The sequence below is a fragment of the Lentzea californiensis genome (assembly GCF_024648825.1).
GTDB lineage: Bacteria > Actinomycetota > Actinomycetes > Mycobacteriales > Pseudonocardiaceae > Lentzea > Lentzea californiensis.
The window spans coordinates 455,134-566,534 of the sequence record NZ_JANBBE010000002.1; the positions used below are offsets into that span (position 1 = coordinate 455,134).

At 68.6% G+C, this 111,401-nt stretch carries 111 protein-coding genes, 1 tRNA gene, 1 pseudogene and 2 riboswitches (2 of these 115 only partly in view); of the genes and pseudogenes, 63 read left to right on the forward strand and 50 right to left on the reverse strand.

All coding sequences use genetic code 11. From position 1 onward, the window contains the following. Positions 1-37, forward strand: partial view of a GH1 family beta-glucosidase gene (locus LX88_RS13055; protein WP_258948026.1) — the 3' portion only. Its footprint begins 1,370 nt before the window's first position; the window shows 37 of its 1,407 coding nt (coding positions 1,371-1,407); its start codon lies beyond the left edge, outside the window; its stop codon occupies positions 35-37. Positions 38-275: 238 nt separating this feature from the next. On the opposite strand, the gene LX88_RS13060 is transcribed toward LX88_RS13055, so the two are convergent. Next, positions 276-1,475, reverse strand: a complete 1,200-nt coding sequence (locus tag LX88_RS13060) for an esterase-like activity of phytase family protein (RefSeq protein ID WP_258948027.1) — start codon at positions 1,473-1,475, stop codon at positions 276-278. A 72-nt stretch (positions 1,476-1,547) separates the two neighbouring features. Here LX88_RS13060 and LX88_RS13065 point away from each other — a divergent pair, with 72 nt between their 5' ends. The 3 genes from LX88_RS13065 to LX88_RS13075 all read left to right on the forward strand — a co-directional run bounded on the left by LX88_RS13065 (position 1,548) and on the right by LX88_RS13075 (position 4,350). Then, positions 1,548-2,570 (forward strand): GNAT family N-acetyltransferase, encoded by a 1,023-nt coding sequence (locus LX88_RS13065; protein ID WP_258948028.1) that lies wholly within the window; start codon positions 1,548-1,550, stop codon positions 2,568-2,570. Positions 2,571-2,645: 75 nt separating this feature from the next. Beyond that, entirely contained in the window at positions 2,646-3,674 is a 1,029-nt protein-coding gene (locus LX88_RS13070; RefSeq protein ID WP_372511297.1) for a LacI family DNA-binding transcriptional regulator, read from the forward strand. 280 nt (positions 3,675-3,954) lie between these two features. Beyond that, on the forward strand, positions 3,955-4,350 hold the full coding sequence (locus LX88_RS13075) for a hypothetical protein (protein ID WP_258948030.1): 396 nt from the start codon (positions 3,955-3,957) through the stop codon (positions 4,348-4,350). Between the two features lie 108 nt (positions 4,351-4,458). Here the strand turns inward: LX88_RS13075 and LX88_RS13080 are convergent, their stop codons facing one another. Next, positions 4,459-4,809: a hypothetical protein gene (locus LX88_RS13080; protein ID WP_258948031.1), complete on the reverse strand. Its 351-nt coding sequence runs from the start codon at positions 4,807-4,809 to the stop codon at positions 4,459-4,461. A gap of 62 nt (positions 4,810-4,871) precedes the next feature. On the opposite strand from LX88_RS13080, the gene LX88_RS13085 reads away from it, so the two are divergent. Beyond that, complete coding sequence (locus tag LX88_RS13085) at positions 4,872-5,420, forward strand: DM13 domain-containing protein (protein WP_258948032.1); 549 nt, start codon at positions 4,872-4,874, stop codon at positions 5,418-5,420. Between the two features lie 213 nt (positions 5,421-5,633). After that, positions 5,634-6,584 (forward strand): AraC family transcriptional regulator, encoded by a 951-nt coding sequence (locus tag LX88_RS13090; protein WP_258948033.1) that lies wholly within the window; start codon positions 5,634-5,636, stop codon positions 6,582-6,584. On the opposite strand, the gene LX88_RS13095 is transcribed toward LX88_RS13090, so the two are convergent. From LX88_RS13095 to LX88_RS13105, 3 genes are read right to left on the reverse strand one after another with little or no spacing between them, the layout of a single operon-like run. After that, complete coding sequence (locus LX88_RS13095; RefSeq protein ID WP_258948034.1) at positions 6,581-8,608, reverse strand: 3-hydroxyacyl-CoA dehydrogenase NAD-binding domain-containing protein; 2,028 nt, start codon at positions 8,606-8,608, stop codon at positions 6,581-6,583. The genes LX88_RS13090 and LX88_RS13095 overlap by 4 nt on opposite strands. A gap of 3 nt (positions 8,609-8,611) precedes the next feature. Next, a complete protein-coding gene (locus LX88_RS13100) occupies positions 8,612-9,814 on the reverse strand; it encodes an acetyl-CoA C-acetyltransferase (RefSeq protein WP_030476972.1) in 1,203 nt (400 codons plus the stop codon). Positions 9,815-9,869: 55 nt separating this feature from the next. Then, complete coding sequence (locus tag LX88_RS13105) at positions 9,870-10,304, reverse strand: GNAT family N-acetyltransferase (protein ID WP_258948035.1); 435 nt, start codon at positions 10,302-10,304, stop codon at positions 9,870-9,872. Positions 10,305-10,410: 106 nt separating this feature from the next. On the opposite strand from LX88_RS13105, the gene LX88_RS13110 reads away from it, so the two are divergent. From LX88_RS13110 to glyA, 8 genes are all read left to right on the forward strand, one after another. Further along, the gene (locus tag LX88_RS13110; protein WP_258948036.1) at positions 10,411-11,547 is read left to right on the forward strand and encodes an acyl-CoA dehydrogenase family protein; all 1,137 of its coding nucleotides are present in this window, start codon (positions 10,411-10,413) and stop codon (positions 11,545-11,547) included. Then, entirely contained in the window at positions 11,544-12,683 is a 1,140-nt protein-coding gene (locus LX88_RS13115; RefSeq protein WP_258948037.1) for a CaiB/BaiF CoA transferase family protein, read from the forward strand. The genes LX88_RS13110 and LX88_RS13115 overlap by 4 nt, the downstream gene beginning before the upstream one ends. A 337-nt stretch (positions 12,684-13,020) precedes the next feature. Further along, positions 13,021-13,200: a hypothetical protein gene (locus LX88_RS13120; protein ID WP_258948038.1), complete on the forward strand. Its 180-nt coding sequence runs from the start codon at positions 13,021-13,023 to the stop codon at positions 13,198-13,200. Positions 13,201-13,364: 164 nt separating this feature from the next. Continuing rightward, a complete protein-coding gene (locus tag LX88_RS13125; protein WP_065916950.1) occupies positions 13,365-13,856 on the forward strand; it encodes a hypothetical protein in 492 nt (163 codons plus the stop codon). Positions 13,857-14,052: 196 nt separating this feature from the next. Beyond that, complete coding sequence (locus LX88_RS13130; RefSeq protein ID WP_258948039.1) at positions 14,053-14,406, forward strand: hypothetical protein; 354 nt, start codon at positions 14,053-14,055, stop codon at positions 14,404-14,406. Between the two features lie 14 nt (positions 14,407-14,420). Beyond that, the gene (locus LX88_RS13135; RefSeq protein ID WP_090067618.1) at positions 14,421-14,723 is read left to right on the forward strand and encodes a DUF3817 domain-containing protein; all 303 of its coding nucleotides are present in this window, start codon (positions 14,421-14,423) and stop codon (positions 14,721-14,723) included. A 45-nt stretch (positions 14,724-14,768) separates the two neighbouring features. Then, a riboswitch (glycine riboswitch) is annotated at positions 14,769-14,859 on the forward strand. Position 14,860: 1 nt separating this feature from the next. Next, positions 14,861-14,948, forward strand: a riboswitch (glycine riboswitch). 99 nt (positions 14,949-15,047) lie between these two features. Beyond that, on the forward strand, positions 15,048-16,142 hold the full coding sequence (gene gcvT, locus LX88_RS13140) for a glycine cleavage system aminomethyltransferase GcvT (RefSeq protein ID WP_258948040.1): 1,095 nt from the start codon (positions 15,048-15,050) through the stop codon (positions 16,140-16,142). A 13-nt stretch (positions 16,143-16,155) separates the two neighbouring features. Beyond that, the gene (gene glyA / locus LX88_RS13145) at positions 16,156-17,421 is read left to right on the forward strand and encodes a serine hydroxymethyltransferase (protein WP_258948041.1); all 1,266 of its coding nucleotides are present in this window, start codon (positions 16,156-16,158) and stop codon (positions 17,419-17,421) included. Positions 17,422-17,585: 164 nt separating this feature from the next. Here glyA and LX88_RS13150 read toward each other — a convergent pair whose 3' ends face one another. Continuing rightward, on the reverse strand, positions 17,586-18,257 hold the full coding sequence (locus LX88_RS13150) for a COG4315 family predicted lipoprotein (RefSeq protein ID WP_258948042.1): 672 nt from the start codon (positions 18,255-18,257) through the stop codon (positions 17,586-17,588). 160 nt (positions 18,258-18,417) lie between these two features. Here LX88_RS13150 and LX88_RS13155 point away from each other — a divergent pair, with 160 nt between their 5' ends. The 3 genes from LX88_RS13155 to LX88_RS13165 all read left to right on the forward strand — a co-directional run bounded on the left by LX88_RS13155 (position 18,418) and on the right by LX88_RS13165 (position 22,722). Beyond that, complete coding sequence (locus tag LX88_RS13155) at positions 18,418-19,644, forward strand: SAM-dependent methyltransferase (RefSeq protein ID WP_258948247.1); 1,227 nt, start codon at positions 18,418-18,420, stop codon at positions 19,642-19,644. Beyond that, positions 19,641-20,411, forward strand: coding sequence for a DUF1295 domain-containing protein (locus LX88_RS13160; protein WP_308203438.1), 771 nt, complete (start codon positions 19,641-19,643; stop codon positions 20,409-20,411). The genes LX88_RS13155 and LX88_RS13160 overlap by 4 nt, the downstream gene beginning before the upstream one ends. A gap of 259 nt (positions 20,412-20,670) precedes the next feature. Beyond that, on the forward strand, positions 20,671-22,722 hold the full coding sequence (locus tag LX88_RS13165) for a S9 family peptidase (protein WP_258948043.1): 2,052 nt from the start codon (positions 20,671-20,673) through the stop codon (positions 22,720-22,722). Between the two features lie 66 nt (positions 22,723-22,788). Here the strand turns inward: LX88_RS13165 and LX88_RS13170 are convergent, their stop codons facing one another. The 4 genes from LX88_RS13170 to LX88_RS13185 form a co-directional block, all read right to left on the reverse strand. Beyond that, positions 22,789-23,604, reverse strand: a complete 816-nt coding sequence (locus LX88_RS13170; RefSeq protein WP_258948249.1) for a spermidine synthase — start codon at positions 23,602-23,604, stop codon at positions 22,789-22,791. A 29-nt stretch (positions 23,605-23,633) separates the two neighbouring features. Beyond that, complete coding sequence (gene speD / locus LX88_RS13175; protein WP_030476957.1) at positions 23,634-24,029, reverse strand: adenosylmethionine decarboxylase; 396 nt, start codon at positions 24,027-24,029, stop codon at positions 23,634-23,636. Between the two features lie 34 nt (positions 24,030-24,063). Then, a complete protein-coding gene (locus LX88_RS13180; RefSeq protein WP_258948044.1) occupies positions 24,064-25,230 on the reverse strand; it encodes a type III PLP-dependent enzyme in 1,167 nt (388 codons plus the stop codon). 108 nt (positions 25,231-25,338) lie between these two features. Beyond that, positions 25,339-26,523, reverse strand: coding sequence for a metallophosphoesterase (locus tag LX88_RS13185; protein WP_308203439.1), 1,185 nt, complete (start codon positions 26,521-26,523; stop codon positions 25,339-25,341). A gap of 89 nt (positions 26,524-26,612) precedes the next feature. On the opposite strand from LX88_RS13185, the gene LX88_RS13190 reads away from it, so the two are divergent. From LX88_RS13190 to pabB, 3 genes are all read left to right on the forward strand, one after another. After that, positions 26,613-27,110, forward strand: a complete 498-nt coding sequence (locus LX88_RS13190) for a SigE family RNA polymerase sigma factor (protein ID WP_258948045.1) — start codon at positions 26,613-26,615, stop codon at positions 27,108-27,110. Next, positions 27,107-27,958 (forward strand): hypothetical protein, encoded by an 852-nt coding sequence (locus LX88_RS13195; RefSeq protein WP_258948046.1) that lies wholly within the window; start codon positions 27,107-27,109, stop codon positions 27,956-27,958. Before LX88_RS13190 ends, LX88_RS13195 begins: the two co-directional genes overlap by 4 nt. 93 nt (positions 27,959-28,051) lie before the next feature. Next, entirely contained in the window at positions 28,052-30,037 is a 1,986-nt protein-coding gene (pabB, locus tag LX88_RS13200; RefSeq protein WP_258948251.1) for an aminodeoxychorismate synthase component I, read from the forward strand. 110 nt (positions 30,038-30,147) lie between these two features. Here pabB and LX88_RS13205 read toward each other — a convergent pair whose 3' ends face one another. Then, positions 30,148-30,489: a histone-like nucleoid-structuring protein Lsr2 gene (locus tag LX88_RS13205; RefSeq protein ID WP_030476951.1), complete on the reverse strand. Its 342-nt coding sequence runs from the start codon at positions 30,487-30,489 to the stop codon at positions 30,148-30,150. Between the two features lie 324 nt (positions 30,490-30,813). Between LX88_RS13205 and LX88_RS13210 the strand changes: the two genes are divergently transcribed. From LX88_RS13210 to LX88_RS13230, 5 genes are all read left to right on the forward strand, one after another. Next, the gene (locus LX88_RS13210) at positions 30,814-31,095 is read left to right on the forward strand and encodes a metal-sensitive transcriptional regulator (RefSeq protein WP_090067635.1); all 282 of its coding nucleotides are present in this window, start codon (positions 30,814-30,816) and stop codon (positions 31,093-31,095) included. A 50-nt stretch (positions 31,096-31,145) separates the two neighbouring features. Next, a tRNA-Leu gene (locus tag LX88_RS13215) sits at positions 31,146-31,219 on the forward strand. A gap of 483 nt (positions 31,220-31,702) precedes the next feature. Then, positions 31,703-32,515 carry a cellulose binding domain-containing protein gene (locus tag LX88_RS44250; RefSeq protein WP_258948047.1) on the forward strand — a complete coding sequence of 271 codons (813 nt, stop codon included), beginning with the start codon at positions 31,703-31,705 and terminating at the stop codon, positions 32,513-32,515. 95 nt (positions 32,516-32,610) lie between these two features. Continuing rightward, positions 32,611-33,225: a ClpP family protease gene (locus LX88_RS13225; protein WP_090067638.1), complete on the forward strand. Its 615-nt coding sequence runs from the start codon at positions 32,611-32,613 to the stop codon at positions 33,223-33,225. Then, positions 33,222-33,812 (forward strand): ClpP family protease, encoded by a 591-nt coding sequence (locus LX88_RS13230; RefSeq protein ID WP_090067640.1) that lies wholly within the window; start codon positions 33,222-33,224, stop codon positions 33,810-33,812. Before LX88_RS13225 ends, LX88_RS13230 begins: the two co-directional genes overlap by 4 nt. On the opposite strand, the gene LX88_RS13235 is transcribed toward LX88_RS13230, so the two are convergent. Then, the gene (locus tag LX88_RS13235; RefSeq protein ID WP_090067642.1) at positions 33,809-34,156 is read right to left on the reverse strand and encodes a helix-turn-helix domain-containing protein; all 348 of its coding nucleotides are present in this window, start codon (positions 34,154-34,156) and stop codon (positions 33,809-33,811) included. The two genes, LX88_RS13230 and LX88_RS13235, sit on opposite strands and share 4 nt — an antisense overlap. Before the next feature lie 131 nt (positions 34,157-34,287). On the opposite strand from LX88_RS13235, the gene LX88_RS13240 reads away from it, so the two are divergent. Then, entirely contained in the window at positions 34,288-35,079 is a 792-nt protein-coding gene (locus tag LX88_RS13240; RefSeq protein WP_258948048.1) for an SDR family NAD(P)-dependent oxidoreductase, read from the forward strand. 10 nt (positions 35,080-35,089) lie between these two features. Continuing rightward, on the forward strand, positions 35,090-35,680 hold the full coding sequence (locus LX88_RS13245; protein ID WP_258948049.1) for a TetR/AcrR family transcriptional regulator: 591 nt from the start codon (positions 35,090-35,092) through the stop codon (positions 35,678-35,680). Here the strand turns inward: LX88_RS13245 and LX88_RS13250 are convergent. The 3 genes from LX88_RS13250 to LX88_RS13260 are packed head-to-tail and all read right to left on the reverse strand — an operon-like array spanning position 35,677 to position 38,628. Beyond that, positions 35,677-37,173, reverse strand: a complete 1,497-nt coding sequence (locus tag LX88_RS13250; RefSeq protein WP_258948050.1) for a tripartite tricarboxylate transporter permease — start codon at positions 37,171-37,173, stop codon at positions 35,677-35,679. The genes LX88_RS13245 and LX88_RS13250 overlap by 4 nt on opposite strands. After that, positions 37,166-37,657 (reverse strand): tripartite tricarboxylate transporter TctB family protein, encoded by a 492-nt coding sequence (locus LX88_RS13255; RefSeq protein WP_258948051.1) that lies wholly within the window; start codon positions 37,655-37,657, stop codon positions 37,166-37,168. The genes LX88_RS13250 and LX88_RS13255 overlap by 8 nt, the downstream gene beginning before the upstream one ends. Further along, positions 37,654-38,628: a Bug family tripartite tricarboxylate transporter substrate binding protein gene (locus LX88_RS13260; protein ID WP_258948052.1), complete on the reverse strand. Its 975-nt coding sequence runs from the start codon at positions 38,626-38,628 to the stop codon at positions 37,654-37,656. The genes LX88_RS13255 and LX88_RS13260 overlap by 4 nt, the downstream gene beginning before the upstream one ends. A 204-nt stretch (positions 38,629-38,832) precedes the next feature. Here LX88_RS13260 and LX88_RS13265 point away from each other — a divergent pair, with 204 nt between their 5' ends. Together LX88_RS13265 and LX88_RS13270 are read left to right on the forward strand one after the other, a co-directional pair. Beyond that, positions 38,833-40,341 (forward strand): ATP-binding protein, encoded by a 1,509-nt coding sequence (locus tag LX88_RS13265; protein ID WP_258948252.1) that lies wholly within the window; start codon positions 38,833-38,835, stop codon positions 40,339-40,341. Further along, complete coding sequence (locus LX88_RS13270) at positions 40,338-41,009, forward strand: response regulator (RefSeq protein WP_258948053.1); 672 nt, start codon at positions 40,338-40,340, stop codon at positions 41,007-41,009. Before LX88_RS13265 ends, LX88_RS13270 begins: the two co-directional genes overlap by 4 nt. On the opposite strand, the gene LX88_RS13275 is transcribed toward LX88_RS13270, so the two are convergent. Together LX88_RS13275 and LX88_RS13280 are read right to left on the reverse strand one after the other, a co-directional pair. Further along, on the reverse strand, positions 40,994-42,136 hold the full coding sequence (locus LX88_RS13275; protein WP_258948054.1) for an FAD-dependent oxidoreductase: 1,143 nt from the start codon (positions 42,134-42,136) through the stop codon (positions 40,994-40,996). The genes LX88_RS13270 and LX88_RS13275 overlap by 16 nt on opposite strands. Continuing rightward, complete coding sequence (locus tag LX88_RS13280; RefSeq protein WP_258948055.1) at positions 42,133-42,723, reverse strand: PadR family transcriptional regulator; 591 nt, start codon at positions 42,721-42,723, stop codon at positions 42,133-42,135. The genes LX88_RS13275 and LX88_RS13280 overlap by 4 nt, the downstream gene beginning before the upstream one ends. 233 nt (positions 42,724-42,956) lie before the next feature. Between LX88_RS13280 and LX88_RS13285 the strand changes: the two genes are divergently transcribed. From LX88_RS13285 to LX88_RS13295, 3 genes are all read left to right on the forward strand, one after another. Then, on the forward strand, positions 42,957-43,448 hold the full coding sequence (locus LX88_RS13285; protein ID WP_258948056.1) for a GNAT family N-acetyltransferase: 492 nt from the start codon (positions 42,957-42,959) through the stop codon (positions 43,446-43,448). Between the two features lie 68 nt (positions 43,449-43,516). Beyond that, the gene (locus LX88_RS13290; RefSeq protein WP_090067663.1) at positions 43,517-44,125 is read left to right on the forward strand and encodes a LysE family translocator; all 609 of its coding nucleotides are present in this window, start codon (positions 43,517-43,519) and stop codon (positions 44,123-44,125) included. A gap of 19 nt (positions 44,126-44,144) precedes the next feature. Then, positions 44,145-44,753, forward strand: coding sequence for a LysE family translocator (locus LX88_RS13295; protein WP_258948057.1), 609 nt, complete (start codon positions 44,145-44,147; stop codon positions 44,751-44,753). Here the strand turns inward: LX88_RS13295 and LX88_RS13300 are convergent. The 4 genes from LX88_RS13300 to LX88_RS13315 all read right to left on the reverse strand — a co-directional run bounded on the left by LX88_RS13300 (position 44,750) and on the right by LX88_RS13315 (position 51,758). Beyond that, on the reverse strand, positions 44,750-46,915 hold the full coding sequence (locus tag LX88_RS13300) for an ATP-binding protein (protein ID WP_258948058.1): 2,166 nt from the start codon (positions 46,913-46,915) through the stop codon (positions 44,750-44,752). The genes LX88_RS13295 and LX88_RS13300 overlap by 4 nt on opposite strands. A 64-nt stretch (positions 46,916-46,979) precedes the next feature. Further along, complete coding sequence (locus LX88_RS13305) at positions 46,980-49,463, reverse strand: phosphatidylglycerol lysyltransferase domain-containing protein (protein WP_258948059.1); 2,484 nt, start codon at positions 49,461-49,463, stop codon at positions 46,980-46,982. Continuing rightward, positions 49,430-50,728 carry an alpha/beta hydrolase-fold protein gene (locus tag LX88_RS13310; RefSeq protein WP_258948060.1) on the reverse strand — a complete coding sequence of 433 codons (1,299 nt, stop codon included), beginning with the start codon at positions 50,726-50,728 and terminating at the stop codon, positions 49,430-49,432. The genes LX88_RS13305 and LX88_RS13310 overlap by 34 nt, the downstream gene beginning before the upstream one ends. A gap of 91 nt (positions 50,729-50,819) precedes the next feature. Continuing rightward, entirely contained in the window at positions 50,820-51,758 is a 939-nt protein-coding gene (locus LX88_RS13315) for a maleylacetate reductase (protein ID WP_258948061.1), read from the reverse strand. A gap of 101 nt (positions 51,759-51,859) precedes the next feature. On the opposite strand from LX88_RS13315, the gene LX88_RS13320 reads away from it, so the two are divergent. Beyond that, positions 51,860-53,710: a Xaa-Pro dipeptidyl-peptidase gene (locus LX88_RS13320; RefSeq protein ID WP_258948062.1), complete on the forward strand. Its 1,851-nt coding sequence runs from the start codon at positions 51,860-51,862 to the stop codon at positions 53,708-53,710. 39 nt (positions 53,711-53,749) lie between these two features. Beyond that, positions 53,750-55,747, forward strand: a complete 1,998-nt coding sequence (gene recQ, locus LX88_RS13325) for a DNA helicase RecQ (RefSeq protein ID WP_258948063.1) — start codon at positions 53,750-53,752, stop codon at positions 55,745-55,747. Positions 55,748-55,751: 4 nt separating this feature from the next. On the opposite strand, the gene LX88_RS13330 is transcribed toward recQ, so the two are convergent. The 3 genes from LX88_RS13330 to LX88_RS13340 all read right to left on the reverse strand — a co-directional run bounded on the left by LX88_RS13330 (position 55,752) and on the right by LX88_RS13340 (position 58,854). Beyond that, positions 55,752-56,444 carry an RlpA-like double-psi beta-barrel domain-containing protein gene (locus LX88_RS13330; protein WP_258948064.1) on the reverse strand — a complete coding sequence of 231 codons (693 nt, stop codon included), beginning with the start codon at positions 56,442-56,444 and terminating at the stop codon, positions 55,752-55,754. A 52-nt stretch (positions 56,445-56,496) separates the two neighbouring features. Further along, positions 56,497-58,512: an NACHT domain-containing protein gene (locus LX88_RS13335; protein WP_258948065.1), complete on the reverse strand. Its 2,016-nt coding sequence runs from the start codon at positions 58,510-58,512 to the stop codon at positions 56,497-56,499. A 147-nt stretch (positions 58,513-58,659) separates the two neighbouring features. After that, the gene (locus LX88_RS13340) at positions 58,660-58,854 is read right to left on the reverse strand and encodes an antitoxin (protein WP_090067680.1); all 195 of its coding nucleotides are present in this window, start codon (positions 58,852-58,854) and stop codon (positions 58,660-58,662) included. 148 nt (positions 58,855-59,002) lie between these two features. Here LX88_RS13340 and LX88_RS13345 point away from each other — a divergent pair, with 148 nt between their 5' ends. Continuing rightward, positions 59,003-59,698, forward strand: a complete 696-nt coding sequence (locus tag LX88_RS13345; RefSeq protein ID WP_258948066.1) for a peptidylprolyl isomerase — start codon at positions 59,003-59,005, stop codon at positions 59,696-59,698. 105 nt (positions 59,699-59,803) lie between these two features. Here the strand turns inward: LX88_RS13345 and LX88_RS13350 are convergent, their stop codons facing one another. The 6 genes from LX88_RS13350 to LX88_RS13375 all read right to left on the reverse strand — a co-directional run bounded on the left by LX88_RS13350 (position 59,804) and on the right by LX88_RS13375 (position 66,452). After that, positions 59,804-60,352: a TetR/AcrR family transcriptional regulator gene (locus tag LX88_RS13350; protein ID WP_258948067.1), complete on the reverse strand. Its 549-nt coding sequence runs from the start codon at positions 60,350-60,352 to the stop codon at positions 59,804-59,806. Positions 60,353-60,455: 103 nt separating this feature from the next. Then, entirely contained in the window at positions 60,456-61,616 is a 1,161-nt protein-coding gene (locus LX88_RS13355; protein WP_258948068.1) for an acyl-CoA dehydrogenase family protein, read from the reverse strand. A 1-nt stretch (position 61,617) separates the two neighbouring features. Then, positions 61,618-62,703: a CaiB/BaiF CoA transferase family protein gene (locus tag LX88_RS13360; protein WP_258948069.1), complete on the reverse strand. Its 1,086-nt coding sequence runs from the start codon at positions 62,701-62,703 to the stop codon at positions 61,618-61,620. After that, on the reverse strand, positions 62,700-63,818 hold the full coding sequence (locus tag LX88_RS13365) for a Glu/Leu/Phe/Val family dehydrogenase (protein WP_258948070.1): 1,119 nt from the start codon (positions 63,816-63,818) through the stop codon (positions 62,700-62,702). The genes LX88_RS13360 and LX88_RS13365 overlap by 4 nt, the downstream gene beginning before the upstream one ends. 8 nt (positions 63,819-63,826) lie before the next feature. Then, positions 63,827-64,987 carry an NAD(P)/FAD-dependent oxidoreductase gene (locus LX88_RS13370; RefSeq protein WP_258948071.1) on the reverse strand — a complete coding sequence of 387 codons (1,161 nt, stop codon included), beginning with the start codon at positions 64,985-64,987 and terminating at the stop codon, positions 63,827-63,829. Further along, the gene (locus LX88_RS13375) at positions 64,968-66,452 is read right to left on the reverse strand and encodes an aldehyde dehydrogenase family protein (RefSeq protein WP_258948072.1); all 1,485 of its coding nucleotides are present in this window, start codon (positions 66,450-66,452) and stop codon (positions 64,968-64,970) included. Before LX88_RS13375 ends, LX88_RS13370 begins: the two co-directional genes overlap by 20 nt. 81 nt (positions 66,453-66,533) lie before the next feature. Here LX88_RS13375 and LX88_RS13380 point away from each other — a divergent pair, with 81 nt between their 5' ends. After that, positions 66,534-67,451, forward strand: a complete 918-nt coding sequence (locus LX88_RS13380) for a LysR family transcriptional regulator (RefSeq protein ID WP_258948073.1) — start codon at positions 66,534-66,536, stop codon at positions 67,449-67,451. 41 nt (positions 67,452-67,492) lie between these two features. On the opposite strand, the gene LX88_RS13385 is transcribed toward LX88_RS13380, so the two are convergent. Genes LX88_RS13385 through LX88_RS13395 form a run of 3 tightly spaced genes read right to left on the reverse strand, consistent with a single transcriptional unit; the run spans position 67,493 to position 71,008 of the window. Then, positions 67,493-67,978, reverse strand: coding sequence for a mycothiol transferase (locus tag LX88_RS13385; protein WP_258948074.1), 486 nt, complete (start codon positions 67,976-67,978; stop codon positions 67,493-67,495). 35 nt (positions 67,979-68,013) lie between these two features. After that, a complete protein-coding gene (locus LX88_RS13390; protein WP_258948075.1) occupies positions 68,014-69,393 on the reverse strand; it encodes an ArnT family glycosyltransferase in 1,380 nt (459 codons plus the stop codon). Between the two features lie 28 nt (positions 69,394-69,421). Beyond that, the gene (locus LX88_RS13395) at positions 69,422-71,008 is read right to left on the reverse strand and encodes a thiamine pyrophosphate-binding protein (protein ID WP_258948076.1); all 1,587 of its coding nucleotides are present in this window, start codon (positions 71,006-71,008) and stop codon (positions 69,422-69,424) included. A 323-nt stretch (positions 71,009-71,331) separates the two neighbouring features. Between LX88_RS13395 and LX88_RS13400 the strand changes: the two genes are divergently transcribed. From LX88_RS13400 to LX88_RS13415, 4 genes are all read left to right on the forward strand, one after another. After that, positions 71,332-71,688 (forward strand): PLDc N-terminal domain-containing protein, encoded by a 357-nt coding sequence (locus LX88_RS13400; protein ID WP_258948077.1) that lies wholly within the window; start codon positions 71,332-71,334, stop codon positions 71,686-71,688. A 56-nt stretch (positions 71,689-71,744) separates the two neighbouring features. After that, positions 71,745-72,287, forward strand: a complete 543-nt coding sequence (locus LX88_RS13405) for a hypothetical protein (protein WP_258948078.1) — start codon at positions 71,745-71,747, stop codon at positions 72,285-72,287. 204 nt (positions 72,288-72,491) lie between these two features. After that, entirely contained in the window at positions 72,492-73,313 is an 822-nt protein-coding gene (locus LX88_RS13410) for a hypothetical protein (protein ID WP_258948079.1), read from the forward strand. A gap of 42 nt (positions 73,314-73,355) precedes the next feature. Beyond that, complete coding sequence (locus LX88_RS13415) at positions 73,356-73,967, forward strand: ANTAR domain-containing response regulator (protein ID WP_090067708.1); 612 nt, start codon at positions 73,356-73,358, stop codon at positions 73,965-73,967. Here LX88_RS13415 and LX88_RS13420 read toward each other — a convergent pair whose 3' ends face one another. Then, complete coding sequence (locus tag LX88_RS13420; RefSeq protein WP_258948080.1) at positions 73,968-75,596, reverse strand: hypothetical protein; 1,629 nt, start codon at positions 75,594-75,596, stop codon at positions 73,968-73,970. It abuts the gene before it with no gap. Between the two features lie 225 nt (positions 75,597-75,821). Between LX88_RS13420 and LX88_RS13425 the strand changes: the two genes are divergently transcribed. The 5 genes from LX88_RS13425 (at position 75,822) to LX88_RS13445 (ending at position 81,279) form a co-directional block, all read left to right on the forward strand. Further along, positions 75,822-77,051 (forward strand): branched-chain amino acid ABC transporter substrate-binding protein, encoded by a 1,230-nt coding sequence (locus tag LX88_RS13425; RefSeq protein ID WP_258948081.1) that lies wholly within the window; start codon positions 75,822-75,824, stop codon positions 77,049-77,051. 76 nt (positions 77,052-77,127) lie between these two features. After that, positions 77,128-78,042 (forward strand): branched-chain amino acid ABC transporter permease, encoded by a 915-nt coding sequence (locus tag LX88_RS13430; protein WP_258948082.1) that lies wholly within the window; start codon positions 77,128-77,130, stop codon positions 78,040-78,042. After that, a complete protein-coding gene (locus LX88_RS13435; RefSeq protein ID WP_258948083.1) occupies positions 78,039-79,751 on the forward strand; it encodes a branched-chain amino acid ABC transporter permease in 1,713 nt (570 codons plus the stop codon). The genes LX88_RS13430 and LX88_RS13435 overlap by 4 nt, the downstream gene beginning before the upstream one ends. Further along, positions 79,748-80,566 (forward strand): ABC transporter ATP-binding protein, encoded by an 819-nt coding sequence (locus tag LX88_RS13440; RefSeq protein WP_258948084.1) that lies wholly within the window; start codon positions 79,748-79,750, stop codon positions 80,564-80,566. Before LX88_RS13435 ends, LX88_RS13440 begins: the two co-directional genes overlap by 4 nt. Continuing rightward, positions 80,563-81,279, forward strand: coding sequence for an ABC transporter ATP-binding protein (locus tag LX88_RS13445; RefSeq protein ID WP_258948085.1), 717 nt, complete (start codon positions 80,563-80,565; stop codon positions 81,277-81,279). Before LX88_RS13440 ends, LX88_RS13445 begins: the two co-directional genes overlap by 4 nt. Before the next feature lie 54 nt (positions 81,280-81,333). On the opposite strand, the gene LX88_RS13450 is transcribed toward LX88_RS13445, so the two are convergent. Next, a complete protein-coding gene (locus LX88_RS13450) occupies positions 81,334-82,506 on the reverse strand; it encodes a lipase family protein (protein WP_258948086.1) in 1,173 nt (390 codons plus the stop codon). A 77-nt stretch (positions 82,507-82,583) separates the two neighbouring features. Continuing rightward, positions 82,584-82,943 carry a hotdog fold thioesterase gene (locus LX88_RS13455; RefSeq protein WP_258948253.1) on the reverse strand — a complete coding sequence of 120 codons (360 nt, stop codon included), beginning with the start codon at positions 82,941-82,943 and terminating at the stop codon, positions 82,584-82,586. On the opposite strand from LX88_RS13455, the gene polA reads away from it, so the two are divergent. From polA to LX88_RS13470, 3 genes are all read left to right on the forward strand, one after another. Next, positions 82,936-85,722 (forward strand): DNA polymerase I, encoded by a 2,787-nt coding sequence (gene polA / locus LX88_RS13460; RefSeq protein ID WP_372511291.1) that lies wholly within the window; start codon positions 82,936-82,938, stop codon positions 85,720-85,722. The two genes, LX88_RS13455 and polA, sit on opposite strands and share 8 nt — an antisense overlap. 175 nt (positions 85,723-85,897) lie before the next feature. Next, complete coding sequence (locus LX88_RS13465; RefSeq protein WP_258948088.1) at positions 85,898-86,527, forward strand: SecDF P1 head subdomain-containing protein; 630 nt, start codon at positions 85,898-85,900, stop codon at positions 86,525-86,527. A gap of 123 nt (positions 86,528-86,650) precedes the next feature. Next, on the forward strand, positions 86,651-87,712 hold the full coding sequence (locus LX88_RS13470; protein ID WP_258948089.1) for an Hsp70 family protein: 1,062 nt from the start codon (positions 86,651-86,653) through the stop codon (positions 87,710-87,712). Here the strand turns inward: LX88_RS13470 and LX88_RS13475 are convergent. Both LX88_RS13475 and LX88_RS13480 read right to left on the reverse strand, forming a co-directional pair. Beyond that, the gene (locus LX88_RS13475) at positions 87,693-88,910 is read right to left on the reverse strand and encodes an aminotransferase class V-fold PLP-dependent enzyme (protein ID WP_258948090.1); all 1,218 of its coding nucleotides are present in this window, start codon (positions 88,908-88,910) and stop codon (positions 87,693-87,695) included. The two genes, LX88_RS13470 and LX88_RS13475, sit on opposite strands and share 20 nt — an antisense overlap. Further along, positions 88,897-89,343, reverse strand: coding sequence for a DUF1453 domain-containing protein (locus tag LX88_RS13480; RefSeq protein ID WP_258948091.1), 447 nt, complete (start codon positions 89,341-89,343; stop codon positions 88,897-88,899). Before LX88_RS13480 ends, LX88_RS13475 begins: the two co-directional genes overlap by 14 nt. 63 nt (positions 89,344-89,406) lie before the next feature. Here LX88_RS13480 and LX88_RS13485 point away from each other — a divergent pair, with 63 nt between their 5' ends. Further along, positions 89,407-90,009 carry a TetR/AcrR family transcriptional regulator gene (locus LX88_RS13485; RefSeq protein ID WP_258948092.1) on the forward strand — a complete coding sequence of 201 codons (603 nt, stop codon included), beginning with the start codon at positions 89,407-89,409 and terminating at the stop codon, positions 90,007-90,009. 60 nt (positions 90,010-90,069) lie between these two features. Here the strand turns inward: LX88_RS13485 and LX88_RS13490 are convergent, their stop codons facing one another. Further along, entirely contained in the window at positions 90,070-90,516 is a 447-nt protein-coding gene (locus LX88_RS13490) for a winged helix-turn-helix transcriptional regulator (RefSeq protein WP_258948093.1), read from the reverse strand. A 77-nt stretch (positions 90,517-90,593) separates the two neighbouring features. Between LX88_RS13490 and LX88_RS13495 the strand changes: the two genes are divergently transcribed. Further along, positions 90,594-91,106 (forward strand): GNAT family N-acetyltransferase, encoded by a 513-nt coding sequence (locus tag LX88_RS13495; protein ID WP_258948094.1) that lies wholly within the window; start codon positions 90,594-90,596, stop codon positions 91,104-91,106. 113 nt (positions 91,107-91,219) lie between these two features. Beyond that, a complete protein-coding gene (locus tag LX88_RS13500; RefSeq protein ID WP_258948095.1) occupies positions 91,220-92,692 on the forward strand; it encodes a DUF8189 domain-containing protein in 1,473 nt (490 codons plus the stop codon). A gap of 65 nt (positions 92,693-92,757) precedes the next feature. Here the strand turns inward: LX88_RS13500 and LX88_RS13505 are convergent, their stop codons facing one another. Further along, positions 92,758-93,255: a hypothetical protein gene (locus tag LX88_RS13505; RefSeq protein WP_258948096.1), complete on the reverse strand. Its 498-nt coding sequence runs from the start codon at positions 93,253-93,255 to the stop codon at positions 92,758-92,760. A 53-nt stretch (positions 93,256-93,308) separates the two neighbouring features. Next, positions 93,309-94,214: a nucleoside hydrolase gene (locus LX88_RS13510; RefSeq protein ID WP_258948097.1), complete on the reverse strand. Its 906-nt coding sequence runs from the start codon at positions 94,212-94,214 to the stop codon at positions 93,309-93,311. 69 nt (positions 94,215-94,283) lie between these two features. On the opposite strand from LX88_RS13510, the gene LX88_RS13515 reads away from it, so the two are divergent. From LX88_RS13515 to LX88_RS13540, 6 genes are all read left to right on the forward strand, one after another. Further along, positions 94,284-95,549, forward strand: coding sequence for a Gfo/Idh/MocA family protein (locus tag LX88_RS13515; protein ID WP_258948098.1), 1,266 nt, complete (start codon positions 94,284-94,286; stop codon positions 95,547-95,549). 183 nt (positions 95,550-95,732) lie between these two features. Continuing rightward, positions 95,733-96,779, forward strand: a complete 1,047-nt coding sequence (locus LX88_RS13520) for a Gfo/Idh/MocA family protein (protein WP_258948099.1) — start codon at positions 95,733-95,735, stop codon at positions 96,777-96,779. 37 nt (positions 96,780-96,816) lie between these two features. Beyond that, the gene (locus LX88_RS13525; RefSeq protein ID WP_258948100.1) at positions 96,817-97,332 is read left to right on the forward strand and encodes a hypothetical protein; all 516 of its coding nucleotides are present in this window, start codon (positions 96,817-96,819) and stop codon (positions 97,330-97,332) included. A 169-nt stretch (positions 97,333-97,501) separates the two neighbouring features. Next, positions 97,502-97,705: a cold-shock protein gene (locus LX88_RS13530; protein ID WP_030476842.1), complete on the forward strand. Its 204-nt coding sequence runs from the start codon at positions 97,502-97,504 to the stop codon at positions 97,703-97,705. A gap of 107 nt (positions 97,706-97,812) precedes the next feature. Then, a complete protein-coding gene (locus tag LX88_RS13535; protein WP_258948101.1) occupies positions 97,813-98,385 on the forward strand; it encodes a P-loop NTPase family protein in 573 nt (190 codons plus the stop codon). Then, entirely contained in the window at positions 98,382-98,894 is a 513-nt protein-coding gene (locus LX88_RS13540; RefSeq protein ID WP_258948102.1) for a Rossmann-fold NAD(P)-binding domain-containing protein, read from the forward strand. The genes LX88_RS13535 and LX88_RS13540 overlap by 4 nt, the downstream gene beginning before the upstream one ends. A gap of 4 nt (positions 98,895-98,898) precedes the next feature. Here the strand turns inward: LX88_RS13540 and LX88_RS13545 are convergent, their stop codons facing one another. The 6 genes from LX88_RS13545 to LX88_RS13570 form a co-directional block, all read right to left on the reverse strand. Beyond that, entirely contained in the window at positions 98,899-99,360 is a 462-nt protein-coding gene (locus LX88_RS13545; RefSeq protein ID WP_258948103.1) for a hypothetical protein, read from the reverse strand. Between the two features lie 94 nt (positions 99,361-99,454). Beyond that, the gene (locus LX88_RS13550) at positions 99,455-100,030 is read right to left on the reverse strand and encodes a TetR/AcrR family transcriptional regulator (protein ID WP_170176332.1); all 576 of its coding nucleotides are present in this window, start codon (positions 100,028-100,030) and stop codon (positions 99,455-99,457) included. Further along, positions 100,027-101,943, reverse strand: coding sequence for a YhgE/Pip domain-containing protein (locus tag LX88_RS13555; RefSeq protein ID WP_258948104.1), 1,917 nt, complete (start codon positions 101,941-101,943; stop codon positions 100,027-100,029). Before LX88_RS13555 ends, LX88_RS13550 begins: the two co-directional genes overlap by 4 nt. Then, the gene (locus LX88_RS13560) at positions 101,940-102,569 is read right to left on the reverse strand and encodes an ATP-binding cassette domain-containing protein (protein ID WP_090067766.1); all 630 of its coding nucleotides are present in this window, start codon (positions 102,567-102,569) and stop codon (positions 101,940-101,942) included. Before LX88_RS13560 ends, LX88_RS13555 begins: the two co-directional genes overlap by 4 nt. 78 nt (positions 102,570-102,647) lie before the next feature. Beyond that, positions 102,648-103,568: a GNAT family N-acetyltransferase gene (locus LX88_RS13565; protein ID WP_258948105.1), complete on the reverse strand. Its 921-nt coding sequence runs from the start codon at positions 103,566-103,568 to the stop codon at positions 102,648-102,650. A gap of 11 nt (positions 103,569-103,579) precedes the next feature. Further along, on the reverse strand, positions 103,580-104,413 hold the full coding sequence (locus tag LX88_RS13570; protein WP_258948106.1) for a class I SAM-dependent methyltransferase: 834 nt from the start codon (positions 104,411-104,413) through the stop codon (positions 103,580-103,582). 182 nt (positions 104,414-104,595) lie between these two features. On the opposite strand from LX88_RS13570, the gene rpsA reads away from it, so the two are divergent. Both rpsA and LX88_RS13580 read left to right on the forward strand, forming a co-directional pair. Continuing rightward, positions 104,596-106,086 carry a 30S ribosomal protein S1 gene (rpsA, locus tag LX88_RS13575; protein ID WP_090067771.1) on the forward strand — a complete coding sequence of 497 codons (1,491 nt, stop codon included), beginning with the start codon at positions 104,596-104,598 and terminating at the stop codon, positions 106,084-106,086. 358 nt (positions 106,087-106,444) lie between these two features. After that, positions 106,445-107,065, forward strand: coding sequence for a hypothetical protein (locus LX88_RS13580; RefSeq protein ID WP_258948107.1), 621 nt, complete (start codon positions 106,445-106,447; stop codon positions 107,063-107,065). On the opposite strand, the gene LX88_RS13585 is transcribed toward LX88_RS13580, so the two are convergent. Continuing rightward, positions 107,013-107,342, reverse strand: coding sequence for a MerR family DNA-binding transcriptional regulator (locus LX88_RS13585; protein WP_258948108.1), 330 nt, complete (start codon positions 107,340-107,342; stop codon positions 107,013-107,015). The two genes, LX88_RS13580 and LX88_RS13585, sit on opposite strands and share 53 nt — an antisense overlap. Before the next feature lie 51 nt (positions 107,343-107,393). On the opposite strand from LX88_RS13585, the pseudogene LX88_RS13590 reads away from it, so the two are divergent. The 3 genes and pseudogenes from LX88_RS13590 to coaE all read left to right on the forward strand — a co-directional run. After that, positions 107,394-107,825 (forward strand): annotated as a pseudogene (locus LX88_RS13590) (MFS transporter); the annotation flags it as partial. A 189-nt stretch (positions 107,826-108,014) separates the two neighbouring features. Beyond that, the gene (locus LX88_RS13595) at positions 108,015-108,395 is read left to right on the forward strand and encodes an MFS transporter (RefSeq protein WP_258948110.1); all 381 of its coding nucleotides are present in this window, start codon (positions 108,015-108,017) and stop codon (positions 108,393-108,395) included. 5 nt (positions 108,396-108,400) lie between these two features. Then, positions 108,401-109,549 (forward strand): dephospho-CoA kinase, encoded by a 1,149-nt coding sequence (gene coaE, locus LX88_RS13600; protein WP_258948111.1) that lies wholly within the window; start codon positions 108,401-108,403, stop codon positions 109,547-109,549. On the opposite strand, the gene LX88_RS13605 is transcribed toward coaE, so the two are convergent. Beyond that, positions 109,525-109,866 carry a hypothetical protein gene (locus tag LX88_RS13605; RefSeq protein ID WP_258948112.1) on the reverse strand — a complete coding sequence of 114 codons (342 nt, stop codon included), beginning with the start codon at positions 109,864-109,866 and terminating at the stop codon, positions 109,525-109,527. The two genes, coaE and LX88_RS13605, sit on opposite strands and share 25 nt — an antisense overlap. A 265-nt stretch (positions 109,867-110,131) precedes the next feature. Beyond that, positions 110,132-110,641: a ribonuclease FAU-1 family protein gene (locus LX88_RS13610; protein WP_258948113.1), complete on the reverse strand. Its 510-nt coding sequence runs from the start codon at positions 110,639-110,641 to the stop codon at positions 110,132-110,134. A gap of 50 nt (positions 110,642-110,691) precedes the next feature. Between LX88_RS13610 and LX88_RS13615 the strand changes: the two genes are divergently transcribed. Next, positions 110,692-111,401, forward strand: the 5' portion of a protein-coding gene (locus LX88_RS13615; protein WP_090067779.1) for a DUF5685 family protein. It continues 397 nt past the right edge of the window; the window shows 710 of its 1,107 coding nt (coding positions 1-710); its start codon is at positions 110,692-110,694; the stop codon falls past the right edge of the window.

The window sequence follows — 111,401 nt, forward strand, 5'->3', positions numbered from 1 at the left end:
GCGGAACGGGCTCCCCGCGCACGGTTACACCGTTTAGCGCACAGGACGGGCCGAGGGGGCCTTGGCGCTCTCACCTGCGGATACTCGTGTCCACAGGTGAGAGCGCTCTCTTGTGAGTGGTGTGGCCTGGCTCGTTGCCGGTGAATTCGCGGTCAGACGGGCGCATCGCGGCGCCGCCCCCACGTCTTCGTACTGGTTGTACGGGGGCGTGGGGGCGGTGTCGTGAGGTGTCCTGCTGAGCGTGAATTCGCCCGTAACGGGCCGGGTCACGCCACTCAACGCCTGCGGAGGACCCTCGGGTCGGCGTGCAGGTTCTCTCCGAGCCTGATGGTGATGAACTCGTTGTTGTCCGGCTTGCCCGGCGTGCGGCCCGACGACGACGGGAAGTTGTTGTCGTTGAGCACCGCGAGCGTGCGGTCGTCGAGGATGGTGACGTCCTCGATCGTGACGAACGGGAACCTGAACGGGTCCGCTTGCCCGCCGACGTGCTTCGGATTGGCGAGGTTCAGCAGGTCGGCGATCAGCGTCTTGTCGAGCTTGCCGTCGGAGTTCCTGTCGCGCTTGTCGGCGAGGTAGACGCGCTTGACGATCGCGTCGGCGCCCTGGGCGCTGTCCCGCTCGATGATCAGCAGCCGGTTGTCGTCGACCGCGATGGCGTCGCCGATGGCGAAGTTCGGGTCTTCCAGCTGGTAGCGCCAGGTCTTCCCGGTGAAGCTGTTGCTCGCGATGTCGAACTCGTTGAGGCGCAGCGTGCCCGGCGTGTCACCGGCGACGGTGCCCTCCAGCAGCGCGTTGATCCTCTTGCCGTCCGGCGAGAGCGTGATGCCCTCGAAGCCCTTGCTGCCGCCCAGGTTCGGGTTGCCCGCGGGGTTCTCCGGAGCGCGCACGTCCGGCAGAGGGGCCGGAGGTGCCATCAGGCGGCCCGCGCGGTCGAAGTGCAGCAGGTACGGGCCGAACTCGTCGCCCATCCAGTAGGTGCCGTCGGCGCCGCGGGTGACCGACTCGACGTCGATGTCGGCACCGGTGATCACCCGGTCCTGCCTGGTCAGCGGGAACGGGATGTGGCCGTTCGGGTCGGTCAGCGTGACGCCGCCGAGCACGTCGACGGTGTTCTTCGCGAAGTCCGGCGCGATGCGGTGGATGCGCAGCAGGAAGTCCGCGCTGTTGGCCTTGGTGCCGTAGCCGTTGTCGGAGATGGCGTCGAACGTACCGTCGCTGTTGCGGACGAGACCGCTGAAGCCTTGGATCGGCTGGTCCGGGAACGGCGGCGTGACCCCGTTGATCGGGGCCGTCCCCAGTGCCGCGCCGCTCGGTTCGCTGCCGGGCAGGTAGGTCTCCGCCGGGAGGAATGCGAAGTTCGTCAGCGTGGCCTGCCGGGGAGGCTTCTGGCCGGAGGCTCCGGGAGCGGCGGTGGTGGGCGTGGCCAGTGCCGTGACGGTGAGCAAAGTGAGGCCTACGGCCAGTGTTCTCCTCATGCGGCGACCCTATGACGAGCGTTTTACCCGTGGTTCGCCTCGCGGCAACAAGTTCCATGAACTCTTGACGTCATGACGACGACCTGGCGCCTGCGCTTCGAACTCAGCGACAGCCCCGGCGCGCTCGCGCGCGTCACCGTCCGGCTGGCCTCGGCCGACTGCAACGTCCTCGCGCTGCACGTGATCCCCGTGCCCGGCGGGGTGCTCGACGAGATCGTCGTGCGGGCGGCTCCCGGCGTGCTCCCGGCGGACCTCGTCGAGGCGGTGCGCGGCGAGGGCGGCAAGCGCGTCGGCATCACCCGAGCCGACCTGCGCGACCTCGTCGACGAGCCGACCGCCGTCCTGCGCGCCGCACGCATGGCGCTCACCGACCCGGAACAGACCGGCGACGCACTCCGCCAGGTGCTGGCCGCCGACTCTGTGACGGTCGGCGAGGCCGCCGACGGCCAGGTCCAGCTGGGAGAGTGGGTGGCCCGGCGGGGCTGGGCCCCGTTCACCCAGGTCGAACTCACGCGCGCGCAGGCGTTGCTCGACCTCGTGGACGCGCCGGCGCCCTCGATGCGCGCGGTGCTCAGCGACGACGGCGCGGCACTGGTCCTGCGTCCGGGGACCGGCGAGGACGAGGACGCCGTCGCCGCCCTGCACTCCCGCTGTTCGATGAGGACGATGTTCAACCGCTACCACTCGGGCATGCGCACCGTGCCCCGCCGCTGGTTGCACCGCCTGCTCAACCCGCCGCGCGGCACCACGGTCCTCGCCCAGTGCGGCGACCAGGTCGTGGCGCTGGGACAGCTCATCCACACCGGCACGCCGGACTGCGCCGAGATCTCGTTGTTGGTCGAGGACGCCTGGCAACGCCGAGGCGTGGGCGCGGCACTGCTCGGAGCCCTGGCCTCGGACGCCCGCGCGGCCGGGTTCACGGAACTCGTCGCGTGGTGCCTGCCTTCCGAAACCGCCCTGGTTCGCACGGCCGCACGCGCCGGCCTCGCCACCACGACACGCCGTGAGGACGGTCTGCTCCGAGTTTCGATCGCGCCTCGCGTGCGTGCCCTGAAGACGCCGGAAGCCGCGGAGGTCGCCGAAAAAACACGATGAACAGCGCGGAAACCCTCCGCGGAGATCCTTTGGGGCTAAGCTGCTTAGCGGATCAAAGGTTTTCATCGAGGAGTGGTGGTGCTCGTGTCCAACCACGCGCGTCCGACGTTGGAAGACGTTGCCGCGAGGGCAGGGGTTTCCCGCGCGACAGCGTCACGGGTGCTGAACGCGTCACCGCGCGTCAGCCCGGAGGCCCTGGAAGCGGTCAACGCCGCGGTGACGGCGCTGAACTACCAGCCCAACCGCGCCGCGCGCGCGTTGGTCACCCGCCGCACAGGCGCCGTGGCCGTGCTGTTCTCCGAGCCGGAGCCCAAGATCTTCGACGACCCGCACTTCGCGCGCCTGATCCGTGCGGGGGCACGGGCCCTGGCCGACGTCGACGTGCAGATGGTCCTCATGCTGGTGCACTCGCTGGACGACCAGATCCGGGCGCACCGCTTCCTGGCCGGCGGTCACGTCGACGGTGCCCTGGTGTTCGCACCGCACCGCAACGATGAGCTGGTCTCGATCGTGAAGAAGCTGCCGCTGCCGGTCGTGTACGCCGGCAAGCCGTGGGGATCGTTGCGGGGCATGCACCTCGTGGACAACGACAACGAGGGCGGCGCCGTGCTCGCCACCGAGCACCTCAAGTCCCTCGGCCGCAAGAAGATCGTCCACGTCTCCGGCCCCTTGGACGAACTGTCCGCCATAGACCGTCTGAACGGGTTCAAGTCGGCCATGTCGCTGGACGACAAGGGATTGGCTCGGCTCACCGAGGACGGTGGGTTCACCCGTGAAGGTGGGCGCAAGGCCATGTCCTCGTTGCTGGCGCGGGTGCCTGCGCTCGACGCGGTGTTCGTGGCCTCCGACCTGATGGCGGCCGGGGCGTTGGAGACGTTGAACGAGGCTGGGAAGCGGGTTCCCGAGGATGTCGCCGTGGTCGGGTTCGACGATCACGTGGCCATCGCCGAGCACACCTCGCCGCCGTTGACTTCGGTTCGGCAGGATTCCGATGAGCAGGTCAAGGTGATGGTCGAGCACCTGGTGAAGCTGCTTCGGGATGAGACTGTGAAGCGGAAGCAGCAGATGCTGCCCACTGTGTTGGTGCGGCGCGAGTCTGCCTGAAGCTTTCGGGCGGGCTTGCTGTTGCGTTGAGCGGTCACTCCATCGAGGAATGACTGCTTTCCTGCGGCATTGCTTGTGGTCTGGCGTTATCAGTTCAGGCCAGACCCTGCGTGCAGCCCCGCGGACCAACCTCATCGCTGCCCGGCCTCTGCCAGCGGCCGCTGCCTCGTCTCGCGGAACTGTCAGACCTCGCCGCTACCTTGGGACGCGGGGGATCCCAAACACGAGGGGACCCCTGCGCGAGCCTGCTCCGACCGCCTAGTTGCCCAGGTTCTTGCAGGTGGGCGGGGGAAGCGGGTTCAACGGGCTGCACGGCCAGCCGGACGAGGACGGCGCCGGCGTCGTTGTCTGTACCGGCGGGGGTGGGGGCTGGACCGGGTTCGTCGCCGCTGGGGGTGGCGTGGTGGTCTTTTGCGGTTGCTGCGTGTTCGGGGGCGAGCTGGTGGAGCTCGATGGTGCGCTGCTGTTCGCGGGCGAGCTCTCCGTCGAGCTCGGTGGAGTGCTGGGGGTGGACGAGATCCAGGTGGATGCCGGGGTTCTGCTCGGCGGCTCTTCGCCGGCTGCTCCGTGGATCGCCATGCCTACCAGCACGCCGAGCAACGCTGACCCGAGCACGGCGGAACCACCTGCGGCCCACAGTGCGCGCACAGCAGTCCTCCTAATGCTCACGGTGTGAAGTCGGGCGATCACGCTCTTCAGCAGATTACCGGCTCGGCCGGTGGCAGGAGAACGCTCGCCTGGATGCCTTATCGGCTCCTTGATGGCCCCGGTTGAGTGATCGCTGTCACTGAACTGTGATGCGGGCAAGTACCAAACTGGCCCCGGAAAGGCCTGCCACCAGCACGGTTCCGGTCAAATGCCACGTCGGAGCGTCACCCGAGCAGGTGAACACCTCGGTGAAGCGTTCCGCGGAGCAGGTGACGAACGGGACCGACGAGAGGGCGATCGAGGCTGCTGCCACGCCGCCCAGCAGTGCGGAGCCGAACGTGCGCATGAGCGGGAACGCGGCGTTGACCGTGCCCACTGCCGCGATGGCGAAGAGGAGTGGCACGGGTCTGGGGAACAGGCCCGTCAGGGCGCACCCGACCATCAGGACGCCGAGCACGGCCTGGCCGATCCTCGCCTGAGTCGCCACGGCTTGGCACCCTAACAACTCCGTAAGCTCTTTTCGGTCCGGTTTGCGCCAGTATTTTCGGTATGCGCCATCGTCGAATCCTGATTCCCGTCTCAGTTCTCGTGGTCGTCGCCCTCGGGGTCGGGTTGTACCTGTTCCAGCCGTGGCGGTTGCTCACGGTTCGCGAAACTCGCGACGCGCTGCTCGTGCCCCCGGCCACTGTTCAGTCGACGACGCAGTCGGCCGTTCAGCCGACTGCGTCGAGTGCTCCCGCTCCCGTCGCGAAAACGCCGAAGGAAGTCGCGGCCGGTGAGTGGCGCTCACTCGAGCACGCGACGACAGGTAAGGCGAGCCTCATCGAACTGCCTGATGGCGGGCATTCGGTCCAGTTCGCCGCCTTGAACACCAGCGATGGGCCTGACCTGTACGTTTACCTCTCGCCGCACGCGTCGGCCTCGTCCGAGAAGACCTTCGGTCAGGGATTCACGAATCTCGGCAAGCTGAAGGGAAATCGTGGCGATCAGGTGTACGCAATTCCGGCGGGTGTGGATGTGTCCACCATTCGGAGTGTCGTGATCTGGTGTCAGAGGTTCAGTGCGGGCTTCGCCGTCGCACCGCTGGAACAGGCCTGAAACATCAAGGCCGGACGACTCTTCGACCATTGACTTTTCTGGTCTAGACCACATAGCGTCAACGTCAACGGGCACAACATCGTCCCTTGCCGACGGACGTGCGGAAGCCCCGCCGGCGAGGAGTACGGCTCACTGGGTGGGCCCACTGCGGCGGTGACGCGACTCCAACTCTCCCCGGAGCCGCGTCACCGCCGGTGGCGTTTACTGTGGGTCGTGCACACCAGGACAGTGGCGATCCACTACGTGCGCGCGGCGCTCCGCGCGTGCCCGGAACCGTCCGTCGTCCTGCTCGGTGCGGGCATTCCCCAGAGCCTCCTCGCGGACGACCGTGCGCGTGTCACTCCCGCTCAGTACACGAAGTTCATCCAGACGCTGTGGGAAGTCCTCGACGACGAGTTCATGGGCTTCGGCCCGCGGCCGTCGAAGCGCGGCACGTTCGCGATGATGTGCCTGCTCGCCGTGCACTGCCCGGACCTCGAGTCGGCGCTCAAGCGAGGCCTGGCGTTCTACGCGCTCTTCGACGAGCCGCTGGAGCTGGCGCTCGACGGCGGCCGCTTCACGCTGCACGTGTCCGGCGACCCCGACCACTTCCTCACCGAGTCGCTTCTCGTGCTGTGGCACCGCTTCTCGTCGTGGCTCATCGGCCGCCGCATCCCGTTGCAAGGGGCCGAGTTCGGTTATCCGGAACCGGCGCACGCCGCCGAGTACCACCTGATCTTCGGGTGCCCGCTGCGGTTCGGCGCGCCCGTCACCACGATCGCGTTCGACCCGAAGTTCCTGCGCATGCCCGTCGTGCAGGACGAGGCGGCGCTGAAGCGGTTCCTGCGGCACTCGCCGGCGGACCTGTTGTCCCGCCGGGACCACGGCGCGGACACGTCGGGCCACGTGCGACGGCTGCTCGGGCGAGGGGTGACCGGGCTGGAGGCCGTGGCGGCGCAGCTCGGGGTGTCGGCGCCGACGTTGCGCCGGAGACTGGCGGCCGAGGGGACGTCGTTCCGCGAGGTGCGCGAGCAGCTGCTGCGCGACCAGGCGGTGGCCTCGCTGGTGCGGGGCGGGGAGTCGGTCGAGGAGTTGGCGCTGCGCCTCGGGTTCTCCGAGGCGAGCGCCTTCCACCGGGCCTTCAAGCGGTGGACCGGGTCCTCACCCGGTTCCTACCGCGCCTAGAACTTGTCGCGCTCCCGCAGCGACGCGGGCGGGCGGAACCGCTCCCCGTACGTGTCGGCGAGGTAGTCCGCGCGTTCCACGAACGCCTGCACGCCGTAGGAGTTGACGAACTGCAGCGTGCCACCGCTCCACGGCGCGAACCCGAACCCGAAGATCGAGCCGATGTTCGCGTCCGCCACCGACGTCAGCACGCCCTCATCCAGGCACCGCACGGTTTCCAGCGACTGCACGAACAGCAACCGGTCGCGCACGTCCTGCTCGGACACACCGGCGTCGGCCTTCGCGTACCGGGTCGTGAGCTCGGGCCACAGGAACTTCCTGCCGCCCTCGGGGTACTCGTAGAACCCCGCGCCGGTCGACTTCCCGCTGCGGCCCAGCGACACCAGCTCACGGATCAGGTCGTAGGCCGGGCTCTCCGACACCAGCGACGGGTCGTCGGCGAGCGTCTGGTCGTGGATCTTCAGCTGCAGCGACAGCGTCACCTCGTCCGACACCGCCAGCGGGCCGACGGCCATGCCGGACTTCTTCGCGACGTTCTCGATCAACGCCGGTGCGACGCCCTCGGCCAGCATCGTGATCGCCTCGATCACGTACGTGCCGAACGTGCGGGAGGTGTAGAAGCCGCGCGAGTCGTTGACCACGATCGGTGTCTTCCCGATCTGCCGCACGTAGTCCAGCGCGCGCTGGAGCGTCTCGTCGGACGTCTTCTCGCCGCGGATGATCTCCACGAGCCGCATCTTCGGCACGGGCGAGAAGAAGTGCAGGCCGATGAACCGCTCCGGTGCCGTGACCGCCGACGCCAGACCGGTGATCGGCAGCGTCGAGGTGTTGGACGCGATCACCGCGTCCGGCAAAGCCTTCTCCTCGGCCGCGGGCAGCACCTTGTTCTTGAGCTCGCGGTTCTCGAAGACGGCCTCGATGATCAGGTCGCAGCCCGCGAGGTCGTCGTCGGAGTCGGTCGGCGTGATGCCTTCCAGCCCCTGAGCGCCCTTCTGGGCACCTTCGAGGCTGACGTCCTTCAGGACGACCTCGATGCCCGCTTTCGCGGACACCTCGGCGATTCCGGCGCCCATCATGCCCGCGCCCAGCACGCCGAGCTTGGCCACACGACGTCCCGTGGCGGACGCGCGGCCGTTGACCTCGTTGAGGTTGAACCAGAACGCCGTGATCATGTTCTTGGAGACCTGGCCGGAAGCCAGTTCCACGAAGTAGCGGCCCTCGATCTTCAGCGCCGTGTCGAAGTCGACGTAGGCACCCTCGACGGCCGTCGCCATGATCTTCTCCGGCGCCGGGTACACGCCGTGCGACTTCTTGCTCAGCACGGCCGGAGCCGCCGCGAGCAGGCCGTAGCTGTTGGGGTCGCCGAACTTCAGGTCCGGCACGCCCGCGCCCTGCACGTCCCACGGCTGCGACGGCGCCGGGTTCTCCTTGATCCACGCGCGGGCCTCGGAGATCAGCTCCTCGCGCGTGTCCACGACCTGGTGCACGATTCCGGCCTGCAGCGCGCGTTCCGGCCGCAGCTGCTTGCCCTCCATGAGCAACGGCAACGCCTTCTGCACGCCCAGCAGGCGCACCATGCGCGTGACGCCACCGCCGCCGGGCAGCAGGCCCAGCGTCGCCTCGGGCAGGCCGACGCGGATGCTGTTGTCGTTCAACAGGATCCGGCGGTGCGAGGCCAGCGCGATCTCGAACCCGCCGCCGAGCGCGGTGCCGTTGATCGCCGCGACGACCGGCTTGCCGAGCTTCTCCAGCCGCCGCAGCTGCGACTTGAGCTCCTCGACGCCTTCCAGCGCCTGCGAGGCGTTCTCCGGCGTGATCGCGATCAGGACGTTCAGGTCGCCACCGGCGAAGAACGTCTTCTTGGCGGACGTGATGATCACGCCGGTGATGTCGTCGCCTTCGAGCTTCGAGACGGCGTCACCCATCAGCTCGCGGTACTCGTCGTTCATCACGTTGGCGGAGCCGGACATGTCCATCGTCAGGGTGACGACGCCGTCCTCGTCCTTGTCGTAGTGGAACGGCATGCCTCAGACCCTCTCGATGATCGTCGCGATACCCATGCCGCCGCCCACGCACAGCGTGGCGAGCCCGCGGCGCAGGTCCCGGCGCTCCAGCTCGTCCAGCAGCGTGCCCAGGATCATGCAGCCGGTGGCGCCCAGCGGGTGGCCCAGCGCGATCGCGCCGCCGTTGACGTTGACCTTGTCCTCGGGGATGTCCATGTCCCGCAGGAACTTCAGCACGACCGACGAGAACGCCTCGTTGACCTCGAACAGGTCGATGTCCTCGACCGAGAGCCCTGCCTTGTCGAGCGCCTTGCGCGCGGACGGCGCCGGTCCGGTGAGCATGATCGTCGGCTCGGTGCCCACGACGGCGACGGACACGATCCGGGCGCGCGGGGTCAGGCCGAGAGCCTTGCCCGTCGCCGCCGAACCGATCAGCATCGCCGCGGCGCCGTCGACGATCTGCGACGAGTTGCCGGGCGTGTGCACGTGGCTGATGCGCTCGACGGTGGGGTAGCGGTCGATCGCTACGGTGTCGTAGCCGAGGTCGCCGTGGAACTGGAAGCTGGGCTTCAGCCGGCCCAGTGACTCCACTGTGGACTCGGGACGGATCGTCTCGTCCTCCTTGAGCACCACCGTGCCGTTCTGGTCGACGACCGGCACGACGGACCGCTCGAACCGGCCGTCCTTCTGCGCCTCGAACGCGCGGGCGTGCGACCGGGCGGCCCACGCGTCGACGTCCGTGCGGGAGAAGCCCTCCAGCGTCGCGATCAGGTCGGCGGACACGCCCTGCGGCACGAACGACAGGTCGAAGTTCGTCTGCGGGTCGATCGCCCAGGCGCCACCGTCGGAGCCCATCGGCACGCGCGACATCGACTCGACGCCGCCCGCCACCACCAGGTCCTCGAACCCGGACGCGACCTTGGCCGCGGCGAGGTTCACCGACTCGAGGCCGGACGCGCAGAACCGGTTGAGCTGCACCCCGGCCGGGCGCTGGTCCCACCCGGCGGCCAGCACCGCGGTGCGGGCGATGTCGCCGCCCTGTTCACCGAGCGGGGACACCACGCCGAACACGACGTCGTCCACCGCGGAGGTGTCGAGGGAGTTGCGTTCGGACAGCGCGCGCAGCACACCGGCGGCCAGTTCGACGGGCTTGACGCTGTGCAGCGACCCGCGCTTTCCCTTGCCGCGCGGCGTGCGCACCGCGTCGAAGATCAAGGCTTCGCTCATGGGACCACGCTAGGCCCGCGCGTGGGAGCTGGCCATGACCGTGGAGGGTGACCGATTAGCTCACCCGGAACTCCATGTGCTCGGGTTCCTCGGCGTCAACGAACCCCAACCGGCCGTAGAGGCGTCGCGCGGGCACGTTGTGGTCGTACACGCGCAGCCGCACGACCCTCCAGCCCTCCTCGGCCGCCCACGTCAGAACCGTCCTGACCAGGGTTTCCCCGACCCCTCGGCCGCGATGGGAGTCCCGTACCCACATCGAGTAGAGGTAGAGGCCCCTGGGTTCCGCGGTCGCGGCGACCAGGGCGACCGGGCGGGGATCGAGCGCGACGAGCTTCAGGCCCTCCGCCGCGCGCGCACGCCAGTCGTTGTCGCTGTACCTCTGCTCGCGGGCCAGTGTGGAGCCGAACTCCTCGGGGTCGCTGGCCAGTGCGTCCAGGCGGGTGTCGCGCCAGAGCTCCCAGTCGCCGGGCGTGACCTGGTGGATCTGCATACCCGTCAGTCTGTACGACCGGGGTGGGAATTTCGCTCAGTTTTTCCGGGTTGCGCAGGCGCGGCGGTCATGGCGTGGATCACCGCCCGGTGGTTTCGTGGACCGCATGGCAGAGCGTCGATCGCGGTGGATGGACAGTGACCTGGACCAGTTGCGCCAGCTCGCACGCACGTTCTTCGAAAAGGAGGTCACACCGCACGTCGAGCGCTTCGCCGAGCAGAAGCAGGTCGACCGCGAACTGTGGCGCAAGGCCGGTGAGCTCGGCCTGCTGTGCCTGAGCATCCCGGAGGAGTACGGCGGCGGTGGCGGCACCTTCGCGCACGAGGCCGTGTTGCTGGAGGAGCAGGCACGGGCCGGCGACAGCGCGTGGGGCAACAGCGTCCACAGCGGCATCGTGGCCCACTACCTCAACTCCTACGGCTCCGAGGAGCAGAAGCAGCGCTGGCTGCCCAAGCTCGCGTCCGGCGAGTACGTCGGCGCGATCGCCATGACCGAACCCGGCGCGGGCTCCGACCTGCAGGGCATCCGGACGAAGGCGATCAGGGACGGCGACGAGTACGTCATCAACGGCTCGAAGACGTTCATCACCAACGGCGTGCACGCCGACCTGGTGATCGTCGTGGCCAAGACCGACCCGGCGCAGGGCGCCCAGGGCATCTCGCTGCTCGTCGTCGAGAACGACATCCGGCGCGGCCGCGTGCTCGACAAGGTCGGCATGAAGGGCCAGGACACCGCCGAGCTGTTCTTCGACGACGTCCGCGTGCCCGCCTCGAACCTCCTCGGGGACGCCGAAGGGCTCGGGTTCATCCAGCTCATGCAGCAGCTGCCGCAGGAACGGCTGATCATCGGCGTCTGCTGCATCGCGGGCATCGAGGCGGCCGTCGACGTGACGCTCGAGTACGTGAAGGAGCGCACGGCGTTCGGCAAGGAACTGATGAAGTTCCAGAACACCCGGTTCAAGCTCGCCGAGTGCGCCACCGAGGCGTCGGTGACCAGGGCGTTCATCGACGAGTGCGTCGAGAAGCACCTCAAGGGCGAGCTGGACATCCCGACCGCGGCGATGGCGAAGTGGTGGGCCAGCGACCGGCTGGGCAAGGTCGTCGACGAGTGCGTGCAGCTGTTCGGCGGCTACGGCTACATGAACGAGTACCCGATTGCGCGTGCCTGGTCCGACGCCCGCGTGCAGCGGATCTACGGCGGGACGAACGAGATCATGAAGGAAATCATCGCGAGGTCCCTGTGACCACTCCTTCCGGGACCGGACCCCTCGCGGGCCTGCGCGTCGTCGAACTCGCGGGCCTCGCGCCCGCGCCGTTCGCCTGCATGGTGCTCGCCGACCTCGGCGCGGACGTGATCCAGGTGCACAAGCCGGGCAGCGTGCAGACGATCCCCGGCGACTTCCTCGGCCGCGGTCGCCGCTCGATCGCGATCGACACCCGCAAGCCGGAAGGCGCCGAGCTGGTCCTCGGCCTCGTCGAGCGCTCGGACGTGCTGGTCGAGGGCTTCCGGCCGGGCGTCACCGAACGGCTGGGCATCGGCCCGGCGCAGTGCCTCGCCCGCAACCCGCGCCTTGTATACGGCCGCATGACCGGCTGGGGCCAGGACGGACCCCTGGCCGACCGAGCAGGCCACGACATCAACTACATCGCCGTCGCGGGCGCTCTGGAGCCCCTCGGCCGGGCCGGCGGGCCGCCGTCGTTCCCGATCAACCTGCTCGGCGACTTCGGCGGGGGAGGGCTGCTGCTGGCCCTCGGCGTGCTCGCCGCGCTGTACGAACGCGAGCGCTCAGGACGTGGCCAGGTGGTGGACGCCGCCATGGTCGACGGGGCGGCGTTGCTGACCACGTTCCTGCACGGGATGCGGTCCGCGGGCATGTGGCCGGGCGGGCGCGGCGAGAACATGCTCGACGGTGGAGTGCCGTTCTACGACGTCTACGAGGCCGCGGACGGGAAGTACGTGGCGATCGGCGCGCTGGAGGAGAAGTTCTACGCGGACCTCGTGCGCGTGCTGGGCTTGGAGGACGCACCCTCGCGCAACGATCCGGCGAACTGGCCTGAGCTGCGGGAACGAATCGCGGCGGCGGTGAAGACCCGGCCGCGGGACGAGTGGGCCGACCTCGCGCGGGACACGGACGCGTGCCTGGCGCCGGTGCTGACCCCTGCCGAGGCGGCACGGCATCCGTACAACGAGGCGCGCTCCACTTTCGTGGACGTGTCCGGTTCGCGGCATCCGGCGCCGGCGCCTCGCTTCGACCGGACTCCCGCGGCCGTTCCCACGGCTCCGGTTTCAGCCGGGACGAACACCGGGGAAGTGCTTGCCGACATGGGTGTGGCGGATGCCCGGATTATGGAACTGCGGCGGTCTGGAGTAATTGGATGAATGTTCGGGTGTGCATTAATAACGCCACGAGGGCGTGACGGTGCGTGATGGGGGACGATCGGCATCCGGGTGAGGGCCGGTGCAACAGTCTCTCTTCCAAGCTGTGGGATGCGAGGGGGTCGTGTTTCACCTCGTGCCCAGGACATCGGCGCTGTTGACGCCCTTCTTTAGCCGCCATTCGGGTGACGTTGGCCGCTGTGCAGGCGTGCGCCGCTGGCAGAACCTCGAAGGAGTTTGGCGTGGTCGTTGTTCATCGCAAGGGTGAATGAGGGACCATGACGGGTGACACGGGCGGTCCGCCGCCCGACCTGTGAACCACACGGACGGAGAGGTACCTGTGAACCTCAAGAAGGTGCTAGTGCTGGCGGGCGTCGCGCTGGTGCTGTTCCTCCTGATCACCCGGCCGGAAGAGTCCGCTTCGGCGGTCCAGACGGCTCTCGGCTGGCTGCGGGAGGGCGCGGAGTCGATCATCACCTTCGTCAGGAGCCTCTTCGGGACGGCGACCCCTCTGAGCTAGTGACAGCCGGTGATCCTCGGCCATCTGCGTTGAGCCGGATGGGTGGAATGAGGCCAATCACGCACTGGTAACGGGTGTTCTGGGGATTCAGGGTCTGGCGATTGTCAGACCTACCGAATACCTTCCGCTGCAATGGCCGATCCCCGACCGACGAGGAGGCACATATGGTCGAGGACTCCGGGGTCCACGAGCTGTTGCAGCAGTGGGCGGCTGAACGGTCTGATGACGCAGAGATGCAGGAGGTGAACCGGATCAAGAACGCATGGCTCGCGGAGGCTCCCCCCTCGGCGCCAGGCATCCCCGTGCAGCGGGGAGGCAGGAGCGGGCCGCGTGGCTTGGTCAAGGTCGACTCGGCGGATCCGGCCTACGTGGCCGCGATGCGCAAGCGGGCGCCGGAGGCACCCGAGGCACTGCTCGCCGCCGCGGCGAGCTACTGGCAGCTGGTGGGCGACGTCGCCGAAGCCGAGCAGTGGTGGGACGCGGGCATCAGCCCGCTGGACCAGCGCGCGCTCGACTACCGCGCCGCCGGCCTCTCTCCTGCCGACCTCGGTCGGCGCCTGGGACCGATGACGGTTCTCCAGCACCTCCGCCGCGGTTCTGCCGCAGCCTGGTGCGTCGCACGTCTGCAGAGGCAGCGCCGGGACGGCGTGGCGTAGTGGGAACGGGGCTCCACGATTGGGGCCCCCATGTTCGCCGAATGCGCTCACCTCGATCGTTCCGCGTGTTCTGTGGGGGCCGAGCCCCCACGCCCCAGCCGGGGGCAAGCCCTCGGACCCTCACGGGGTGGCCTCCGTCAGGAGGCCTCACCCAAGTAGTCTCGGGGTCGTGCGCGGCCTCCTTACTCCCCAACGTGTGCTGATCGCGTTCGCCTGTCTGGCGGCGCTGGTCGTCTGTTGCGGGCTCGCGTGGTGGCAGTGGCAGCGCTTCGAGTCCGCCAGCGGCACGTTCCAGAACCTCGGATACGTGCTCCAGTGGCCGCTCTTCGGCCTCTTCCCCCTCTTCATGGTGTGGCGTTTCCGCCGTTTGATGCGCCAGAACCGTGACGCGGATCTCGCAGCCGAGCCGGTTGCGCCCGCTCCTGCGCCGGTAGCTACCGTTGACGCCGTCAAACCCGCGCCTGTCGAACACTTCGACGACGAAGAAGACGCGGAGCTCGCGGCCTACAACCGCATGCTCGCGGACCTCAACGCGCGGGACGGTCGTTGAGCGAAGGCGGGCAGATGAAGGGTGCGTTGACCCGGTTCAGGGTCATGGCTTACGTGGTCGGAGTCTTCCTGCTGCTCCTGGTCGTGGCCATGGTGCTCAAGTACGCCGCGGACATGGACGGCGCGATGAAGGTCGTCGGCCCGATCCACGGCTTCCTCTACGCCATCTACCTGGTGATTTCCGTCGACCTGGCGCTGAAGCTGCGCTGGTCGATCAAGGGCACCGCGCTGGTGCTGGTCGCCGGCACGATCCCGTTCCTGTCCTTCTGGGCGGAGCGCAAGGTGGTCGAGAAGACCGCTCAGGGCGTCCCGCTGTGACGTTTGGCCTGCTAGCGTCTGGGGCTACCAACTGAACACGGCCGTCGATGTCGCGCGGGAGAGCTCCCTTCGGTGGGGGCGCCGAAGGAGCAACTCCTCCCCGGAATCTCTCAGGTACAAGTACCGCGCGACGAAGGCAACTCTGAAAAGCAGGCTCATCAGCAGCCTCGCCCACGGTGCAAGCCACTTCGGTGGTGAAGCTCTCAGGCTCATGACAGAGGGGGAGGCTCGCTCTAGTGAGGAGTCTCCGATGGACCGTGTCATTCTTCTGATGCCTCAGCCGGCCGCGTCCGGCTCTTCGGCGCACCCTGGAGGAGCGTTCTGATGTCCCGCCTCACGCCTCTGAACGCCGAGCACGAGCAGCTCGGCGCGATGTTCACCGACTTCGCGGGCTGGCGGATGCCGCTGCGCTACTCGTCCGAACTCGCGGAGCACCACGCGGTGCGCACGACCGCGGGCCTGTTCGACCTCACGCACATGGGTGAGATCGTCCTGACCGGACCGCAGGCCGGCGAGGCCCTCGACTACGCGCTGGTAGGCCACATCTCGGCACTGGCCGTCGGCAAGGCGCGCTACACGATGATCACGCAGGCCGACGGCGGCGTGATCGACGACCTGATCGTGTACCGCCTGGGTGACCAGGAGTTCATGGTCGTCGCGAACGCCTCGAACGCCCTCGTCGTCGCCGAGGCGCTGGTCGAGCGCGCAGCCGGGTTCGACACCGTCGTGGCGGACAAGTCGACCGACTACGCGTTGATCGCGATCCAGGGCCCGAAGTCGGTCGAGATCCTCTCCGGCCTGACCGACACCGACCTGTCGACGGTCAAGTACTACGCCTCGTACCCGTCCACCGTGGCCGGTGTCGACGCGCTGCTCGCCCGTACCGGCTACACCGGCGAGGAGGGCTTCGAGCTCTTCGTCGCGCCCGCCGACGCGCCCGCGGTCTGGGCGGCGTTGCTGGGAGCAGGTGAGGCGCACGAGCTCAAGCCGTGCGGTCTCGGCTGCCGCGACACGTTGCGCCTCGAAGCCGGGATGCCCTTGTACGGCAACGAACTGACGACGTCGCTGACGCCTTACAACGCGAACCTGGGCCGCGTCGTGAAGCTCGACAAGCCCGGCGACTTCGTGGGCCGCGACGCGCTGACCAAGGTCGCCGAGTCCGGGGTGGACTCGGTCCTGGTCGGACTGAAGACCCCTGAGCGCCGTGCCCCGCGCCACGGTTACGCGGTGCTCGACGGCGACCAGGTCGTGGGCGAGGTGACGTCGGGCGCGCTGTCCCCGACCCTCGGCTACTCCGTCGCCATGGCCTACGTGTCGAAGGCCAGTGCCGAGCCCGGCACCTCACTGCTGGTGGACGTCCGCGGCAAGAAGCAGCCGGTCGAGGTCGTCGCACTTCCGTTCTACAAGCGCGCCAAGTAGGGAGATCCTCCAGATGTCCGACCAGTTCAACGCTTCCCTCGCGGAGTACGACCCCGAGGTGGCCGAGGCCGTTGCGGCCGAGCTGGCTCGCCAGCAGGGCACGCTCGAGATGATCGCCTCGGAGAACTTCACGCCCGTCTCGGTGCTGCAGGCCCAGGGCTCCGTGCTCACCAACAAGTACGCGGAGGGCTACCCCGGCCGTCGCTACTACGGCGGCTGCGAGCACGTGGACGTCGTCGAGCGCCTCGCCATCGAGCGCATCAAGTCGCTCTTCGGTGCCGGCTTCGCGAACGTCCAGCCGCACTCGGGCGCGCAGGCCAACGCGGCCGCGATGTTCGCACTGCTCCAGCCCGGCGACACGATCCTGGGCCTGGACCTCGCGCACGGCGGTCACCTGACGCACGGCATGCGCATCAACTTCTCCGGCAAGCTCTACAACGTCGTGCCGTACCACGTCGCGGACTCGGACGGCCGCGTCGACATGGCCGAGGTCGAGCGCCTGGCGCAGGAGCACCGGCCGAAGCTGATCGTCGCCGGCTGGTCCGCCTACCCGCGCCAGCTGGACTTCGCCGAGTTCCGCCGCATCGCGGACTCGGTCGAGGCCTACCTGATGGTCGACATGGCGCACTTCGCCGGCCTCGTCGCCGCCGACCTGCACCCGTCGCCCGTGCCGCACGCGCACGTCACGACGACCACGACCCACAAGACCCTCGGCGGTCCCCGTGGCGGCGTGATCCTGTCGAACGAGGCCGACATCGCCAAGAAGATCAACTCGGCGGTGTTCCCCGGCCAGCAGGGCGGCCCGCTGGAGCACGTGATCGCGGCCAAGGCGGTGGCGTTCAAGCACGCCGCCTCGCCGGAGTTCGCGGACCGCCAGCGCCGCACGCTCGAGGGCGCGCGGATCCTGGCCGAGCGCCTGTCGCAGGCGGACGTCGCCGCGGCCGGCGTGAAGGTGCTGACCGGCGGCACGGACGTGCACCTCGTCCTCGTCGACCTGGTCAACTCCGAGCTGGACGGCAAGCAGGCCGAGGACGTGCTGCACCAGATCGGCATCACGGTCAACCGCAACGCCGTTCCGAACGACCCGCGGCCGCCGATGGTCACGTCCGGTCTGCGGATCGGCACGCCGGCGCTCGCGACCCGCGGGTTCGGCGAGGTGGACTTCACCGAGGTCGCCGACGTGATCGCGGAGGCCCTGAAGCCGGGCGCGGCGGTCGACGAGCTGCGTGCGCGCGTCGAGGTGCTGGCGGCGAAGCACCCGCTGTACTCCACGCTCTGACGCTGAACGACGAGGGGCGCCACCGGAAATCCGGTGGCGCCCCTCGTCGTTGGTGACCCGAGAGCGAAACGACGGGAACCCCGGCCCCTTCCCCAGGGCCGGGGTTTCACCGTGTCAGGGTGATGTGTGTTTCAGATGGACCGTCCTAAAGGGATGCTGTGGGGTTACGCAGCGGGGGCCGTGACACCGGGGGGCAGGCACTCCACGTTGCGCTTGCCGTCGGGCTGGATGACGAACCAGGTGCCACCAACGCCCTGGCCCTTCCAGGCGCCCGGCTTCGGGTCCTGCGAGTAGGTGTAGAGAGGCCAGCCGTCGATGGCGACCTGCTTCTTGCCGTCAGCGCGGGTGATCAGCGAGACCAGCTTCGCGTCGACGCCCTCGACCTGCGGAACCGTGTCCGCCATCAGCGGCGGCCAGGTGACCGCGCACTGGTTGTTGCAGTTCGACTTGCCTTCGGGCTTCGGGGTGTCCTTGTCGAAGCGGTACAGGGTGCGGCCATCGCCGTCCTGGACCACGAGGCCCATCTTGTCGACGGGCTTGCCGACCAGCTTCAACGTGCTGACCGGGGCTGCTGCGGGGGGCTGCGCCGCCGGGGGCTGCGCGGCCGGAACTTCCGGGGCCTGCTGCTGGACAGGGGCTTCGGGGGCCTGCGCGGGCTCCTGGAGTACCGGGGGCTGACCCACGTCGCCGTAGTCACCGAGGACGCCCAGGTCGGTTTCGGTTTGTGCCACCGGCTTGGAGTTCGTGCCACTGCCAGTGGCGCTCCAGACACCCAGACCCAGCACAACTGCCAGTCCCGCGGCGAGCCCGATGGCAATGCGGTTACGTCGGATCACACTCATGTCCTCCTCGTCCATCCGTTCGCTCTATCCAGGCCATACGGCCCGGGTTGCGTCTCGGTTCAGAAACGAACCGAACCTCGTCCCGTCTCGAACGTCTGGCGGAGCCAGGTAACGCAGGAGGTGCAGGGTGGTCGTCGCTGGTCAGCTGGCGGGAATGGCCGAACGGGTGCTGGGTGCAGCGTTGCCGATCGGATTTCGGGCGTGGGACGGAAGTGTCGCCGGGCCGCAGGACGGCACGGTGGTCGTGATCCGCTCGCGCGACGCGTTGCGGAGGCTCGTGTGGAGTCCGAACGAACTGGGGCTCGCCCGCGCGTACGTGAGCGGCGAGCTCGACGTCGAGGGTGATCTCGCGACCGGTCTCTCGCAGATCTGGGGACTCGTGCGGCGGGGCGTCACCCGCCGGCCGCGGCTTTCGGAGGTCGCGAAGCTCGCGTTGCGGCTGAAGGTGCTGGGACCCAACCCGGACGCGCCGAAGGAGGAAGCCAGGCTGCGGGGCGCGCTGCACACCAAGAGCCGCGACCGCGATGCCATTTCGCACCATTACGATCTGAGCAACGACTTCTACCGGCTCGTCCTCGACCCGAGCATGGCCTACTCGTGCGCGTACTTCACGTCCGAGGACGAGCCGCTCGCGCAGGCGCAGCACAACAAGCTGGACCTCGTGTGCCGCAAGCTCGGCCTGGAGCCGGGCATGCGCCTGCTCGACGTCGGCTGCGGCTGGGGTTCGATGATCATCCACGCCGCGAAGCACTACGGCGTGCACGCGACCGGGGTGACGATCTCCGCCCAGCAGCGCGAGCACATCCTCGGGCGGATCGAGGCCGAAGGCCTGACCGGCCGGGTCGAGGTGCGGTTGCAGGACTACCGCGAGGTGCGCGACGAGCCGTTCGACGCGATCTCCACGATCGAGATGGGCGAGCACGTAGGCGAGAGCAACTACCCCGAGTACGCCTCGACCCTGCATCGGCTGCTCAAGCCCGAGGGCCGCCTGCTGCTGCAACAGATGTCACGCGGACACAACGCACCCGGCGGTGGTGCCTTCATCGAGTCGTACGTCGCGCCGGACATGCACATGCGGCCGGTCAGCGCCACCACCGGCTTCCTTGAAGGCGCAGGCCTGGAGATCCGCGACGTGCACGCGTTGCGCGAGCACTACGTGTGGACCGTACGGGCGTGGGGACAGACCCTGGAAGAGCGCTGGGACGAGGTCGTCGCCCTGGTCGGTGAGGGACAGGCGCGCGTCTGGCGGCTGTACCTGGCCGGCGGCGCGCTGACGTTCGAGGAGGGCCGGATGGGCGTGGACCAGATCCTCGCGGTGCGCAGGAACGAGAACGGCCGCAGCGGCATGCCGCGCGTACGCCGTGAGCTGGTGGCCGGGTGAGCTTCCTGATCAGCCTGGTCGTGGTGCTGGCGCTGCTCAGCGGACTGTTCCTGTACGCGGACTCCCGCAAGCGCTACGACCTGATCGACTCCGTGTGGGGCCCCGGCTTCGCCGTGATCGCCGTGATCACGTTGCTGTTCGCGGAGGGCGAACCAACTCGGCAGTGGGTCGTCACCGCCCTGACCGTGGTGTGGGGCGTACGCCTGGGCGTGCACATCCACTCGCGCAACAGGGGCAAGGACGAAGATCCGCGATACCAGGACATCTTGAGGCGTGCCAAGGGAAATCCGCGCCTGCGGATGTACCGCGTCTATCTGCTCCAGGCCGTGCTGATGTGGATCGTGTCGCTGCCCGTCCAGGCCGCGCAGCACCTTTCGGCCCCTTTCGGAGTGCTAGATTGGCTGGGCACTGGCGTGTGGATGGTCGGCTTCGTCTTCGAGGCCGTGGGTGACTGGCAGCTCTCCCGGTTCCGTGCGGACCCGGCGAACAAGGGCGCCGTGATGGACCGCGGTTTGTGGCGCTACACAAGGCATCCGAACTACTTCGGCGACTCCGTCGTGTGGTGGGGCCTGTACCTGTTCGCGTTGCACTCGTGGCTCGCCGCGCTCACGATCATCGGTCCGGTGGTCATGACGTGGCTGCTCGCCAAGGGCAGCGGCAAGCCGTTGCTGGAGAAGGACATCGTGTCGCGCCGTCCCGGTTATGCCGAGTACGTGCGGTGCACCAGTGGCTTCGTCCCGCTGCCTCCGAAGAGTCGCGTGGGGTAGCGGACGGGGGGTTGGGGCGCGCGGCGGCGCGGACACCTGCTGTCGTTCGCGCGGAGCTTGCGCGGACGGCTTGCGTGTCGTCGTGCACCCAGCGGAACCGCCGCGCTTTCGTCCGCGGCCTGGTCGTCGCGGCGCAGGACGGCAGGCTGCGGTTCGCGCCTTCGGCGTCGCGTCCACAACCCCCTTCGGATCTGTATCGCGGCAGGCAGTGCACGTCACAGCGCCCGTGCGGCGTGCGTGCGCGGGTTAATGTTGGAGCGTGGGCAACGACATCTCCTTCCCGCGCCAACAGGCGCGCACCCAGCGGTTCACCGTCGGCGCACCGAGGACCTTCTCGGTGTCGGCGGACGGCGCACGTGTCTTCTTCCTGCGCCCGGCCACGGCCACGAGCCGTGCGAACGGGCTCTGGGAGCTGGACACGGCCACCGGCGTCGAACGGCTGCTCGTCGATCCGGCGACGTTGCTGTCCGATCCGGAGGACCTGCCCGCGGAGGAGAAGGCACGCCGCGAGCGCACGCGTGAGTCCGGTGCGGGCATCGTCGGTTACGCGCTCTCCCGGGACGCCTCGGTGGCCTCGTTCGCACTGTCCGGCCGCCTGTTCGTGGCCGACCTGGTGAGCGGTACCGCCCGTGAGCTGCCGACCCGGGGTGGCGTCGTCGACCCGCGCGTCGACCCGACCGGGCGGCGTGTGGCCTACGTCACGAACGGCACGTTGCGCGTGGTCGAGCTGAGTTCGGGTGAGGACTACGCGGTCGCCGAGCCGGACGGCGAGGACGTGACTTTCGGCCTCGCCGAGTTCATCGCGGCCGAGGAGATGTCGCGCTACCGCGGCTACTGGTGGGAGCCGAACGGCGACCGCCTCATCGCCGCGCGCGTGAACAACGCGCCGGTGCAGCGCTGGTACATCGCCGACCCGGCGAACCCCGGCACCGCCGCGACCGAGATCGCCTACCCGGCGGCCGGTACGGCCAACGCCACCGTGTCGCTGCACGTGGTGTCGCTCGACGGCACCTTCGTCCCGGTGCTGGTGGAGTTCGACTACCTCAACGACGTGCACTGGTCGTCCGGCGGCGCTCCGCTGATCACGACGCAGACCCGCGACCAGCGCACCCGCCGGATCCACACGCTGTCCCCGGACACCGGCGCCGTCACGGAGCTCGCGGTCGAGACCGATCCGACGTGGCTCGAGGTCAGCGACGGCGCTCCGGCGTGGACTCCGGACGGCCGTCTCGTGCGGATCGTGGGGGAGGGCGACGAGTACGCGCTCCGCGTGGGCGACGAGGTCCTGACCTCGGGTCTGCAGGTGCGCCGGGTGCTCGACATCACCGACGACTCGATCCTCGTGGCCGCCTCCGAAGCCGACGACCCGACGCAGGTGCACGTCTACTCGGTTGGCGCCAGTGTCGAAAAGCTGTCCTCTGAGGACGGTGTGCACTCCGCGATTCGCGGCGGCGACTCGGTTGTCCTCGTTTCGGCCACTTTGGACTGGTTCGGTGCGCGCGTGCGGGTCGGTGACCACGTCATCGAGTCTTGGGCGGACACGCCGGTCCTCAAGGCGTCTCCGCGCATGCTGACCCTCGGCGAACGTTCCCTCCGTGCCGCGCTCCTGCTGCCCACCGGCCACGTCCCGGGCACCAAGCTGCCGGTGCTGATGGACCCGTACGGCGGTCCGCACGCCCAGCGCGTCATGTCGGCCCAGAACGCCTTCCTGGCCTCGCAGTGGCTGGCGGACCAGGGCTTCGCGGTCCTGGTCGCCGACGGCCGAGGCACCCCGGGCCGGGGCCTCGCCTGGGAACGCGCGATCGCGTTCGACTTCGCCGGCGCCACGCTGGAAGACCAGGTGGACGCCCTGCACGCGGCCGCCGCGCTCGAACCGGACCTCGACCTGACCCGAGTGGCGATCCGGGGCTGGTCCTACGGCGGCTACCTGAGCGCCCTGGCCGTCCTGCGCCGCCCGGACGTCTTCCACGCGGGCATCGCCGGCGCCCCGGTGACCGACTGGCGCCTCTACGACACCCATTACACCGAGCGCTACCTGGGCCACCCGGACGACAGGCCCGAGGTCTACGACTCGAACTCGCTCATCGCCGACGCGGACAAGCTCTCGCGCCCGCTGATGATCATCCACGGCCTGGCTGACGACAACGTGGTGGCCGCCCACACCCTGCGCCTGTCGAGCGCCCTGCTCGCCGCCGGCCGCCCGCACACCGTGCTGCCGCTTTCGGGCGTCACGCACATGACCCCGCAGGAACAGGTGGCGGAGAACCTCCTGCTGCTGCAGGTCGAGTTCCTCAAGCAGTCGCTCGCCTGACAGCCGCGAGGAACAGCGAGAGGGGCGCCTCCCACAACGGGAAGCGCCCCTCTCGAAAAGCTGCGATCAGGCCAGCGACTGCCGCACCCGGTACGGCGGGATGCTGTTGCCCACCAGTGCCAGGTCGTCGATCGTTTCAGGCTCGTAGCCGGCCGTCTTCAACCGCTCGACCATCAGCGCGGTCGGGTCCTCGACGACGTCCGCGCGGCCGAACAGGTACGCCCACTCGTGCTCGTCCGAGCCGTAGTAGGCGACGGTGTCGAACACCTCGTTGAACCGCTGCCAGGAGCGGATCAGCGTGGTGTTGCGCCACATCGTCTGGCAACCGGACTGGTTGACGACGACGCCGCCGGGACGCAGCAGGGCCTTGCACATGCGCAGGAAGTCCGCGCCGTACAGGCGGTTGTGCTGCGCCTCCTCCTCGCGCTCGTCGGGCAGGTCCACCAGCACGATGTCGTACTTCTCCGACGTCGTGCGGATGTACTCGAACCCGTCGATGTACTGCACGCGGATCGGACCGTCGCCCTTCTCGGCGGCGGCCAGCTCCTCGGACGTGTAGCCGTACGGCAGGTGCTCCGCGCACAGCTTGACGGCCTGCTCGTCGATGTCGATGTGGTCGACGACCGTCGCACCGTGCTGGACGGCCATCTGGCACACGACGCCCTCGGAGGAGCCGATGACCAGCACGCGCTCGACGGTGTCGGCCAGCAGCAGCGCCGGCACCATCAGGGCCTCGTGGTAGGTCAGCTGGCTGAACTCCGTCGACTGCCGGTCGTCGTCGCAGAACAGCGACACGCCCTGCGCCGTGCGGGCGATCACCAGGTGCTGGAAGTCGGTCTTGGTGTCGACCAGCACCTCGTCCACCTGCCAGTGGCGGGTCATGCCATCGGCGAGCGGCTCGTTGATCGTGTTCACGCGACATGCTCCTTGACGCCACGAGTGACGAGGTCCGTGCTCACGTGAGCAGCGCCCAGAGCGTCAGCGAGTAGCTGGACGGCCAGCGCGGGCTTCGCACGAGTACCGCAGGTGAAGACGTCGACGAACACCGAACCCACCTCGGGGTAGGTGTGGATCGACGCATGGGACTCCGACAGCAGGGCGAGCACGGTGACTCCTTGGGGATCGAACTTCTTGGAGATCACCTCCAGAACGGTTGCGTCGGCCTGCGTGAGAACCTCACCGAGGGCGTGCTTGAGGAACTGCTCGTCGTCGAGCAGATCGGCACTCACGCCCGAAAGCTCTGCAAGTACGTGCTGTCCCGCGAACAAACCGACGGTCTCCTCGGTCTGACAGGGCGCTTCGGACATCAATCACTCCAAACTATGTGAATTGCAGACAGGCTTAGATGCAGTACGTGGCCAACGGCGGGAAGCCGTTGAAGCACACGGACGAATAGGAGGACGTGTAGGCGCCCGCGTGGAGGATGTCCACGTGATCGCCCGCCTGCAGGTCCAGTGGCAGGTCGTAGCGGGTGTGCTGGTAGATCACGTCGTCCGCGTCGCACGTCGGGCCCGCCAGCACGATCGGGCCTGCCGGGCCACCGTCGCGCGAGGTGCGCAGCCGGTACGCGATCGCCTCGCCCTCGGTCTCGGCGAGGCCCTGGTAGCGGCCGATGTCGACGTAGACCCAGCGGCGTTCGTCCGAATAGGACTTCCGCGACACCAGCACGACGGAGGAACGGATCATGCCCGCCTCGGCGGAGATCGCCCGGCCGGGCTCGATCATCACCCTGGGGCGAGCGGTGCCGAAGTGCCGGGCGACCGATGCCTCGATGGCGGCGGCGAAGGCCTCCAGGGACGGCGTGGCCTCCTGGTAGACGGCGGGGAGCCCGCCGCCGAGGTTCACCGTCGACGTCTCGATGCCCTCCGCGCGCAGCTTCGCGGCGATCAGCGCCGCGTCGGCGATGCCGGAGTCCCAGCCTTCGACGGAGAGCTGCTGCGAGCCCGCGTGGAACGCGACGCCGAGAGGAACGAGGCCCAGTTCGTGCGCCAGCCGCAAGAGATCCGTCGCCATCTCCGGATCGCAACCGAACTTGTTGCCGAACGGGTACGTGGAACCCTTGCTGTGGACAAGAATCCGCACCAGCACGGATGAACCGGGCGCGTGGGAAGCGACGAAACGGACGTCCTGCTCGCTGTCCGACACGAACATCCGCACGCCACGCGAGTACGCGTACGCGATGTCGGCGACCTTCTTGATGGGGTTGCTGTAGGAGATCGACGACGGCTCGGCGCCGCGCGCCAGGCACAGGTCGATCTCCGCGGGCGACGCCACGTCGAAGTGCGAACCCTCCGCGACCAGCGTGCCGACCACGTCGGACTCCGGGTTGGACTTCACCGCGTAGAAGATGTCGATGGACGGCAGTGCCGCGCGAATTGCCTGGTAGCGCGCGCGAATCGTCTCGAGGTCGATCACCAGACATGGTGTCGACGGGTTCTCCTGGTCCAGGAAACGCCGAATACGAGCCTCTGCCTCGTTGCGCCGATCAACGGCGAAGCTCTCGGTCATTTCCCCAGGGGTCCCCCTTCATCCGCCTCGCGTTCCGTACGCGGGCACGGCCGTCCACTCTACGGCCTGGACACCGAAAGTGCGCAAGCCAGTCCAGGCGAGTGTGATTTACCCAGCAGAACGCAGCTCGACCATCGTGATGTCCGGAGGCGCGCCCACGCGCACCGGCGGACCCCAGAAACCCGCGCCACGACTGGTGTAGAGCCAGGTGCCGTCCACCTTCGACAGCCCGGCCGTGCTGGGTTGCTGCAGCGGCACAAGGAAGTTGAACGGGACCATCTGTCCGCCGTGTGTATGACCGGACAACTGGAGGTCGACGCCGCGTGAAGACGCGTCGGCCACCTGCACGGGCTGGTGTGACAACAGGACTACGGGGTTGTTGCGATCTCGTCCGGAGAGGGCGCGGTCGAAGTCCGGTCCGTCGTTGTAAGACTTGCCGGTGACGTCGTTCACACCCACGACCTCGATGCCGCCGGCGACCGTCAAACCCTCGTTGCGCAACGGGTTCACGCCGAGCCTGTCGAGCTCCGCGATCCACTGTTCGTGACCGGAGAAGTACTCGTGGTTGCCTGTCACGAAGAAGCTGCCGTGTTTGGACACCAGGTCCCGCAACGGTGCCGCGGCCTCGCCCAGTTCGGCGACGGTGCCGTCGACCAGGTCACCGACGATCGCGACGACGTCCGCTTCCTGTTCGTTGATCATCCGCACGATCCGTTCGGTGTGCGAGCGCCCGAGCAGCGGTCCGAGGTGGATGTCGCTCACGACCGCGATCCGGAAGCCCGACAGCGACGGCCGCAGCTTGTCCAGCGTCACCGGCACGTTCAGCAGCTGCGGGTCGCCCAGCGCCTGCGTCATGCCGTAGCCCACGACCCCGCCGGCCGCGATACCGGATCCGATCGCCACCGAGCGCGAGATGAACAGCCGCCGTGACGGGTCCGGCACGATCTCGGCCGGTTCGGCGGGCGCGGGACCGGCGGCGACGGGCACCGGCGCGAGCGTGGCGCGCTTGAGCAGGATCCGGCGCGGCACCTCAGCGACGCCGAGCGCGATCGCCAGGTAGAAGAGCACCGCGAGCCAGATGAAGCCGGGCCAGGCGAAGAACTTCCCGTATTCCGGCGGCACCCTGCGCGTCACGACGAGCGCGCTCATCAGCATCAGGAACGCGGCGGCGATCGCCACCGCTCCGACGCGGCGCCCGAGCGTGCGGGGCAGCGTCGTGTCCACGACCAGCCGCCGCCACAGGTACAGATGGCCCAAGGCGACGGGGACGCCGAGGAGCAAAAGGAAAATCACGACATCAGTATGCGTTTCCAGAACTTCGTGCAACCCGCCAGGCCCCAGGTGGCGTGACTAACCCGGCACCGCAGACAGGGGGAGACCTGATGAGTGATCGGGACGCCGCGTTCCAGGAGTACTTCGCGGCCCGTTCCGACGCCATGCGTGGCACGGCATACCTGCTGTGCGGCGACTGGCATCGCGCGGAAGACCTGGTGCAACAGGCCTTCACCAAGCTGTACCTGGCTTGGCGACGGATCGAGCGGCACGAGGCGCTGGACGCCTACACCAGGCAGGTCCTGGTGCGGACGTTCCTGTCCGAGCGACGGCGCGGGTGGTTCCGGTTCGAGTCGGCGACGGACGACGTGGCGGACTCGGCCGCTCCGCCCGGCGTCCACCCCGAGGAACGGATGGTGCTGCTGGAGGCGCTGGCGAAGGTGCCTCCGAAGCAGCGTGCGTGCCTCGTCCTGCGGTACTGGGAGGACATGTCCGTCGCACAGACGGCCGTCGTCCTCAAGTGTTCGGAAGGAACCGTGAAGAGCCAGGCCGCGCGGGGGCTGCAGACGCTGCGCGGCCTGCTCTCGGAGCAGGAGAGGGTTCGATGAACGAACAGGACCTGAAGAGAGCTTTTGAGGACGTGGTGGTGGCGAGCAGCCCGCCGCCCTCGATGGATCCGGGCGTCACGCTCGGCCGGGCGCACAAGGCCCGTTCCAAGCGGCGGGCGTCGATCACGGGGGCCGCGGTCGCCGTGCTCGTCGTCGGTGTCGGGCTCGGGTCGGCGTTCGCGCTGAACCCGCAGGGCACGAAGGACTACGTGACGGGGGCGGGGCAGAGCAGCAGCTCCGACCCCGGCCTGCCGGACACGCAGTGGGGTGAGCAGTGGCCGGTCGGGCAGTCCGACCGGACGGCCACCAACGGGCCTCAGGCCGACCGCGGCACGCAGTTGCTGGAACTGGCCAAGGCGTCTGTACCGGCCGGGTACGAGGCAGCCGATCTGAAGTACACGGATCCCACCATGCACGGCGGCATGCTCCGCGCCCAGGCGCAGATCTCGAGCGACAAGGGCGAGACACCGGAGATCTGGCAGTACACGGCGTACGTGCCGGTGCGGAAGGACGGCAAGGTCGGCAGGCTGACGGTGACCGTGACGACGCCGAACCCGGCGGACCCGGTCGAGCCGTGCGCGCTCGTCACGCGGTTCAAAGGTGGCTCCGGCGCGGGCTGCAAGATCTACGACGTCGCCGGGAAGCAGGTCGGGGTCGCTTCTGCCATGACCCCCGGCCAGAACGACGCCACCTGGGCGTCCTACCGGGCGGCCAACGGCTGGACGGTGACGGTCGCGCAGGAGGAGGAGTACCCCTACGCCGGGTATCCGGTGCTGGACAGGCAGCCGTTCTTCTCGCCGGAACTGGCGGCGCTCGCGGCTGACCCGAAGTTCGTGCTCGGCAGCTGAGTTCGCTTCGCGCATCGAGGGCGGTCACGATCTGTGGCCGCCCTCTCTCGTTGGTCCTTTCGGGTGTTTTGGCAGGTAGAGTGCTGCTTTGCAATGCGGACTCTGCTCATCGACAACTACGACTCGTTCACGTTCAACCTCTTCCAGCACCTCGCTGAGGTGAACGGCGCCGAGCCCGTGGTCGTCCACAACGACGACCCGCGCTTCCGGCTGGCCTCACTGCGGTCGTTCGACCACGTGGTGATCTCGCCCGGCCCCGGCAGGCCCGGCGATCCCGCCGACTTCGGCATCTGCCGCGCGGTGATCGACCACGCCGAGATCCCGTTGCTGGGCGTGTGTCTGGGCCATCAGGGCCTGTGCCTGTCGTACGGCGCTGTCGTGGGGCCTGCTCCCGTGCCACGCCACGGGATCGTCTCCCCGGTCACGCACACGGGCGTCGACGTGTTCGCGGGCCTGCCCTCGCCGTTCGACGTCGTGCGGTACCACTCGCTGGCGGTCACGGAGCTGCCTCCTTCTCTGGAGGCCATCGCGTGGAGCGACGACTCGGTGCTGATGGGCGTGCGCGCTCTCGACCGGCCCGCGTGGGGTGTGCAGTTCCATCCCGAGTCGATCTGCACGGACTTCGGCCGCGAGATGCTCGCGAACTTCGCCGCGCTCACCCCGACGAGAACGGCCGCCGTGCCGGAACCGGTGCTGGTTCGCTCCAAGCCTCAGAAGCGCCCTGTGCACGTCCGGAAGCTGGCCGTGGCCGTGGACGCGGAGGAAGTGTTCGCGGCGCTGCACGGGGCCACTGAGACCGCCTTCTGGCTGGACAGCGGGGCCGGCGGACGGTTCTCCCTCATGGGAGACGCCTCGGGGCCGCTCGCACGTGTCGCGCAATACTCGGTGCAGGACAAGGTGCTCACGCTCGACGGCACATCGCACCCCTGCCCTTCTTTCTTCTCCTGGCTGGACGACGACCTCGCGTCGTGGAGCGTCGAGCAGCCCGACGTCCCGTTCGATTTCGCCCTGGGCTGGGTCGGATACCTCGGCTACGAGCTGAAGGCGGAGTGCGGCGGCGACTTCGCACACCGCGCGGAACAGCCGGACGCGTCGTTCGTCTTCACGGACCGTGCCGTGGTCATCGATCACTCAGATGATTGCGTCTATTTGATGTCACTGTCCGATGACGGTTGGTTCGACGAGGTTTCGGCTGTTCTGGCTCACCTGACACCATTGGCCGAACCTTCACGGCCGGTCGTCTCCGACGTGACGTTGCGCCATCCGCGCGCGCACTACCTGAAGCTGATCAGCGCGTGCCAGGAAGCGATCACGGCAGGGGAGACGTACGAGGCCTGTCTGACGAACATGATGTCGTGGCGTGCCTCGCTCGACCCGTGGGACACATATCGCCTGCTTCGCGCCGCTAATCCCGTTCCGTTCGGGGCGTTGCTGCGTTTCGGTGACCTCTCCGTGCTCAGCACGTCACCCGAACGATTTATCAAGGTGGACCGAGATGGCGTCGTGGAGTCATCGCCGATCAAGGGGACACGGCCCAGAGGTGTTGATGCGGCCGACGACGAGATGTTGCGCACAACGCTGGCGCGATCTGTCAAGGACCGCGCGGAGAACCTGATGATCGTGGACCTCGTCCGCAACGATCTCGGCACGTGCGCGGAAGTCGGTTCCGTCGAGGTGACGCGGTTGTTCGAGGTCGAGACCTACGCGACCGTACACCAATTGGTGAGCACGGTGCGGGCGCGACTTCGGCCGGACAGTTCTGCCGTCCGATGCGTTCGAGCCGCGTTTCCCGGAGGTTCCATGACCGGTGCGCCGAAGATCCGGACCATGCAGATCCTTGATGGGCTGGAAGCCGGTCCACGTGGGGTGTACTCGGGAGCGCTCGGATACTTCTCGCTCAACGGAGCAGCCGACTTCAGCATCGTCATCCGAACGCTGGTCAGCAACGGCGACCAGGTGAGTTTCGGTGTGGGCGGAGCAGTGATCTCACTGTCCGACCCTGACGAGGAATTCGAGGAGACAGCGGTCAAGGCCACTGCTGTGTCACGCCTGTTCGGAGCACACTTTCCAGGCCGTTGATCCTGCGTTCCGGGGATAGTGTGAACGAACCGGTATGCGCGGGGTCCAAGTGGTTAACACGTCGGCCGGCGAACCGGCCGACGTGTGGAAACCTCGCGTGTTCGCGCAGGTCAGGAGGCGTGCGCTTCCTGGAACTGCACGACCAGGTTCTGCGGAATGCGACCGCGGTCCGAGATCTGGTGTCCCTGCGCGCGAGCCCAGTCACGAATGCGCTGCGCCTCAGCCTTGTCGGTGGCCTTGACCGTGGACTTGCCGGTGCCCTTGCGCTGCTTGCGGCCACCCGCACGGCGAGCCTTGCCGACGAAGTCCGCCAGCGACTCGCGAAGCCGCTCCGCATTTCCCTTCGACAGGTCGATGGCGTACTCGACACCGTCAAGTGCGAAGGTCACGGTCTCGTCGGCTTCTCCGCCGTCGAGGTCGTCGATGAGTTGGACGACGGTCTGCTGTGCCACTGTTCCTCCGTTGGGTACTCACATAGCACGCGGATCCTCGACGTAACCACGTGCTTCGACAACACCGTAGTACACAAGAGGAAAAACGGCGAACCTTTCGCCGCTAAAATGTGACCCCAACCCCCCGGTCGGGGCATTTACCCGGTAAACCACACGGGTGTTATGGGTCCAAAATGTGCTGCTAGTCGTCTCACTTCGGGTCGTTGCTGGGCTTGCCGGACGCTTCCCCATTCCCGCTGACGGAGCAGTGCCGGACATAACGCACCCCCATCCTGTGCGGGTATCCTCGACATACCCGCCAGGGGTAGGGAAGGTCAGGAGCCGATGCACGGGTACACCGCGGACAAGGACGCATACCTCAAGCGACTGCGCCGCATCGAGGGACAGATCCGTGGCCTCCAGCGCATGGTCGAGAACGACGAATACTGCATCGACGTCCTCACCCAGATCTCCGCCGCCACGAAGGCGCTGCAAGCCGTGTCCCTGGGGTTGCTCGACGAGCACCTCAAGCATTGTGTCGCGCAGGCAGCCGCGGAAGGCGGCGCCGTGGCCGAGGAGAAGCTGGCAGAGGCGTCCGCGGCCATCGGCAGGCTCGTCAAGTCGTAGGGGTCCCACAAGAACTCGCTGGCGTGATCCGCTACAGTTCACCCTGCTACGCCCCCGTAGCCCAATCGGCAGAGGCAGCGGACTCAAAATCCGTCCAGTGTGCGTTCGAGTCGCACCGGGGGCACGACCTTCGGGCGAGGTATGTCTGCGAAAAGCGCAGACCGTACCTCGCCCGTGGTGTTTTCTGGGGGCCGAGCCCCCAGACCCCAGCCGGGGCGCTGCGCCCCCGGACCCCCGCTTCGGCCTCGCTTCGCGGCCGATCACCTGAGATCACCTGCGATCAGCTGGCGATCAGCTGGCTGAAGGTGGGGATTCCAAAGTGGAATCGTGATTCTTTTGGCTGGGGTGGGGTTGCGTGTAAAGCTTCCGTTTCGCCGGATGCGGGTCTCGTTGCCGCGAGTGCGCGTGCGAGCGCCGGTTGTCTGCGGTTGATCAAGGCCGAACGGTGGATGTTAGTGGGCCTGGGGACCGCTACGGTCGTGCTGGTTTGCGTGAACGTGTGCGGGAGTCCCTGGTGTTGCGGAAGTTCTTGTCTGTTCTCTTGGTCTTTTTGACGTGCGCGTGTGCGTCCGAGGGTCCGTCGCGTCCCATCTCCGCTCCTGCGCAGGTGCGTCAGCCGACGCTGGTCAACGAGTCGCGTGGAGACGTGCCGGCTGTGGTGCGCGCGGTGGTTGATGGGCGCACGGTCGAGCTCGACACCGGTGAGCGCGTCGAGGTCTCGTTGCTGGCGCAGCCTGCGGACTGCTGGGCTGCCGGTGCGCGCGTGTTCGCTGAGAAGTGGTTGCTGGGCAAGGCTGTTCGTGTCAGCGCGCTCACTCCCGGCGAGGTGAACCTCCGGCTGGACGACGGCACCGACTACGCGTTGCTCGCCGTGCGGGAAGGCGTGCTGAGGGCTCAGGCGGCGGCCGGGGTGCTCGCCGACGCCGAACTCGGTGCCGCGCGTGAGGACCGTGGTCTGTGGGGAGCGCCGTGCAACGGCATGGATGCCACGCCGACGACGACCACCACGACCACGGTCGCGCCTCCCGCGCAGCGCGTCGAATCGCCGGAGTCCACGCCTACGACGACACCTCCCGCGGCGACGACCACGCCGCCACCGCCGCCCTGCGCGGTCGTCTACCGGGTCGACGGCCAGTGGCAGGACGGGTTCCAGGGCAAGATCACGATCAGGAACACCGGTGGGTCGCCGATCAACGGCTGGACGTTGCGGTGGTCGTTCGCCGACGGGCAGAGCGTGCGGCAGATGTGGAACGCGTCCGTGTCGCAGCGAGGTTCGGCCGTCACCGCGACCGGCGTCGCGAACACCAGGTCGATCTCGCCGCGAGGTGAGGTGGAGATCGGGTTCCTCGGGACGTTCCGCGGCAAGAACACCGCGCCCGCGTCGTTCAGCCTCAACGGGACGGCCTGCGTGACCGGCTGAGTGTTGGGCCGGGCGGGTTCGTGCCTGCTGTGAGCTGATCTGCCCTCAGCAGAGAAAGCAGCGGATCCGTTGGGGCGGCGGGCATCGTCGGTGCCATGACGAACAGCGAGAAGCTCTTCAGCCCAGGGCTGCGAGAACGGTTCTTCGGTCAGCGGGTGCTGATTCTCGACGGCGCGCTCGACGACGACAACGGCACGGTGCTGGCGACCCAGATGTTGTCGCTGGCGAGCGAGGACCCGCGGCAGGACATCGCGTTGTGGATCAACTCGCCGGGTGGTTCGGTGCCCTCGATGCTGGCCATTCGCGACGTGATGAGGCTTGTGCCGTGCGACGTGGCGACGCTCGCGCTGGGCCTCGCCTGCAGCGCCGGGCAGTTCCTCCTGTCGGCGGGGACGCCGGGCAAGCGGTTCGCCTTGCCGCACGCGCGAATCCTCATGCACCAGGGAAGTGCGGGCATCGGCGGTTCGGCCGTCGAGGTGGAGGTGCAGGCGGACGACCTGCGGCACACCAGGGACACCGTGCTCGGCCTGATCGCGCAGGACACCGGCCAGCCGTTCGACCGGATCTTCACCGACTCGCTGCACGACAGGTGGTTCACCACGGAGCAGGCCCTCGAGTACGGGTTCATCGACCACGTCGTCAGCGACCTCGGGCAGGTCGTCCCCGTCCGCATGCACAAGCTGGGACTGCACTCGGGAGCCATGGCATGAGCAGCTACACCATTCCCAACGTCATCACGCGGGACGCGCGGGGTGAGCGGATCATGGACGTCTACTCGCACCTGCTGTCCGAGCGGATCGTCTACCTGGGCACCGGGATCGACTCCGGCGTGGCCAACGCGTTGATCGCGCAGCTGTTCCACCTCGAGGCCGACAACCCGGACCTGGAGATCAACCTCTACATCAACTGCGAGGGCGGCGACCCGTCGGCGATGCTCGCGCTGTACGACACCATGCGCTACATCAAGGCACCGGTCGCGACGACGTGCGTGGGCCAGGCGGTCGCGGCAGGTGCGGTGCTGCTGGCGGCGGGCGCGGAAGGGCGCCGGTCCGTCCTGCCGCACTCCAGGGTGGTGCTGCACCAGCCCGCGGCGCAAGGGCGCGGCACGATCCCGGACCTCATCCTCGCGGCGGACGAGGTGGTGCGGGTGCGCACGCAGCTGGAGGCGATCCTGGCCAGGCACACCGGCCGGACCGTGGCCGAACTGCGCCACGACACCGACCGTGACCGCGTGTTCGACGCGGCGGGCGCCGTCGAGTACGGACTCGTGGACCAGGTGCTGGACCAGAGGGGCTAAGCGGCCCAGGCCATGGCCACCGGACCCGAGGGACGGCCGATCGGGCGTGAGGTGTGGAAGTGGCTGACCTGCTGGACGCGGAGGTGGCGGACCTGGCCGGCGACGCCGATCAGCAGGTCGGCCAGGTCGATGCCCAGGGCACCGGCGACCGCCGCGATCATCTCGCTCGACGGCTCCTTGCGGCCGCGCTCGATCTCGGACAGGTACTGCACCGAGATGCCCGCGCGGTCGGCCACGTCGACCAGGCGGTCGCCGCGTTCCTCCCGCGTCTCGCGGAGCTTGCGGCCCAGGGCTTCACGCCACAGGGGTTCCGGGGTGCGCTTGAAGTCCAGGATCTCCGCCATGTCGTCATGGTGACAGCAGCCCGGCCACCGCAAAGGGCCGTTCTGCTAGGAGCAGAAAGGACTGGGCTCCGGCACACGAGTCAGATTGCGACAGATTGGCAGTGACTGACAGGCTGGCGTACGCTGACGGCATGGGAGTCGACTTCGGGAAGCAAACGGTGCTGGTCACCGGCGCGAGTGCGGGCATCGGCGCGGAGTTCGCGCGGCAGCTCGCGGCACGTGGATCGAGCCTCGTGCTCGTCGCGCGCCGCAAGGACAGGCTGGAGGAACTGGCCGAGCAGCTACGGGCGGCCCACCGGGTGGCGGTGCACGTCGTGGCGGCGGACCTCGCCCAGCCGGGCATCGGCGAGCGGCTGGCGGCGGAGGTCGCCGGGTTCGGCGTCACCAGCGTCGTCAACAACGCCGGGTTCGGGAACTTCGGGGCGTTCCACGAGGAGGAGCCCGAGCGGTTGCGGCAGGAGGTCGCGGTCGACGTCAACGCCGTGGTCGAGATCAGCAGGGCGTTCATCGAACCGTTGCGCGCCAACGGTCACGGCTTCCTCGTGAACGTGGCGAGCATGGCGGCCTACCAGGCGACGCCCTGGTCGGCGGTCTACGGCGCGACGAAGGCGTTCGTCCTGAGCTTCACCGAGGGGCTGTGGATCGAGTCGCGCGGCACGGGCCTGCGCGTCATGGTGCTGTCGCCCGGTGCGACGCGCACCGAGTTCTTCGAGGTCTCCGGCAGCGAGGACATGGCGGCAGGCCTGCGGATGCAGACCGCCGGCGAGGTGGTCGCGACGGCGATGCGCGCACTCGGCCGCCGCGTCACGCCGGTGGGCGTCATCTCGGGCCGGATGAACCGCGTGCTGGCGTTCGCCGGACGTCATCTCACCTCGCGTGCCATGGGCGCCAGGATGATCGGGCGGATGGTGCCACACCACTAGAGTGGGGTTCATGGAGAAGCGGTCGACGCTGTGGGACCGGTCGCGTCAGGCCGTGGTCGCCGAGATCGTCGACAAGGCGCTGGAGTTGTTCGCGGAGCAGGGGTACGAGGCCACCACGATGGCCCAGGTCGCGGCGAGCGCGGGAGTCTCGCAGCGCTCGCTGTTCCGCTACTTCGGCACCAAGGAGGACCTGGTCTGCGGCGAGCAGGAGGCGCTGGGCGACCTGCTGGTCGCCACCGTCGAGGCGCAGGCGCCGGAAGTGTCCACCTGGGACGCTCTGCGAGCCGGGTTCACCACGATCCTCACCGCGTCGGACCATACCCCGCAACGGGTGCTGGAGATCTCCACGCTGATCTTCGGCAACCCGCCGCTGCGCTCGCGGTACTCCGAGAAGCGGCTGAGGTGGCAGCGAGCGCTGGTACCCGTGATCGAGAAGCGGATGGGCATCGAGTCCGGTGAGATCCCGGACGCCCGCGCGATGGGCGTCATCGCCACCGTGTTCGCGTGCGTCGACGCCGCGTCGGAACTGTGGGTCCGCCACGGCGGCAAGGCCGATGCGTTCGAACTGTACGAACAGGCGCTTGCCGCCGTGCGCGGTTAGACCGTCACCTCGGACTTCTTGCGGCGCAACCGGAGCACCACCGCCACCACCAGCAGCACGACGAGGATGCTGTAGGCGACCGCCGCGAACGGACTCGTCACCAACGCGCTGAGCTTGCCCTCGCTGATCTGCAGCGTGCGCCGGACCTGCTCCTCCGCCATCGGCCCGAGGATCAGGCCGACGACCAGCGGAGCGACCGGATAACCGTGGCGCCGCATGAAGAAGCCGATCACACCGATCACCAGCAGCACGATCAGGTCGTCCACGACGAAGTTCACCGCGTAGGTGCCCAGCGCCGCGAACAGCAGGATGCCCGCGTAGAGGTACGGCCGCGGGATCTGCAGCACCTTCACCCAGATCTTGACCAGCGGCAGGTTCAGCACGAGCAGCATCACGTTGCCGATGTAGAGCGACGCGATCAGCGCCCACACCATCGGGCCGTTGTTGGTGAACAGCAACGGCCCCGGCTGGATGCCGTAGCTCTGGAACGCGGCCACGATCACCGCCGCCGTGGCGGTCGTGGGCAGGCCGAGCGTCAGCAACGGCACCAGAACGCCTGCCGCGGCGGCGTTGTTGGCCGCCTCCGGACCCGCCACGCCCTCGATCGCGCCCTTGCCGAACTCCTCGGGCCGTTTCGAGAGCTTCTTCTCCGCCGCGTACGACAGGAACGTCGACACGTCCGCGCCACCGGCCGGCACGGTGCCGATCGGGAAGCCGATGAACGTGCCGCGCAGCCACGGCTTCCACGAACGCGCCCAGAAACCGCGCGTCATCCACTTGCCGCCTACGGGGATCACTTCGATCGGTCCGTGCCGCAGCCGCGACGCCACGTACAGCGCCTCGCCGACCGCGAACACGCCGACCGCCACCACGACCACGTCGATGCCGTCGGACATCGTCGCCACCCCGAGGGTGAAGCGCTGCTGGCCGGTCAGCGTGTCGGTGCCGACGAGCCCGATGAACAGACCGAGTCCCAGCGACGCCAGGCCGCGCACGGGAGAGGAGCCGAGCAGCGCGGCCACGGTCGTGAACGCCACGACCATCAGCGCCACGTAGTCCGCCGGACCCAGCTGCACCGCGAGGTCCGCGATGGCCGGCGCCAGCAACGTGAGCAGCACGGTGGCGATCGTGCCCGCCACGAACGAGCCGATGGCGGCCGTCGCGAGCGCGGCCGCACCGCGCCCGGCCTTCGCCATCTTGTTGCCCTCTAAGGCAGTGACGATGGACGCCGACTCACCCGGTGTGTTGAGCAGGATCGACGTCGTCGAGCCGCCGTACATGCCGCCGTAGTAGATGCCGGCGAAGATGATCAGCGCCGCCGTCGGTTCCAGGGTGTACGTCAGCGGCAGCAGCAACGCCACCGTCATCGCCGGCCCGATGCCCGGCAGCACGCCGACCGCGGTGCCGAGCGTGACGCCCAGCAGCGCGTACAGCAGGTACTCGGGTTGCGCGGCGGTCGCGAAACCCTCCAGCAGCATGGTGATGCTATCCATCGAGGAACGGCACCCCTTCGAAGATCCCGGCGGGCAGCGACAGGCCCAGGCCGTACGCGAACACCACCTGCACGAGCAGCGCCAGCACCACCGCGATCGGCAGTGCCCGCCACCAGGTCGCGCCCAGCGTCCAGGCCGCGCCGAAGAACAGCAGCGCGGCCGCCACCGGCCAGCCGACCAGGTCGATGAGCACCAGGTGCGCGATCAGCACGGCCACCAGCTTGGCCACGGTGAGCCAGTCGGTGCGGACGTTCTCGTCGACGTCCTCGGCCTCTTCGGCCTGTCCGAGCTTCCCGCGGGCGGTCGCGATGATCGCCGCGATGCCCGTCACGACGAGCAGGATCCCCACGGCGTAAGGGAACGCGCGTGGTCCTACGACGTTGTCGTCACGCCCGGCGATCGTGGTCGCGTCGACCAGGGTGAAGACCCCGACCGCCGCGACCAGACCGCCGAACGCGTACTCCTCGACTTTTGCAGCAATCACTTGACGAGCCCGATGTCCTGCAGTGCGGGCTTCACCCGGCCGATCTCCTTGGCCATGAACGTGGAGAACTCGCTGCCCGTCAGGAAGGTGTCCGTCCAGCCCTTCTTGGAGAGCTCGTCCTTCCACTGCTGGCTCGCGTGCATGTCGGTGACCAGCTTGGTCAGCCGCTGCTTGGCCTCGGCCGAGATCGACGCGGGCGCGACGACACCGCGCCAGTTGATCAGCTCGACGCCCAGGTCCTTGAACGTCGGCACGTTGAGGTCGGGCACCGGGTTCGGGCCGGACGTGCCCAGCGCGCGCAGCTTGCCCGCCTTGATCTGCTCCTTGTACTCGCCGACGCCGGAGATGCCCGCGTCGACCTTCTTGCCCAGCAGTGCCGCCAGCGACTCACCGCCGCCGGAGTACGGCACGTAGTTCAGCTTGCCCGGCTCGATGTTCTTCGCCTTGAGCAGCATCCCGGCGAGGATGTGGTCGGTGCCGCCGGCCGAACCGCCGGTGATCGAGACGCCCTTGCCCTTCTCGGCCACCGCGGCCAGCAGGTCGTCGATCGTCTTGTGCGGCGAGTCCGAGGGCACCACGACGACCTCGTCCTCGGCCGTCAGCCGGGCGATCGGCGTGGTCTCCTCCAGCCGGGCCGGCGACGAGTTGGTCTCCACCGCGCCGACCATGACCAGGCCGGTGATCATCAGGAACGACTCGGAGCGCTCGTTGAGGAGCTTCTGCAGACCGACCGTCCCACCCGCGCCACCGACGTTGGTGACCTGCACCGAGTTGGCGAGCTTGGCGCCGCTCACCGCCGACTGCATCGACCGCGCGGTCTGGTCCCAGCCGCCACCGGGGTCCGCGGGCGCCATGATCTCCAGCTTCGCGATGGAGTCACCGCTGCTCGCGCTCTTGGCCCCCTGACCGCATCCTGCGAGCACCAGTCCGGCGGCGGCGACCGCCGCCACTCGTCTCCATGCCGTACCCATCGAGTGCTCCTCGCTTCGTTGCGAACGTTGGGCGGGGACGCTAGGTAACGGCCGTGCGGCTCGTAAGGGTTAGGTCGTAAGTTCCGTATTGGTCGTTTAGTTCGTGACCTGTTTCACAGCTGATGCGTCAGAATTCCATCCATGTTCCGTCGGTCTGTTTCGTTTGGAGCTTTGCTTCTGGCGTTGCAGGTGGTCATCGTGCTCATGACCACCTGTGCGGCCGGGCTGCTCGCCGCCAAACTGCAGAGCGACCGGATCCGCGACTCCTACAAGGACCGGATGTTGTCCGTCGCCGAGAGCGTGGCGCGGCTACCGACGGTGGTCGAGGCGTTCGATTCCGTTGACCCGCCCGCGACGATCCAGCCGCTGGCCGAGCTGATCCGCAAGGCGTCCAGCGTGACGTACGTGGTGGTCACCGACCGCAACGGCGTCCGCTACGCCCACCCCGACCCGAAGCGCATCGGCGAGCGCGTGTCGACCGACCCGACCAGCGCGTTGTCCGGCGAGGTCTTCGTCGGCACGGAGACGGGCACGCTCGGCACGTCGCTCCGCGCGAAGGTCCCGGTCCGGACGGCGGACGGGCGCATCATCGGCATGGCGTCCGTCGGCATCCTGGAGAGCCAGCTCTCGGCCGACCTCGCGGAGGACCTGCCGGAGCTGATCGGCTGGCTGGCGGCGGCCGCGCTGGTCGGCGTGCTCGGTGCCGCGTTGATCACGCAGCACGTGCGGAGGCGGACGTTCCGGCTCGAACCGGCCGAGATCGCGCAGCTGCTCGAGACCAGGGACGCGATGCTGCACGGCATCCGCGAAGGCGTGGTCGCCCTGGACGACCAGGAGAAGCTGGCGCTGGTCAACGACGAGGCGCTGCGGTTGCTGGGCTTGGCGGAGAACCCGAGCGGACGCCCGGCGGCGGAGGTGCTCGACGACGGGTTGCTGGACCTCGCCCGTGGCGACGACGACGTCGCGGACCGGCTCGTCCTCGCCGGGGAACGGGTCCTGGTCGCGAACCGGATGACGGCCAAGACGAACGAACGCGCCGTCGGCGTCGTGCTGACGTTGCGCGACCGGACCGAGCTGCACGACGCGTTGCGCGAGCTCGACGGGCAGCGCACCGTCACGGAAGCGCTACGCGCACAGGCCCATGAGTTCTCGAACCACCTGCACGTCATCGGTGGTCTGCTGGACCTGGACCGCGGCCCGGACGCCGTCGCCTACATCGAACGGGTCGGCGGCGCCGGCTCGGTCACGGCCGACATCATCGACGGAGCGAACGCCGATCCCGCCCTGGCGGCGTTGTTGCTGGCAAAATCCTCCACCGCGCACGAACGAGGTGTGGAGCTCCGGCTCGATCCCGGCAGCTCCGTCGACATTCGTGCGGGCGACGACGCGTTGACCGTGCTGGGAAACCTGGTCGACAACGCGGTCGACGCCGTGGAGACCGGTGGAACCGTGCGGGTGCTGGTGCGCTCGTCGGCCACCGGCGTGCGGGTGGTCGTGGACGACGACGGGCCGGGAGTGGCCGAGTCGCAACGCGGCCGCATCTTCGACCTGGGTGTCAGCTCCAAGGACGCCCAGGGCGCGCACGGCAGAGGAATAGGACTTGCATTGGTGTCGAGGGTGGTGACCCGCCGCAGTGGCCGGGTCGCGATCACCGACTCGGAGCTCGGCGGCGCGTCGTTCGACGTGTGGCTGCCGGAAACGGGGAACCGATGAGCGTGCGAACGCTCGTGGTCGACGACGACTTCGCCGTGGCGGCGATCCACCGCGGGTTCCTGGGGGCGATGCCCGAGTTCGAGGTGGTGGGCGAGGCCCACCGCGGTGGCGAGGCGTTGCGGGCGGTGGAGGCGTTGCGGCCGGACCTGGTGCTGCTCGACATCCACCTGCCGGACATGTCCGGCCTGGAGGTGCTGTCGCGGCTGCGCGCTCGCGGTGGGCCGCCCGTGGACGTGATCGCGGTGACGGCGGCACGCGAACGGGAGACCGTGCGGCAGGCCATGTCCCGCGGAGTCGACAACTACCTCGTGAAGCCGTTCACGCGCACGGCGTTCCTCGACCGGATGCGGGAGTACCTCGCCCAGCGCATCGAGGTGCAGCGGCTGGGGCAGGTGCTGGACCAGGACGAGGTCGACTCCTTGATGCACCACCGGCCGCGCACCCTGGCCATGCCCAAGGGGTTGTCCGCCGTGACGTTGCGACTGGTGACGGAGGCGTTGCGGGACAGCCAGAACGACCTCTCCGCCCAGGAGGTCGGGGATCGGGCGGGACTGTCCCGCGTGAGCGCCCGCCGCTACCTGGAGCACCTGGTGACGATCGGCAAGGCGGAGGTGCAGCCGCGGTACGGCATGGCGAACCGCCCGGCGCACGGTTACCGGCTGACCTGAGCGTCCCAGTCGATGCGGTGGTTCTGGTCACGCGTGAACGCTTTCCTGCCCACGGTCTTCATCACGAGCGGCATGAGCAGCCGGGTGATGGGGCCGATGCCGCGCTTGTTGCTGTTGGTACGCGCTGCGCGTGCTGCGATGCCTTCGACGCGGGGGCGTCGCAGCTGCTCGTAGGTGGCGAACGCCGTTGGGATGTCACGGATGTCGCGCAGGCAGCGCGCCAGCTGCACGGCGGACTCGGCGGCCAGTGAGGCGCCCTGGCCGGAGCTGGAGCTGGGCGCGTGGGCGGAGTCACCGACGAGCACCATGCGGTCGCGGTGCCAGCGAGGAACGCTGGGCATCATCTCCAGCGGGCCGACGCCGATCAGGGTGTCGCTGTGCGCCAGCAGCCGCTTCGCCGGCATGTCGTCACCGTAGGCCTCGCGCAGCCGTGCCAGCCAGGTCTCGGTGGGGATCTCGGCCATCTCGGCCGCCGTCATCGGTTCCGGGACGGCGAGGTTGTTGAACCACGCGATGGTGCCGTCCGGCTGTGCCCAGTAGCCGAGGAACGAGCTGCCGAAGACGAAGTACATGGTCTCCGGATCGCCGTGCACGCCGCTTTGTGAGGCGTACGAACCGAATCCGAGCAGACCGGCGTACTCGGGCCCCGGGGCGGCCGGGTCGATGATCGTGCGGACCGCCGAACGGATGCCGTCGGCGCCCACCAGCAGGTCTCCCGATTCGGTGCTGCCGTCCGCGAACGTCGCCGTGACACCGTTGTCGTGCGTTTCCACGTCGACCAGGCGCTTGCCGTGCTCGACCTTGATCCGTTGTGCCGTCGTGAGATCTCTCAGTCTGCGGTAGAGATCGGCCCGCCACACCACCCGGCTCGGGTCGCCCTCGACCCTGCCGAGCTCGCGGCCTCTGTTGTCCGCCAGGACCATGCGGCGGACGGGCTCGCCGAAATCGGTTTCCAGGCCGACGATCCGCAATGCCGCCAAGCCGTTCGGCGCCACGTTGAGGACTCCGCCGACGCCGTCCGCCGCGGCGTCGTACGCCTCGAACACGGCCGCTTCGATGCCGGCCTTCTTGAGTGCCAGGGCCGTGACGGGGCCTGCTATGCCGCCTCCGATGACTAACGCTTTCATCGTTCCCTCCCGAAGATTTCGCGCCAGGTCTGCTGGTACTCGGCTTTCGCCAGTTCCGTCGTGAGCTTCTGGACGAGCCGCAGTTCGGCCTCCAGCAACGACATCCGGTACTCCTCCTCGACGAGGAAGATCCACTGGACGCCGTCGGCCGTCGCCTTGCCGACCATCCCGCGCGTCTCGTCGAGGTCCTTCGCCAGCGCGCCGGCCCGGGCCTCCAGCAACTCCACGGCCTCCACCGGGTCGAGCACGGAGATGAGCGACAGCGCCACGCCGAACTGCGGGTACTCGTGCACCGGGTCGCGGACGAGCTCGCGCATCCAGTCGTGCAGTTCGGCACGGCCGGCGTCGGTCAGCGCGTAGATCGTGCGTTCCGGCCGTTGCGTGTCCTTGACGGTCTCCTGCTCGGTGACGAAGCCGGCTTTCCGCAGCTGCTCGACGACCATGTACAGCGAGCCGCGGTTGAACTTGATGTTGCGGTCCTTGCCCGTGTCCTTGAGCTGTTTGCCCAGCTCGTAGGGGTGCATGGGGCCCATAACGAGATGTGCCAGCACCGCCAGCGCTAGCGGGTTCGACACCTTGCGCCGCATGCGTCCTCCTTGGTTGATATCGACTATCCGGGTCTAACTAGTTGATGTCAACTATCTGCTGTGGACCGCCGCTCCGCTTGTGGAGGTTTCGGCGGAAGATCCACGACCCGTGACAGGATCGGTCGCATGAGATCTGGGGGCAGAATTCTGGTCTTGGTCCCGGCCGCGCGGCAGCGCTCGATCCTCATCGACCTGGGAAACGGGCGGATGGGCGTCCAGGCCTGGCACCGACCGTGACCCAGCTCAGGCGCGCGACCCCGGACGACGCCGCCGCGGTGGCCCGGATCTGGTACCCGGGCTGGTGCGACGCACACCTCGGCAACGTCCCGCAGCAGCTCGTTGACGCACGGCCGGAGGAGACCTTCGAGCCACGCGCGCTGGAGCACGCCGGCCAGACCACGGTCGCGATCATCAACGGCGAGGTCGCCGGGTTCGTGATGGTCGTCGAGGACGAGGTCGAACAGGTCTACGTCTCGGCAGACCACCGCGGATCCGGTGTGGCGCAGGCCCTTCTGGCCGCCGCCGAACAGGAGGTGGCGGCGAACGGGCACTCCCGCGCGTGGCTCGCGGTCGTCACCGGGAACTCGCGGGCCCGCCGTTTCTACGAGCGGCAGGGCTGGGCCGACGAAGGCCTGTTCGACCACCGGGCGCCGCACCCGGACGGGCCGATCCCGGTTCCGGCTCACCGCTACACCAAGCCCGTGCGGGAAAATCCAGTTTCCTGACCTGATGCCATCGTGTCGGGTTCGTTAATTCTTGTCGTGGCTTTGTTCTTCCGTGTTCTCATGGCGTCATGTCGACCGCCGCCCTCCTGAGTTTCACGTTCGTCGCGCTGCTGACGGTCATCACGCCGGGCCTCGAGACCCTGCTGGTGCTGCGCACGGCGCTGCTGGTCGGCCGTCGCACGGCCATGGGCGTCGTGGTGGGCAGCACGCTGGGCTGCCTGGTGTGGGCGGTCGCGGGCCTGGTCGGCCTGACGGCGTTGCTGCAGGCGTCCGAACTGGCCTACGACGTCGTGCGCTGGCTCGGCGCGGGGTATCTGGTCTACCTCGGCGTCAAGGCGCTGTGGCAGTCCAGGCGTCCCGCCGAGATCGACGAACCCGCGCCCGTGCCGTCGGTGCGCGCGGCCGTCCGGGTCGGACTGCTGACGAACCTGCTCAACCCGAAGCCGGGCGTCTTCTACATCTCGCTGCTGCCGCAGTTCCTGCCGGTCGGCCAGCCCGCGTGGGGCGCGGTGCTGGTGGCGATCCACCTCGGCATCGGCCTGGTGTGGTTCCCGATCCTGATCACCGCGGCCGGCCGGGCACGTGCTTTCCTGCTGCGGCAACGGCTTCTGCTGGACCGGTTGTCCGCTTCAGCGCTGATCGCGTTCGGCTTGAAAACGGCGGCGGACGCGCGCTGACGTGTGATGTGATGTCCGCATGTCGACCGCCGCCCTCCTGAGCTTCTCCCTCGTCGCGCTGCTCACCGTCCTGACGCCCGGCCTGGACACGGTGATGGTGTTGCGCACGGCGTTGCTGAGCGGCAAGCGCGCGGCGATGGGCGTGGTCCTCGGCATCACCCTCGGCTGCCTGGTCTGGGCGGTGGCGAGCCTCGCGGGTCTCACCGCACTGCTGCAGGCGTCCGCGCTGGCCTACGACGTAGTCCGCTGGCTCGGGGCCGCCTACCTGATCTACCTGGGCGCCAAGGCCCTGTGGAACTCCCGCAAGGCCGTGTCCCTCGACGACTCCCGTCCGGTGCCGGGTGCGGGAGCGTCGTTGCGCGTCGGACTGCTGACGAACCTGCTCAACCCCAAGGTCGGCGTCTTCTACCTGTCGCTGCTGCCGCAGTTCATGCCCGCCGGTGAACCCGCGTGGGGCGCCGCACTCGTCGCCATCCACCTCGGACTGGGCCTGGTGTGGCTGCCGGTCCTGATCGCGGTGGCCGGTCGCGCGCGTGCTTTCCTGTTGCGCCAGCGGGTTCTGCTGGACCGGCTGACAGCGTCCGTGTTCGTCGCGCTGGGACTGAAGCTGGCGTTCGACGCGCGCTAACGCTCCCCGGTGACCGAGCGGTGCCACGCCGCGAGCGCGACCCTGCTCGGCAGGCCGAGCTTCACCCGGATGTTGACCACGTGCCGGTCCGCGGTGCGCGGCGAGATGAACAGCCGCGTGCCGATCTGCTTCGACGTGAACCCGTCCGCGACCAGCCCGGCGATGGTGAACTCCTGCCGGGTCAGGCCGCCGGGCAGCAACGGCTTCGCCGGTCGGCGTTCGGAGTCCGGCACCGGTTCGAGCGCGAACACCATCGCCTGCTCGGGGCGCAGGTCGGCGCCGAGCGTCGAGATCACCTGGTAGTCGTCACCGAGCGAGCGGCGGACGGTCCGGTCGGCCCGGTCCAGCAGCCGGTGGAACGGGCTCATGCCGGCGAACGAGATCCGCGAGATCCGTTCCAGTGACCGCAGCGCGCCGAGCAGCCGTGCCGCGCGGTCGAAGGCTCCGAGCTCGGCGCACGTGCAGGCGAGCAGCCACAGGCTGAACGGCGCACCCCACGTGTCGCCGAGCGTCAGCTGGATGCGCAACGCCTCGATCACCAGCGGATGCACCTGTGCCGGGTCGCCGTGCAGCAGTTCGTAGAGGCCGCGATGCCACAACCCCCAGGCGTGCGACCAGTTCACGCCGTTGCTCTCGGCCTGCCTGGCGAGCGCTGTCGTGGCCTTGTCCGCGGCTTCGGCGTCCAGCAGGAAGCACGACGCCATCGCGTGCATCAACTCGGTGACGTAGGTGTCGCCCGGCGACGCGTACTGACGGCACAGCTCCACAACGTGTGCGTACAACGGCACACAGTCCGGTGAACTCTCCACGAAGAAGAGGTGTGTGGCTTCGGCCAAAACCAGGTGCACGTCGGTGATCGGCAGCCGCGGCAACGCACGTGCCTCGCTCATCAACGGGAATGCCACCGCCGAATCGCCACGCACCTGCGCCATGTACGCGCTGTGCGCCAGCAACGACGTCCGCAGCGGTGCCTCGGTGATCACCTCGCGGGCGGCGACGAGCATGTCCCACGCCTCCCCGAGCATCCCAGCGAACGAGGTGAAGCGCGCCCGCTGCACGTTCATCGCCACGACGGCGCCGGCCTCGGCGAGGCCGGGTGTCCGGAGCGCGTGCCCGACGGCCGCGCGGACGTTCGGCCACTCCTCCCACAGCCGGCCCGTCCACAACGCTTCGCCCGGCGAGAACCACGAGCCAGCGGCCTCGTCCACGAACACGCTGTAGTGCACGGCGTGGCGGTGCAACGGCTCGTCCGCATCCGCCAGCAGACGGGCACCGAACTGCGACACGGCGCCCAGTAATCGATAACGGGTCTCACCGGTGACTGGGCTCTTCGCCGTCGCCACGATCGCCCGGAGAACCAACGCGGACAACGGTTTCAACACGCCCGCATCCGCCACCGCCTCAGCGGCTGCGAGATCGAAGTCCGCGGGGAACACCGACAACTGCGCCCACAACCGCCGTTCCTCGTCCGTGCACTGCTGCGCCGCCCACTCGAGCACCTGCTCCAGAGAGGCGGGCCGCTGTGGCACCTCGGAAAGCACCACGCCGGCCGGTAGTGCGGCCAGGAGTTCGATCGCGAGCGGCAGCCCTTCGACCGCCTGGCACAGCGTCGCGACGTCAGCTGAGTCAGGCGGCACCTCCGCCCGGTCCAGGAACAGCTCCACCGCGTCGTCCACGCCCAGCGGCGGAATCCGCAGCAGGTGCTCTCCGTAGACGCCGAGCGCCTCCCGCGAGGTCGCGAGGATCGTCAGCCCCTCGCAGTCGTGCAACAGGTGGTGCGTTAGATGCCGGACCGCCTCCAGCAGGTGCTCGCAGCCGTCGAGCACGAGCAACAAGTGCTTGTCGTGCAACGACTCCACCAGCCGCTTGAGCCCGGGCTCCGGTGAGTTGTCGACGATCCGCAGCTCGGCCGCGACGGTGCGGGACAGCGCCGCCGGGTCCCGGAGATCCGCGAGCCGCACCCGCCACACCCCGTGCTGGAACGCCCCCGCCCGAGCCAGCGCGCGCCCCGCCTCCACGGCGACCCGGGTCTTGCCCGCACCGCCTGTGCCCACCAGCGTGACCAGCCGCGACCGGCGCAGGAGTGCCTCGGTTTCGGCGAGCACCGCCCGGCGGCCGATGAACGTCGTGGTCTGGGGAGGCAGATCGCCCCGCACGGTCATCGGCGCATCTTCGCCTAGTGGCACCGAAGTGGGATGACGAGCATCACTCCTCCACCCTTTCGGACTAGCGAGTTCGACCAGGCGTGGTGGTCACGCGTTCCCGCGTCCGAATGATCATCTTGGTCGCGAGCCGAAGCCCCTGCCGCGCGTTGAGGTGCGGGAGGTACGCGCGGCTCACCGCGTTCGCGATGCGCGGCAGTGCCGCCGAGTCCGGGTACGCCATGAACATCGGCTGGTAGGTCGGCTGGAACTTCGCCTTGAACGCGAACAGCGAGCGGAACCCGTACACCGGTTCCAGCACCTGCCCGGTGAAGTCCAGGACGCGCTGCAACGCCCGCGGCCGTTCCCCGCGGTCCAGCCGCGCGAGCGGTGCCCCGGACAGGCTCAGGAACCGCGCTCCCTCGGCTTGGAGTTGTTGTGCCGCCGAGGCGATCAGGAACTCCATCGAGCCGCGGAAGCCGTGCGAGCGGCGGCGCATGAAGTCGAGCGTCCACCCGACGACCTCGCCGTCGGCGTACACCGGCAGCCAGCTCGTGATGCCGTGCACGGTCCGGTCGCCGTCCACCGCCAGCAGGCAGCGGACCCCGTCACCTGTCAGCTCCTCCAACCCTCCCAGCGTGAAACCCATTTCCGGCAGGCCCTTGTCCGCCACCCACTCCGCCGAGATCGAGCGGATCTGGTCCGTGATCGCGTACGGCGCGTCGGCGTACGTGCACCACTCGGCGGTGATCCCGGCCTTGGCGGCCTTGTTCAACGCCGTGCGCACGTCCTGCCACTTCTTGCCGGTGAAGCTCAGCTCGTCGAGCTCGATCATCGTGTCCTCGGCGACCTGCACCGTCGACCAGCCGAGCTCCTCCACCGCGGCCCGCGTCTCCGCGCCCACGCTGTAGAGACAGGGCGTCCAGCCGTTGCGCGCGCAGAACTCCGCGAACCCGCGCACGGCGTCCACCCTCGCCGGGCCGATCGGATCGCCGACCGTCAGCGCGATGGTCGCCACCACGCGGTACGCGATGGCCGTCTCCCCGTCCGGCGTGAACCAGTACTGGTTGCCGCGCCACGTCGTCATGTACGACAACGACGAACCGCCGTAGCGGCGCATCAGTTCACGGGCGTGCGCTGCCTCCTTCTCGCACGACGACGGCCACGTCCGCCACGACGCCATCAGCAACCCGGCCAGCACGATCAGCCAGAACACCACACCGGTGTACTCGAACAGCAGCGCGCCGACGAACCCCTCGGCGGAGAACCGCAGCGGCACCAGGTCGAGGTAACCCGGCGGCAGGAACCGCGTCGGCAGGTCCGCGAGCAGCGCACCGAACCCGGGCTCCGGCGTGAACTGGTCGCGGACCAGGTACCCGCCGAAGACGTACAGCGCCGACAGCGACGCGACGCTGATCGCCGTGAACCGCCAGAACCTCACGACGGCATGCCGAGGAAGACGCACGTCGAAATGCCTGCGCGTCAACAACAACACCACGGTGATCGCAAGCGGTGCCAGCATCGGCACACCGAACGAGACCGCCAGCTCCAGCACGCTCGCGTCCGGGAACTGCGCGACGTACACGACGTACGAACCGATGAACGCCGCGAACGCCACGTTGAACACGAGCGCAGTCCGCCACGCGAACCGCCGTCCGCGTCGCAGCCCTTCCGCCAGCACGAGCAGCAGCAACGCCGGCAGCAATGACATCACGAGCGCGGGGAACCGGCCGTACGACAGCTGGACCAGCATCGTCCGGCACAGCTCGACCGCGTCCGAGGAGCAGAACGCGTCGACGTCCTCCTGCGACGGCTGAGCGACCGCCACGACGTCCGCGAACCACCACAGCGGCCCGTTCGGGTACGGCGACATCATCGACACCACCGGCCCGAGTGCCGACGCCGCGAGCAGCAACGCCACCAGCACCCGCGTCTCCTGCAGCGAACGCGCCTTGTGCACCGGCCCGCTCCTGAGGAACAGCGCTCCCACCACCAGCCCGGCCACGCCACCGGACAGTCGCAGGAGGTCTTCCAGCCAACCCGAGTACAGGGTGAGGACCAGCACCGACAAGATCATCATCAACCGGACGCGACGCCTCCACAGCGGTGGCATCCGGAACGTCAGGGCGAGCGCCAGCCCGACCCCGCCGATGGACGGCCCCGCCGCCGGCTCGCCCACGAGTGACTCGAGCCAGCCCCAGTGCAGGTCGCCGCCGACCAGCACCAGGCCGAGCCCCAGGAACGAGCCGAGCACGTGCGTGGCCAGGAAGATCGCCGCGGTCCGCAGCGCGCCGAACTCGCGCTCCGCCAGCGGTCCGGTGACGGCGAGCAGCACGGTGGTCGCGACGTAGCCCAGCAGGTCCATCGACCACAGCGCCGAGGTGAGCACCGTCCACCACGGACTCCCGGTGCCGAACCCGGTCCGCGCGAGCAGTTCGTCGCTCGCGCCGCCGATCGCCCCGGTCAACGCCCCGGCCGTCCAGAAGACGATGAGGAACGCGCACGTCAGAGGTGCGGTGCGGAACAGCCGGGCGATCATCTGACCAGCCCTGTCCGCTGCGCGAGCCACGGCACCGAGTCGAAGAGGCCGGGCCGCCACACCGTCCAGTCGTGCCTTCCCGGCAGGTCCCTCCACTGCACGTCCATTCCGGCCTTGCGACAGGCCTCGAACACCTCGACACCAGCAGGCCGGTAGAGGGCGTCCTCCGTGCCGGTCACGATGATTCCCGCGGTGTGCGGGAACTTCTTCCGGGCGAGGATGTCCATGGGGTTCACGCGGGTGAACGCCGCTTCGTCGCCGTCGAACGCGGCCTTCACCGTGTCGGCGCGCGTGCCCAGCGTGGGTTCGCGCTGCCCCGTGAGGTCGACGAAGTTCCCGTACACCTCAGGCGCGCGCACTGCGAGCTGGAAGGAACACGTACCACCGTGCGAGAAGCCCGCGATCGCCCAGGCTTCACGGCGTTCGTCGACCGTGAGCCGTTCTTTGATCCACTTGGGCACGTCACGGGCGAGGAACGTCTCCGACTGGCCCAGCTTCGTGTCGAGGCACAGCGGGTTCGCCATCGGTTCGCCGATCTGGTCGACGGACACGACGATCGGCGCGAGCCCGTCGTGCCGGCGCGCGTAGTCGTCGAGCGCTTCCATGACCCGGCCGCCGTCGAACCAGTCACGAGGACCACCGGGCTGACCCGCCATCAGCACGATCACGGGCAGCTTCGGCCGGGGAGTGGTGTTGTAGGCGGGCGGCAGGTAGACCCACGCCGGTCGTGACTTGAACGCACTGGGGACGTGGATCTCGGAGATGGTGCCCTTGTCCGGCAGGTCCGCCGGCCTCTTCCAGACGTCGGCGAGCTTCTTGCCGGAGGGCACGTCGACCACGCCGCTGGGCGGAGGAGCGGCGTCGTTGATGTCGACCCTGTCGTTCTCGAAGATCTCCAGCACCGCACGTGACGTGGGGTACTGCCCGAAATGCGCGTTCGCCGCGACCACCGCGCTCGTGGCGACGCCCAGGGCCAGGAGCACGCCGAACACCCGGCCGTACCACCGGCCGGAGCGCAGCCTGGCGGCCGCCAGGGTCAGGGCGACGAGGACAGCGCCCAGCCAGACCATCAGCACGACAGGCATCGGCTCCGGCCACGGCTTCCACACGTGGTCGACGACGAGCGTCAACCCGGTCACCACGAGCGCGCACGCCAGCACCACGATCGGCAGGACCCGGGACCACCACGTCCGGTTCTTCCGGATTGCCAGGTACGTGAGAGCGAGTACGGCGGCGGCCGTGGCGAGCTTGGGGATCGGTCCGTTTATCAGGGACAGATCCAACGGGCTGAGCATGCCGCCGATGCTTCAGGAAGTCTTCAGGAAGCACATCGGCGTTTCGTCTCGCTTCAGAGCTGTGAACATCAGCCTGAAGAATGACAACCGCTCAGCCGGTTGACGCGTCGCGCCAGGCGTTCGTCAGCACCCGCAGGGCGTCCGGGTGCTCGGCGATCTCCGCGGCACGGGACAAATCGGACTCCGCCATCCCCAGTTCCCGCAACGACGTCGCCGCGCCGAACCGAGTCGCCGTGTCGTGGACGCGAGTGGCCAGATCGGACGGTGCCGTGTGGGGGAGCAGTGCCGTGTGGGTGGCGGCGTGCGGCAGTCCGAACGTGCCGCCCAGAACGTGCGCGAGCTTGTGGTGCAGTCCCATGGGGACGGACGCGAGGCACGTGCCCGCGAGCCAGGCCGACGACAGCAGCTCGGTCCGCGCCTCCACAGTGGACGGATTTCCGCTCAAAGCGTGCAAAACGCCCTCGATCGCCTTGGTCGCGATGGCGTCGATCAGCGGGTTCTCGTTGCCTCGGGCGGCGACGGCGTGAGCAAGAGAGTTGAGCGCGCTCGTCACCGTGACGTCGAGCGGCAGGTCCAGCGTGAGGTCGACGTCGTAGATGACCGTGTTCGGCTGGATCGCCGGGTCGCGCCGCGTCTTCTTCAGCCCCGACGCGGTCTCGCCGAGCACTTGTGTGACCTCGGAGCCTGCGTAGGTCGTGGGGATGACGATCTGCGGTACACCCGCACGCACCGAGAGCGCCTTCGACAGCCCCGTGCTCGACCCGCCGCCGACCGACACGATGCAGTCCGCCCCGTGTTCACGCAACGACGCGAGCGCGCGCTCCGTGACCTCGACCGGCGTGTGCATGGCCGCACCGGTGAACCGGGTGACCAGCAGCGGGCCGAGTTCGGCAGCCACCTTGTCGCCACCGTGGCGGGCGATCAGCAGCACCCGCTGCGCGCTCAGCCGCTCGGCCTCGGCGCGCACGGAGAAGACGGTGCCGCGGCCGAAGACGACGCGGGTGCGGCCAGGTTCGAAGGTGAAGCTCACGAGTGACGAATATTCGTGAGGGGAGTGCCGGGCGCAACAGCAGAGGGTCAAGCCTTTCGGCTCTGACGGGACGAGTTCGTCACTCCTTAGCGTAAATCTTTATGAAGCGTGTTCGTGTTGTAGTGGCGTTAGCAGGAGCCCTGTCCCTGACGCCGATCCCTGCCACAGCGGCGACACCAGCGTTCAGCCTGTCCGGCGGCGTGACCGCGCCGATCCACTCGATGGCCGACGCGGTCCGCGAGACGGTCTACGTCGACTCCGGGCTCGACCTCGACGGCAACGGCACCCGTGACCGGGTGGCGGCCGACATCATCAGGCCGTCCACGACCGGGCGCGTGCCCGTGATCATGGACGCCAGCCCCTACTACCAGAGCGCCGGGCGCGGCAACGAGAGCGAGGTCAAGACCTACGACTCCGCCGGGGTGCCGGTCAAGTTCCCGCTCTTCTACGACAACTACTTCGTGCCGCGCGGCTACGCCGTCGTGCTGGTCGACTTCCTCGGCACGAACCGGTCGCGCGGCTGCGTCGACGTCGGCGGTCAGTCGGAGATCGCCTCCGGCACGGCCGTGATCGACTGGCTGAACGGCCGGCGCACCGGCTATTCCACCCTGACCGGCGCCACCACGAAGACCGCGTCCTGGTCGACCGGCGCCGTCGGCATGATCGGCAAGTCGTGGGACGGCTCGATCGCGAACGGCGTCGCGTCGACCGGCATCGACGGACTGAAGACCATCGTGCCGATCGCGGCCATCAGCTCCTGGTACGACTGGTTCCGCTCGGACGGCGTCGCGTACCCCGGCTACAGCTCGCCGACCGGCCTGGGCTCGCAGTTCGAGAACTCCAACGCGCGCTCACGGTGTGCTGCGGTGCGCACGCAGATGACGAACGGTTCTCCTGCCAACGGCGACTACACGGCGATGTGGCAGACGCGTGACTTCGTGCGCAACGCGGCGAACGTGAAGGCGTCGATCTTCGCGATCCACGGGCTGAACGACCTCAACGTGAAGACGTTGCAGTACGGCCAGTTCTGGGACGCGGTGCCCGCCTCGGTGCCGAAGAAGCTGTGGTTCTCGCAGACGGCGCACGTCGACCCGTTCGACTTCCGGCGCAGCGAGTGGGTCCCGACGCTGCACCGGTGGTTCGACCGCTGGTTGCTGAACGTGCAGAACGGCATCGAGAACGAACCGCAGGTGTCGGCGGAACGCGCGCCCGACCAGTGGGCGGACGACCAGACGTGGCCTCCTGCGGGCACCGTCAGCACCGTGTTGCGTCCCTCTTCTTCGGGACTCGGCACGACGCCCGGCACCGGTACGTCGGCGTTCACCGACAACGGCAGCGGCACGCCGGCGAACTGGCTCTCCGGCTCGAACACCGGGAGGACGATCTACTCGACGGCGCCGCTGACCTCCGACCTGCGCGTCGCGGGCACGTCCTCGATCACGGTGGGGGTGTCGTCCTCGACACCGACCGCGCACCTCACGGCGTACCTCGTCGACTACGGGCCGGCGACGGTGCGGACCGGCGAAGGCATCCGGACCCTGACCACGGAGTCGTGCTGGGGAGAGAGCCGCACGGGCGATGACGCCTGTTATCGCAACACGGAGGCCACGACGGGCAACGTCGACGCGCAGATCATCGCGCGTGGCTGGGCGGATCTCGCGAACTACTCGTCTCTCTCGACCCCGCGCACGATCACGCCGGGAACCAAGTACCGCATGACGTTCCGACTGTCCACAACGGACCATCTGATCAAGGCGGGACATCGTTTGGGCCTGGTCATCGGCGGCACCGACTCGACCGCCATCGTACGGCCGAGTCAGCTGCCGAGGCTGACCGTCGACCTGGCGGACACGTCGGTGCGGATCCCGCTGAAGGGCTCGGTCCCGGCCGCCTCGTCCGCTCCGCTGGTCGCCGGCAGCGTTTCCGCTGGTACGAAGGGCGCGTTGGGCTAGCGAACCGGACTGTCGGTGCTGCTCGCTAGCATCGGCGCCATGGTTTCCACCGACGGTGTCGTTCTCGGAGACGCGCTGCAGGTCCTGCAGCGCGTCTTCGGGTATCCCGAGTTCCGCGGCGACCAGGCCGCCATCGTCGAGCACGTGATCGCGGGTGGCGACGCGCTCGTGCTCATGCCGACGGGTGGTGGCAAGTCACTCTGCTACCAGGTGCCGGCGCTGGTCCGGCCGGGCGTGGGCGTGGTGATCTCACCGCTCATCGCGTTGATGCAGGACCAGGTGGACGCGCTGCGAGCTCTCGGCGTGCGCGCGGGCTTCCTGAACTCGTCGCTGTCCTGGGACGAACGCCGGATGGTCGAGGCCGACTTCGTCAACGGCGAGATCGACCTGCTCTACCTGGCGCCGGAGCGGCTGACGTCCGAGGCGACGCTGCGCCTGCTGGAGCAGGGTGAGATCGCGCTGTTCGCGATCGACGAGGCGCATTGCGTCTCCCAGTGGGGCCACGACTTCCGGCCCGACTACCTCTCGCTCACGCACCTGCACGAGCGCTGGCCGAAGGTGCCGCGGATCGCGCTCACCGCCACGGCCACGGAGGCGACGCGCAAGGAGATCCTCACGCGCCTGGAGCTGAACGACGGGCGGCAGTTCGTCTCCAGCTTCGACCGGCCGAACATCCAGTACCGCATCGTCGGCAAGAAGGAGCCGAAGAAGCAGCTGCTGGACCTGTTGCGCGGTGAGCACCAGGGCGACGCGGGCATCGTCTACTGCCTGTCCCGCGCGTCGGTGGAGAAGACGGCGGAGTTCCTGGTGGCGAACGGGATTCCCGCGCTGCCGTACCACGCGGGGCTCGACTCGTCGGTCCGCCAGCGCAACCAGGCCCGGTTCCTCCGGGAGGACGGCCTGGTCATGGTCGCCACCATCGCGTTCGGCATGGGCATCGACAAGCCGGACGTCCGCTTCGTCGCCCACCTCGACCTGCCGAAGTCGGTCGAGGGCTACTACCAGGAGACGGGCCGCGCCGGTCGCGACGGCCTGCCGTCCACCGCGTGGCTCGCCTACGGCCTGCAGGACGTGGTGCAGCAGCGCAAGATGATCGAGTCGTCGGAAGGCGATCTGGCGTTCCGCCGGCGCTCACAGGCGCACCTCGACGCGATGCTCGCCCTCTGCGAGACGGTCACGTGCCGCCGGTCCAGGCTCCTGGAGTACTTCAACGAACCCGGTGGCGCCCCCTGCGGCAACTGCGACACCTGCCTGACCCCGCCCGAGTCGTGGGACGGCACGGTCGCCGCGCAGAAGGTCCTGTCCACGGTCTACCGGCTCCGCAAGGAGCGCAACCAGAAGTTCGGCGCCGGGCAGGCCATCGACATCCTGCTGGGCCGCAAGACCGCCAAGGTCATCCAGTTCGACCACGACCAGCTCAGCACCTTCGGCATCGGCGAGGACCTGAGCGAGGGCGAGTGGCGCGGTGTGGTCCGCCAGCTCCTCGCGCAGGGCCTGCTGGCCGTCGAGGGCGAGTACTCGACGCTCGTGCTCACCGAGGCGAGCACCGAGGTCCTCGGCCGCAAGCGCGAGGTCAAGATGCGCAAGGACCCGACGCCCGTCCGCTCGACGACGCGCACGGCGTCCTCCTCGTCCGGCGCGGCCAAGGTGAAGGTCGACCTCCCGGCCGACGCGGGCCCGCTCTTCGAGGCGCTGCGCGAGTGGCGGGCAGGCCAGGCCCGCGAACAGGGCGTCCCGGCGTACGTGATCTTCCACGACGCCACGCTGAAGTCCATCGCGGCGTCGCGCCCCGGCTCGCTCACCGCCCTGGGCGCGGTGAGCGGTGTCGGCCAGGCGAAGCTCACGAAGTACGGCGAGCAGATCCTGGAGGTGGTGGCAGCCGGTGGTCCCGCACCGGAAGCGGCCGCACCTGCCGCGGCCGCGGCGCCCAAGCCCAAGCCGAAGACCCCGAGTGCCGGCGGTGCCGCGTGGGGCTCGGGCGACGCCGTGGACGAGTGGCCGGAGCCTGAGGAGCCGGACGAGCCCATGGACTGGTGACGGGTCAGGTCACCTTCTCGATCTGAACCCGTTTGATCACGCTCTTCCCGGACTCCCCGACGAGTTCGAAAGCAGCGCTGTTCAGCACGACGCAGGCCGGCCCGACGCCGACGACGCGGACGGTCGTCTGCTTTCCGTTGTCCAGATTGGTGACCCGCACGGCGGTTCCGACCGGGAGCTGTGACGAGAACGCCCCGGGCGCCCCGCCGACGGCCGACAACCCGACGGTCGCGCCGTCGCAGACGACCTGCCCGACTGTTCCGGAAGCCCGCACCCGCGCCGTGGAGGTGCGGGTGGTGGGAGTCGGCGCCGGTGCGTTTCCGATGATCTCCACCCGAATTCTCCGGAGAACGCTTTCCGCTCCACCGGCCTCGGCGGACCCGAGTGAATCGAATGCCGCGGTGTTCAGCACCGCGCATCCGGTCGACGGCCCGGTGACCGAGACGGTGATCGCCCGCCCGTTGGCGGGATTCGTGACTCGCAACAGCGTGCCGATCGGGAACTTGTCCGACAGCACCGTCGCCGGCCCCTTGGCGTTCGTCGTCTTCACCTGCTGCCCACCGCACACCTCTTTGCCCGCCACCACCGGCTGCGACGAGGAGGCGCCAGATCCGGCGAGAGCGAAGGCCGTGCCCCCGATGGCCGCGACGACCGACAAGACTCCGCCGCCCACGATCCAGCCCTTCGACCAGCGCATGCACAACACCCGACCTCTCTGTCAGGCCGTACGGCCCGCAGATCGGGAAGGTTCAACGGCGCGTGGCCCGAACCAGCGCCGTCGGGTCGCACGACGCCAGGTGGTCGCGCAGCGCGACGTGGGTGAAGCGGTACTCTCCGTCGACGCGGGTGAGCAGCAGCCTGTCCTGTGCGAGGTGCAGCAAAGCCTTGCGGCGGAACGACAACTCGCCCAGCGACAGCGGCCGTGTGATGGCCTCGGCGGCGACTTCGGCGAGCGCGTCGAACGGCCAGACGTAGTCGCGGGCGGCGGTCGGGGTCACCAGCAGACCGAGTGCTACTCCCAGTGCTACTCCCCAGGACCCCAGCGCGCCGATCCCGCCCAGCAGACCGACCGTGCCGAGCACCGGAACGGCCGGCTGAACCCACCACGGGCGCCCTTGCCGCATGCGTTGTCGTTGCACCGGGACCACCGTGCCCCACACACGCCCCACGGCGGCGGCGAAAATCCCGCCCGCCACGCCTGCCGAGAAGCCGACCCCCATGCCCGTTATCACCGTGTACGGACCGGTCCAGATCATCGAAACGCCCGGTGCGGCGGCGATCAGCAACGCCCACGGGACGGGCGCGTCACCCGGAATGAAGCCCAACGCCAAGAAGAACGACGCCACCACCACGAACACGTACGCCACGAGATACGGCCACGGCGTCCCGATTGCGCCCAGCCACAAACCGGCCAGACCGACCAGCAATCCCGCGAACACTCCTGCGAGGAATCCCAGCGCGGCAGTCACGATGCCGTGCGCGCGTCCAGGCGGGTGGAAGACGCGGGGCTGTTTGTTCACCAGCACGAGCAATGAAGAAGCGGCGACCACGAACACCAAAGCGGGCCACAACCCGAGGCGCAGTCCCGTCATGAACGACACGGCACACACACCGCCGGCATAGGCCGCAGGCACCGCGCGCACGAACAGCAACCACAGCGGACGCGTCGGCAGCAGCGGGAGCCACGCACGGCGGTGAGGCAGGTGCACGGGTGCGCCGAGGTCCGGGCGCCCCAACCGCGCGAGGAACTTCAACGCGCGAATGGTGGGGCCCGCGCCGCGTTGGCCGGAAAGCCTTTCCACGACGAAGGACCCCACGAAGTCGTTGCCGATCGTGTCGACCTGCTTGTCCAGGTGCGTCAGCGCCAGCAGGTTCAACGCCAGTGGTGAGTCCAGCCGCTGCCAGATCTCCGGGGTCAGGGCCGATTCCAGGCTGTCGAGCCGAGGGCTGACCGAAGCGATGTACTCGAGCACCTGACCGCGGGTCAACGGCTCCACGAACACCGACGGCAGGTTGTCGATCGGACCGGTCGAGGTCACGACGGAGGCGAACGGCGCGAGTTCGGACTCGCAGAGCGCGCGGTCCACGCGCGGCACTTCGTCCAGTCCGTCGATGAGCACGGCGACCCGCTCGCGGCGCAACCAGATCGTGCCGGCCGAGCGGCTGATGCCGTAGCGGCGGTTCATCTCGCGCAACAACCATGCGGTGAACTCGGTCGGCTTGCGCGTGCCGTACGCCTGCCACGTCGCCAGGTCCACGACGACCGGGATAGGCGCCTGCGGGTCGTTGCGTGCCCGTTCGACCAGCGCCAGGCACAGTTCGCGCAACAACGTCGACCGGCCGCTCCCCACCGGGCCGACCAGGACCATGGAGTGGCCGAGGCGGTCGTAGACGGCCTCCACGTTGCGTGAGGAGATCTCTTCGCCGTCGACTCGCACGGAGATCGCGGGATTCTTCAGGACACCGAGCTTGATCTGCGTCTGCGCGGCCAACGAGGCGGCGAGCAGCGCTTTCACCCGTGACTCGACCCGCGCGAGGGCGGCGGTGCGATTGCTGGTCTCGTGGCCACGGCCGCGCTCCCAGACAGCGAGACCGATCGCGACGAGGACCATCACGCCGACCGCGGGCCACAACCACCGGCCGAACTCGCCGATGAACCCCGGAACGGCCCCGCCGGTGCTCACGCTGATGGCCGCCGGGAGCAACAAAACGACGGTGACCAGGCACAACGCGGCCAACGCAGTCAGCCGTGCAGCCCTCGTCACCCCGCTTGGATCCACCTTCACCTCCGCGATCCCGGCGAACGACGGTAACCGTGTCGCCGGGATCGCGGAAGGGAATCCGATCAGGCTTAACTCACACGCGAACCAACCGCCTGTGCCGCCTCAAGAGCCCACTCTCAGTAGGTCCTGTCACTGCTGTTGCTGGCCGCCGAAGTTCCGAAGGCCTTCCTTGAGCTTGTCCTCGCCCTTGTCGATGTGCTCGCTGTGCTTGCCGCCGGTCTTGTCGTCGGCGAACTGACCCGCGCGCTCGACACCGTCGTCGACCTTGTCACCGTGCTGGCCCACGAGGTCCTTGGCCTTGTTCTTCAACTCGTCGAATCCCATGACTGCATTACCTCCCTATGCAGTTCGGGTACCCGGTCCCGGATCCGATACACGTCGCTGGATCGAGTGAAGCGCCGCGACTGGCTCGACCAGGCCCTGTGATCCGTTAAACCTTGCCCGCCCACCCCGGCTCCACTAGGAAACGCGCATGAGGCGAATCGCAGCTGGACTGGCAGTGGCGGCGCTGGCCGTTGGTTTCATCACGACGGGCACCGCGTCCGCCGAGGTTCAGCCGGCCCGGCCCGACTGCGGCTACACCGCGACCCCGGAGGAACCGGCCGCGCGTCCGGTGTCGATCCCGCACGACCCGTGGTTCACCAAGGGCAAGGTCCTGGTCAAGGTGAAGACGAACCAGGGCGACATCCCGCTCCTGCTCGACCGCTCCAAGGCCGCGTGCACCGCGCACAGCTTCATCCACCTGGCGCACCGCGGTTTCTACAACCAGACCGAGTGCCACCGCCTCACCGCGTACCCGACGCTGAAGGTGCTGCAGTGCGGTGACCCGTCCAACACGGGTGAGGGCGGCCCGGGCTACAAGTACAAGGACGAGCTGCCGACCGATCTGCAGCCCGCGCCGAACGACCCGACCGGACAGCGCCGCATCTACCCGCGCGGCACGCTCGCCATGGCGAACGCCGGACCGGACACGAACGGCTCGCAGTTCTTCCTCGTGCAGTCGGACTCGATCCTGCGCCCCAACTACACCGTGTTCGGCCAGATCCTGCCCGAGGGCCTGAAGACCCTGGACAAGATCGCGGCCGGCGGCATCGCGGGGGAGAACCCGCTCGACGGCCGGCCGAACGTCAAGTCGGAGCTGAAGTGGGTGCTTCCCCTCGGGCTCTGACCGAGGGATTCAATGCTGCCCTCAGCCGCTCAGGGGCGGTCTGCTGGCCGAAATCGGACCATAGGCGCAAAGCCCGGATGGATCGCCGACCTCATCGAGGAAGCCTCACGCGTCTGAGCGCGCCCAGCCCTTCAACGCACCGTAGAACGCGTCCGAGAGCCGCCGGACCACCTGTTCGTCAGGTACTCCGGCGGTTTTCGTCAGGTCGAGGATCTCCCGCGGGTCGAACAACGCGTGGTGCAGGAACCGCGCCACGTTCAGCAGGGCGTCCGGGAGCGCCAGGTCGATCAGCACGCCGCGCAACGCCTGGTCCCACGCGCTGCACGTCAACGCCGCCACCTCCTCGGCGTTGTGCATCCGTTCCAGAATCCCGCGCTGCGACGAGAACCGCACTATCACCGGGCCGTGCACGTTCTGCAGCTTCACCCACCGTGCGGCTTGGTGCTCGAACAGTTCTTTGCCGGTCTTGCGAGACCGTTCGCCGTGTTCGGCCAACGACGCTATGACGTCTTCGTGATAGGCCACCACGAGCGCTTCCACGGAGGGAAAGTGCCGATACGCCGTCGCTTGCGAAAGCGCGGCCTTGCGCGCGATCGACTGCATCGTCGCCGTTGCTGGTTCAGCCCGCAGGACGTGCGTCGCGGCGTCCAGCAATCGCTTGCGGTTGCGACGCGCGTCACTGCGGCTGTTTGTCTCCTCCGGCAGAACGTCCTCCCACCCGCGAACCCCGTTGCGGAGTGCAGGATAGGGCGAACGATCAACGGAAAGCGGCGATTCCGGTCAACGCGTGGCCGATGGATAGCAGGTGGATGTCGGAAGTGCCCTCATAAGTCAGTACGGATTCCAGGTTGTTGGCGTGACGCAAGGGCGAGTACTCGAGCGAGATGCCGTTCGCGCCGAGGATGGTCCGGCTTTCCCGGGCGATCGCGATGGCCGCCTCGACGTTGTTGTACTTGCCGACGCTGATCTGCTCGGGCTTGAGCGTGCCGGCCTCCTTGAGCCGCGCGAGGTGCAACGCCAGCAACATCGAGTTGCTGACCTGCACCGTCATGCTCGCGAGCTTGCGCTGGGTGAGTTGGAACGAGGCGATCAGCTGGTCGAACTGGATGCGCGTGCCGGAGTAGTCGAGCGCCGCCTGCAACGAATCCCGCGCGGCACCGACAGCACCGAACACGATCCCGAACCGCGCCTCGTTCAGACACGTGAGCGGTGCGCGCAAGGAAGTCGCGAGCGGCAGCCGGGCACTTTCCGGCAACCGCACCTCCTCCAGGACCAACTCGGAAGTGACGGATGCTCGCATCGACAGCTTCTGCTTGATGTCACGGGTTGAGAATCCGGGCGTCCCGCGGGGAACGAGGAATCCCCGAATTCCCTCCTCGGTCCGCGCCCACACCGTCGCCACGTCGGCGAGGCCACCGTTGGTGATCCACGTCTTGGTGCCGTTCAGCACCCAGTCCGCGCCGTCGCGCACGGCCCGTGTGCGCATGCCGGACGGGTTCGAGCCGAAGTCCGGCTCGGTCAGCCCGAAGCACCCGATCGCCTCACCGGCGGCCAGCCGCGGCAGCCACTCCTGCTTCTGCTCCTCCGACCCGTACTTCCAGATCGAGTACATCGACAGCGAACCCTGCACGGACACGAAGCTGCGGATGCCGCTGTCGACGGCCTCCAGTTCCAGACACGCGAGCCCGTACGCGAGCGCGGACGTCCCCGCGCACCCGTACCCCTCCAGGTGCATGCCCAGCACACCGAGCTTGCCCAGTTCCCGCGCCAGCTCGCGCGGCAGGATGCCCGCCTCGAACCACGAGGCGATGTGCGGCCGGACGTGGTCGGTCAGGTAGGCCGCGACGGTGGCCTGGATGTCGCGCTCCTCGTCGCCCAGCAACGACGGGATGTCCAGCAGCTCCAACGGGTCCTGCACGTCACTGCTCCAGTTTCGGCGGGCGCAGCCGGTAGGTCACCGGCGTGCGCGACAGGCGGATGGGGTTCGCGACGAGCGTCATGCCGTCGATCGTCGCGGTGGGGCCGAGATCCAGCGACTCCGCCAGCGCGAACGCGCGCGCGACGTCGTTGACGGGACCACACGGCACACCCAGCGGCGTCAGCGTCTCGAACCAGTGCTGCGCCGGGCGCGTCCGCAGCCTCGCCGCGAGCACCTCGAACAGCTCGTCCACGTTCTCCACGCGATCGGAGTTCGTGACGAACCGCGGGTCCGTGGCCAGCTCGGGCACGTCCAGCACCGAGCACAGCCGGCGGAACTGCCGGTCGTTGCCGACCGCGAGCACGATCGGCTGGTCGACCGTCGGGAACACCTCGTACGGCGCGATCGACGGGTGCCGGTTGCCCATCGGCTTCGGCACCGACCCGGCCAGCGTGAAGCCCGCGCTCTGGTTCACCATGCTCGACAACAACACCGTCAGCAGGTCGAGCTCGACGAGCTGGCCCAGCCCCGTCGCCTCCCGGTGCCGCAACGCCGCCAGGATGCCGACGCAGGCGTGCAGCCCGGTCAGCACGTCGACCAGCGCCACACCGGTCTTCACCGGCTCGTACGGCCCAGGTCCGGTCACGCTCATCAACCCGCCCACGGCCTGCACGAGCAGGTCGTAGCCGGGCAGGTCCGCGCCCTTGCCCGAGCCGAACCCCGAGATCGAGCAGTAGACCAGGTCGTCCCGCCCGAGCGACTCGTAGTCGAGCCCGAACTTCTTCATCGTGCCCGGCTTGAAGTTCTCGACCACGACGTCCGCCCGCGCGATCAGCTCGCGCGCCGCCTCCCGGCCCGCCGCGGTCGACAGGTCGATCTGCACCGACGTCTTGTTCCTGTTGACGGACAGGAAGTACGTCGCCTCGTCCTCGTAGTGCGGCGGGCCCCACGTGCGGGTCTCGTCGCCCCTGCCGGGCTGCTCGACCTTGACCACCTCGGCACCGAGGTCGCCCAGCACCATCGTCGCGTACGGCGCCGCCAGCACCCGGCTGAAGTCCGCGATCACCACGCCTTCGAGGGAGCTCATGCGACCCGCCCCCGCAGCTTCATCGCGGCCAGCACGCGTTCCTGCGCCAGCTCGCGCGCCGCCACATGTGTCGTGGTGCCACGACTTCGTGCCTCGGCGATGATGGTCACCGCGTTCGCCCTCAGCTTCGAGGACACGGCTTGCAGCACCGTCGCGGGATCCACCGGGAACGGTGAGTACCGCGCGTCCATGCCGAACGCCGCCGCGACCACGCCGCCGGCGTTCGCGATGAAGTCCGGCACGACCGTGATCCCGCGCGCGGCGAGAACCTCTTGTGCCGCAGCGGAAGTCGGCAGGTTCGCACCCTCGACCACCAGTATGGTGTCGAGCTCGCCCGCCAGGTCCGCGTCGATCACGTCCTGCAGAGCGGCCGGCACCAGCACGTCGCACGGCACCCGGAGCTCGGCACCGAGCGCGCGGACGGCGCCGTACTCCTTGACCGCGAGGTCACCGAATTCGCCTCGCAGCTTCAGCAGCCGTGCGACGTCCAGGCCGCCGGCATCCACCAACGCCCCGTGCACCGATGACACGGCGACGACGACAGCGCCCAGTTCGGCGAACCGCTTCGCCGCCGCGGCGCCCACCGCACCGAAACCCTGAATCGCCACGCGTTTTCCGCGCAGCGCCACCAACTCGTCCGCCACCTCGGCCACGCCGTACCCGGTGACGCCCAGCTCGTCGTACGGAAGACCGCCGAGTTGAGCCGGTGCGCCCATCATAGCGCCGCGGTCCGACAGTTCGTCCTGGACGATCGCGGCGTCCCGTTCCGTGAGGCCCATGTCGAGCCCGAGCACGTACTCGCGCGGCACCTCGTTGGAGAGCTTGCGCGCGAACGCCCGCAGCGCCGCTTCCTTGCCGGGAGAAGAAGGATCGAACACGATCCCCGCCTTGGCACCGCCGAAGAACAGGTCGGCGCCGGCCCACTTCCACGTCATCACGCGCGCGAGACGGGCGATCTCCGCGACCGTCACGTGCGGGCTCATCCGGGTGCCGCCCTTGCCCATGCCGCGCGCGGTGTTGTCGATGACGAGCACACCTTTCATGCCGGTGCGCCGGTCGGACACGCAGACGACCTTCTCCGGCCCCCACTCGTCCATGAGCTCGAGAACGTCCATCACATTCCTCACACGCAGTTGAGTTCCGGCCGTGCCCGGTCGGCGGCGAACCTGGAGGCGTCCAAACTGGACACGTCGACGAAGGGCTCGCGGCCGAGCACGAGGTCGCGCACGACCTCACCGACCGCGGGTCCCTGCAGGAACCCGTGCCCCGAGAAGCCCGTGGCGTAGAAGAACCCGCCCACCGAGCCGATCAGCGCGTTGTGGTCCGGCGTCACCTCGTACAGCCCGGCCCACCCGTCGCGCACGCCCACGTCCAGCAGCCTCGGCGCACGCCTGCCGATCGCCTCGGTGAGGCGGGGCAGCCACGCGTCGGACATGTCCAGCTTGAAACCCGGTGTCTCGTCGGGGTCGGACATGCCGAACAGCAACCCCTGGCCCTCGCGGTGGAAGTAGAGGGTGCTGCCGAAGTCGATGGTGAAGGGAGTCACCCGATCGTGTAGCTCCGGCATGGGTTCGGTGAACATGATCTGCCGCCGCAGGGGAGAAACGGGCAGGTCAACGCCCACCATCTCGCCGATCTCCCGCGACCAGGCACCCGCGGCACAGATCAGAGTTCGCGCCGAAACCGTCCCGCGGTCGGTTTCGACGCGAAAACTGTCGGACCCCGTCCCTACGATCGATCTCACGGTTGTTCTGGTGTGGAAGCGGACACCGGACCGGCGGGCCGCGGTGGCGTAGCCCAGTACGACGGACTCAGGCGTGCAGTGTCCGTCGTCGGGCGAGTAGGTCGCCGCGAGCAGGCCGTCCGTTTCGATCAGCGGCGAGATCCGCCGGGCCTCCTCGACAGTCAGCATGCGACTGCGCACGCCGAGGGAGTTCTGGAGATCGACGTTGCGCTCGAACGCCGTGACGTGTTCCCGAGAGGAAAGGAGGAACAGGTAGCCGACCTGGTGCAGATCGATCTCCTGCCCGGGGCGCTGCGGAAAGCGCTGGAACAGTTCGATGGATCGAGCTCCGAGCCTGATGTTCAGTTCGTCGGAGAACTGGGCGCGCACTCCACCCGCTGCCTTGCAGGTGGAGCCGGACCCCAGGTCATCCCTCTCCACGACCACGACGTCCCGGACTCCTGCCTCGGCGAGGTGGAAGGCGATGGATGTGCCCATCACCCCGCCGCCGATGACGACGACCTCTGCTCGAGCGGGCAGCTCAGGCGAGGCGGAAGTCAAGGTTCGCCTCGATCGCGAGAGTGTCCATCTGCGCCTTCTGCAGCTTCCCGGAGTAGTCCCAGTTCATGGACTGCCAGCGGGTGAACTGGTCGAGCACCCACACGCCCGACTGCCGGGAGCCGTTGCCGCTCTTGCCGTTGCCGCCGAACGGCAGGTGCGCCTCGGCCCCGGACGTCGAGTTGTTGACGCTGACCATTCCGGCGGAGATGCCGGCGCGGAACCGGAAGGCCTTGTTCGGGTCCGTGGTGTAGATCGAGCAGGAGAGGCCGTAGCCGGGCTTGTTGCCGAGCTCGATCGCCTCGTCCAGGTCCGAGTACCTCATGACGCCGACGAGCGGGCCGAACGTCTCCTGCAGGAACAGTTCGTCGTCGTCGCGCACACCGGAAACGATTGCGGGGTGGTAGAAGAAGCCGTTCTCACCAGTGAATCCGTCGCGGGGACTGGTGGCCGAGATGCGGCCGGTCGGGCCGTGCACCGTGTGGTGCTCGCCGATCCAGCCGAGATACTTCTCGTACGCCAGCGCGAACTTCTCGTCCAGCAGCGGTCCATAGAGGACATCGCCCGTCGGGTCGCCCACGGTGGCGCCGGCGGCGGCCTCGACGAACCGGGTCAGGAACTCGTCGTACACCGACTCGTGCACGATCGCCGTGCCGAGCGAGGTGCAGCGCTGGCCCGCGGAACCGAAGCCGGCGAACAAGGCGCCCTGCACGGCCAGGTCGAGGTCCGCGTCCTCGGTGACGACCATCGGGTTCTTGCCGCCCAGCTCCAGGCACGGCGTCTGGAGGTGGCGTCCGCACAGCTCGCCGATGCGCACACCGATCTCGCTGGACCCGGTGAAGCCGACCTTGTCGACGAGACCCTGCTGCAGCGACTGCTCGAGTCCGTCGAACGTCTCCGAGCCCTCGGCGAAGACGATCTCGAACACGCCGGCCGGGATGCCGGCGGCCTGGAACACGTCGTAGAAGGCCTGGGCCGACGCGGCGGAGTACTCGGCGGGCTTCCAGACGACCGAGTTGCCGCACAGCAGGGCCGGGATGATGTACCAGGACGGCACGGCGACCGGGAAGTTGCCGGCGGTGATGATCGCCGCGACGCCGACCGGGTTGCGGAAGGTGAAGAGCTGCTTGTCCGCCATCTCCGAGGGAACCGTCTGCCCGTAGAGGCGCCTGCCCTCGCCGAGGAAGAAATTCGCGGTGTCGACGATCTCCTGCACCTCGCCGCGGGCCTCCGCGATCGGCTTGCCGATCTCGCGGGTCACGAGCTGGGAGAGGGGTTCGAAGTTCGCCTCGACCAGGCGGCCGATGTTGCCGATGACCTGGCCGCGCACGGGCGCGGGTACGCGTGCCCACGCGCGCTGTGCGGCCTTGGCCCGCTGGGCGGCGTCGACGAAGTCGCGGCTGGTCCCGAGCTCGATCTCGGCGACCACGTCGGAGGTGTTCGACGGGTTCGTGGAGATGTAGGGCATGCATCCACCCTGGTAGGTGGGTCGTGGATGCGCCAGAGGTTGCAGAATGAAACCTCGCGACGTCGAGCATAAGCTGGCCTGGTGCTGAACCCGGTCCATCTCCGCACGCTCGTCGAGGTCGTGAAGACGGGTTCCTTCGCCGAGGCCGCCCGTCGTCTCGGCTACACGTCGTCGGCCGTGTCGCAGCAGATCTCGGCGTTCGAGCGGGCGGTCGGCGTGACGCTCTTCGAACGCGAGGCGCACTCGATCAGGCCGGCCGCGGCCGCTCTGCTGATCGCCGACCGCGGTGGCGAATTGCTCGCCGCGTTCGACGGGTTCGAGCACGAGGTGAAGGCGATGGTGCAGGGCCTGCGGGGCCGCCTGCGGATCGGCACGTTCCCCACGGCGAGCGCGCGGGTCGTGCCGAAGGCGCTGGCGAAGCTGCAGGCCGAGTTGCCGGGCGCCGAGATCCGCCTGGACGAGGCGGAGCCGGACGACGTGCTGCCGCTCGTGCTGGCGGGCGAGCTCGACCTCGCGCTGGTCTACGCGTACGACCTCGTCCCGCGCACGTGGCCGGAAGAGCTGACGGTGCTGCCGCTGCTGGACGAATCCCTGCTGGTCATGGTGCCGTCCGCGCACCAGGCCGCGAAGAACAACGTCAGACTCGAAGATCTGAAGGACGAGCGCTGGATCGCGTCACGCGACGGCACCTCCGGTGCCACCTGCCTCACGCGTCTGTGCGCGGCGGCGGGCTTCGCTCCCAAGATCGCTTTCCGGAGCAACGACTACGAGGTCGTGCAGTCGCTCGTGGCGGCCGGCGTCGGTGTCGCACTCGTGCCCGCGCTGGGGTACAAGGAGTTGCCCGGCACGCACGCGATGCCGTTGCGGCACAAGCCCGTGCGCAGACACGTGCACGTCGTCCACCGCACGGCGAACACCAACCCGCTGCTGCGCGACGCGGTGGACGCACTCCAGGAAGTGTGCCGAAACGCCGTGGCCGGCCACCTGTACCAGCCGTGAAGGGAAGGTGCGGCCCGGTTCGCCCTTGTTCGGACTGATCTTCACTCGCCGGTCTGCCCGTCCGCGAGTTCGCGGAGCAGGTCGAGATGACCCACGTGCCGCGCGGTTTCCTGTGCCACGTGGGCCAGGATCCACCGCACGGTGCGCTCGCCGTCCGCGGCCGTCGCGTCGGGCGCCAGCCTCTTCAGCGCCTCGGCGTTCGTCCATTCCTCGCGGTAGGCCTGGATCAGTGACGCCGGGGTGTCGTCGTCTTCGAGGTTCCAGGACGGGTCCGGGTCGCCCTTCCACAGCGACGGCAGGTCGAGGCCCGCGCCCGCGATGCAAAGCCAGTACCGCTCGACGGCCGTCAGGTGCTTGAGCACGCCGAGGGCCGTCAACTTCGGGGACGTGGCGATCGGGGCCACCGCGGCTTGGTCGCGGGTCAGGCCGTCGACCTTCAGCACGGCGGTCTTGCGGAGGAAGTCGAGGAACTCCCAGGCGAGCGCGCTTTCGTCGGCGGCGCGCTTCTCGGGCCAGGTTCGGGTCACCGGGCGAGTTTGTCAGCCTTCGCGGCCGGTGTCGTTCAGTAGTAGTGGCGGAGTTTTGGCCAGAGGGTCTCCCATGGTTCCGTTGGGGCCGCGCACAGCTTTATCTCCGTGCCGTCTTCTTCGTTCTCCACGGGGTTGTGGTGGCGTGCGACGACCTTGCAGTCGCTGAACGGCGGTTCGTCGAACCCGACCAGGAGCACCTTCCTGCGGCTGGACGGGGGAGGTCCCCAGTCGTAGAAGGACATGTGCCCGGACCAGACGTGCACCTCGGTGTAGGCCTCGATCGCACCGGCCTGGCCGTAGTTGCGGGTGATGACGGTCGGGTAGTCGTTCGCGAAGAACGCTTCCTGGACGGTCAGGGCCAGTTCGCGCCAGCCGACCTGCTCGCCCTGTTCGGGGTTGATGGCGATGACGGGGGCCAGGGCGCTGGGCGGCAGGATCGGCAACGAGCCCAGCACAGCCGGCACGACGCTCAGGGCGACCAGGACGCTGCCGGTGGTCTTGCGGCGCGCCAGCCATTCTTGGGCTTGGCGTGCTCCTGCCGCCGTCAGCACGAGGAGCAGCGGGACGGCGTAGTAGGGCTTGCCGCCGGTGATCAGGCACAGGGCGCAGAGGATCGGGTAGGCGAGTGCGATCGAGCGGAAGGTCCTGTCGCGCCACAGGCTCCGGAAGCCGATCAGCCACACCGGTACCAGCAGTGGTGACAGCAGGAGGATCTGCATGGGTACGAACATGATGCGGTTCTCGGCGCCGTCGTCCTCGCTGATGCCCTGGGCGACGGTCAGCAGCGGGAAGTCGTGCAGTGCTTGCCAGATGACGGCAGGGGCGGCGAGCACCGCGCACGCCGCGAGGCCGGCGAGGAGCCACCAGGTGCGCAGGACGTTGCGCGGGCCCACGGCGAGGAGTGCGATCGTCATGGCTGCCAGCAGCAGGAGCAGCAACCACTTGTTGGCGAGGCCCACGCCTGCCGTTGCGCCGAGTGCTAGCCACCAGCGGCCGTCGGCGGTCTTCAGGAGCTTGATCGCGAAGTAACCGATGAGCACCCAGATCAGCAGGTCGACGGTGGCCGTCGAGAGCATGTGGCTCACGGCCAGGACGAACGTCGACGTTGCCGAGGCGGCTGCCGCGAAGACCGAGCCGCCGCCCAGCTCTTTCGCTGTCAGGGCGACCACGACCGTGATGGCCAGGGCCAGGAGGGTGGCCATCACGCGGAGGCCGACCGGTGTCTCGCCGAACACCTCCGTCGTGAGGCGGGCGAGGAGCGGGGTGATCGGAGGCTGGTCGACGTAGCCCCAGTCCAGGCGTGTGCCCGCCGCGATGAAGTAGAGCTCGTCGCGGTGGAAGCCGTAGCGGCCTGACAACGCGGTCAGGACCACCGCCTGCACGGCGAGCACGATCCCCAGCCCACGTCTCATGGACGGACGGTACCCACGCTGTGTCCGGTCAGGTGGCGGTTTTGCGGTACCAGCGCGGGGAGGTGGTGACCGGGGGCTTGAGGTTCGCGTTGACCACGATCATGGTGGGGCCCCCGGCGTCGGCGAGGGCGGGCTTGAGGTCGTCGAAGCCGTTGAGCGTGACGGCGGGGATGCCGAAGCTCTCGGCGAGCTTCGCGAAGTCCGGGCGGGTCAGGTCCACGCCGCTGATGGCGTGGTTCGCGATCTGCTGGTCGTAGCGGAGCATGCCGTAGCCGCCGTCGTCGACGAGCACGATGGTGAGCGGCAGGCCTTCTTGTTTCAACGTCGCGAGGTCGCCGCACGCGAAGAGGAAACCTCCGTCGCCGACGACCGCGATGGTGCGGTGTTCGACGGCCGCGCCGATGGCCGCCGGGAAACCGAAGCCGAGCGTGCCCCAGCCGACCGGGTAGGCGAGGCCACGAGGTTTGGTGACGTGGTGGAAGCCGCCGATCCAGTAGCCGGGGATGCACATGTCGGCGACGATCGTGGCGTCGGTGTCTTCCAGCGCCTGCAACAGTTTTGTGGCTTCGGGCGAGTCGGCTTCGGCCAGTGCGCGCACCTCGGCGTTGACGGCTTCGATGTCGGCGGAGGCATGCTTGGCGGTCACTTCTGCGGCGAGAGCGGTGGTGACGGCGGCCGCGTCGCCTTCGAGTGTGATGTCGGCGGAGTAGTTCTTGTTCGCCTCTGCCTTGTCGATGTTGATGGCGAGCAGGGCGCGCGGCCTCGGCTGCAACCAGTTCTGGGTCATCATGCCGTCGAAGTCGGTGCCGATCGCGATCACGAGGTCGGCGTCGTCCCACAACTTTCCAACGGGCGGTGCGTGCACCGGACCTCGCACGACGTAAGGGCTGTCCGTCAGGCCGCGGGCGCCGTACGTCGTAATGATCGGTGCTTGCAGCTTGGCGGCCAACGTGCCGATGGCTGCCGCTGCGCCTGACCGTGCCGCGCCGCCGCCGGCCCAAATCAGAGGCTTCGACGACGTGGCGATGAGTTTCTGGGCTTCGGTGAGGTCGACAACCGCGTGGGTGGTCTCGGCCTTCGTCACCGGGTGGTGCGGGACGTCGGCGGACAGGAAGTCCGTCGGGACGCCCAGGTACACCGGGCCGTGCGGGCTTCGCATCGCCTGCTGGACGGCCTTGTCGGCGTACGCGCCGAGCTCCTGGGCGGACGGCACGTCGAACGCCGCCTTGGTGACCGGGGCGAACATGGCCCTCTGGTCGCGCGTCTCGTGCAGGACACCGCGGTACACCCCGGGCCGCCGGAGGATCGAGGGGATGTCCGTGGCGATCACGAGCACCGGGCTGCCGGACGCCCACGCCTCGCCCGTGGCGCCCAGGGTGTTCGCCGCGCCGGGACCGGTGGTCACGACCGCCACGCCGAGCTTGCCAGTGGCCCGCGCGTAGCCGTCTGCCGCGTAGACCGCCGTCTGTTCGTGGCGCACGCCGATCATGCGGATGCCCGGGTGCTTTTGCAGTGCCTCCCAGACGGCGAGGTTGTGCACGCCGGGCAGTCCGAACACCACCTCGACGTCGTGCGCGGCCAGCACTTCCAGCAAGCTCTCGGCACCCCTGGGCATGTCTCCGACGCTAAGGCTCTCTTACTAGGTGAGCAACGGGTGCGCAGCAGGTCTGGTGCTCAGCGTCAGCTCCCCTCACGACTCCGGTCCAGCTGGGACGGTGTGAACGTTCCGGTCCGCGAAACCTCGTTCGAATCCGGGAAACGCAAGGCGTGGTACGACCCCTTGAACCGCCGGACGGCATTTCCGGCCTTCCCGCGACTTTTGTTTCGGCGGATTCAGGGCTTCGTGAATTGGTCCCGAGATGATTGACAAGTGAACTGTGTCCAGAGAGTGGCCCCTTGTGCCACCATGTGCGGCGACCGCACTACCTGGGGGTGGAGATGCTGTACTTCGGTGGGCTGTTCGGAGTGCTGATGCTGGGCCTGACGATCTTCGCCGTCGTGGACGTGATCACGACCGACGAGGGCTCCGTTCGCAATCTGCCGAAGATGATGTGGCTTCTCCTGGTCCTGCTGTTCCCGTTGGTGGGTTCGATCGCGTGGCTCGTCGCGGGCCGTCCGGCGGTGGGGACCGGACGCGCGCGATTCGGAGCGTACGAACGAGGTACTCCCGCATTTCCCGAGTACGACCGGCCGGGACGGTTCGCGGCCACCGATGCTGACGACGATCAGGAGTTCCTGCGCCGCTGCCGTGAGCGCGCGGAGGAACAACGACGCAAGGGACGCGAGAACCAGTGAGGATCGCCCTGCTGTTCTTGGTTTTTCTGCTCGCCGGTTGTGGCGGAAACGCGCAGATGGCGGCACAACCCCCCACCGCTCAACCGTCCACTTCGGACAAACTGGCGCCGGCCGACTTCCAGGCGCGCTGGTGGACCTGGGCTTCCCAGCCCTCGGGCAGCAACCCGGTGTCCGACACCTCCGGGCGCTTCTGCATGCGGGACCAGCCCGTCGAGGTCTGGCTGCTCGCCGGGTCGCTCGGTGAGGCGCCGGTGGAGCGCCAGTGCCGGGTTCCCGCCTCCAAGCCGTTGCTCGCGCCGGTCGTGAACCTCGCGAGCGATGTCGCCTCCTGCGAGACGTTCATGAAGGGCGCGCAGGGCGAGGTGCTGCTGGACGGCTCCACGCAGACGCTCACGAAGGTGTCCGCCACGCCGTTCACCTTCGAGGCCCGCGCGGGCAACCCGTACGGCACCTCGGCCGGGCGGATCAACGCCGTCGGCTGCGGTCTCTACGCGTGGATCCCCGGGCCCGCGTCCGGTGAGCACGAGCTCGTGATCCGCGGGTCGGGGGACGGCAAGCAGGTCGACGTGAGGTACAAGCTCATCGTGGGCGCCGACTAAGGCGGAAAACGGGGTGCGCCGGTCCGGTAACGTGGTGGACGGCGTCCGAGCAGACGTGAGGCTGGAGCCGCTCCCCGGCAGTGAGCGGCATTCTCCGCCGCAGTGTTCAGCAACTCCTGCTCGTCGAAGCGAACTGACCACGTAGACGCGTGACACATGCGTCCTTGTCGGCCGAGCCGGGCGGCGGAAACGAGGACTGCTGTCATGGCACGTCTGTCCACCACGGACCAGCTCGCCGATCTGCGGCGCACCTACACGGGCGAGAACCTGTCCCAGGCGGTCCCGGCCGTCCGCGACGGTGACGCGGTGCTGCCCGACGCCACGACCGAGGCCCAGCGCCAGTTGGAGGCCAAGTTCCTGGTCGCGGGCTGCGCCGCCGCGAGCATGCTCCAGCTGATGCCGCCCGCGAGCATCATCAGGCCCGCCCACGCGTTCCGGACGGTGGAACCGGGCGAGACCCTGCGGCTGCACCTGAGCGACCGGGCTCTGGGTCCGCTGCTGTTCGAACTGCTGCCGCGCACCGAGGGCGGCTTCGGCATGGGTGTCGCCGGTCTCGAGCACCGGCAGTACCGCAGGTCGGCCGAGCTGACCACCGGTGACGCCGGCGTCGTGCTGGCCGGGGTCGACGAGCGGGCGTGGGACCTCGGCATGCGCTACGTGCGCTGGATGCACGAGCACCGCGGCGTCGAGTACACCGAGGGCGGCGGCAACGACGACGAGATCGCGGAATCGGCCACTGGGAGCGCCCTGCTGCGGCGGGTACACCTGTGGCATGACGCCAGCTGGTTGCGAGCACTCCCGATGGGCGGGGCCTGGTTCGTCGAGTGGCCCGGTGGTCCGGCCGAGGACGAGATCAGGCAGAAGCTCGGTCACCCGGACTTCGGGACCACCCGCGACATCACGGTGCGCCGCATCGACGCGCCGGCCGAGGACGTCGAGGAGGGCATGCGGACCTACCCGTGGCCTGAGGAGTTCGTGTCTGCCGTCACGGCTGGTCAGCCCGATCAGCGGCCCGGCCGCCGGTAGACTGCGCTTTCGCCCGCAGGAACGATCGTCAGGAGGACCCCGGTGACCCAGCAGGCTGCCGAGGCCCAGTCCGATGCCACGCGCAAGGCCCCCCGCGTGCTCGTCGCCGAGGACGAGGCCTTGATCCGCCTCGACCTCGTGGAGATGTTGCGCGAAGAGGGCTACGACGTGGCGGGCGAGGCCGCAGATGGTGAAGAGGCCATCAAGCTCGCGACCGAGCTCAATCCCGACCTGGTCATCCTGGACGTCAAGATGCCCAAGGTCGACGGGATCGAGGCGGCGCAGCACATCGCGGGCAACCGGATCGCGCCGGTCGTGATCCTCACCGCGTTCAGCCAGCGCGACCTGGTCGAGCGCGCCCGCGACGCGGGTGCGATGGCCTACCTGGTCAAGCCGTTCGCCAAGCGGGACCTCGTGCCCGCGATCGAGCTGGCGATGAGCCGGTTCAGCGAACTGGCCGCGCTGGAGCAGGAGGTCGCCGGGCTCACCGAGCGACTGGAGACCCGCAAGGTCGTGGAGCGGGCCAAGGGCGTTCTCATGACCAAGCAGGGTCTGAGCGAGCCGGAGGCGTTCCGCTGGGTGCAGCGCACCGCGATGGACCGCCGCACGACGATGAAGGCCGTCGCAGAGGCCGTCATCGAGAACTTCGGCTGATCAGCGTCTGAGTTCGAGCAACACGGAGTCCGTCTGCCGCCCCGGATCCTCGGGGCGCAGGCGGATTTCGACGTTGTGGCTGCCTTTCAGTGAGAGCAGCAGCTCGTGCCGGCCACCAACGCCACCAGGCATCGGCACGGTCGCCGCGAGAGAGTTGTCCACGTACACCTCGAAGCCCGCTATCGGCGCCACAGAGCGTGCGGAGGAGGCGTCGAGGGTGATCACCAGTGACGCGTCGTTCGGGTCCGTAGCGGCGAACTCAGCGGTCATGACGGGCAAAACGGGCGCCGGCTCGCCCGGAGCGTTCTCCAGCTTCACCTGCGACCGGCCCGGCACCTCCAGGTAGCTCTCCAGCACCTGGGCCTGCGACGCGCCGGGCATCCGCAGCACGAACGGCGTCAGCGCGTGCGTCCCGGCTTCTCCGAGCAACTCGGCGGGCACGTCCCCGGCCAGCGTCAACTCGCCGTCCTCTGCCGCCGACCAGCCGCTCACCACCGGCCGCAACGGCAGCTTCGCCGGCCCGAGCTCCGCGACCAGGCCGTTCGGGTCGCCACCGTCGCCGAACCGCACCGTCGTCCGCAATCGCGCTGAAGGTGCCGCACGCAACGGTGCGCGCGCTACGCCGACACTGGGCGCCTCCTCGTCGGGTTCGAGCACGCGCAACGTCCCCGCCACCAGCGGTGTCTCGATCACCTCGTCCACCGGTCCACGCGAGCCGGTGATGCCCACGGCGTCGATCTCCACACGTCCGGGGTAGCTGGGCGGCGGGGTCACGCTGATCAGCACGCTCGCCTCACGCCACTTCGGCACGACCGGCACCGTCGCGATCTGCACGCCATCTTGCACAACGCGCACATCGTTATCTGTCAGCACCGCTTCGAATCGATGCAGAACGCCCGCTCCGCGCGTTCCGGGGGCCGTGGAGTCGTCGACCACGACGCGGATCGCATCAGCAGGAGGTATGGGTCCGAGACGATCGGGGGTTCCGGGGGCCAGGTCGAGCACCAGCTTCCCGCGCGGTCCCGCCGCGTCCGTCACCACGGCCACGCGGCCGAGTTCGCCCGACTCGTTCAGCTGCAGCGGCGTCCGTGCGCGCAACACGGCCGTGTCGTTGCCGCACGGCATGTCGAGCACCAGGCGTCCGCCCGAGCCCGAGCCGGGGTTCACGCACCCCCGCCGCCCGCTCAGGTGGTAGCGGCGTTCCAGCAACGTGTCGTCGAAGTCGTCGACCCAGCCGTTGATCTTCTGTCGCCAGCTGTCGTCGCTCGCGCGTTCTTCGGCCCTGGCCGGCTCGGACCGCTGGCCGAAGGCGTCGACGGCGCGCACCTCGAGCCGTCCTGACCCCGCGACCTCGGGCGACGTGACGAGTTTTCCGGCGACCTCGTAGCCAGCCGCGCCGTCCACGGGAGCCCATTGGACTCGTCCGTCGCTGCTCCAAACGGTGGACGGAGGGCCAGGTCTCGCGGGCTGAGACGAAACCTCGACGAAATCCGCCGTGTACTTAGTTAGGCGAACGGCCTCTGAACTGGGCTTCTTCAAGGCATCATCGGTGGCGCGCAGCACCAGCACCGAGGCGACCAGGGCCGCCACGATGCCGGCCGCGGTGATCACCCGACGACGCGGAGTCATACGTCCACGTTATGGCAGCCGTCCAAAGAGTGAACGAAGGTTACAGGCTGTGAGATTGCTTAAGTAAAACATAACGCCGCGTTGCGTTATGGTCACGAGCCCATTGGCTTTGATGACTGCGGTCACAGTCATCGCCTAGGTTCCGGCCATCCCTCAGGAGAGGGTGATGGAGCGGCGCGCGGAGATCTCGCGTAGCCGGGAGCAGGAATATAGGAGGGACATCACGTGCGTAAGCACTCTGTGAAGTCCGCAGCGATCGTCGGCGCCTCGCTGCTTGTTCTTGCAGCTTGTGGCTCGAACAAGACCGAGGGCGGCGGCACCACCGGGGGCAGCTGCGACACGTCGAAGGGCACTCTGACCGTCGGTGTTGTCGCCCCGTTGTCCGGGAACCTGTCCGCTCTCGGCGTCGGCATCAAGCAGTCCGCCGAGCTCGCCGTGGACGAGGCGAACAAGAAGTGCACGGTCCCGGGCTTCAAGCTGACCGTGTCCGCCCAGGACGACGAGGCCAACCCCGCCAAGGGTGCCCAGGCCGCCACGAAGCTGTCGACCGACCCGAACGTCGTGGGCGTCGTCGGCACGCTGAACTCGTCGGTCGCCCAGACCGTGCAGCCGATCCTGCGGGACAAGAAGATTCCCCAGGTGTCGCCCGCCAACACGAACCCGTCGCTGACCAGGGGCAATGACTTCCTGACGGCCCCGAAGCGGCAGTTCGACAACTACTTCCGCGTCTGCACCACCGACGACCTGCAGGGGCCGTACGCGGCCAACTACCTCGTCGAGAAGGCCGGCAAGAAGAAGATCGCCATCATCACCGACGGCAAGACCTACGGTGAGGGCCTGGCCGCCGAGCTGTCCAAGCAGGTCAGCAAGAAGGGCGGCACGATCGTCGGCTCCGAGAAGGTCGGCGAGAAGGACACCGACTTCTCCGGCGTCATCTCCAAGATCAAGGCTCTGGCCCCGGAAGCCGTCTACTACGGCGGTGAGTACCCGGTCGCCGGCCCGCTGTCGAAGCAGATGGCGAGCGCGGGCCTGAACGTTCCGCTCATGGGCGGCGACGGCATCTTCGACGGCAAGTACATCGAGCTCGGCGGCAAGGAAGGCGACCTCGCCACCTCCGTCGGTGCCCCGACCGAGTCCCTGGCCACGGCCAAGGCCTTCGTCGACGCGTACAAGGCGAAGTTCGGCAAGGAGGACTACGCCGCCTACGGTGCGTTCTCCTACGACGCCGCGAACGCGATCATCGGTGGCCTCGCCAAGACCCTCGAGGGCGGTTCCGCCTGGGACGAGTCGAAGCGTGACGCCATGCTGACCAACGTCGGCGCGTACGCCGGCTCCGGTGCCACTGGCGAGGTCAAGTTCGACCAGTACGGCGACAGCACGAACAAGGTGCTGACCGTCTACCAGGTCACCTCGGCCAAGTGGAAGGACGTTCAGACCGGCACCTTCACCGGCTGACGACTACCGAAAAACTGATTGAGCCACGGCGGGGGCGGGCGTTCTTTGCTCGCCCCCGCCGTCTACGGAGGTAGTCGTGTCAGTCCTGCTCCAACAGCTGGCCAACGGGGTCATTCAGGGTGCGTTGATCGCCCTGATCGCCCTCGGGTACACGATGGTGTACGGCATCATCCAGCTGATCAACTTCGCCCACGGCGAGGTTTTCATGGTGGCCTCGTACGGAGGCCTTGCCACGTTCACGCTTCTTCCTGACGACCTCAAGAAGTCGCCTGCCGTGGCCCTGCCGCTCATGTTCGTCGGCGGTATCGCGGTGGCGGTCCTCGTCGCCGTGATCATGGAACGGTTCGCCTACCGGCCGCTGCGCAACGCACCCCGGCTGGCGCCGCTCATCACAGCGCTCGGCGTGTCCGTGTTCCTGCAGGAGGCTGTGCGCGTCTTCTACCCGAACGCCAAGTCGAACCTGCCGTACCCCAAGGTCTTCCCCGAGGGCAACCTCACGCTCGGCCCGGTGAACATCCCGTGGACCGGTGTGCTGCTCGTCGTCCTCTCGGTCGGTCTCGCGATCGCCCTGCAGACCTACATCAACCGCTCCCGCATGGGCCGCGCGATGCGGGCGACCGCGCAGGACCCCGACACCGCGAAGCTCATGGGTGTCAACCCCGACCGCGTGATCGTGCTGACGTTCATCTTCGGCGCCGTCCTCGCCGGTGTCGCGGGCGTCATGTTCGGCGGCTACCTGAACAACATCAACATCGACATGGGCTTCCAGAACGGCATCTTCGCCTTCACGGCGGCCGTCCTGGGCGGCGTGGGCAGCATCCGCGGCGCGGTCATCGGCGCGTTCATCATCGGTCTGATCAAGACCGTTGCCGGTCAGTACATGCCGGGCGGCACCCAGTACGACTACGTGTGGATCTTCGTCGTGCTGATCCTCGTGCTCGTCTTCCGCCCGCAGGGTCTGTTCGGTGAGCCGGAAAGGGTGCGCGCATGAGTACGGTCGACACTTCTGCGAAGCGCTCCGCGCTCGCACCGTTCGGCAAGCCGTTCGCGGCCGCCGGCGGCGTCCTCGGCATCGTCGCGGCGTTGCTGCCGTGGGTCACGTTCGTCCTCAACGACGGCAACTGGCCGGACAAGTCGACGCTGCAGTTCTTCGACGCCCCGTTCCTCGTCACCGGGTTCCGCTGGCACGTCCTGCTGCTGGGCATCCTCGTCCTGGTCGCGGCGTTCGCGCCGATCCCGTCCAGGGGCCGCGTCATCCGGGCGCTCGGCTGGGGCCTCACCCTCGTCTCCTTCGTCAACTCGGCGTACATCACGGTCAAGGGCGGTGGCCTCGGTGCCATCACGGCCCTCGACGGTGCCACCGCGTTCGGTGGCGTCGTGGGCCTCGTCGCCGGTGTGCTGACGATCCTCGCGGGCTACGGCATCGGCATCGAGCCGGTGGGCGAGTGGAAGTTCAAGATCTCCACTCCGGTCGCGTACCTGGTGCTGCTGCTGTCGTTCGGTGCGGTGCTCTACGCCGTCGCCGCGATGCTGACCACCGGTGGCGTCGGTTCCGCCAACCCGTACGCGGGCGCGATCTTCCTGTCGTTCCTCGGGTTCGCCGCCGGTGTGCTCGGCGCGCTCAGCGGCGTCGGCTACGTCCGCTGGCTCTCGGCACTGTCCGAGCAGCACCGCGTGTTCAGCGTGATCGTGCTGGCGGCGTGCGCGCTGCTGCTGCCGTTCACCGAGGCGGGCAACGAGTACTGGATGACGGTCGCGGCGAACATCGGCATCTACGCCGCCACCGCGATCGGCCTGAACATCGTCGTCGGCCTCGCGGGTCTGCTCGACCTCGGCTACGTGGCGTTCATGGGCATCGGTGCCCTCGTGGCAGCGAACTTCTCCGGTGCCGCCACCGCGTACTTCGGCTTCGACCTGCCGTTCCCCGTCGCCGCCGTGATCGCGGCAGTCGTGGCCGGCATCTTCGGCGCGATCGTCGGTTCGCCGACGCTGCGGGTCCGCGGTGACTACCTGGCGATCGTGACGCTGGCGTTCGGTGAGATCTTCACCCGCTCCGCGCAGAACGACATCGGTGGCTTCACCAACGGATCCAACGCGATCCCCGGTGTTCCGGCGCTGTCGCTGTTCGGCGCGGAGTTCAACAAGTCGATCTCGATCGGCGCGGTGAAGCTCCCCGCGGGTGTCCTCTACTACGTCCTGATCGTGCTGCTCGTCGCGGCGACGATGGCCGTGTTCGCGAACCTCAAGTTCAGCCGCATCGGCCGTGCCTGGATCGCGATCCGCGAGGACGAGGACGCCGCCCGCGCGATGGGCATCCGCACCGGCAAGATGAAGATCCTCGCGTTCCTCATCGGTGCCATGCTCGCGGGTCTCGCGGGCGCGGTGTTCGCGCACAAGAACGGCACCGTCTCGTACGAGTCGTTCAAGTTCCTCGAGTCGGTCACGCTGCTCGCGGCGGTCATCCTCGGCGGCATGGGCTCGATCCCCGGCGCCGTTCTCGGTGCCGCGCTGCTGTTCGTGCTGCCCGAGAAGCTCCGCGACTTCGAGGACTACCGCCTCATGATCTTCGGCCTCGCGCTGATCCTGATCATGCGGTTCCGGCCGGTCGGCCTGATCCCCGATGCGCACAGGCGCGCTGAGATGGTCGAACGCGCCGACGAGAATGCCGAAGAGGCGCATGTGGAGGCGAAGAAAGCATGAGCACTCCGGTGTTGGAGGCGCGTGACGTCTCGATGGTCTTCGGTGGCCTCAAGGCGTTGAAGGGCGTCACCCTGACGCTCGAAGAAGGCAAGATCGTCGGTCTGATCGGTCCGAACGGTGCGGGGAAGACGACGTTCTTCAACTGCCTGACGGGTCTGTACACGCCGACCACGGGCGAGGTGCTGCTCAAGGGCAACGTCCTGCCCGGCGACCCGGCGAAGGTGACGGACGCGGGCGTGGCCCGCACGTTCCAGAACATCCGCCTGTTCCCCAGCATGACCGTGCTGGAGAACGTCATGGTCGGCCGTCACGTGCGGATGAAGCAGGGCCCACTGGCCTCGCTGTTCCACGGCCCGGCCTACCAGCGCGGCGAGAAGGCGGCCCGCGAGCGGTCGCGGGAGCTGCTCGCGTTCGTCGGCCTCAACGGCGTCGATGACGAGCTCTCGCGCAACCTCCCGTACGGCGACCAGCGCCGTCTGGAGATCGCGCGCGCGTTGGCCACGGACCCGGCGGTGCTGCTGCTGGACGAGCCCACCGCGGGTATGAACCCGCAGGAGACGGAAGCGACGCAGCAGCTGATCTTCCGCATCCGCGACACGGGTGTGTCCGTCGTGGTCATCGAGCACGACATCAAGTTCATCTTCGGGCTGTGCGACTCGGTTTCCGTGCTCGTGCAGGGCGAACTGCTCGTCGAGGGCACCCCCGAGGTCGTGCGGGCGGATCCGCGGGTGGTCGAGGCCTACCTCGGCAAGCCGCCGGAGGAAGTCCAGCACGACGTCGAGGCCGCCGCTGCAGCTGAGGAGGAGCAGGCATGACCGCGCTGCTCGAAGTCCGGAATCTCTCGGTCGCCTACGGCGCCATCGAGGCCGTCCGCGACATCTCGTTCACCGTCGAGGCCGGCCAGATCGTGTCGCTGATCGGCTCGAACGGTGCGGGCAAGACCACGACCCTGCGCACCATCTCGGGTCTGCTGCGGCCGAAGTCCGGCGAGGTCCTGTTCCAGGGCAAGCCGATCCACAACGAGCCGGCACACGCGATCCTGGGCATGGGCATCTCGCACTCCCCGGAGGGCCGCCGCCTCTTCCCGCGGATGACCGTGGAGGAGAACCTGCATCTCGGCGCCTACGTCCGCAAGGACGACGGCGTGCAGGCCGACATGCAGCGCGTGTACGACCTCTTCCCCGTGCTGGGGGAGCGCCGCCACAACAAGGCGGGGCTCTTCTCCGGCGGTGAGCAGCAGATGCTGGCCATCGGCCGCGCCATGATGTCGAAGCCCCGGCTGCTGATGCTCGACGAGCCCTCGATGGGTCTCTCGCCGATCATGACGCAGAAGATCTTCGACACCATCAAGGAGCTGCAGTCGCTGGGCACCACCATTCTCCTGGTGGAGCAGAACGCCCTGGCGGCGCTGGCGTTGTCGCACCACGGTTACGTGATCGACCTCGGCAGGACCACTTTGGACGGTCCGGGGCACTCGCTCCTGGCCGACCAGCGGGTGCGCGACGCGTACCTGGGTGAGGCTCACTGAGGTTGGGTTCGCAGGAGCGGGGCGGAGGGATTTTCCCTCCGCCCCGCTTTCGTTCTACGAGCGGTCGAAGCCGGCCAGGATTCGGGGCAAGGCCAGCTTGGCGGCCTTGCCGTGGTTCACGTCCGCGCCCAGGTCCACGAGTGTGCTTCGGGCGTGGTGCCGCTTCAGGCGCTGGTCGCAGTAGGCGGAGGTTTCGAGCAGCGTGTCCTTGTCGCCGGCCGAGGAGTAGATCGTCACCGGGACCGCGGGGCGCCAGTCGCAGTAGCCGTCGGCCTCGCGCAGCTTCGCGCGCAGGACGCCCGTGGGGTGCTTGACCCGGTCCAGGTAGGGCTCGGTCAGGAGTTCCTCCATCGTCGCCGGCAGGTGCCGGAAGATGTCCTCGTTGCGGTGGTCGCCGTCGAAGAGCGCCTCGACCGAAGGGTCGCGGAAGGCCTCGGCGGGGTCGTCGTAGAGGTGGTGCAGGCGGTTCCAGGCCACGGTCCAGTACGCCATGTACGCGACGCCGTTGGTGATCTCGTCGTTCGTCGCCTTCGCGACGAGGAGGCTCGGCTTGAACGGGCCGCCGATGGGAGTGAGGGCGCCCACCTCCAGGCGTGGGTCGGCGCCGTGGTGCAGGGCCTGGCCCAGCGCCATGGCGGCGTGGCCGCCCTGCGAGTGGCCGGTGATCATGACGCGCCGGTCGGGGCGCAAGCCCTTCGACGCGGCGTACTCGCGGGCTGCACGTAAGGCGTCGATCGACGCTGTGACGGTGGACGGGGCGTCCACGTACGGGTGGTGTCCGGGGCCGGTGCCCAGGCCCAGGTAGTCCGGGGCCGTGGTCAGGTAGCCGGCGGAGGCGAAGAGCAGAGTGGCTGCCCGGTCGTTGCCGTCCGCCACCGAGGCGACCGAGCCCCGGTAACCGGTGGTGCCGTGCAGCCAGGTGGTCTGCCGCGGCGTTCGGTCCCCGTTGCGCGGTAAGGCGATCAGCGCACTCGCCGTCGTCGGTTTCCCGAAGGCGTCGATGGTGCGGTACGTGATGCGCTTCGCCTCCACGGCGAAGCGGACGCGCGAGGCGTCCAGGTCGTAGTCCCCCAGGTAGGTGACCAGCTGGTTGGTGTCCATCGTGGACACCGGGACGACGTCGAGGAGGCTGCCGCGGGCCGGGCGGGCGGAGGCGGTGGCCGGGACCGAGGCCGCGACCACCGCACCGCACAGGACTGCCGCTGTCAGTCGAGTCGTGAAGGTCATGCGACCAACGATGTCGGGCTGATCTTGGTCGCACACTGGGGCTCACCGCAGAACCGGGGTGTGGTTTACCCCAGTAGTCAGGCGCCGGGGGGCTTCGGGCGGATGAGGCAGGTGAGGCGGGCGGTGCAGGTGCGCTTGCCCTCCTCGTCGGTCACGACGATCTCGTACGTCGTCGTGCTGCGGCCCAGGTGGATCGGGCGCGCCACGCCGGTGACGGTGCCCTCGCGCGCCGCTCGATGATGGGTGCAGGACAGCTCGAGCCCGACGGCGATGCAGTCGAACTGGGAGGCGTGCATCGCGGACGCGACGGAGCCCAGCTGTTCGGCGAGCACCGCGTTCGCGCCGCCGTGCAGCAGGCCGAACGGCTGGCGGTTGCCCTTGACCGGCATCGTGCCGATCATCTCCTGAACATCCCATTGGGTGATTTCGATGCCCATCCGAACGTGCAACTGCTCGTCGGCGAACTCGATAGGCAGGTCCGGGGTCACGCGGGCTCCAAGGGCTCAAGCAAAACTGTCAGACCCCCACCCTAGACTCGGGCCCGTGACTACCTCAGACGTGAAGCGGCTCCTGCTCATCGACGGTCACTCGATGGCCTACCGAGCGTTCTACGCCCTGCCCGCCGAGAACTTCGTGACGAAGACGGGCCAGGTCACGAACGCCGTGTACGGCTTCACGTCCATGTTGATCAACATCCTGCGCGACGAGAAGCCGACGCACGTCGCGGTGGCGTTCGACGTCTCGCGCAAGACCTTCCGCTCCGAGCAGTACCCCGAGTACAAGGCCGGTCGCTCCAAGACGCCGGACGAGTTCCGCAGTCAGGTCTCCCTGATCAAGGACGTGCTGGCCACGCTGGCCATCCCGACCATGGAGAAGGAGAACTACGAGGCGGACGACATCATCGCGACGCTGACCACGCAGGCCGTGGCGCAGGGCGTCGAGGTGGAGATCGTCACCGGCGACCGCGACGCGTTCCAGCTGGTCAACGACAAGGTCACGGTGCTGTACCCGGTCAAGGGCGTCTCGGAGATGGGCCGCTTCACCCCGGCGTACGTCGAGGAGAAGCACGGCGTGCGCCCGGAGCAGTACGCCGACTACGCGGCGGTGCGAGGCGACTCCTCGGACAACCTGCCGAACACCCCCGGCGTCGGCCCGAAGACGATCATCAAGCTGCTCAACCAGTTCGGCGGCCTCAACGAGCTCGTCGACCGCATCGACGAGGTGCCGGGCAAGGTCGGCGAGGCCCTGCGCGGCAACCTGGCGAACATCATCATGAACCGCCAGCTCACCGAGCTGATCAAGGACGTCGAGCTGCCGTACACGATCGACGGTCTCGAGGCGCAGCAGTGGGACCGCGACGCGGTGCACCGCCTGTTCGACGAGCTGGAGTTCCGCGTCCTGCGCGACCGTCTCTTCCAGACGCTGACGACCGCGGAACCCGAGGCCGAGGAGGGCTTCGAGGTCTCCGGCGGCGCGATCCCCGCGGGCACGCTCGCGAAGTGGCTGGACCAGCACGCCCGCCAGACGCGGGTCGGCGTCGCGCTGCGCATCACCACCGACCTGGAGGGCGTCGCGCTGTGCACGGCCACCGGTGAGGGCGGGTACGTCGCAGTCGAGGAGCTGAACGAGGCCGACGAGCAGGCGCTCGCCGCGTGGCTCGCCGACGAGTCGGTGTCCAAGGCGGGCCACGACCTGAAGCTGCCGTTGCGCCGCGTGCGCGCCCGCGGGTGGAAGCTGCGCGGCCTGTCCTCCGACACGGCGCTGGCCGCCTACCTGGTTCGTCCCGGCCAGCGGTCGTTCGCGCTGGACGACCTGGCGTTGCGCTACCTCAAGCGCGAGCTGCGCGCCGAGGAGTCCGGCGACGGCCAGCTGTCGCTGCTCTCCGACGAGGCCGAGGAAGCCCAGAAGGTCGCCACCAGCACCATCCTGCGCGCGCGTGCCGTCGCCGAGCTCGCCGACCGCCTCGACGAGGAACTGGTCACGATCGGCGGCACCGACCTGCTCGCGAACCTCGAACTGCCGCTGATGAACGTGCTCGACGAGGTCGAGGCCGTCGGCATCGCGATCGACGTCGACCACCTCTCCGAGCTGGAGGCGCACTTCGCGGCCGGCGTGAAGCAGGCGGCGCAGGAGGCGTACTCGGTCATCGGCAAGGAGATCAACCTCGGCAGCCCGAAGCAGCTGCAGACGGTCCTCTTCGACGAGCTGAACATGCCGAAGACGAAGAAGACCAAGACCGGCTACACCACGGACGCGGACGCGCTGCAGAACCTGTTCGAGCAGACCGAGCACCCGTTCCTGCAGCACCTGCTCTCGCACCGCGACGTCACGCGCCTGAAGTCCACTGTGGACGGCCTGCTGAAGTCGGTGGCCGACGACGGCCGCATTCACACGACGTTCCACCAGACGATCGCCGCCACCGGCCGGCTGTCCTCGACGGACCCGAACCTGCAGAACATCCCGATCCGCACGGACGAGGGCCGCCGCATCCGCCAGGCGTTCGTCGTCGGCGAGGGCTACGCGGAGCTCATGACCGCGGACTACAGCCAGATCGAGATGCGGATCATGGCGACGCTGTCGGGCGACGAGGGCCTGATCGCGGCGTTCAACAGCGGCGAGGACCTGCACACCTACGTTGCCTCGCAGGCGTTCTCGATCCCCACCGCCGAGGTGACGGGGGAGATGCGCCGCCGCATCAAGGCGATGTCGTACGGCCTCGCGTACGGCCTGTCGGTGTTCGGTCTGTCGCAGCAGCTGCGCATCCCGACCGAGGAGGCCCGCGAGCAGATGGAGGCGTACTTCTCCCGCTTCGGCGGCGTGCGCGACTACCTCAACGAGATCGTGAAGAAGGCCGGCAAGGACGGCTACACCGAGACGGTGCTGGGCCGCCGCCGTTACCTGCCGGACCTGACGTCGGACAACCGCCAGCGTCGCGAGATGGCCGAGCGCATGGCCCTCAACGCGCCGATCCAGGGCAGCGCCGCGGACATCATCAAGGTGGCCATGCTGGGCGTCTACCGCGCGCTGGAGTCGTCCGGCCTGCGCTCGCGGATGCTGCTGCAGGTCCACGACGAACTGGTGCTGGAGATCGCCGAGGGCGAGCGCGAGGCTGTCGAGGCCCTGGTGCGCGACCAGATGGGCAACGCCTACCAGCTCCTGGTCCCGCTGGAGGTCTCCGTCGGCGTGGGTCGTTCCTGGGACGACGCCGCCCACTAGGGCCCGCAACGCGATCAGCCCGTCCGAGCCGAGTGCTCGGGCGGGTTTTTGTGGTGAGAGCCGAATTCACTCCGGTGGGCCCGACCATGCGCAACGCTCGTGGCTACGCGGCAGAACGGCTGATGGCGCTCTGATTCGCCTGATGCGGGCCGTGGCCGCGTGGTAAGTCAACGGCATGAAGATCCTCGCCGTGGTGCTGCTCCTCGCCGTCGCCGCCTGCACGACCCCCCAGCAGGCCGAGCCGAAGAGTGCAGCGTGGCTCACGGGCAAGCTGACCTTCCGCAAGGTGGAGAGCGTCGCGCCGGCGTCCAAGCCGTCCCCCGGTCACCCCACGCGCCAGAACGAGGTGGGCGACCCGGCCGTCCAAACGGCGCGGGCGACCCGGCAGAGCACGGACGCCACCGTCCGCGAGCTGGCGCTCGGCACGCTGGACTGCGGCGCCCCGGACCCGCTGACCGGCAACGACGACGCGGCCGCCCCGCTGGTGACGTGCGACGCCGACGGGTTCAAGTACGACCTCGGCCCGGTCTTCCTCGACAGTGACCGCATCGGCAAGGCGAAGGCCAGCCCCAGCGAGCACGGCACCGGACACGTGGTGACGGTCGAGTTCGACCCCGAGGGTGCCCGGACGTGGAGCGACTTCACGACCGCCAACGTGGGGAACCAGGTCGCGATCCTGATCAACGGACGGGTGCTCAGCGCCCCGAGCATCCAGTCGCCGATCACCGGTGGCGCCACGCAGATCACCGGCAAGTTCACCGCGGACGAGGCCGACCAGCTCGCGAGGCAGCTGGTCGGCCGATGATCGAGGACTACGGCGAGCGTCGCAGGCAGCAAAGCATTGCGGCGGAACGCCGTGATGCCGAGGTTGAACCGAACCAGCTGAGACGTACGTGTGGTGGGTGTCCGCAGTGAGGGGTGACCCGCGATGTCGTACCAGGTTGGGCTCGATCTCGGATCCGCAGGCACCACCGTCGCCACGGGCAGTGGCGTCACGACCAACAGCCGCCGTCAGCCGACGCAGGCCAGGGAACTCGCGAACGTCCTCGACGACCTCACGCATCGGCACGGGGAGCCGCCGAGCCGCGTCGCGATGACGCATCCCCTGTGCTGGCCGCACGAGCACCTCGAGCAGTTGCGCCAGGACCTCATCCACGAAGGCCGCGCGGACGTGTTGTTCGTGCCCGCGCCGCACGCCGCCGCCATCGCGTTCGACGCTGACGCGCAGATGCCCGAACACAGCACGGTGGCGGTGTTCGACTTCGGTGCCACCGGATGCGACGTCACGGTGCTGCGCAAGCAAGGTGTGCTGTTGCTGACCGGGCAGCCGGAACGCGTCGAGGTCGGCGGTTTCGACCTGGACGAGCTGGTGGCGGAGCACGTGATCGCGAAGATCGGCACGCACAGCCGGGAGCTCGTGCAGAGCTGCGTCGAGGCCAAGGAACTGCTCGGCAGCTATCCGGAGGTGCGGATTCCCTATGTCGCGACGAACGGCGAGGTGCGCGAGGTCCGGCTGAGCCGGCTCGAGTTCGAGGCGGTCATCCGGCCGTCGGTCGAGTTGGTGATCGACGCGCTGGAACGCGTGGCGAGCAGCGCGGGGCTGTGCCTGCCCGACGTCATCCTGCTCGTGGGCGGGTCGTCACGGATTCCGCTGGTGGCCAAGGAGATCGTGGAACGGCTGCACATCCCGGTGATGAGGGCACCGGACGGCGCGGCCGCGACGGGCGCCTACCTCGAAGCCAGGCAGCTGGAACCCGAACCCGGCGAGCAGTCCACCGTCGAGGTGCCCGCGCCGCGGCGGGAAGAGCCGAAGAGGCGGATTCCGACCACGCCGTTCATCGCGGCAGGGTTGCTCGTGCTCGTTCTCGGAGGAGGCTGGTTCGCGCACGACGCGATGAACCAGCCACAGGTGAGGATGGAGAACACCAGCGTGCAGCTCGAACCGCCGGGAACGGCCGAGCTGCCGCGGATCAGCGAGCCAGGGCGCTGATCTCCCGCACCGTCCGGTCGATCTCCTCCGGTGTGTTGAGGATCGACGTGCCGACCCGCGCGTACGGGATCCGGTAGGACGCCGTCGTGATCTGGATCTGCCTGCGCGCCAGCAGTTCCACGACCTCGGGACCGCTGTGGCCGGTGACGTCGAAGCACACCATGCCCGCGGACGTCGCCGGGTCGCGCGGCGTGTGCACGACGACGCCGGGGATCTCGGCCAGCCCGTCGGAGAACCGACCGGACAGCTCGGCGATCCGGGACGCCACGCGGTCGCGGCCGAGGCGTTGGTGGAACCGCACCGCCGCCTGCACCCCGAAGTACTGCTCGAACGCGTGGAAGCCGCCGGGCCCGAGCAACGCCGTCTCGCTGCGGTCGCTCAAGCTCGGCAGCATCGGCACGATCTCGCCTCGCACCTCGGGGTTCACCCACACCATGCCGGTGCCACGCGGTCCGAACAGCCATTTGTGCGTGCCGGCGACGAACACGTCCGCACCCATGCGCGCCGCGTCCTCGTCGACGGCCGCCAGCCCATGCACGCCATCAACGATCAGAAGGCAGCGGTCTTGCGGTGCACGCCCTTTGTTGGCCTCAGCGACGACGGACGCGCACGCTCGCACCGGCATGCGCAGGCCCGTGCTCGACTGCACCCACGTGATGCCGACGGCACGGGTCTGCGGTGTGATCGAGTTCCGCAGCCGCACAGCGATCTCGTCCTCGGTGGCCTTCGCCGGGTTCTCGTAGAGCGTGCCGACCCTGACCTTCGCGCCCACCCGTGCCGCCGCGAGCCTGGCCGCCTGCTGGTGCCACGCGTGGTCCTGGTCGCTGAGCAGCAACTCCTGGTCCGGGCGCAGCTTCAGGCCGCCGTAGACGATCGAGAGCCCCATGGTCGTGTTGGGCACGAACGCGATGTCGTCCGCGGCGCCATCGACGTACTGCCCGAGCGCGACGGCGACCTCCTGCGCCTGCTCGGGCATCAGGTCGTGCGAGTTGGCGTCGAGCCTGCGCTTGAACTCCTCGACCGCGTCCCGCACCTCGCGCGGGTTCGACGCGAGGTAGAAGAGCCCCAGGTTGGTCAGGCCCTGGTCCAGCCGGAACTCGCGCCGCACGGCGGCCCAGTCCACTCCCTGTGCGGCTGACGACGCGGCCGGTGCGACCGCGAGCAGCCCTGCCCCGACGAGGAAGTCACGACGTTCCATGCCTGCCATTGGACACCCGTTCCGGCGCGAACGGCAGGCCGGTGTTCAAGGCCCTCGCACCCACGGCGCACAGCTCGCCGAGCAGGCTCACGCCGATGGACAGCTGCGTCGGCGCGTGGTTGTCGAGCAACAACACGAAGCCGAAGCTCGCGCCGATCGACGTCACCCACACCAGCAACGTCCACGGCGTGTACCGCTGCCACAGGTGGCCCTCGCGCTCGTACAGCTTGATCGTCAGCCCCCGAACCGCACCGAACGCGAAGCCGGCGGCGAGCGGGAGGAGGTAGACCAGGTGGAATTCGTCGACCGCGCGGACGCCGAAGAACAGCAGGAACGCGGGCGGCGCGAGCAGATCTCTGGTGTTGAGCGGTTCTCCCCTGAACCGCCGCACGAGCACGTACAACACACCGGCCGCGATCAGCAGATATGTCATTGCATCCCCCTAGATAGCATGACCATGCTACTTAAACTAGCAGGGCCATGCTACAAAAGGGAGGTGTCGCCGAGAGTCGTGGATCCCGCCGTCCGCCGCCAGGCCGTCGCCGAGGCGGTGTTCCGCGTGGTCGTGCGCGACGGCGTCGAACAGGCCTCGCTGCGCAACGTGGCGGTGGAGGCGGGTCTCGCGATCGGCTCGATCCGGCACTACTTCGACAGCCACGACGAGATGATCGTCTTCGCCGTCGAGGCCCTCATCCAGTCGACGGAGCACCGCGTACTCGCCCACGTGCGGTCGTTGCAGGACCGGAGCGACCCGCGCCGGCCGGCCGAACGAGTGCTCTCCGAGGTACTTCCGCTCGATGGCCGCCGCCGCGACGAAGCGGTGCTGTGGCTGGCCTTCGTCACCGCCGCGCGCACCCGGCCGTCACTCGTGCCGCACGCCGAACGGCTCTACGACGGCCTGCGGTCCCTCTGCCGGCGGGTGCTGACCGTGATGACCGAGGCCGGGAGCATCGCGGCCACGCACGACGTCGACCTGGAGGCCGAACGGCTGGCGTCGCTGCTCAACGGCATCACCGTCGACGGCGTGCTGCATTCGGATCGGATGACGCCGGAGCTCACGGTGTCGTTGCTGCGCAGGCACCTCGACTCGCTGCGGTAGCCTCCGCGATCCACGTCGGCAGCTCGGGCAGGCCGTGCCGCGTCGCTTGACCGGGACAGCTCACTGCTTGGCCGTGACCTGCACGTCGCGCGCGGTCAGTTCGGCGGCGCACTCGGTGCACTCGACCTTCGCCCGCACGCCTCCGCCGCAGTCGCGGTGGTGCAGGTGGAACGTCTCCTCTTCTTCTGGAGCCATCCACTTCTCGCCCCACGTCCGCAGTGCCATCAGCACGGGGTAGAGGTCGCGCCCTTTCTCCGTGAGGCGGTACTCGTGCCGTGTGCGGCCATCCTCGTGATAGGGCACGCGCTTGAGCACGTTCTCCTGCAGCAGCACGTTCAAGCGATCGGTCAGGACGCTCCGTGAGATGTCCATCGTCGCCTGGAAGTCCTCGAAGCGACGGGTGCCCAGGAAGATCTGGCGGAGCAGCAGCAGTGTCCAGCGTTCGCCCAGCAGCGCCGCGGGGCGGCTCAGCGTGCAGGGCATGCTCGCGAAGTTCGAGTACGGCATGAGTCCAGGATATCCCTTGCGTTCGATTTTCGAACTCAGTTACAGTTCGGATTCCGAACTCAGAGGGGTCGATCCTCATGCGCGTCACCGAGCTCAACCGCGACACCGCGCCGGAAGCTGTCGACGCGGTGTTCGAAGGACTGTCCGCACGAAGCCGCTACCTGAGGTTCCACTCGCCGACGCCGCGGCTGACCGCGTCCGCGCGCCGGGTGCTGACCGATGTGGACGGCGAACGGCACGGGGCCGTCTGCGCGATGGTCGGTGGTGACCCGATCGGCATCGCGAGGGTCATAAGGACTGGCGAGTGCGGCGCGGAGATCGCGGTCGCCGTGATCGACCTGTGGCAGCGCCGTGGCGTCGGCCGCCTCCTGCTGGAGGAGCTGACGTCGATCGCGGCCCGGATGGGCGTCGCCGAACTGCACGGCAACGTCCTTCCCGACAACCACGCGATGCTCGCGCTGGTGCGCAAGGTGCTGCCCGGCGTGCGGTTGAACAGGGAGGCCGACACGATCGAACTGAGCTACCCGCTCGCCTGGGTCACCGCCGACATCAGCGACGCCGACCTCGTGCGGAGCTTGCAGGGGATCTAGTCCGGCACGTTCACCGTTGACCGTTCGAGCGGCGCCGGCAAGTCTTTTGAAAGCAGGAAGATGGGACGTTCGACCGGACCAAAACTTCACATCGCCTTGCTACGGTGACCGGCATGAGATCGTGGGGGATGTTGGCGGTCGCCGCGGCGGCCATCACGTTCGGCTCGACGCTGGCCATGCCGGACGTCGCGGTCGCCGCTGCCGAGGGCGGGGTGGTCTGCGGGACGTACGAGACCAACTCCAAGATCACGCGCAGCGAGGTCCTGGCGCGCTCACGGACGTGGATCAGCGCTCGTGTGCCGTACAGCCAGAGCGACTGCTTCGGCAACAAGTACGGCGCCTACCGCACGGACTGCTCCGGCTTCGTCTCGATGGCCTGGGGCCTGCGCATCTCCTACACCACGCACATCCTCGAGCAGGTCGCGCACCGCATCGACTGGGAGGACCTCCGTCCCGGCGACGCGCTCAACGACCGCGAGAACCACGTCGCGCTGTTCATCGGCTGGGCGGACGCGGCCAAGACGCGGCCCATCGTGCGCGAACAGGCCGGGCCGGACGGCAGCAGGCCCGTACAGCGCGTGTGGAGCGCCAGCACCGCTCGCAGGTACGTACCCCTGCGCTACAACAACATCCTCGAAGCCGGCAGCGGCGGCAGCACCGGCAGCGAGACGCCGGTGACGGACAAGCTCGTCGTCAGCGCCGGCCCGCAGATCTCGAACACCGGCCGGCAGCAGCTCGAGATCTTCGCGCGCGCCACCGACGGCACGATCGTCACGAACTTCCACAAGACGAGCCGCTGGAACGGCTGGCAGCAGCTCGGCCCCGAGATCTTCGCCGGCGAGCCGGTCGCGCTGATGAACCCGCAGACGAAGATCGTCGAGGTGTTCGCGCGCGGCACGGACGACAGGATCTACCGCCGCGCCGACGGCAGGTGGCTCGCGCTCGGCGACACGGCCGTCGCCGGTGAGCCCACGCTGTTCTGGAACGACAAGACCAACGCCGTCGAGGTTCTCGCCCGCGGCGCTGACGGCCTCCTGCTCCGCTTCACCGACAAGTGGGCGCCGGTCGGTGACCGCAAGATCGAGGGCGACCCGGCCGTCGCCGACAAGGACGTCTACGCGCGTTCCGCCGACGGCAAGCTCGTGAAGTGGGACGGCAGCACCTGGACCGACCAGGGCGACAAGAAGATCGTCAGCGACCCGAGCGTCGCCGTCGACCAGGTCTTCGTGCGCACCGAGTCCGGCAGCGTCGAGCAGTACGGGACGGGCGTCTGGAAGTCGCTGGGCGGCAAGGGCACCGGCGCGCCGTCGGCGGTCTTCAACTCCACGACCGGGTCCATCGACGTCGTGCAGCTCGGTGAGGGCGGCATCGTCGAGCACTCCCGCGCGACCGACGGCGGCTGGACCCCGTGGGCCAAGCTCGGCACCACCAAGGTCTCCGAGGCGCCGACCGCGATGTACCACGCGCAGACGAAGACCGTCGAGGTCTTCGCCCGCACCGACGACGGCAAGCTGATCCGCCGCTTCTACAAGGAGAAGGCGGGCTGGAGCCAGTGGGCCAAGCTCAGCGACAAGACCGTGTCCTGATCTGAACGGACGAACGGGGCGGTGACTCGGATGAGTCGCCGCCCCGTTCTCCGTTCCAGCTCAGATCAGCACTCGACGAGCAGGCCCTTGATCGCGGCCTCGCCCTTCGTGGCGTCGTTGGCGACGAGCGCCGACTTGATCTCCTTCGCCGCGTCCTTGCACTTCTGCGAGCTCACCGCGTCGGCCTCGGCCTTCTTCTGCGCGGCCACCGCCCGGTCGGTGTCCTCAGCGCTGTTCTCGGCCTTCTTGGTGAGGTCCGCGATCTCGCGGTCCTTGCCCTCGACCTGAGTGGACAGTTCGGCGGAGCGCCCCTTCTCCTGGAAGAAGAGCACGCCGAACGCGGCACCGGCGCCGGCGAGCAGCACGACGAACAACGACAACACGACGATGCCGGTCTTCTTCGGCTTCGGCGGCACGGGTGCCGGTGCGACGGGCTGCTGCTGCAGCGGCGGCGCGAACGCGGAAGGCGTGTACACGTCGAACTGCGGTCCGGCGGGCGCGATGTCCTGCTGCTGCACGGTGGTGTCCGCAGACTGCTGCGGATCGAAAACAGGATTGGTCATGATTCCCCCAAGGAAGTCCCCCTGCGCCTATCATCGCCGGACCGTCAACGGCGTTACGTGAGCTGAGCCACGGCGTCAATGACCAGGTCGAAGAACCGGTCCACGTCCAGCCCGACGGCCACCTGCGCGTTCGGTTCCCGGCCGAGCCTGCCGTGCAGGTCCACGACGGTCGCGCCGCGCGTGAACGTCCCCGTGGTCTCGATCCCCACGAACGCCTCGACGCAGGTCACCAGCGTCGGGTCGATCACCCGCGCCACCGCCACCGGGTCGTGCAACGGGGGTGCCGCGAACCCGAACACGTCGCGGTAGGTCGCCGCGAAGAACGTCATCAGCTCCGCGCACGTCCGCCCGAGCGGCCCCAGGGCGTGCAACTGAGCCACGATTTCCGGCGTCACCAATGCCTGGTGCGTCACGTTCAGCCCGATCATGGTGATCGGCACGCCGCTGCCGAAGACGACGGCGGCAGCCTCCGGGTCGACGTAGATGTTGAACTCCGCGTACGGCGTGGTGTTGCCGCGCTCGGTCGACCCGCCCATGAGCACGATCTCGCGCACCGCGGCCGGCCCGTACCGCCGCAGGTACATCGCCACGTTCGTCAACGCGCCGGTGGCCACCAGCGTCGCCGGCATGTGGGCGTGCATCACGTCGATCGCGTGCTCCTCGGTCACGCCGACGGTCAGCGGGCCGAACGCCGGACCGTCCATTCCGGACTCGCCGTGGATGTCCTCCGCCACGTACAACGGTCGTACCAACGGTTGTGCGCACCCGCGCGCGATCGGCACCGAGATGCCGGCGGCGGAGCAGATCCGCCGGGCATTCGCGGTGACCTTGTCCAGCGTCTGGTTCGCGGCCACGGTGGTGATCGCGCGCAGGTCGATCTCGGGTGAGCCGGCCGCGAGCAGGATCGCGATCGCGTCGTCGTGGCCGGGGTCGCAGTCGAGCACCACAGGAGTCGGCATGACCTCATCTTGACGAGGCCGGGGCGGATGCGGCTAGCGTGGAGAAAACGTTTTCAGGGGAGGCCGGGGATGACGCGCAGGCGATATGTGGTGGTCGGGACCGGATCGAGGGCGGAGCGGCACGTCCACGCCATCGCGGTCGAACACGCGGACACCTGCGCACTCGTGGCGTTCGCCGACGTGAACCGGACCAGGATGGACGTCCACAACGACCGGCTCGCGGAACTGGGGGTCGAGCCTGTCCCCACGTACGACGCCCAAGACTTCCTGAAGATGCTCGACGAGCAACGGGTCGACGTGGTGGTGGTGACCACCGTCGACCGTTTCCACGACACGTACATCATCGAGGCGCTGGATTCCGGTCGTGACGTCGTGACGGAGAAGCCGATGACGACGGACGTCCCGTCGGCCCGCAAGATCCTGGACGCGGTGCACCGCAACGAAGGCAGCGTCACGGTCACCTTCAACTACCGCTACAACCCGATCCACGAGAAGGTGCGCGCGCTGCTCGCGGACGGCGCAGTCGGCGAGATCGGGTCCGTCCACTTCGAGTGGCTGCTGGACACCCGGCACGGCGCCGACTACTTCCGCCGCTGGCACCGCGACAAGGCCAACTCCGGCGGTCTCATGGTCCACAAGGCGACCCATCACTTCGACCTGCTCAACTGGTGGGTCGGCTCGGTGCCCGAGACCGTGTACGCGCACGGCCGGTTGTTCTTCTACGGCAACGAGAACGGCGAGCGTCACGGTTACAAGCACGACGACAGGTTCGACATCGATCTGGAGCGCAACGCCTGGCTCAAGAAGCTCTACGTCGACGCACGGCACGAGGACGGCTATCGCCGCGACCAGAACCCGTTCGAACCGGGTGTGTCCATTGAGGACGACATGTCGGTGCTCGTGCGCTACGCCAGTGGTGCGAACCTGACCTACCACCTGACGGCCTACTCGCCGTGGGAGGGCTACCGGCTGATGGTCAACGGCAGCAGGGGCCGTCTCGAACTGGAGGTCGTCGAGAACTCCTGGGTGTCCGGCCAGGACCCGTCCGTGCACGGCGTCGCCGCGAACCCCGAGCAGGGATGGGCGAAGCTCTCGGTGCACCGGCTGTTCGAGGAACGGCAGGACGTCCCGCTGGAGTACGACCGGGACGGGCACGGCGGCGCCGACGGGCGCATGGTCGACGCGCTGTACGGACCCGCCGGGCAGGAGGACCCGCTCGGCCGCAAGGCGACGCACTACGACGGCGCGCTCTCCCTGCTGACCGGGTTCGCCGCCAACCGCAGCTTCGAGACCGGGCAGCCGGTCCGCGTCGCCGACGTCCTCGACCTCCGATAGCGGTCATCGTGCTTCCGGCGCCATTGCCCGTTCGGGTGGCTGTGTTGACGCTTCGGACGCCGTTGGTGCCGGGATGCTGCCGCAAACGAGTCTTGGTTGGCGCGGCGCATTGAAATTACCGGCACCTCGGCTGATGCTGGTGGCCGCGTTGGTGGCGGAGTCCGCCCGAGAAGGGTGAGAGCGATGCGTGTTGCGCTGGTCGGTGCTCGGGGACACGGGGCGCGGCACGTGGAGAACCTGGTCCGGCTCGGCCACGACGGGCTCGCCACGTTCGTCGGCGTGGTCGACGTGGCGGACGTCGACGTGCCGGTGCCGTCCTACCCGGATCTGCCGTCGCTGGCGGCAGAGCTGCACCCCGAGGTCGTCGTGGTCTCCTCGCCGCCTTCGACGCACCGCGACCTCGTGCTGGCGGCGTTCGAACTGGGCTGCGACGTGCTCGTCGAGAAGCCGGCGGTGCTGTCGGTGACCGACTTCGACGAGATCTGCGCGGTGGCGCTGGACCGCGGCCTGGTGTGCCAGGTCGGCTTCCAGACGCAGGGCACGGGTTCGTACCGGCGGCTCTGCTCGTTGATCGGCTCCGGGGCGCTGGGCGACATCACCGGCATCGGCGCCGCAGGGCGTTGGGTGCGCTCGGATTCCTACTACGAACGCTCCGAGTGGGCCGGGCGGCAGGGCGAGGACGGAACGCTCGTCAACCCGTTCGCACACGCGCTGCAGAACGCGCTGCTGCTCGCCGATGTCGAGGAACGAGCCGACATCGCTGTCGAACTGGAGTTGTACCGGTGCCGCGACACGATCAGTGCGGACGACACGGCTTGTGTCCGCGTCACGGCTGATGGCGCGCCGCCGGTCGTGGTCGCCACCACGCTCTGCGCGACGACATCGTTGCCACCGGTCGTCCTGGTGCACGGAACGCTCGGTCAGGCCGTCTGGTGGTACGACGACGACAGGCTGACGGTCAACGACCACCGCATGGCCGTGGCGCCGCCGGTCGACCTCCTGGAGAACCTCATCCGGCACCGGCAGACCGGCGAGCCCCTGGTCGCGCCGCTGGCCGCCGCGCGGGCGTTCACGTCGATCGCCGAGCAGTGCGGCAAGGCCGACGTGCCGCTGCTCCACGCCCGCCGCGTCGGTGAACGGGTGGTGCTCGACGGCATCGACGAGGTCGTCGTGCGGGCGGCCGAGAAGATCGCGACGTTCACGGAACTGGGCTGCGGTTTCGGGCGGTAGTCTGCCGCGCAGTTCGTCGCGTTCGGGGAGAGTTGCGTTGGACACCTACATCGACCTGAAGGACGTCCGGGTCACCGGCTACGTCAGCATGGGCCTGATCGCGCTGGTCGTCGCCGAGTCGATCTGGGGCACGATCAACGACTGGCAGGGCGGCTCGTCGTCGTGGAGCTTCCTCGCCATCATGCTGGTCGTGCCCGCGGGCGTGGCGTGCATCGTGTGGTTCCGCGGTGTGACCCACAACGCCGAGGCGATCGCGTTGCACGGCGTGCGGACGGTGTCGCAGGTGTGGAAGGCGAGCGACCCGGAGCAGCGCGAGGTGCCGTTCGCCCAGCGCGTCGCGAGCCCGTTGATCAAGCCCTGGCAGTACGCGTTCCTCGCCATGGTGCTGGGCGACGTGTTCGAGTCGTTGCTGCTCGACACGCCCCTCTACGTGGTGTTCTCGACCCTGTCAACGTTGTGTGCGACAGGTGCGGGCGCCCTTGCCTGCTTCCTCGTCTTCCGCATCTCGATCATGCAGCAGCGGTTCGCGGTACCTCAGCGCAAACGCGGCTAGGTAGGGTATAGTTCTTCGTTGGTTGCAGTTTCGTGTTCGTGTCTTTCACGCTCGCCAAACTTCAGTTGCGAGTGCTTCTCCTTCTTCACGGTTGGGGCAAGGCTCATGACCAACCACGGAGCGGCTGCACAGTGCGGCTCGCTCTTCAGTAATCAAGGAGAAGCAGTACATGGCAAACGGCACCGTCAAGTGGTTCAACGCTGAAAAGGGCTTCGGCTTCATCGCCCCCGAGGACGGCGGCGCTGACGTCTTCGTCCACTACTCGGCCCTCAACGGCGGCGGCTACCGCAGCCTCGAGGAGAACCAGAAGGTCTCGTTCGACATCACGCAGGGCCAGAAGGGCCCGCAGGCGACGAACGTCACCGCTCTCTGACGTTGTTTCACCCCGAAGGGCCTCCGGAATCTTCCGGGGGCCCTTCGGGCTTTCCGGCGCCGTCCCGCACCGTGTTGTGGTCATCGGGTTTTCGCTAGCCTGGCCCGATGCCGTTGCTCGGACCAGCTGATCCGCTGCCGCACGTGCCCCGGCGCATCCTCGTCGCCGGCAACGCCGGATCCGGCAAGTCGACTCTCTGCCTGCGCATCGCCGAGCAGCACGCGCTGCGGCGCGTCGAACTGGACAGCCTCCACTGGGGTCCACAGTGGACGCCACGGCCGGAGTTCTTCGCGGAGGTCGCCGCGTTCGCGCAGGACGACCACTGGGTCACCGAGTACCAGTACAAGGCGGCACGGCCCGTGTTGCTCGCCAGGGCGGACACGGTGGTGTGGCTCGACCACCGGTTCCCGGTCGTGATGGGACGGCTGGTGAGTCGCACGATCAGACGTCGCGCGGCAGGCGTGGAGTTGTGGAACGGTAATCGGGAGTCGTCGCTGTGGTCGGCGTTCACCGATCCCGGGCACATCCTGCGGTGGGGCTGGAAGAGCTACCGGCGCAACCGGGTCAGGGTGCTCGCCCTGGTCGACGACGTGGTGGTCGTGCGGCTGCGCGGGCAGGCGCAGGTGGAGCGGTGGCTCTCGGGTCCGCTCGCCTCGGTCGGGGAGGAGCGTGCTCGGTGAGAACTGCGCTGGTGCTGGGCGGGACGGGCATGCTGGCCTGCTGCGCGGGACAACTGGTGGCACGCGGATGGCGGGTGGTGCTGCCGTCGCGCACGCAGCCGCTGATGGCCGACGACGGTCCCGGACGGGCGGCGCGAGCGTCGATCTCGCGCGGACACCGGCCGACGTGGGTGAGGGCCGACTGGGCGGAGCCCTCCGAGCTCGCGGAGGAGGTCGAGTACGAGCTCGACGGCCACCTGGTGAACTTGCTCGTGGCGTGGGTGCACGACAGCTATCGCGTGAGGGTCCTCAACGCCGTGCGGCACCTTCTCGCAGAGAGCGCGCCGGTGGTGGAGGTGCACACGTCCGCACCGGTGCCGGACCCTGTGCTCCCGCACCCGACGCAGCAGGTGTTGCTCGGTCACTTCGCGCACGACGCCACGCTGCGCACGAACCGTGCGGTGCTGCAGGCCGTCGAACGAGGACTGGAGGGACGGGCGCCCTCGCTGCACCACGAGGACGCCCGCTGAAGCCTTACCGGACTTCGCTCTTCACGATCTTGGCCCGGCCGATCTCCGCCTGCACCTTCGCGCCGACCGCCACCTCCACGAGCTGGCGGACGACCACGTCCTCGTTGCGGATGTCCGCGATCTTCTGCTTGGTCACCGTGACGAACTCGAACGCGCTGACCTCCGCCGCCTCGATCTCGGCGACCTCCCGGAAGTCCTCGCTGAAGTCCAGCACCACCTCCGCGCCGTCGAGGACCACCAGCTGGTAGTCCGACGGCACGTCGGAGGCGAAGCCCTTCGTGAACTCGCCGGCGACCTTGATGCCGTCGGCCGTCTCCTCGAGGTCGAGGACGCCGGCGACAGGGGTGAACAGCGCTTCCTGGAAGTCGGCGGTGGCCTTCACCGGCTCGGGCTCGGCCAGTGCCGGCGAGGCCGTGAGGGCGATGGTCGCGAGCAGGGCGGTAGCGATGGTCAGCAGTTTCGGCATTCCTCGTTCGTACCGGCGGGCGTTTGGCCCTGCTCGGTCAAACGCGTCGCTCGATCGTGCGTCGACGATGTGCGGTTCGCCCCGACGTCGCAGGTCACCGAGCCGAGCGCATCCCCCGCACCAGCAGCATGACCGACTCGCGCACCTCCGCCCGTGACCGCTCCGGCTGGAACACCTGCCAGTCCAGGGCGATCACGAGCAACGTGCCGAACAACGCCGCCGACGCGGTGCCGACCTCGACCCCTTCGGGCAGGCGGCCCGCGTCGGCCAGGCGCTTCATCTGACCGCGCACGATCGAGACGATGTCGTCGCGCAGCAACGAGAGAGTGCCGTGCCATTGGCCCGGCGTGCGCCACAGCTCCGACACGAGGAGCTGGCCGAACGCCGGGTACTCGGCCCAGAAGCCGAGCATCTCGTCGACCAGCGCCTCCAGCGAGTCCTCTGACCCCTCCGCGGACCGCAGCCGGCCCGCGAGGATCTCCACGCCGTGGTGCAGCAGCGCTTCGACCAGGGCGTCCTTCGAGGCGAAGTTGTAGTAGATCGTGCCCTTGGCGACGCCCGCCTCCGCGGCGATCTCGTCGACCGTCACCGAGGCCGCGCCCCGTTCGCCGACCAGCTTCAACGCCGCGTCGAAGAGCTTCTGCTTGGTCGCCGTCGTCCGCGCGCTCACAGCACGAGCTCCGGCTTCAGCTTGGACGCTGTCCACACGCGCTGCTTGTAGGCCGCCACGGACGCCAAGGCTAGGGCTCCGACCAGCCAGGCGAGAAGGATCAGCGCGTCCTTTCCGACGCTGCCGAGGTCACCGCCGTACATCAGGTGGCGCAGGCCGTCGACCGCGTAGCCCATCGGCAGGCCGTAGTGCAGCGGGTACAGCGGCACCGGGATCGTCTGCCACGGGAACGTGCCACCCGCGCTGACCAGCTGGAGGATCAGCAGGATCAGGCCGAGGAACTTGCCGACGGCGCCGAACGCGGCGTTCAGCGCGTGCAGGATCGCCACGAACGTCAGCGACATCAGCGCGAGGAACCCGAACGTGCCGATGGGGTTCGACGGCTCGATGTCCACCACGAACCGCACGACCGTGAACATCACGAGCACCTGCACGATGCCGAGCAACGCACCCGGTAGCCATCCGCCCAACGCGACCCTGAGTGCTGACTGACCGGCGGCGAGCGCACGGCGTGAGAGCGGGCGCAGCAGCAGGAACAGCACGAACGCACCGATCCACGTCGCCAGGCCCAGGAAGAACGGGGCGAGGCCGGCGCCGTACGTGGCGGCCTTCGTCTGGGACAGGCCGCGCACCGCCACCGGGTCACCGATCGCCTGCGCGATGGCCGCGCGGGTCGGGTCGTCCTGGTTCGGGATCTTGTTCACGCCCCCGGTCAGGCCGTCACGCAGCTGCGCCGACCCGTCGGCGAGCTGCACGGCGCCGTCCTTGAGCTGCGGTGTGCCGGTGGCCGCCGTCCGCAGGCCGTCACGGAGCTGGGCGTTGCCGTCGGCGAGCTTCGTGGCGCCGTCGTCCAGCCTGGCGACGCCGGCGACCAGGCCGGGCATCTTGGACGAGAGCTGCTCGGCGCCGGCGGCCACCTGGTCCGCGCCGGTCGCGAGCTTGCGGAGACCACCCGCGGCGCCCTGCACCTTGCCGTTGGCGTCGTCGACCGGCTTGCGGACCTGACCGATCGTGGCCATCACGTTCTGCACCTGTTCCTCGGTGAAACCCAGGGTGCGCAAGCGGTTGGCGATGTCGCCGTTGGCCTGGTCGAGCACGCCGACGAGTGCCTGGGCCTTCTTCGCGTACTCCTCGGCCTCGGTCGCGGCGGTCTCGTTGCCGGTGGCGACCTGGCGCGCGCCGTCGGCGATCTTCTTGGCGCCGTCGGGCAGCGGCGCGGTCTGCGAGCGGAGTTCGTGCGTGCCGTCACGGAGCTGCGCGGCGCCGTTGGCCGCTGTCACCGCGCCCGTGGAGAGCTGCTGGACGCCGCTGTCGAGCTCGCCGAGCTTGTCGCGCAGGGTCGCGCTGCCGTTCGCGAGCTGCGTGGCGCCGTCGACGGCCTTGGTGGTCTCCTGGCGGATCGTGGAGAAGCCGAGCAGCAGCCTGTCGGCGGCCTCGGTGGAGACCTTCGCCGTGACGGCCCGGCGCACCTCGCTGACGACCTGGTTCGCGATCGTGCTGCCCAGGTAGTTGTTGGCGTCGTTGGTCGTCAGGGTCAGCACGCCCTGGCGCGGCTTGTTCTGCTCGGCGGAGGTGAGCGCCTCGGAGAAGTCCTCCGGCAGCGTGAGGGCGAAGATGTACTCGCCCTTGCGGACGCCCTCGTCGGCGTCGTCGACGACCTTCCAGTTGAACTTCTTGCCGTTGAGCAGCTCGTCCGCGACGTCCTTGCCCGCGTTGAGGTCCTTGGCGCCCTTGTCCTTCACGACCAGTGCGGCGGGCACGTGGTTGAGGTTCGCGTACGGGTCCTTGTTGGCGTACAGGTAGAGCGACGCGTACAGCAGAGGCACGAGCGCCAGAGCCAGGACGGCGAGCTTGGGGAGCTTGCCGGAGGTGATCCGGCGGAGCTCGTTGAAGGCCATGCGAAGGGCGCTCATGCGGTGATCTCCATCTTGGTGTCGTTGTCCTCACCAAGGCGCGCGTGCGGGATGTCGAGGATGTGAGCGGAGGAGTTCGAGCACAGGACGACGACGGACCGTTCGGGGGTCACGTGGTCGTGGGCCAGGGCGAACCACTCGCGCGGGTCGGGGTGGTAGCGGTCGGGGCAGTCGAGGACGAGCGCCGTCACACCGGGACGTGACGCGGCCAGTTCGAGCAGCACCGCGCACCGCGTCCGCGCCGGGACGTGCTCGAAGCGCTTGTCCGCGTGCTCGTCGGCGGCGTGCTCCACCAACCAGTCGTGCACCGCCTTCTTGCCGGACGGCATGCCGTTCATCGCGAGCTCCTCGCCGACGACGGCGGACAGGCTCAACGCTTCCTCCGGCTCGTTCACCTCGGGGGCGTCGACCAGGACGACGCGCTTGCGCAGCGTCTTCGCGTCCGGGGACACGGTGCCCGTCGAGGGCTTCATGCGGCCGGAGAGCAGCAGGCCGAACGCCGTGTGACCGGTGCCGGGCTCGCCCGCGACCAGCGTGAGCTCGCCGGGCTTCACGGTCAGCGAAGTCGGCCGGAGCAGGGGACCATGGCCCCCGTTGACGCCTGCGCGACTTGCGTGGATCTCCACGGCTTTACCCTCCGTTTAAACTGACCGGTCAGTACAAATTCTCCCGCAGACCTCAGCACCCTGCAACTCGGACATAGGTCACCTAAGGGCGGAGGCGGGGCGTACTTCCCAGACGGTCCACAGCGGCCGGTAGCCCTGGCGGGGCCAGAACACGCTGCTCAGCGGGTTCGGCGGGTTGTAGTAGAGGTACGTGCCGACCGTGCCCATCCGGTGGAGCTCCTGGTGGGCGTAGGCGAGGAGCTGCTGGCCGATGCCGCTGCCGCGGGCGCCCGGCAGCACCGAGACGCAGTTCACATAGCCCCATCGGCCCTGGGGGAGTCTCGCCGCCGCGGCCGTGCCGGGCTCGGACGACACGATCGCGCACTCGGCGAGCGCCACCGCGATGCCGTCGCGTTCGGCGAGCCAGATGGGGCTCGCGTTCTTGAGGCGCTCGATCAGCGCGTGGCGCTTCACATGGGCGGCGTTCGGACGCACGATCGTCGAGCCGACGTAGGAGGAGTACTCCAGCTCGACGAGCGACAGCTCCAGCACGGTCTCCAGGTCGTGCGGGGTCGCACGGCGGATCGTGAGCGTGCGGGAGATGTGCTGTGCCGGAGTCCTCAAGCGCACGGCGAGCACGGACAGCGGCACTAGTCCGTGGTCGAGGAACGCCCGTGCGGCTTTGGTGTCGCGGCTCGGCCAGTGCACGACGCACGCCGTGTCGTCGTGCACTTCCTGCGTGTCGAGGTGCCGGCGGAAGCGGGTGAGCAGCGCGTCCATGCCCTGTGACTCGCCCACGAGCGGCAACATCTCCCACACCTCGGCCGCCGACCACAGGCGCGTGGTCGTGTGCGGCTCGAAGGTCTGGTGGCTGATGACCCCGGCCACGCGCGTGCCGTCCGCCAGCGCCGCCGTGATGACGTGGCCGTCCGTGGGCGGTTCGGTGGCAGGCGGGAGCAACGGGTCCAGTGAGGCGAAACGCGCTGACTGGGCCGCCACTAGTCCGCGTGCCGAGGTCATGGCACGTGAGATTACGACGTCAGGCGGGTCCGGAAGATCGCGGTGCCGGGGAAGAGCTTGCCGCGCAGGGGGCTCCACTGGCCCCAGTTGCGGGTGTGGCCCTTCGGCCACTCGGGCTCGACCAGGTCCTCGAGCACGAAACCCGTGTTCGTGAGCGCGCGGACGTAGTCGCCGAGCGTGCGGTGGTGCTCGACGTAGGTCGCCTTGCCCTCCTCGTCCACCTCTACATAGGGCGTGCGGTCGAAGTACGACTGCGTGACGGTGAGACCGAGCGGGCCGGGGTCGTCGGGGAAGATCCACCTCATCGGGTGGTTGACCGCGAACACCCAGGGCGCGCCGGGCCTGAGCACGCGGGCGACCTCGCTGAAGACCTCCTGGACGTCCGCCACGAACGGCACGGCGCCGAACGCGCTGCAGGCGGCGTCGAAGGAGTCGTCGCGGAACGGCAGCTGGTCCGCGCTGGCCTGGACGAGCGGCACGTCGATGCCGGTCTCGGCGTTGTTCCTGCGGGCGTGCCGGAGCATGCCCGCGGAGATGTCGAATGCGGTGACGTCGGCCTTGTTGTCCTTGAGCCAGCGGGCGCACATCGCACTGCCGCAGCCCACCTCCAGGATGCGCTGACCAGCGATTTCACCCAGGAACCGGGCGTCGGACTCGCGCAGGCCCTCCGGGCACCACACGAAGTCGGCCGCACCGAGGAACTCACCGTGCGTCTCGTGGTAGTCGTCGGCGTCCGCGTCCCACCAGATCTGGTTCGCCACGCGCGACTCCGCGGCGTCCGCCCCGCGCTTGACGATGCCGGCGGTGCCGAGCGCTTGCTCCGCGCTCGCGTGCTGGTTGGACACACTGCTCCTTCACATGGGGGCTGGTTTGCTTGCGCGTCTCGCAGCCGCGTACGATATCGCGTGCGTAGTGGGTTAGCGCTGCCCATGATCCAGAAGTGCCGGTTTTCGAGGTCTCTGAGTCGCTGCGCGCGCACCACTTACCCAGCCAATCAATGCCAATCCGTACCGGAGCCACCTACCTAATGTCCACCGACACCACCACCGCCCCCGTTGCCGCTGCTCCCAAGCAGGTCGCGATCAACGACATCGGGACGGAGGAGGACTTCCTCGCAGCTATCGACTTGACGATCAAGTACTTCAACGATGGCGACATCGTTGAGGGCACCATCGTCAAGGTCGACCGGGACGAGGTCCTGCTCGACATCGGCTACAAGACCGAGGGCGTCATCCCCTCGCGTGAACTGTCGATCAAGCACGACGTCGACCCCAACGAGGTCGTCAAGGTCGGTGACGAGGTCGAGGCGCTTGTTCTCCAGAAGGAGGACAAGGAAGGCCGTCTGATCCTCTCCAAGAAGCGCGCCCAGTACGAGCGCGCGTGGGGCACCATCGAGGCCCTCAAGGAGAAGGACGAGCCCGTCAAGGGCACGGTCATCGAGGTCGTCAAGGGTGGTCTCATCCTCGACATCGGCCTCCGCGGCTTCCTCCCCGCCTCGCTCGTCGAGATGCGTCGCGTCCGCGACCTCCAGCCGTACGTCGGCCGTGAGCTCGAGGCGAAGATCATCGAGCTGGACAAGAACCGCAACAACGTGGTCCTGTCCCGCCGTGCGTGGCTGGAGCAGACCCAGTCCGAGGTCCGCAGCGAGTTCCTCAACCAGCTGCAGAAGGGCCAGGTCCGCAAGGGCGTCGTGTCCTCGATCGTCAACTTCGGTGCCTTCGTGGACCTGGGTGGCGTCGACGGTCTCGTCCACGTGTCGGAGCTGTCCTGGAAGCACATCGACCACCCGTCCGAGGTTGTCGAGGTCGGCCAGGAAGTCACCGTCGAGGTCCTCGACGTCGACATGGAGCGCGAGCGCGTGTCGCTGTCGCTCAAGGCGACGCAGGAAGACCCGTGGCGCCAGTTCGCCCGCACCCACGCGATCGGTCAGATCGTGCCGGGCAAGGTCACCAAGCTGGTTCCGTTCGGTGCGTTCGTCCGCGTGGACGAGGGCATCGAGGGCCTGGTCCACATCTCCGAGCTGGCCGAGCGCCACGTGGAGATCCCGGAGCAGGTCGTCCAGGTCGGCGACGACGTCATGGTCAAGGTCATCGACATCGACCTCGACCGTCGCCGCATCTCGCTGTCGCTCAAGCAGGCCAACGAGGGCTTCACGGTCGACACCGAGTTCGACCCGACCCAGTACGGCATGGCCGCCGAGTACGACGACCAGGGCAACTACATCTACCCCGAGGGCTTCGACCCGGAGTCGCAGGAGTGGGGCGAGGGCTTCGACAAGCAGCGTGAGGAGTGGGAGCGCCAGTACGCCGAGGCGCACACTCGTTACGAGGCCCACATGAAGCAGATCAAGAAGGCCGCCGAGGCCGAGGAAGAGGCTTCGGCCGAGGGTGCGGGCAACTACACCTCCGGTGGCGACGCTCCTTCCACGTCCGTGGGCGCGCCGGCTCAGTCCGGTGGCACGCTCGCCTCCGACGAGCAGCTCGCGGCTCTCCGCGAGAAGCTGTCGGGCGGCATGTGAGTCGCTAGTTAGACCTTCGAAGGCCCCTGCACCCTTTTGGGTGTGGGGGCCTTTGTTGTTTGGGGGGCGGGTGGTCGCCTTGCGGGCGGCGAGCTTGCGGTTGCGTGCTTCCCCTGGGGACTCTGCCCCCAGACCCCGGCAATCTGATCGGGGGGCCACGGGCGGGTTGATGGCACGCCTGTTGCGTTGGGCGGCTGCCTGTTGCTTAGAGGGTGGCGTTGGCGGCCCGTTCGGTAAGGACAGCTCGCCTTCGGCTTCGCGTGCTGGAGGGTGGCTCGCCTTCGGCGTAGCGCGATCAGGTGCTTGCCCGTTCACTCTGTGGTGGGGGCCCAACCTTGTTGTGTAGGTTGGCAAACCTATGCGTGGGAACAAGTTCGTCGTGGCGCTGGGTGCCGGTGTGCTGGTGGTTGTTTGCGCCGCCTGTTCTGCTGCCGTGCCGCAGACCCAGGCGCCGCCGCCTCAGATTCCTCGGATCACGCCGTCCACCGCTCCGTCTCGGGTGCCGGTCATGGTGGACCGGGCGTTGCCCGACGACTGTGAGCTCGTGGTGCCCGCTGAGGTCATGAACACGACGCTCGGGCAGGAGCTTCCCGGGGAGCCTCGGATCATCGTCGGCATCAAGGAGCCGGGGATCGGGCGGACGGGGAAGATCGATTGCTACTACGGGATTCCCGACAAGAAGGGGCTGACGGACGCCAAGATCGTCATCGGGTTGTCGGCCTACACCGACGACCTCACGGCTCGTACTCGTGTCTCCGAGAGCGTCGAGGCTGAGCGGGCTGACGGTGCCAAGATCACCGAGGTCGACGTCGGGAAGCAGAAGGGGACGTTGGTCGAGGGGAAGGACGAGCAGCTGTTGATCGGGTCGCTCGGGAAGTCGACGTTCGTGGTGCGCAACCGGAACAACTTCATTCCCAAGGAGAAGCTCATCGCGATCCTGCCGGTGCTGGCCGCGCAGTCGATGACGCCGCCGGTCTAGCGGTGATGATGGCGTCCGAAGCGGACTGAGCTTCCTGCAGCGTGCTGATCGAGCGGCTGATCCGGTCGCGTTCCGCCATCAGGTCGTCCACCAGTTCCGGGCAGATCGACGCGATCAGGCGTTCGCCGTCCACGCCCATGCACGGCAGCACGTCGGTGTCGGCGTACACGCGGTAGCCGCTGGGCAGCCGGTCCGGTGTCAGCAGGCCCTGTTCCTCGTAGTAGCGCAGCAGGCGCTGGTTCACGCCGGTGCGTCGCGCCAGTTCGCCGATCCGCATGTGGTTTTCCCCCTTGACTCTCACACCCATGTGAGACTTCAGCGTCGGATCATGACCACTCGATCTTCGGAGAACGTGCGGGCGTGGCTGGGGCTCGCGGTTCTCGCGTTGCCCACGGCCGTGCTGGCCATGGACGTCACGATCCTCTACCTCGCTTCTCCTCACCTCGCGGTGGGTTTGGGGGCCAGCCCCACCGAGTTGCTCTGGATCCTCGACAGCTACGGGTTCGTCATCGCGGCTCTGCTCGTTCCGATGGGGGCGTTGGGGGACCGCATCGGGCGGCGGAGGTTGTTGCTCGTCGGGGCGGCCGCGTTCGCCGGTGCGTCCGTTGTCGCGGCCTATGCGCCCACGGCGGAGATGTTGATCGCCGCGCGGGCGTTGCTGGGGGTGGCCGGGGCGACGTTGATGCCGTCGACGCTGGCGTTGATCAGCACGATGTTCCGGGAGCGGCGCGGTGCGGCCATCGGGATCTGGGCCGCGTGCTCGTCGCCACCGTGCTGACGGTATATGGGATCAAGCACTTCGAGGTGCTTCCGGCGGTTGCCGGGGTGGCGGTGGGCGTGTGGTTCGTGCGGCGGCAACGGAGGATCGCGCACCCGTTGGTCGAGACGGCGTTGTTCCGCGGGCGTCTACCTGTTGGTCACGCAGCAGCTGCAGCAGGACCTTTCACCGATGCGGGCCGGGTTGCTGTTGTTGCCCGCTTCGGTGGCCATGATCGTCACGTCGGTGCTCGCGCCGCGGCTCGCCGTCGCGTTCGGAGCGGGGAGGACGGTGGCGGTGGTGGGGTTCTTGATCGTGCCGCACGCCGTGGTGCTGGGCATCGTCGTCGTGTACCTGGGGCAGGGTCCGGTAATAGCGTTGAGCACCGACCTCGTAGTGGGTGCCGCACCGCCCGAGAAGGCCGGGTCGGCGGCGGCTGTGTCGGAGACCGGGATGGAGTTCGGGCCGGCACTGGGGGTCGCGGTGATCGGGACGATGGGGGCCGTCACGGGGTTCGGGACGGTCGCGATCGTCGCGGCGGTCGTGTCCGTCCTGCTCGCCCGGCTAACCTGACCGGCATGCTCAGGGTGGGGTTGACCGGGGGAATCGGGTCCGGCAAGTCGACGATCGCGCGGCTGCTGGCGGACGACGGCGCCGTCGTCATCGACGCGGACAAGCTTGCGCGCGAGGTCCTCGAGCCGGGGAGTGACGGGCTCAAGGAGGTCGTAGCGGCGTTCGGCGAGGACGTGCTGAACGCGGACGGGACGCTCGACCGGGCGGCGCTGGCGGCCAAGGCGTTCGCCACCGAGGAGGCTCGGCAGACGCTCAACGGGATCACGCATCCGCGGATCGGTGCGCTCACCGGGCAGCGGATGTCGGAAGCCGCCGAGGACGCCATCGTGGTGCACGACATCCCGTTGCTGGTGGAGCGGGACATGGCGGCCGTGTACCACCTGGTGATCGTCGTCTTCGCGGACTCGGCCACGCGGCTGGAACGGCTCGTCACGAGCCGCGGGATGGACCGGCGGGACGCCGAGAACCGGATCGCCGCGCAGGCCACCGACGAGCAGCGCCGGGCCGTCGCGGACGTGTGGCTGGACAACAGCGGCGAGGTCCCGGACATCACGGCGTTGTGGGACCGGCTGGTGGGATTCGAGAAGAACGTGCGCTCCGGCTCGTACGCGTCCGGGTCGCCGATCGTCGTGCCCTATGACGAGAGGTGGCCGGCGCAGGCGCGGCGGATCGCGCGCCGGATCAGCCTGGCGGCCGGTGGGCGGCACGTCGAGCACATCGGATCGACGGCGGTGCCGGGGCTCGCGGCCAAGGACGTGCTGGACTTCCAGCTCGCCGTCGAGGACATGGAGACCGCGGACGATCTGCGGGAGGCGCTGGCACAGGCCGGTTTTCCGTACGTGGGGCCGTACGTGGACACGCCGCGCGGTGAGGGCGACTGGAGCAAGCGGCTGCACGCCGGGGCCGACCCGGGGCGGCGCGTGAACCTGCACCTGCGCGTCGAAGGTGCTCCGAACTGGCGGTGGGCGGTCGACTTCCGCGACTGGCTGCGGCACGACGCGCAAGCTCGCGAGGAGTACGCGGCTCTCAAGCTCGAGCTGTCACAACGGTTCGCGGGCGACGCCGGCGCCTTCGCCTACGGTGAGGCGAAGGAACCGTGGATGGAGGCGGCCGCGCAGCGCGTCGAGGCCTACAGGGGCGGCCAGGAGTCGTAGATGCCGTGCCACGTCAGCCACGACGTCAGGTTGTGGTTGACGTTGCTGAGCTCTTCGAGGGTGCGGTGGACCGTGCGCAGCGCCTGGTCGGCGTCGCCCGGTCGCAGCACGCGGCCCGCGACTGCTGCGGCGAAGTCCTCGCTGCGCACGATGCGGGCCGTGGTGCCGCCGGGGACGGCCAGGCCGAGCAGCAGATCCGTGGTCTGCCAGTGGCGGTGGTCGCGCTCGACCCGCACCGCGGACAGCACGCTCGGGCTGCTGCGCGCATGCCGCGAACGAGGGCGGTGAGTGGTCAGGCGCAGACCCAGTTCGGGCATCAGCCAGGTTACTTCGGAGTCCGAGAACGGGTCCTCCGGAGTGGGGTGCTCGATTCGCAGACCCCACCGTTCGGGATAACACGAACTAAGAGTTCGCGAGCCACCCGAAGAATACGAGCGCACGCCCGAAATGGTGTCGACGACATCGACCAACTGAGGTGTAGTGACCGCTCCCACGCCGCCGAGCGTAGTCAAATATGTGCTCGCAGTTACACGCTGGGTCGATTTGTTACGTCACGGTCAGGTGACGAACACGCTCTGTGTATCAACGCCAGGTCGTAGGACAACCCGAATAGGTGAGCCACCTGACCACATCGTGACCGTGCGCTGAAATTCCGGACACCGCCGAGTAGGTGGTTTCCAGTGCCCATTGCGCGCGTTCCGCGGACAACAGGTTGTGTTGAACTGCGGAGATCAACTCGTCCGTGTCCAAAACAGTCACGCTGTGGCCCGTTCGGACTATCAGGTCGAGGTACAGATCGGTTGTTTTCCACACGCTGCCGATCGCGTTGATCTCCACGACGTCCACGTAGAAGTCGAAGTCGAGCTGATGACCGGGGTGCCAGGACTGGCGCGTCACGCGGATGTTGAGCTTCGGCAGGAACCAGCTCTCGAAGTGGCTGATCTTCGGATGCCCCGCGAGCGGCCGGAACATGTAGAGGCCGGTCGGTGTGAGCCGGAACTCGTCGACCCTCCTCAGCTGCCCCTTGGGGTCGGTGTTGCTCTTGGCGTCCAGGTCGAAGTACTCGATCTTCGGCGGATGGATGTGTGCCACGTCCGCGATACTGCCATCGCCGGGCGCCGCGGCCACTTAGGATGCCGCGCATGTTCGGGATCATCCGCCCCTGTCGCAACAGAATGGGCGCTGAGCTGCGGTCCGCGTGGCTGTCACACCTTTGTGGAATGTGCCTGTCGTTGCGCGACGAGCACGGTCATCTCTCGCGCCTCGTCACGAACTACGACGGGCTGATGATCTCGGCCGCGGTCGAGGCGCAGTCCGGGGTCTCGCGGCGGACCGCCGGACCGTGCGCGTTGCGCGGCATGAAGTCCGCGGACGTGGCCATCGGCGACGGTGCGAGGCTGGCGGCCTCGGTGTCGCTCGTGCTCGCGTCGTTGAAGATCCAGGACCACGTGGACGACGGCGACGGCCTCGCCGGCCGGCTCGGGTGGGCGGGGCGCGCGGTGGCGCAGCGCTGGGCGTCCAAGGGGCTCGGAACGGCGTCCGACCTCGGGTTCGACGCTTCGGTGATGGTGGACGCGGTGCGGCGCCAGCCCGAGGTGGAGGCGGGCGCGGGGCTGGGCAGTTCCGTGCTCGTGGTCACCGAACCCACGGAGACCGCGACCGCGTTCGCCGTCGGGCAGACCGCGATCATCGCCGGCCGGCCCGGCAACGTGGAGCCGTTGCGCGAGGTGGGACGGTTGTTCGGGCGGGTGGCACACCTGATCGACGCCGTGGAGGACCTGGAGGAGGACCGAGCGTCCGGCGCGTGGAACCCGCTGCTCGCCACCGGGACGCCCGTCGAGGAGGCGCACCG

What these genes read in the sequence shown, in the direction of transcription:
- LX88_RS13060 (WP_258948027.1), bottom strand. Translation starts at nt 1,475, where the DNA reads ATGAGGAGAACACTGGCCGTAGGCCTCACTTTGCTCACCGTCACGGCA.
- LX88_RS13065 (WP_258948028.1), top strand. Translation starts at nt 1,548, where the DNA reads ATGACGACGACCTGGCGCCTGCGCTTCGAACTCAGCGACAGCCCCGGC.
- LX88_RS13085 (WP_258948032.1), top strand. Translation starts at nt 4,872, where the DNA reads ATGCGCCATCGTCGAATCCTGATTCCCGTCTCAGTTCTCGTGGTCGTC.
- LX88_RS13095 (WP_258948034.1), bottom strand. Translation starts at nt 8,608, where the DNA reads ATGCCGTTCCACTACGACAAGGACGAGGACGGCGTCGTCACCCTGACG.
- LX88_RS13100 (WP_030476972.1), bottom strand. Translation starts at nt 9,814, where the DNA reads ATGAGCGAAGCCTTGATCTTCGACGCGGTGCGCACGCCGCGCGGCAAG.
- LX88_RS13105 (WP_258948035.1), bottom strand. Translation starts at nt 10,304, where the DNA reads ATGCAGATCCACCAGGTCACGCCCGGCGACTGGGAGCTCTGGCGCGAC.
- LX88_RS13110 (WP_258948036.1), top strand. Translation starts at nt 10,411, where the DNA reads ATGGCAGAGCGTCGATCGCGGTGGATGGACAGTGACCTGGACCAGTTG.
- LX88_RS13125 (WP_065916950.1), top strand. Translation starts at nt 13,365, where the DNA reads ATGGTCGAGGACTCCGGGGTCCACGAGCTGTTGCAGCAGTGGGCGGCT.
- LX88_RS13135 (WP_090067618.1), top strand. Translation starts at nt 14,421, where the DNA reads ATGAAGGGTGCGTTGACCCGGTTCAGGGTCATGGCTTACGTGGTCGGA.
- gcvT (WP_258948040.1), top strand. Translation starts at nt 15,048, where the DNA reads ATGTCCCGCCTCACGCCTCTGAACGCCGAGCACGAGCAGCTCGGCGCG.
- glyA (WP_258948041.1), top strand. Translation starts at nt 16,156, where the DNA reads ATGTCCGACCAGTTCAACGCTTCCCTCGCGGAGTACGACCCCGAGGTG.
- LX88_RS13155 (WP_258948247.1), top strand. Translation starts at nt 18,418, where the DNA reads ATGGCCGAACGGGTGCTGGGTGCAGCGTTGCCGATCGGATTTCGGGCG.
- LX88_RS13170 (WP_258948249.1), bottom strand. Translation starts at nt 23,604, where the DNA reads ATGACCCGCCACTGGCAGGTGGACGAGGTGCTGGTCGACACCAAGACC.
- speD (WP_030476957.1), bottom strand. Translation starts at nt 24,029, where the DNA reads ATGTCCGAAGCGCCCTGTCAGACCGAGGAGACCGTCGGTTTGTTCGCG.
- LX88_RS13180 (WP_258948044.1), bottom strand. Translation starts at nt 25,230, where the DNA reads ATGACCGAGAGCTTCGCCGTTGATCGGCGCAACGAGGCAGAGGCTCGT.
- LX88_RS13190 (WP_258948045.1), top strand. Translation starts at nt 26,613, where the DNA reads ATGAGTGATCGGGACGCCGCGTTCCAGGAGTACTTCGCGGCCCGTTCC.
- LX88_RS13195 (WP_258948046.1), top strand. Translation starts at nt 27,107, where the DNA reads ATGAACGAACAGGACCTGAAGAGAGCTTTTGAGGACGTGGTGGTGGCG.
- pabB (WP_258948251.1), top strand. Translation starts at nt 28,052, where the DNA reads ATGCGGACTCTGCTCATCGACAACTACGACTCGTTCACGTTCAACCTC.
- LX88_RS13210 (WP_090067635.1), top strand. Translation starts at nt 30,814, where the DNA reads ATGCACGGGTACACCGCGGACAAGGACGCATACCTCAAGCGACTGCGC.
- LX88_RS13225 (WP_090067638.1), top strand. Translation starts at nt 32,611, where the DNA reads ATGACGAACAGCGAGAAGCTCTTCAGCCCAGGGCTGCGAGAACGGTTC.
- LX88_RS13230 (WP_090067640.1), top strand. Translation starts at nt 33,222, where the DNA reads ATGAGCAGCTACACCATTCCCAACGTCATCACGCGGGACGCGCGGGGT.
- LX88_RS13235 (WP_090067642.1), bottom strand. Translation starts at nt 34,156, where the DNA reads ATGGCGGAGATCCTGGACTTCAAGCGCACCCCGGAACCCCTGTGGCGT.
- LX88_RS13240 (WP_258948048.1), top strand. Translation starts at nt 34,288, where the DNA reads ATGGGAGTCGACTTCGGGAAGCAAACGGTGCTGGTCACCGGCGCGAGT.
- LX88_RS13245 (WP_258948049.1), top strand. Translation starts at nt 35,090, where the DNA reads ATGGAGAAGCGGTCGACGCTGTGGGACCGGTCGCGTCAGGCCGTGGTC.
- LX88_RS13250 (WP_258948050.1), bottom strand. Translation starts at nt 37,173, where the DNA reads ATGGATAGCATCACCATGCTGCTGGAGGGTTTCGCGACCGCCGCGCAA.
- LX88_RS13260 (WP_258948052.1), bottom strand. Translation starts at nt 38,628, where the DNA reads ATGGGTACGGCATGGAGACGAGTGGCGGCGGTCGCCGCCGCCGGACTG.
- LX88_RS13265 (WP_258948252.1), top strand. Translation starts at nt 38,833, where the DNA reads ATGACCACCTGTGCGGCCGGGCTGCTCGCCGCCAAACTGCAGAGCGAC.
- LX88_RS13270 (WP_258948053.1), top strand. Translation starts at nt 40,338, where the DNA reads ATGAGCGTGCGAACGCTCGTGGTCGACGACGACTTCGCCGTGGCGGCG.
- LX88_RS13275 (WP_258948054.1), bottom strand. Translation starts at nt 42,136, where the DNA reads ATGAAAGCGTTAGTCATCGGAGGCGGCATAGCAGGCCCCGTCACGGCC.
- LX88_RS13280 (WP_258948055.1), bottom strand. Translation starts at nt 42,723, where the DNA reads ATGCGGCGCAAGGTGTCGAACCCGCTAGCGCTGGCGGTGCTGGCACAT.
- LX88_RS13290 (WP_090067663.1), top strand. Translation starts at nt 43,517, where the DNA reads ATGTCGACCGCCGCCCTCCTGAGTTTCACGTTCGTCGCGCTGCTGACG.
- LX88_RS13295 (WP_258948057.1), top strand. Translation starts at nt 44,145, where the DNA reads ATGTCGACCGCCGCCCTCCTGAGCTTCTCCCTCGTCGCGCTGCTCACC.
- LX88_RS13300 (WP_258948058.1), bottom strand. Translation starts at nt 46,915, where the DNA reads ATGACCGTGCGGGGCGATCTGCCTCCCCAGACCACGACGTTCATCGGC.
- LX88_RS13310 (WP_258948060.1), bottom strand. Translation starts at nt 50,728, where the DNA reads ATGCTCAGCCCGTTGGATCTGTCCCTGATAAACGGACCGATCCCCAAG.
- LX88_RS13320 (WP_258948062.1), top strand. Translation starts at nt 51,860, where the DNA reads ATGAAGCGTGTTCGTGTTGTAGTGGCGTTAGCAGGAGCCCTGTCCCTG.
- recQ (WP_258948063.1), top strand. Translation starts at nt 53,750, where the DNA reads ATGGTTTCCACCGACGGTGTCGTTCTCGGAGACGCGCTGCAGGTCCTG.
- LX88_RS13330 (WP_258948064.1), bottom strand. Translation starts at nt 56,444, where the DNA reads ATGCGCTGGTCGAAGGGCTGGATCGTGGGCGGCGGAGTCTTGTCGGTC.
- LX88_RS13340 (WP_090067680.1), bottom strand. Translation starts at nt 58,854, where the DNA reads ATGGGATTCGACGAGTTGAAGAACAAGGCCAAGGACCTCGTGGGCCAG.
- LX88_RS13345 (WP_258948066.1), top strand. Translation starts at nt 59,003, where the DNA reads ATGAGGCGAATCGCAGCTGGACTGGCAGTGGCGGCGCTGGCCGTTGGT.
- LX88_RS13360 (WP_258948069.1), bottom strand. Translation starts at nt 62,703, where the DNA reads ATGAGCTCCCTCGAAGGCGTGGTGATCGCGGACTTCAGCCGGGTGCTG.
- LX88_RS13365 (WP_258948070.1), bottom strand. Translation starts at nt 63,818, where the DNA reads ATGGACGTTCTCGAGCTCATGGACGAGTGGGGGCCGGAGAAGGTCGTC.
- LX88_RS13375 (WP_258948072.1), bottom strand. Translation starts at nt 66,452, where the DNA reads ATGCCCTACATCTCCACGAACCCGTCGAACACCTCCGACGTGGTCGCC.
- LX88_RS13390 (WP_258948075.1), bottom strand. Translation starts at nt 69,393, where the DNA reads ATGAGACGTGGGCTGGGGATCGTGCTCGCCGTGCAGGCGGTGGTCCTG.
- LX88_RS13395 (WP_258948076.1), bottom strand. Translation starts at nt 71,008, where the DNA reads ATGCCCAGGGGTGCCGAGAGCTTGCTGGAAGTGCTGGCCGCGCACGAC.
- LX88_RS13400 (WP_258948077.1), top strand. Translation starts at nt 71,332, where the DNA reads ATGCTGTACTTCGGTGGGCTGTTCGGAGTGCTGATGCTGGGCCTGACG.
- LX88_RS13405 (WP_258948078.1), top strand. Translation starts at nt 71,745, where the DNA reads ATGGCGGCACAACCCCCCACCGCTCAACCGTCCACTTCGGACAAACTG.
- LX88_RS13410 (WP_258948079.1), top strand. Translation starts at nt 72,492, where the DNA reads ATGGCACGTCTGTCCACCACGGACCAGCTCGCCGATCTGCGGCGCACC.
- LX88_RS13420 (WP_258948080.1), bottom strand. Translation starts at nt 75,596, where the DNA reads ATGACTCCGCGTCGTCGGGTGATCACCGCGGCCGGCATCGTGGCGGCC.
- LX88_RS13435 (WP_258948083.1), top strand. Translation starts at nt 78,039, where the DNA reads ATGAGTACGGTCGACACTTCTGCGAAGCGCTCCGCGCTCGCACCGTTC.
- LX88_RS13440 (WP_258948084.1), top strand. Translation starts at nt 79,748, where the DNA reads ATGAGCACTCCGGTGTTGGAGGCGCGTGACGTCTCGATGGTCTTCGGT.
- LX88_RS13445 (WP_258948085.1), top strand. Translation starts at nt 80,563, where the DNA reads ATGACCGCGCTGCTCGAAGTCCGGAATCTCTCGGTCGCCTACGGCGCC.
- LX88_RS13450 (WP_258948086.1), bottom strand. Translation starts at nt 82,506, where the DNA reads ATGACCTTCACGACTCGACTGACAGCGGCAGTCCTGTGCGGTGCGGTG.
- polA (WP_372511291.1), top strand. Translation starts at nt 82,936, where the DNA reads ATGCCCATCCGAACGTGCAACTGCTCGTCGGCGAACTCGATAGGCAGG.
- LX88_RS13455 (WP_258948253.1), bottom strand. Translation starts at nt 82,943, where the DNA reads ATGGGCATCGAAATCACCCAATGGGATGTTCAGGAGATGATCGGCACG.
- LX88_RS13465 (WP_258948088.1), top strand. Translation starts at nt 85,898, where the DNA reads ATGAAGATCCTCGCCGTGGTGCTGCTCCTCGCCGTCGCCGCCTGCACG.
- LX88_RS13470 (WP_258948089.1), top strand. Translation starts at nt 86,651, where the DNA reads ATGTCGTACCAGGTTGGGCTCGATCTCGGATCCGCAGGCACCACCGTC.
- LX88_RS13475 (WP_258948090.1), bottom strand. Translation starts at nt 88,910, where the DNA reads ATGGAACGTCGTGACTTCCTCGTCGGGGCAGGGCTGCTCGCGGTCGCA.
- LX88_RS13480 (WP_258948091.1), bottom strand. Translation starts at nt 89,343, where the DNA reads ATGACATATCTGCTGATCGCGGCCGGTGTGTTGTACGTGCTCGTGCGG.
- LX88_RS13490 (WP_258948093.1), bottom strand. Translation starts at nt 90,516, where the DNA reads ATGCCGTACTCGAACTTCGCGAGCATGCCCTGCACGCTGAGCCGCCCC.
- LX88_RS13495 (WP_258948094.1), top strand. Translation starts at nt 90,594, where the DNA reads ATGCGCGTCACCGAGCTCAACCGCGACACCGCGCCGGAAGCTGTCGAC.
- LX88_RS13500 (WP_258948095.1), top strand. Translation starts at nt 91,220, where the DNA reads ATGAGATCGTGGGGGATGTTGGCGGTCGCCGCGGCGGCCATCACGTTC.
- LX88_RS13505 (WP_258948096.1), bottom strand. Translation starts at nt 93,255, where the DNA reads ATGACCAATCCTGTTTTCGATCCGCAGCAGTCTGCGGACACCACCGTG.
- LX88_RS13510 (WP_258948097.1), bottom strand. Translation starts at nt 94,214, where the DNA reads ATGCCGACTCCTGTGGTGCTCGACTGCGACCCCGGCCACGACGACGCG.
- LX88_RS13515 (WP_258948098.1), top strand. Translation starts at nt 94,284, where the DNA reads ATGACGCGCAGGCGATATGTGGTGGTCGGGACCGGATCGAGGGCGGAG.
- LX88_RS13520 (WP_258948099.1), top strand. Translation starts at nt 95,733, where the DNA reads ATGCGTGTTGCGCTGGTCGGTGCTCGGGGACACGGGGCGCGGCACGTG.
- LX88_RS13530 (WP_030476842.1), top strand. Translation starts at nt 97,502, where the DNA reads ATGGCAAACGGCACCGTCAAGTGGTTCAACGCTGAAAAGGGCTTCGGC.
- LX88_RS13535 (WP_258948101.1), top strand. Translation starts at nt 97,813, where the DNA reads ATGCCGTTGCTCGGACCAGCTGATCCGCTGCCGCACGTGCCCCGGCGC.
- LX88_RS13545 (WP_258948103.1), bottom strand. Translation starts at nt 99,360, where the DNA reads ATGCCGAAACTGCTGACCATCGCTACCGCCCTGCTCGCGACCATCGCC.
- LX88_RS13555 (WP_258948104.1), bottom strand. Translation starts at nt 101,943, where the DNA reads ATGAGCGCCCTTCGCATGGCCTTCAACGAGCTCCGCCGGATCACCTCC.
- LX88_RS13565 (WP_258948105.1), bottom strand. Translation starts at nt 103,568, where the DNA reads ATGACCTCGGCACGCGGACTAGTGGCGGCCCAGTCAGCGCGTTTCGCC.
- rpsA (WP_090067771.1), top strand. Translation starts at nt 104,596, where the DNA reads ATGTCCACCGACACCACCACCGCCCCCGTTGCCGCTGCTCCCAAGCAG.
- LX88_RS13580 (WP_258948107.1), top strand. Translation starts at nt 106,445, where the DNA reads ATGCGTGGGAACAAGTTCGTCGTGGCGCTGGGTGCCGGTGTGCTGGTG.
- LX88_RS13585 (WP_258948108.1), bottom strand. Translation starts at nt 107,342, where the DNA reads ATGCGGATCGGCGAACTGGCGCGACGCACCGGCGTGAACCAGCGCCTG.
- LX88_RS13595 (WP_258948110.1), top strand. Translation starts at nt 108,015, where the DNA reads ATGCGGGCCGGGTTGCTGTTGTTGCCCGCTTCGGTGGCCATGATCGTC.
- coaE (WP_258948111.1), top strand. Translation starts at nt 108,401, where the DNA reads ATGCTCAGGGTGGGGTTGACCGGGGGAATCGGGTCCGGCAAGTCGACG.
- LX88_RS13605 (WP_258948112.1), bottom strand. Translation starts at nt 109,866, where the DNA reads ATGCCCGAACTGGGTCTGCGCCTGACCACTCACCGCCCTCGTTCGCGG.